We start from the raw sequence: 105,340 nt of genomic DNA, 5'->3' as shown, positions 1-105,340 counted from the left end.
TTGTTGTAACTGCTGCTTCCATTCGGTAATCTGGTTAGGATGGACTGCAAACTCACTCGCCAATTCGGCCAGTGTTTTATCACCCTTGATGGCTGCCAAGGCCACTTTAGCCTTGAAACTCGCTGCGTGGGTTCTTCGGGTACGTTTCATTGCTTTCTTTCTCTGCTTTCTGCCGCCTATCGGCTGCAAGGTTAAGCAAGAATATCACTTAAAACACTGTCCAGTTTTCCGGGTCCACCTCTATATGTAACGTTATCAAATGAAAAAACACTCCGAAGAGTGGTATGAAAGGTAGCAGCTCACAACCGATAGGTTAATTTCGTGAACGCGCTTCTTGTCTAGGGAGTTTACTGCGACAATTTGAACCGTTGCAAACGGTCGCAAGTAATGACCCAAAGGTGCAAAAGAAAATGATGAATTATGGAGTTTCACTTGAAGAACCCGATACTAGGCTTGCATAAGCTAGGAGCCATAAGTTCAACCAATTGTTTTAAAATGAAATATCTCACGAACTTACTCTAAGTCCAGAGAAGGGAAGTAGTCGAATGAATAAGAAAGTTGTATTTAAACTGACTGCCTTAGATTTGACACCCCGAGAGCCGTTTGAACATAAATTGTAAACTCGCCTTTGCTTGAATATATTTGAAGTGAATGTGTAACTTATAGAGATAAATTAGTTGAATAAAATTTCATAAGCTATTGATTTTAAATTACTGTTATCAATTAATAAAGTTATTAAGTCAGTTCAACGCACTTTTCGAGGAAAGCTATTTTTGAGCAACAAAGAGCGCCTATAGCGCTCTCTGATTTATGAAGTGAAGGCGTTTGGGTTTTTATTTAACATTCCTTGCAGGAAGCTTGAATGTCAATATGGCATCCCCTTGCTTGAATCCAAACAGAGAGTTTCCGCCACTGACTACACTCACATATTGTTCGCCATCAACCTCATAGCTTACAGGCGGTGCGTTCACACCATAGCTCGATTGATAGTGCCAAAGAACCTGCCCGGTTTGGCTGTCAAATGCATTAAATGTGCCGTCACCCTCACCGCAAAACAGCAAACCGGAAGAAGTGGTCAACACGCCACCAATCAGCGGCTGTTTTGTTTTGTGTTGCCAGGCAATTTTTCCCGTTGTAAAGTCAATTGCACTCAACAATCCCCAACGCTCATCATTGGTGGGCTCACTCGCTGTGTAACGCATGCTGCGATTGCTGCCCTGCACATCTGTCTCATGCACTGTATATTTAATCGGGCTGTGCATAGCGGCAATAAACACCCGATTGGCCTGCTGATCAACACTGACAGGCGACCAGTTTGCGCCGCCCAGTATGCCGGGATACACGACAGTCCCTTCAGCACTGGGTTGCTTGAAAAGATTAAGCTGCGGTACAAATGCTTGAGACTTTGCAAGAAATGCCCCGCTATGCCGGTCATGAATGTAAAACCAGCCGGTTTTGCTGGCCTGGCCTACCGCCGGTATAACCACGCCATTTTTTGTATAGTTGAACAATACTGGAGGGCTGGCGAGGTCATATCCCCACAAGTCATGTGGCACCTGCTGATAATGCCATTTGTACTGACCGGTTTCGGTATTGAGCGCAACCAGTGAAACTGTATACAAATTATCCCCGGGGCGGGAGACATCATTCATTTGCGGTGAGGGATTGCCGGTACCAAAATAAAGTGTATCGCTTGCTTCATCAATGGCGGGTGTACTCCAGGCAGAGCCTCCCCCAAATCCCGCCGCATCCGGGTAGAGGCTCATGGCAGCTTTTTCACTGACAATATCGCGGTTAAAGTGACTCCCGTCTGCCGTCTGCGTTGTGAACCCCCCTTCCCATCCCTGGGCAGGAATCGTATCAAACTGCCACAGCTGACGGCCATCCTGCACATCATAAGCAGCCAGAAAGCCTGGTCGACCATATCGCCCAGTCACGCCAATCACGGCGCCTAGTGGCGCATCACTGCGTGGGTTATCAATGTGCAAACCATAGCCCACGCCAGTAATGCCAATAATGACCTTGTTTTTATAGACAACAGGCGCCATTGCAATGCCAACACCAGTACCACCGGTGACTTTGCGTACTTTATTCGGGTCCCTCTGGTTCAATTCTGTTTGTTGTTCGGTATTCACCTGATTGCCAGCCACATTGATATCCCACAACATATGACCGGTCTTCGCATCCAAGGCAATCAGCCGCGCATCCACTGTGCCAAAAAATACCTTGCCATGTGCGACAGCGAGCCCACGATTAGCCGGGCCGCAACACATAGGCCAATCGCTTCGGCGCGCATGCACATATTGCCATAAGGTTTTCCCTGTTTTGGCATCCAGCGCAAGTACATGGTTATAAGGCAGGCTGACGAACATCACGCCATTAACAATCAAAGGTGTGGCTTGAAAGGTCGCTTTGACGCCGGTATTTACTTTCCAGGCCAACTGAAGTTGATGGATGTTATCGCGATTGATCTGCTGCAGTTCTGCGTGTCTCTGACCCGACATATTCAAACCATAACTGGGCCAATCGGTATTCTCAGCCACAGAAACCCCTGGATTAATCGCCATACACAGGTTTAATATCACAACAATACCAAATAGCAAGCTATTGATTTTAATGGAATTAAAATTTTTATTGTGCCAGTGTGACATTGCATTCGCCCTCTAAAAATATACAGATCTGTATAGTCAAGATTATTCTACTCCAGAAATGGAACTTTTGTTTTAGGCAAATTGCCATATAATGAATTTCATTAGCTATCGAAGTAATCATTCACAGGGAATCAAATTGTCTTTCGCATCATTTGCATTATTGCTGGCAGAAAAAAAATACTTACCCGATTTTATTGTGAGAAAAGGGATCAGATTACTACTTGATAAACGACTGCAAGACATCCGGAGTCACGATTGCGAGCAAGCTCAGCACGCTCTGATCACGTTTTGTGACGCGATGAAACGTGCAGAAGTGGCGCCGCTACCAGCCAAAGCCAACGAGCAACATTATGAGGTTCCAGCAGACTTTTACCAATATTGTCTTGGGCTAAACAGAAAGTACAGCAGTTGTTACTGGGATGCAGACACAACGGATCTGGATGCCGCCGAGTCACTGGCGCTCACCCAGACCTGTGCGCATGCACAATTGGCAGATGGGCAAAAAATTCTGGAGCTGGGTTGTGGCTGGGGTTCATTGAGCTTATGGATGGCACAACATTATCCGGCCTCAAGCATTACAGGCGTCTCCAACTCTCAATCACAGCGTGAATACATTATGCAACGTGCCAAAGCGCTGGGGTTAACCAATCTGAACATCATCACAGCTGATATGAATGCGTTCTCAGCCCCGGAGACATACGACCGTATTGTCTCCGTTGAAATGTTCGAGCATATGCGTAACTATCAGGTCCTGTATCAGCGAGTGGCAAGTTGGCTGAAGCCGGATGGCTTATTTTTCAAACATATTTTTGTACACAAAAATACGCCATACACTTTTGATGGTGTGGATGACGATGACTGGATGAGCCAGTATTTTTTCAGTGGTGGCATGATGCCGAGTGACGATTTGCCGCTGTATTTTCAGGATCATCTGAAACTGGTAGACAAATGGCGATGGGATGGCACGCATTATGAGAAAACCGCCAATGCCTGGTTGCAGCAAATGGATTTGCATCACTATGCGCTGACTGCCGTACTTGAAGATGCCTACGGCAAACAGGATGCAGAATTGTGGCGGCAGCGTTGGCGTATCTTCTTTATGGCTTGTGCCGAGCTGTTTGGTTACGATCAGGGCCAAACCTGGTGGGTCGGCCACTATTTGTTTAAAAGGCGTAGTGACAACCTATAAACCATGCACTCAAACGCGCAAATCGTTTTAAATATCGTGTGCTTCCAGCTGCTATGGTGGGCATGTGTGCTGTCGCCACTCTACGGCTTTGGCTTGGCAGTGTTTGCGCTGTGCCTGTTGTTTGCCATAGTGCATTTGCAGTGTATAGAGGGATGGTCGCAGGCCTTGCCCTTATTGCTCACAGCACTGGTGGGATGCCTGTTTGATCAACTGGGATATGTCATCGGCATGGTGGATTTTAACCAGCACCATCAATGGGTATCCTATATTCCGCTTTGGATGGTGGCCTTATGGCTGGCTTTTGCCTGTACACTGAATATTAGCCTGCGCTGGCTGGCATCTCGCTTGCAGCTGGCATTTTTGCTTGGTGCTGTTTTTGGTCCCCTGGCTTATTGGGGTGCTGCAAAACTGGGGGCGATTGTCCTGCCAGAACAAATGTTGAGTCTTGTCTGGCTGAGCTTGGGTTGGGGCCTGTTGCTTCCGCTGATGTTACGTATTCGAGCCATTTACCTCAATTGCGGGAGCCAATAACGTGACTGTTTATCTGTGCTGCCTGTATGCCATCCTCTTGCTTGCTCTGGCTGGCTGGATAATGAGTTTTGTCAGCAATCATTACAGCCACGTCGACAGCATGTGGAGTCTGTTCATGGCACTCACGGCCTATACCACTGCCCTCTTCACTTATGATTTATCCTGGCGCGGTACGCTGGTACTGTCGGCAGTGACGGCATGGTCCTTACGTCTCAGTCTGTTTATCACCTGGCGTAACTGGGGCAAAGAGGATTATCGCTACGAAACCATACGTCAAAACAACGAGCCACATTTCTGGTTTAAAAGCCTCTACATCGTATTTGCATTGCAAGCCGTATTGGCCTGGCTGATCTCTTATCCTTTATATGCTGCCATTGCAAGCACACAGCCGCTGATGTTTCTGGATGCATTGGCCGCTTTATTGTTTATCACGGGCATGTATTGGGAATGTGTCGCAGACTGGCAACTAGCGGCATTCAAAGCCAAACCCGAGAACACCCAGGCAGTGCTAAATATTGGCTTGTGGCGTTACAGCAGGCATCCCAACTATTTTGGGGAAAGCTTGATCTGGTGGGGTTTCGCCCTCGCCGGTATCGCCGCTGGAAACCTGTGGTCAATAGCTTCTGCAGCACTCATGACACTTTTGTTATTAAAAGTCAGTGGTGTCAGCTTACTTGAAAAAACCATTCAAACCCGACGTCCTGGCTATCAGGCCTATATTGATAGCACGAATGCGTTTATTCCTGGCATGCCAAAAAAATTGCCCGTATCCGGCAAGGATTAACAAAATGCAGCCATGTCAAAAACTGTTTTGTGTGTTGTGGCTAAACATTTTTTTGCTGCCGGGTCTGCTACATGCAGAAGAATGGTCATTTTCAGTATGGCTGGATAAACAGAACATCGGCACGCATCAATTTAGCTTGCAAGATCAACGTTTATCCAGCCGCGCCAGTTTTAAGGTCAAGGTGTTGTTTATCAACGCCTATCGCTACCAGCATCAGGCTGATGAAACCTGGCAAGGGGAATGCCTGCAAAGCCTGCAGGCACATACCGAAGAAAATAAAGAAATCACCGATGTCAGTGGCCGCCTGTCAAATGGACAGTTTGTTGTCAGCAAAAACAAGTCCATGCAAACCTTGCCTGCCTGCGTGATGACCTTTGCCTACTGGAATCCCAAGATCCTGCAGCAAAGCAAGTTATTAAACCCGCAAAATGCCGAGTATCTGGATGTGACTGTAGCAGACGAAGGCACGCAGAGCCTGAATGTTAGAGGTGCAGACATGCAAACACATCAATACCGCCTGACCGGGCGTTTTCAGGGCAAAATCAAGTTGAATATTACACTCTGGTATGACGAACAGCAGCGTTGGGTAGGTTTGAAATCCATCACCCCAGAGGGATACACAATCACTTACAAGTTGATATAAAACAATATGTTAAATAAATTATTTAAAGTTATTTGTTGCTTTTTGGCGGGTGGATTATGCGCCTGTCAGAATATGCAGCCGATCCAGACCGCAAGCACAGTTGACCTGGACAAATTTATGGGAGATTGGGCGGTGATTGCCGCCATTCCCACCCTGATTGAGCGCGCGCCTTACAATCCGGTGGAAAGTTATCAACGTAATGCGGATGGTTCTATCGCAACTACTTTTCGTTTTCACCAGGGTGCCTTTGATGGCCCGCTTAAAGAGTACCATCCGACAGGGTTTATCGTACCCGGGACGCACAATGCCGAATGGAAAATGCAGTTTATCTGGCCGTTCAAATCAGAATATCTGATTGCTTATCTGTCTGAGGATTATCAACACACGATTATTGCGCGTAACAAGCGTGATTACGTCTGGCTGATGTCGCGCAATCGACATCTGGACGATGCAACATACCAGACACTGGTGCAACGTATCGCCGACATGGGCTACGACACCAGCAAGCTGATCAAATTTCCACAACAATAATAGACCAACGTTTTATTTCTGAGTGAGGGTTGTATGCAATGTAAACTGGCGGGCGTTTTTTGGCGCCTGGTGGGTTGGCTGGATAATGAACGTTATCAGCCACCTGCCAATGCCACCGATGTCAGCATAGACTGGTGGCGGGTATTCCCGTTTGTGCTGCTGCACATTGCGCTGTTTGGCCTGCTATGGGTAGGCTGGAGTCCGTTTGCTGTTGGTTTTGCAATTGTGATGTATCTGATCAGAATGTTTGCCATTACCGGCTTTTACCACCGCTACTTTGCACATAAAACCTTCCAGACCAGTCGTTTCGGACAATTTCTGTTCGGCCTGATCGGGGCCACTGCGGTACAGCGCGGCCCCTTATGGTGGGCTGCACATCATCGCGCCCACCACGTGCATGCTGATCAGGCGGAAGATATCCACTCCCCGCACCAGCACGGTTTTTTATGGAGTCATCTCGGCTGGTTTCTCAGTCACGCCAACTTTCATACCAGGCTTGACCGGGTCAAGGAGCTGGCCAAATTTCCTGAACTGCGTTTGCTAGATCGGTTTGACAGCCTGATGCCATTGTTGCTGGCGGTGGCGATCTACGCGCTGGGCACTTTGCTTGAAAGCACAGCGCCTGCATTGGAAACCAATGGCCTGCAGTTGCTAGAGTGGGGGTTTGTGATCTCTACGATTGCGCTTTACCACGCCACCTTCTGCGTCAACTCTCTGGCCCATGTATGGGGTAGCCGGCGTTATCAAACCCGTGACCACAGCCGCAACAACCTGTTGATTGCATTACTGACACTGGGTGAAGGCTGGCATAACAACCACCATCATTTCCCGGGCTCTGCCAAACAGGGCTTTTACTGGTGGGAGATAGACTTCACCTACTACGGCCTGAGACTACTTGCCGCCATGGGCATTATCTGGAACGTTAAACGTGTACCGGTACATGTGCGCGAACAACGCCCTTCTTCATGAACACATAAAAAATTAAAAAATGCTTAATATTGCCATTATAGGCAGTGGTATTTCCGGAAATACACTGGCCTTTTACTTACATAAAAAACACCATGTGACGGTGTTTGAAGCCAATGACTATGTGGGCGGGCATACGCATACCCACAGCATCGAGCTCGATGGTCAGTCACATGCCGTCGATACCGGCTTTATTGTATTTAACGATAAAACCTATCCGGAATTTGAAAAAATACTACGGTCATTAAGCGTACCGTGGCGTGATAGCAGCATGAGCTTCAGTGTGCGCAATGAGGTCAGCGGACTGGAATACAATGGCACCTCGTTAAACAGCCTGTTTGCACAACGCCGCAACCTGCTCTCACCGCGCTTTTACCGGATGATTCTGGACATCTGGCGCTTTAATAAAGAATCTCTGGCTTTGCTTGCACATGGCGAAGAAGTCCCTTTAGGCGATTATTTAACCAGCAACGGCTATAGTCCGCAATTTATCCGTGATTACATTGTCCCGATGGGCGCGGCTATCTGGTCTACGGATGCCGAACAGATGCTGCAGTTTCCCGCCCGCTTTTTTGTGCGTTTCTTTCATCATCATGGCATGCTCAGTATTGATCAACGCCCGCAATGGCGGACGATAGTCGGTGGTTCAGCCCAATATTTGCAACAACTGACCGCAGGCTTTCATCAGCAGATACATCTCAACACACCCATTGTGGCGATCAAGCGCGATCACCAAGGCGTGCTGTTGACGACAAAACAGGGACAAACAGCCCGGTTTGATTATGTGTTTTTTGCTTGCCATAGCGACGAAGCCTTGCGCATTTTGGGCACTGAAGCCACTGCTTGCGAGCGTGAGGTGTTGGGGGCGATTCCCTATCAGGACAATACCGTCTTTTTGCATACCGATGCCACATTGATGCCACGCCATCGCTTGGCATGGGCAGCCTGGAACTACCATGTTACCGGGCAAACAACCGGCAAAGTGCAAGTCACTTACAATATGAATATCCTGCAAGGCATTGTTTCGCGCCAACCATTGCTGGTGACACTCAATCATACCGATACCATTGCACCTGAAAAAGTGATCAAACGCCTGCATTACCGGCATCCGCTGTATACCCTGGAAGGTGCCAAGGCCCAACTGCGGCATGCAGAAATCAGTGGAAATAATCTGACAGGGTACGCCGGGGCCTACTGGCGCAACGGGTTTCATGAAGATGGTGTGGTCAGTGCGCTGAACGCCATTCAACATTTTGAGGCTGCCATGTATGGCTGATTCAGGGACACCACTGCTCAGCGGAATTTATACCGGATGGGTGACACATCAGCGCCTGCAACCCAAATTGCATGGTTTTAAATACCGCTTGTTTATGCTTTATCTGGATTTGGATGAGCTTCCATTATTGTTTAAAAACAATATTTTATGGTCATTTCTTAAACCAAATATTGCATACTTTAGACGCAAGGACTATTACGGCGACCCGGACAAACCACTGGATCAGTGCATCCGTGATCTGGTGGAAAGAGAATCTGGCCAGCGACCACAGGGAAAAATAGGCCTGCTGACACATATGCGCTATTGGGGCGTGTGTTTTAACCCGGTCAGTTTTTATTATTGTCATGATGCAGATGGCAAACTGCAGGCCATCGTCAGCCATATCACCAATACACCATGGCAAGAACGGCATGCCTATGTGCATGTCTGTCAGCCTGGGAAAGAGCATGTGTTTAGCCTGAAAAAAAACTTTCATGTCTCACCGTTTATGCCCATGGACATCCAATACAAATGGCAATTCTCGGAACCGGAGTTGCAGTTGAGCGTCCATATGCAAAACTGGCGGGCAGGAACCGCCATGTTTTACGCTACGCTCAAACTGCAGCGCCAGTGCTGGCAAGCCACCACGCTCAACCGTTTGCTCATCAGCTTTCCCTGGATGACCCTCAAAGTCGTGCTGGCGATCTATTGGCAGGCTTTGCGCTTATGGCTAAAACGTATTCCATTCTATTCTCACCCCGATACTGATTCAGGAAAATAACTGATGGCTTCCTCCTTACCCACTTCTGATACTTCCGAGCCAGCACAAGAACAACTGACAAAAGCCCTTAAAGCAAAAAGTCGTGCCAAATGGGTTGCCAGCATGGCCAAATCGCAATTACTCAAGCGCTTGCGAGGCTTAAAAATAGGTCAGTTGATTGTGATTGATGGCACTGAGCGCCATGCGTTTGGCAATCGCCAGAAACGATCCCTGACCGCAACCATCACCGTCCTCGATAGCCGCTTTTATGGCGAGATTGCATTCGGTGGCAGCATTGGTGCTGGCGAGGCGTATATGCTGGGCTACTGGCAGGCCGATTCGCTGACCAACGTCATCCGCCTGATGGTACTCAACCAGTCAGTGATGGATACGCTTGAGGGGGGCTACCAATGGTTGAGCAAGCCGCTGATGAAAGTATTTCACTGGCTCAACAGCAACAGCGAAGCCGGCAGCCAAAAGAATATAGCGGCACATTATGACTTGGGTAACGACTTGTTCAAGCTGTTTCTGGACCCGACCATGATGTACTCGTCAGCCATCTTTGATGCGCATACCCAAACCCTGCAGGCCGCCTCTGAACTGAAACTTAAAGTCATTTGTGAAAAACTCAAACTTGGCACCCAAGACCATGTGATTGAAATTGGCACGGGCTGGGGTGGTTTTGCCATTTATGCAGCCAAACACTACGGTTGCCATGTCACCACCACCACCATTTCGCAGCAGCAATTTGAATTGGCGCAAGCCAGAATCCAGCAAGAGGGGCTGCAAGACCAGATCACCCTGCTCAAACAGGACTATCGTCATTTGCAAGGCACCTATGACAAACTGGTATCCATAGAAATGATCGAAGCGGTCGGCCATCAGTTTTACGACACCTATTTCGCCAAGGTCGGGCAATTACTGAAGCCGGACGGGGTGGCACTGATTCAGGCCATCACCATCAGTGACCAGCGCTATGACAGCGCTATTCGCTCTGTGGACTTTATTCAGCGCTATATTTTTCCCGGCTCCAACATTCCGTCCAATACTGCCATGCTGAACAGCATGACCCATGCGAGTGACCTGCGGCTGATTGACCTTGAAGATATCGGGCTGCACTATGCCACCACGTTACGCTTGTGGCGTGAAAACTTTTTTGCCAATATTGCAGCGGTACGTGCTCTCGGCTACTCAGAGGCCTTTATCCGTATGTGGGATTTTTATTTGAGTTATTGTGAAGGCGGGTTTGCCGAGTGCGCATTGGGCGATGTGCATGTGTTACTGGCAAAACCCTTGTATCGCAATCATTGAATGATGGCACGGGACCCGCCAGCTGCATGTTAAAATTTTAACTATGAATATGCATGCTGATCTGGAGTGGCATGATGGCCTGCCCTACTCCACCCGTTTCCAAGACATTTATTTTTCTGCCAGCGCTGAAGATGCACAACATGGCCTCGCAGAAACGCGCCATGTATTTCTGCAACATAACCAGCTGGCGCAACGCTGGACAAGCCTGCCTCCGGCTAGCCATTTCACTATTATAGAAACCGGTTTTGGCAGTGGTTTAAACTTTTTGGCAGCCGTGGAGCTATGGCTGCAAACCGCACCTCCCGATGCACATCTGCATGTTGTCAGCATTGAAATTGCTCCGTTTACACGTGAGGATTTGCAACGTGCGCATGCGCACTTTCCGCAACTGCGTGCCTTAAGCGCCCAATTGTGTGCACAGTACAGTCTGCTGCACCAAGGCTTCAACCAGATAGAACTGCCTGAATACCGCACAAGCCTGACATTGATGATTGGTGATGTCGCCACCTGCCTGCCTGCGCTCACAGCTACGGCAGATGCCTGGTTTCTTGATGGGTTTGCACCCTCAAAAAACCCGGAAATGTGGCACCAGGCCTTGTTTTCGGCAATGGGCGCGCGCGCTCACGCAGGCACCACTTTTGCCACATTCACCAGTGCAGGCCTGGTACGGCGAGGATTGCAGGCCGCTGGTTTCACTGTTGAAAAAACAGCTGGCTATGGCCAAAAGCGTGAAATGTTAAAGGGACAGTGGTCTGGAAAATCCTCGGTCCTGGCTCCATCACCTCGCGCACACGCACCCAATGTTGCCGTGATTGGCGCTGGCATTGCAGGTTGCAGTACAGCCTGGCATTTGGCACAAATGGGCTGCAAAGTCACGTTATTCGAGCGGGAATCTGCACCGGCCAGTGGTGCATCCGGTAACCCCAAAGGCATGCTGTATCCGCGCCTCAATACAGAAAAACCGCTCAATGATGGGCTGGCCTTGCGTAGTTACAGCTATGCACTCAAGCATTACACCAGCTTGCAAATGGCATCAGACGCATTTCAAATGTGTGGCCTGCTACAGCTTGGAGGAAGTGCAAGAGAACAGAAACGCGTGCGTAAAGTGGCCAAGCGCTATAGCCATAGCAAGCTATTAAAAGCACTGACAGCAGCCGAAGCCAGTGTGGTCGCCGGGGTTGAAATCGCCAGTGAAGCCCTGTTTTTTCCAGAAGGCGCCTGGGTGAATCCAGTGGCGGCCTGCCACGCTTACTTGCGTCATCCATTGATAACCACACGGTTTAATCACAGCATTGGCAGTGTTGTACAGATCAACGAAGCATGGCAGTTAAGCATGGCAGAAAAACCAATGCAGCCATTGTTTGATGCGGTGGTGGTGACCAATGCCAGCGAGGCTTCTACCCTGTTGCCGGATTCAGGTTTGTTACTCAGCCCCTTGCGTGGACAAATGGGCGTGATCCATACACAAGCGGCGTTACAATCATTAAAGACCATCCTCTGTGGGGATGGCTATGTCACCCCGATGGTAGAGGGTCAACACGCGCTTGGCGCGACCTTCTCCCCTGGCGATACCTCTGTCGCAGTTCGCGAGGCAGATAACCAGGCCAATCTGGACATGCTTGCCAGTTTATCGCCACAATTTTCCGATGCGTTGAAAGCACATTTTACCGCTGCGCGCGCTGCCATCCGTTGCGGCACGTCTGATTACTTGCCAGATGTGGGTCCCGTTTGGCCAACAGCCCTTTTGCAACAGTTAGCCACCATCTCGACAGCGCCACTTGCATTACCTGCTGCTAACGGCCTCTATGTGCATGTTGGCCATGGCAGCAAGGGCTTAATGACAGCCCCTTATTGCGCGGCATTACTTGCCCGCACGATTTGCCGTACTACAGGCATGAATGTGCCGCTATTGAGCGAACAGGCATTCTGGCTGGGGCTAACACCGCAACGACAAGTATTAAAAGCACTTGGTATGCGTTGGTCTGGCATTGGCAGCCTCATTCCTGAGGTCACGCCTGTATGAGCGCAACAGGGATTCAACATCTGCAACAGCGTATTGCGCATCATCCGGATAATCCTGAGCTGCATTATGAACTGGGGCGGGCTTATCTGCTGCAAAAGCAGGCAGCGCCCGCAGCACAAGCCTTTGCCCAGGCGCTTAGGCTAGCCCCCAATCACCCGCAAATTCTGATGCAACTCGGCAATGTTGCGAGTCTTGAAGGTAATGAGGTGTTGGCGAGTGATTATTTCCGGCAGTCACTGGCTGTGGATGCACAGCAGGCCGATGTACAGTTCAATCTGGCCAACAGTTTACGCAAGCAGGGGCAGTTAGCCGCAGCGATTGTGCATTACCGGCACGCCCTACAATTGCAGCCGAATGACGCGGACATGCATAACAATCTGGGCAATGCATGGCGTGAGTCCGGGGAACTGGCGCTGGCGGTGGCAGCATACGCCACAGCGCTTGAGCACGCCCCCCACATGGTGCATGCAAGGGTGCACTGGATTCATCAGAAACAACATATGGCAGACTGGTCTGGCCTCGATGCCGCTATCCAAGAAGTCAGGGCAGCATTACAGCACCCACAGGCGCAGATTCCGCCATTTGCATTTCTGGCCATGCCCGGCACAACGGATGCGGAACAAACGCGCTGCGCCAGTCTATGGGCACAAGCCCATTACGGGCATGTACAAGCGTTGCCGCGCCAAATCAGGCAGGCCAATCGGCGCATCAAGCTTGCCTATTTATCTTCTGATTTCAGACGCCATCCACTGGCTTACCTGATCACCGATGTAATACAGGCGCATGACCGCACACAGTTTGAGATTTATGCCTACAGTCAGGCGCTGGACGATGGCTCGCTGGAACGCCAGCAACTGCAATCCGCCGTGGAGCATTGGCAGGACATTGCCCAGCTGCCAGATGATGCCGTTGCACAACACATGCGTATGCAAGGCATCGATATCGTAGTAGACCTGACGGGCTATACGCAAAACAGCCGCTGCGGCATTGTGGCTTACCGCCCTGCCAGCTTGCATGTGAATTGGCTTGGCTATCCTGGCAGCATGGGATTACTCAACGGCAAACCCTTATACGATCTGATTGTGGTAGATGACACCTTGCAGATGCCACACCTGGCCGAAGAGGCCATTGTCCTGCCATGTTATCAACCTAATAATGCGCAACGTCCGCTCGCAGATCGCGGAACCCGAAGAGACCATAAGCTGCCGGACGACTGTTTTGTTTTTTGCAGCTTTAATCAGAGTTTTAAAATCACTCCTGACGTATTTGCCAGCTGGATGTGCATCATGCAGCAAGTACCACATAGCGTATTGTGGCTACTGGAAAGCAATCGCTGGGCAGTTGAAAACCTGAAAAAAGCCGCGCATCAGGCAGGCATTCAACCTCAGCGACTGGTTTTTGCCCCTAGAGCGGATATCGCAACGCATATTGCGCGTCAGCAGCATGCAGACTTAATGCTGGATACCCTGCCCTACAATGCACATACCACTGCGAGTGATGCACTGAGTCAGGGGGTGCCTATCCTGACAATTGCAGGAGAGACCTTTGCTTCACGGGTGACCACCAGTCTGCTTAAATACATTCAGTTGCATGAACTGATATGCCATGACTGGCAAGCATATGAAAACACGGCAATCCAGCTGGCACTTCACCCGGAAGAATTAAGAGCACTCAAGCAAAAAGTGACGGCGCAAAGCGGGAGACTGTTTGCACCGGAGCGCTATGTCAAATCGTTGGAAGACGCACTCATCACCGCGCTCAACAAACAGACCGCCATCAATTAGCATCCGGCGCTTGCCACACTGAAAGCAGCCCGGCAGCCACAATCAGTAGCCCACCATACAGCTCATTGGCGGTCATGACTTCATGCGCCAGGAAATAAGCAGCGACAGCAGCCACAATCAGCTCGGTCATAAATAGCACTGACGCCTGAATGGCAGGAATTTTTGTGACGCCATATTGCACCAGCAGCGTGGCCGAGACCAGCATCAGGGCAATCAACAGTAGCAAGCCATCTACTGAGCCCTCCGTCAATTTTGGGAGTGCCTCCCACCAGTTGGCATCTCCTTGCAACACAATGCAGGCAATCGACATGACAAACACACCCGCCCATACCAGCATAGATTTGGCTGCCACGCTTAAATGCGTTGCATGCCGCGTCATCACATTGGTCATGGAAAAACCGATACCGGCCGACAATGCCAGCCAGTCAGCACTCGATTGCGGCAACGGCAATACCCATTGCCCATCCGCCAGCATCAGCCAGGCACCGATTAACGAGAGACCAATCGCCAACAGTTGCGGCAGCTGCCAGCGCTCTTTCAACCAGACTCGCGCGAGCAACAATGTCCATAAGGGGGATAAATAGAACAGCAACATGACCCGCATCACTTCACCGTCTATAATCGCCAGCACATAACTCAGATTGGTCCAGCCAGCGACCACGCTCAGCCAGACCGAAGACGCAGGCAGTTGATGCACAAAGCGTGCCCGTTTATAGAATAAAAGACTGCCGAACAGTAATGCAATCAGGTAACTATACAAGCTGGCACTGACCCCATTCATTCCGGCCGTATTGAGTAATCTGTATGGATACCAGATGAATCCCCAGCTGAATGCTCCGTAAATCAGTGCAGAAATTGCAAAATATTTTTGTTGATGGGCTTTTGGTTTTTGCATCAGGCTCTCTATAATACAACCCTATGAATCCACATTTAAATTTGCTTCAACCCTACCCGTTTCAGCGCTTGCGTGATTTGTTTCAAGGAATTACCCCAAATTCTCAACTGAGTCCTATCAATCTGTCGATTGGCGAGCCCAAGCATGCAACGCCAGCCATCATTACAGAGGCCTTGAAAAACAATCTGGCCGGATTAGCCAGCTATCCTACCACAGTAGGCATGCCAGCCTTGCGCGAAGCCATCAATGCATGGTTGCAACGCCGCTATCAAATCCCTGCACTCAATATTGACAAAGCAATCCTGCCGGTCAATGGCAGCCGCGAGGCCTTGTTTGCTTTTGCGCAGGCGGTGATTGATACCAGCCAATCCATACAGCCGGTGGTAATTTCACCCAACCCGTTTTACCAGATTTATGAAGGCGCAGCCTTTTTAGCTGGCGCCCAACCTTACTTCGTCAATACGACTGCCGAGAATGACTACGCCATGGACCTGACACAGGTGCCTGCTGACATCCTGAAGCGTACGCAATTAGTGTATGTTTGCAGCCCAGGCAATCCCTCCGGAAAAGTGATGGATATTCACGCATGGAAAACCTTATTTGAATTATCTGACCAGTATGGTTTTGTGATTGCCTCAGACGAGTGTTACTCTGAAATTTACTTTGATGAAGCGAATCCGCCAATCGGCGCTCTGAAAGCTGCACACTTATTGGGCAGAAACTACGAACGGCTAGTGATGTTCAGTTCACTCTCTAAACGATCCAATGTGCCAGGCATGCGGTCAGGTTTTGTTGCAGGTGATGAGACTATTATTGAAAAGTTCTCCTTGTATAGAACTTATCATGGTTGCGCCATGAATCCTGCAATTCAGGCCGCCAGTATCTCGGCGTGGAATGATGATGCGCATGTCATCACAAATCGTTTGCTCTACCGTGAAAAGTTCCTTGCAGTCACCTCTATACTGCAAACTGTCTGGCCAAAAACACAATTGCCTGATGCTGCCTTTTATTTGTGGATAAATACACGTACAAATGACACTCAACTTGCAAAGCAATTGTATCAGGACCTAAACGTTACGGTTTTACCAGGTTCTTTTCTTGCCCGCGAAGCACATGGGAGCAATCCAGGAAAAGGATTTATTCGCATGGCATTAGTCGCTTCGACGGAGGAAACCATTACAGCAGCTCAACGCATAGCAAAATATTTAATGACCAATAGCGCTTAAAGTGCGCCTACTTCCATATAAATAATAATGCAAAACCAGTATTAGTTATTTAGGCTGCCGAATTAAGGAATGGGCATACAACAAAGTTTAGAACAGAAAAAGAGCCTGTAGCAATATATGCTCAGGCGCTTGCTATTGGTCAAATTATGGCTATTGGCAAACCATCACTACATTTAAACATTTATGCCCTGAAATTCAATACTTGGCATAAAAAACAAACATCAGATATTTTTGATATTTCTAGATTTTGTTAACTACATTATTTTTTCTATAGACTAAAGTGCCTATTGAAACCAAGCCTAAAAGCAGCATCAAGCTAGTCTCTGGTTCAGGTACAGGCAGTGATACCACGCTGGCATCCAGGCTGTATTTTCCACCGTAAACACCAGTTGTGATACCACTCACTTTTAAAGTGTAGGTACCCGTTGATAATGCTGAAGGATCAAGTATCTTATTATTTGCCGCGTCAAACAAACCATAGTTAAATCCGGCTGCACCATCCTGAAATTTAAAAATACTGATGGTGGTGAATGTGGGGGCGGTATACACAGACAAATTTTCATTAAACACTGTGACTGTATAATCAATACTACTCAAACCGGTCAATACAAAATTGTACAGGTCTGTAAATCTGCCTCCGGATGGATTTGCCACTAAATCTGTATTGCCGTAACCCAAGCTTACGGTTGCAGCCTCTGCATTCATTGCAAAAACAGAAAGTAGTGAGACAGCTAATATGCGTTTTGCAAATGCTTTCACGATACCTCTCCTCATAATTGAAAAATTTAATTTTAAAGCTCTTTAGATTACTTAAAATATGCAGAATGCAATTACTTCAAAAATAATAAGTATTACAAGCAAATTTTGCACCAAAAGCATAACTAATTGATAATTAATAAGAATCAGACCGCAGCCAATGATGAAGTCATAAATTCATTTATAACTACGTTTGATTTTGGTGCATAAGTATCTATTAACTTATGTTGTAGTAAATTCTACATAAAAATCACAGTGTTATATGAATTTTATATGAACAATTTACATATGCCGCTCTATGTCCCTGGTGCATTTTAGCTGTCTCATGATACCTGCTTGCACTCCCATTTCCATGCATGTGAAACAATTGACATCAGATCAGGATAATTAGGCATCCAGCCAAGCTTGCTATGTGCATGATGTGCATTGGCAACCAAGCGGGCAGGGTCACCCATTCGCCTTGGTCCATCAATTACTCGGATTGATTTGCCGCTCACTTGCTGCACGGCATCTAGCACCTCTTGAACCGAGAAGCCCTCTCCGTTGCCAAGGTTAAAGCAGTCACTTTCACCACCTTGCGCAAGATAATTCAATGCTGCTAAATGTGCGGAGCATAGATCTACGATATGTATGTAATCCCTAATACAAGTTCCATCTGGCGTGTCATAGTCTCGACCAAATACTTGTATATGCTCAAGCCTACCGGATGCTGCCTGCAAAATAAGCGGAATTAAATGGGTTTCCGGATTGTGACGTTCCCCCAACTCGCCATCTGGATCTGCTCCAGCTGCATTAAAATAACGCAAACACACTGACCGAAAATTGAATGCTTTATCATAATCAGCAAGAATTTGCTCAATCATCCATTTTGACCGGCCATATGGATTAATTGGGCGTCGGACATGTGCTTCATCGATTGGCACATAGTCAGGCTCGCCAAAGACAGCTGCTGTAGACGAGAAAATAAACTGCTTAACATCGTACTTAAGCATGACGTCGAGCAAGTTCAGAGTGTTAGTAACATTGTTACGGTAGTATATATCTGGTTTTTTCACAGACTCACCAACCTGTATGTAAGAAGCAAAATGCATCACTGCTTCAGGTTGATATTGTTGGAACACATGGTCCAAACAAGTGACATCAGCCAGATCTCCTTCAATAAAAACTCCGCCCAATACAGCATCACGATGTCCACTTGATAAATTATCCAAAGTAATGACATCGTGCTTGGCATTAAGCAACATTTTGACCATATGGGAGCCGATATACCCGGCGCCACCGACAACTAATATGCGCATTGTCACTTATCCTGACTACTTAATCACTTCCAAACAAGTCTCTGGTATACACTTTACTGAATACATCCTGCAGTTCTTTCGCATGACGATTAGCAATAATCACATCAGACATTTGCTTAAAGGTTTCTAAATCTTGGATGACTTTAGAATTAAAAAACTCAGCCTCTTCAAGGACTGGCTCGTAAACGACGACCTCAATCCCCTTTCCCTTGATTCGCTTCATAATGCCCTGAATAGAGGAAGCTCTGAAATTGTCTGAGCCAGCCTTCATGATCAAGCGATATATACCGACTACTTTGGGTTTTCTTTTCACAACACTGTCGGCAATAAAGTCTTTTCGTGTAGTGTTGGCATCAACAATTGCATTGATCAAATTCTGAGGTACTTGCGAATAGTTGGCCAGCAGTTGCTTGGTGTCCTTAGGCAAGCAATAGCCGCCATAACCAAAGGAAGGGTTATTGTAATGATTGCCAATTCTGGGGTCCATGCACACCCCTTCTATAATTTGTCTTGTATCGAGGCCATGCGATTCCGCGTAAGTATCCAGCTCGTTAAAATAAGCTACACGCATTGCCAAAAAGGTATTAGCAAACAGCTTGATTGCTTCCGCTTCTGAGCTATTTGTCAGCAAAACTGGCACCTCAGGCTTCAGGCAATTTCCTTTGAGTAAATTGGCAAAGGTTTGTGCCCGCTCGGACACTTCTCCCACAACAATCCTGGAAGGATACAGATTGTCATACAAGGCTTTGCCTTCTCGCAAAAATTCGGGAGAGAAAATCAGATTATTACAATGAAGCTCGGCGCTGATTTTTTCTGTATATCCAACAGGAATAGTCGATTTGATGACCATCACTGCCTCAGGATTAATAGCCATGACATCTTTGATTACAGCCTCGACCGAACGGGTATTAAAGTAGTTGGTTTCAGGATCATAATCGGTCGGCGTCGCAATGACCACAAACGCGGCCCCTGTATAGGCAGCGTGTTTATCTGTTGTGGCTGTAAAATTGAGTGCCTTATTGGCTAAAAAGTCTTCAATTTCCTTATCGGCAATCGGTGATTTTTTCTGGTTTAACAAAGCGACTTTTTCGGCCACAATATCCAGCGCAACCACCTCATTGCTTTGGGCCAATAATACAGCTAACGACAGGCCAACATATCCGGTACCGGCAATTGCAATTTTCATTATCTACCCTTCAAACTTATCTGCGTCATCAAAACTGAGTCCCTGTGCATCTTTGGCCGACAGCGAGGGTGTGCTCTGCAAAGGCCAGTCTATCGCGAGCGTGGGGTCATCCCACACAATGCATCGCTCGTATTGCGGCGCATAGAAGTCAGTCGTTTTGTATAAAAACTCCGCTGTTTCGGACAATACTAAGAATCCATGCGCGAAGCCTTCCGGGATCCAGAGCATTTTCTTGTTTTCGGCACTCAATATCTCACCAACCCATTGGCCAAACGTAGGTGATTTCTTTCGCAAATCTACTGCTACATCAAACACCTCGCCCTGGGTCACCCGCACCAGTTTGCCTTGTGCTTGCTGCACCTGATAGTGCAAGCCGCGCAATACATTTTTAGCCGATTTCGAGTGGTTATCCTGAACGAATCTCGGCCTCAGGCCAGTAGCTTCTGCAAACACGTTTTCGTTAAAGCTCTCGTAAAAAAAGCCACGTGCATCACCAAATACTTTAGGTTCAAACACAACAACATCGGGAATGACTGTTTTTTGCGCCTGCATTTAAAACACCTTTTCGTTCACAATTTGTATTAAATATTGTCCATATCCGTTTTTCTTGTACAGCTCGGCTTGCTTAAGCAAAGCTTCAGCCGTGATATAGCCCATTCTAAAAGCTATTTCTTCTGGACAAGCAACTTTCAGGCCTTGACGATTTTCAATGGTTTGAATAAATAGTGATGCCTCAAGTAAGGACTCATGCGTGCCGGTATCCAGCCAAGCATGGCCGCGCCCCATGACCTTCACATTCAGTTGATCTTGCGACAAATACTGTTTGTTAACATCGGTAATTTCCAGCTCGCCTCTCGGTGAGGGCTTCATATTCGCCGCAATATCACATACTTGATTATCATAGAAATACAAACCCGTCACAGCATAGCGTGATTTGGGATGTGCTGGCTTCTCTTCCAGACTCATCGCCCTGCCCTCTATATCGAATTCAACCACGCCATAACGCTCGGGGTCATGCACGGGATATGCAAATACGGTGGCACCTTCGGTTTGCATATTGGCGGCTTGCAAACCAGATGCCAAATCATGTCCGTAAAAAATGTTGTCACCCAACACCAGTGCGCTTGGGTGATTCTGAATAAAATCTTTACCGATAATAAACGCTTGCGCCAAACCATCCGGTGAAGGTTGAACCGCGTATTGAATATTGACGCCCCATTGTGCACCATCACCCAATAACTGCTCAAACCTTGGCGTATCTTGCGGTGTAGAAATCAATAAAATATCTTTGATACCGGCCAGCATTAATGTAGATAGCGGGTAGTACACCATTGGTTTGTCGTAGACAGGAATCAGTTGTTTGGATACCGCCTGAGTGGCCGGATATAACCGTGTACCGGACCCTCCCGCCAAAATAATGCCTTTTCTGGTATTGGTCATTGTTAACCTTTATTGTTCAGCTTATAGAATTTGTTGAAGGACATGCCTGACACCCTGTTGCCAGTGCGGCAAAACCAGATTAAATGTGCTCTGGAAATGTTGTGTATTCAATCTGGAATTTAGCGGGCGCTTTGCAGGCACTGGATAATCGCTGGTAGCGATCGGTTTGATCATTTCCGGTTTAACCTTGATCAGCTTGCCGGTTTTAATCGCTTCGCTAATTACAAACTGAGCATACTCATACCAATTGGTAATGCCAGAAGCAGTCACATGATACAAACCAAAGGGAAACTCAGCGCAACCATGCTGCTTGATTCTGCCGACCAACTGCGCAGTCACATCTGCCAGTAAAGCAGCCGCGGTTGGCGCCCCATATTGGTCGGCCACCACACTTAAGCTGTCTCGCTCCGCTGCTAATCTGAGCATGGTCTTTGCAAAATTACCGCCATGAGCGCCCACCACCCAACTGGTTCGCATCACAAGGCTTTGTGCACAAGCATGCATTAAAGCCAGCTCACCATCACGTTTGGTTAAACCATATGCATTCTGAGGATTGGTTGCATCACTCTCATTGTAAAAAGCCTCACCCACACCTTCAAACACATAATCAGTGGAGTAATGAAAAACAAAAGCTCCCAGTTTGGCCGCTTCCTCACCAATAATGCGTGGTGCATCAGCATTGATTTTTCTTGCCAGATCCAGCTCAGCCTCTGCTTTATCCACCGCTGTATAGGCCGCAGGATTAATGATGCCATCAGGCTTTATCTTTTGAATAAAAGAGCGCAGTTCTGATGCGTTAGAAAAATCACAACTCGCACTATCCGTTGCAATCACTTCTGCCAAGGGTGCCAGACTCCTTTGTAACTCAAAACCAAGTTGTCCATTGCAACCAGTCAACAGCAGCTTCATTGGTATTGTTGCTCCACCCATTGACGATACTGGCCACTGGTGATGTTATCCACCCAAGCCTGATTATCCAAATACCATTGTACGGTTTTTTGTATACCTGTTTCAAAAGTCTCTGCAGGTTTCCAACCCAGTTCTTTTTCTAACTTACTGGCATCGATGGCATATCGACGATCATGCCCTGGCCTGTCTTTAACATACGTTATTTGCGTACTGTATGACTGACCATCATCGCGCGGTTTGAGCGCATCCAATATGGCGCACAAGGTGTGCACGACCTCGATGTTGGGTTTCTCGTTCCACCCACCCACATTATAAGTTTCTCCGACCACGCCGGCGGCTAATACGCGACGAATAGCCGTACAATGATCCTTCACAAACAGCCAGTCACGAATCTGCTGACCATCGCCATAAATTGGCAATGCTTTGCCATGCAAAGCATTGTGAATGACCAGCGGGATTAATTTTTCGGGGAAATGAAAAGGTCCGTAATTGTTTGAACAATTAGTCGTCAACACAGGCAAACCGTAAGTATGGTGATAAGCACGCACCAAATGGTCTGAAGCGGCCTTTGAGGCTGAATAGGGACTATTCGGCTCATAACGGTTGGTTTCACTAAACGCAGGGTCTTCCTTGCTCAATGAACCATAGACTTCATCGGTTGACACATGTAAAAATCTGAAATCAGCTTTATCAGCATCAGGTAATGCATTCCAGTAAGCACGCACAGCTTCCAGCAGATGAAATGTGCCTACCACATTGGTCTGAATAAAGTCTTCTGGCCCATGAATGGAGCGGTCGACATGTGATTCCGCGGCAAAATTCAAGACTGCACGTGGTTTATGCTTGGCAAGCAAGCTGGAAACCAGCGCATAATCACCAATATCGCCTTTTACAAAAATATGGTTCTTGTTATCTGCCACACTGGTCAGGTTATCCAGATTACCTGCATAGGTGAGCTTATCCAAATTAATCACTGGTTCATTTTCAATTGCCAGCCAATCCAACACAAAATTACTACCAATAAACCCGGCACCACCTGTGACTAAAATCATTGGGAACAAAACCTTTTTTAATTAACAATTATTATTATAGGTGAAATTCTTGGCGACTTAACAGCGCTTCGTATTGTTCCAATATAAATTCCCACCTAAATGCATTATCGAATCTTTTTCCGCCCTCTTTAGCCAGACGTTGAATTAATTCAGGCTTAGATAACAAACATTCAATTTTTTGCGCACAAGAGGGAACATCACTAAAATAGACTGCACCATCACCGCACACCCAACGATTATACTGATTGTCGTTAGCCAGCACAGCATTACCCGCACCGAGCGACTCTACCAGCGATGGATTCGTCCCGCCAACCTGATGCCCATGCACATAGAACAAGGCAAAATAACGCAGTGCACTCACCACTGCTTTTTCATAAATGGCCCCCACGAATACCACTTCATCCGATGCAGCATCTTTGACAGCAACATGATAAGCATGACTAAAATCGTAGTGCCCCAAAACCACCAGTTTCTTGCCACGTGGTTTTGCCGACCAAGCTTTTACAACCTCCAATATACTATTTTCAGGTTCTGCACGTGCGATTAATATCGCGTATTGCTGTGGTTCTAACCCATAGGATTGCAGTAAGGAAGCTTGTGCAGACTGTACCTGATCTGCACCATAAGGAATCATCGTGATTTTTTTCTGACTCACGCGTGTCATTAAGTGCTGCTTAATGACAGGGTGATCAGCTACAAGTTGGTTGGCCAACCAGCATCCCAGCCAGTCATTTGCCTTAAACCAGAGCTTTAATAAAGCACCCCACTTCTGGCGTTTCCATTCTATACCATCCATGTTCATGACGTTTTTGATACCAAGCACTCTCAATAACAATGCAAATACGGCTGTGTTATAGCCTAATGTTAAACACAATTCACGTCTTTTTATTGCATGCAAATGTGACTTCAAATCAAAAAATACAGAGGATAAAGGTGTGTCTCCTCGCACAGATACATGTATGCGATGGATGCCTTTCCAAGTATCTTCATAAATAGCCTCAGTTCCATTATGCTGGCAATAAACCACCACTTGCCACCCTCTTCTTTGCAAATAAATTGCAAGATGTTCGGCAAAAGTTTCAAAGCCACCGTGGGCGGCTGGAATTCCCCTGGTCCCTAATATACGTAGTGTTTTCATTTTAAAAAATCAAAATCCGGGTTTAAAAAATCGCCGCAACTAGCCTTTGTGTTTCATCCAAATGCATTTAAAAATCAATCAATTAGCGTACTTGATGATCTTCGTTCCAGTGCGCGCAAGTTTTTATATCACAGTAATGTGACGGAAATTAGTGAGGGTTCGATGTTGGTATCACGGAGGAAATTTTGGAGCGTATAAAATGACTTCACCCCTGGCCAATGACTGTTACGATCATTGGCCAGGGGTGAAAAATAGAGCACATTGATGGCTTTGCCACCGAAAACATAGAATGGTTAGTCTGCTGTAAATGCTTTTTTAATAGCCTTTAAATAATCAAATTGCATTTCTTTGGTAGGTTCAATAAATGAACCTTCCCCATATTCATTCCAGCAGCAAATCACCAGCATGTTGTTGCCTAGTTGCACCGCGTTTTTGGCAACACTGGCCTTTGCATCCTTCAAGTGTGCAGCAAAGTCCGCAGCAGTACTACCACAATCATCATGGAGCGGATCATCGCTGCCTCCCCAAGGTCGCTTGTCCCACCCGGAAGTAACTGGCGTAATGTAGCGCCTGTTGCTATCCGAAAACCAGTTCCATTGATATTGATATCCCAATCTTAGCTCGGTATAGCTATGCGCATTCCTTTCGGGGTTACTTGCAACTGTCTTCTTACCGGTATGATAGTTATAGGCGGAATATGCAAAATAACCATCGTTATGCACATTTTTTTGGAAGAACTTGTCATAGGCCCCCACTCCTCCAACAAACTTGATTCCTTTGAAACCATGGCGCTTTGCTAACGTGTTGGCCTCCAGAATCAGTTGCGGTGTCGTGTAGCCAAATGTACGTGCTTTTTCCTCAAGCAAATTAGCAGAGAAAATAAACACGACTGGATCTCCGTCAATTTTTTTATATTCTTTTTGTGCAAAATAATGTGTAATCCAGTAGCTGACAGCGGCTCGAAACTCATCGAGCGTTTTAGGCGATTCGTCATGATTAGCCCATAAAATTGCAAAATCAACCGAAGGTTTATTTTTTAGTGACAGATAGTTGAGAATGGCATGCTCATGCCTGGTTTTAAGGTTGGGAGTCCAATACCAGTCAAAAATGACATAGTTGATCCCATAACCGTGCATCCATTCCAGCTGTTGGGCAATGACTTGAGGATCGCCTTCGTCGTACCATCCAAGCAGCGGTTCGCGCGCTGGATAGGAACTGATTTTGGACCAGGGCTCTTTAACCCAGTTGCCGACTTCATTCTGCTTCCAGCCAGGGTAATAGTAGACACCGATATCGTATGCTTCGGCAGCATGGATAAGGTTCACGCCACTATTCAGAAGCGAGAAGAAAATTAGAAGTATCAGGCAGCGCCGTTGCGTATTGAACATTTTTTTATCAAATAGAAATAGGCACCCAAAACAAATACAAGGGCACCAACGTTGACGCCCAACCAACCGGCCAGTCCGAAGTATTGTATGGCAAGATAGCCAAGCGTGATCATCGCCAGCAACTGAACAAACACAAACAAAACCTTTTGAGCCTGTAAATTCTTGGCTACCAAAATCAGCCCTGCACCGGTTTCCATGAATCTAAGCCACAAGATAGCACCAAAAACCGGCAACCACTGACTGAGTGCAGCAAACTTTGCCCCAAATAATGTCGTAGTAATCCAATCGGCAAACATGGTCATCGCCAACATGGCCAACAATCCTATGGCACAAAACCCCAAAAACGTTTTGAAGAAGAGCAGTCCGGAAGTTTTGGGCAAATGCGTATAGGCGTAACTGACTCTGGGTAAAACAAGCTGCGCCAGCACAGGCGACAATCTGCAAACACCCAGTACAAGCTTCATGCCAGCCTGATAAATGCCCAGCGTTGTGGCACCTAACAGATTAAAAATAATGACGGCATCCAGCTGCGTATAGAGCGTACTCAATTTTATTTCCAAGGCATACGACCAGCCAGACTTGATCACCGTGAGTCCATCCTTGATACTCCCCGGCCGGACCCTTTGCCATACATGAGCAATATACATCGCAGTTAGCCACATACCCAGCAGACGCGAACATGCAAATGCCACACATACCGCCAGCAATGATTGCACTGTAAACAAGGTGCTCAGCATCACCACAATATGCACCAGTGAAGTGGCAGAGGATAAGCTGGCCTCTTGTTTATATTGCCCACGGACACGGAAGCCGAGGTTAAAAAACTCAGTGAAGGACTCTGCCACCTGCGCCACAAGCAAGAGACAAAAATACGTACGAGATTGTGCATCCGGAATCAAAAATAACAGACTCAATAAAGTCATCAGACACACCGCCATCGTCAAGATAAGTTTTGCAGTGAATACAGCACTCATCATGTTGCCGGCTGCAGACGGGTGATCGCCAAAAGACTTGAGCACCATGGTGCCAAAGCCAAAATTGACCACCATGCACAGAATGGTCGCAATGCTGAGCCAATATGTGAACTCGCCAAACATCTCTGGGCCGAGAAACCTGGCGATGATCACAAATACAGCCATCCCGGCCCCCAGTCGCAGGGCGTAGGAGAACACCACATACAGAAAATTTAGTTGCATCTGGATTTAAGATCTTCTGCAATGATGCGGCTTAACTGTTTCACTTTATCAATGCCAAAGTGTTGGCGAGCCAGCGTGCGACAGGCAAGATCAACCGCTCCGCCGTGAGCGAGGCTGTTAACAATGGCTCCGGCAAACGATTCAGCACTGTCCGCCACCACCACGGTATGTCTGATATCCTCCGGTAAGCCATGCGTGCCTTGTCGGGTGGTAATGACGACTTGATTGGTCATCAGCAAATCAAGCATCTTGACCATGACGCCGCTGCCAGTAGCAACCGGATTCAGTAACAGTGTTGCCTGACACATCAAGGCAAAGGCATCGGGCACATTCGACATGAGCTGAACATGCGAATGACGCTCGCAAAGCTCTACCAGAGATTGGACTGGAGACGATCCAGCGATAACCAACCTCACGTTGGGGTATTGATCAATCACCAATGGCAACACTTGATTGATCAAAAATAACACGCCTTGCACATTATTCGGCGTTCTCAGATTACCCAAAAATAATAAATCATATATTTTCGGTGCATTTCTGAGTCGTTCCAAAGTATCAGCATCCAGCAGTGCCGACTCGGGGATAGCGGTGAGGACCTCAATATGTCTGACCCCTTTTAACCGCCAGAAAGCAGCATCATCGCAAGAAATATCAAACACTCTTTTGGCTGCACGCAGCACATGCAGCTCATATTTTTCAATCAGGGAAGTATGCAAAAGTCTTTTAATCGAGGCGAATCGCGCATGACTGATACTCAGTTGTGAATACATATACTTGTACTCGATGTTATGTGAGCGATAATAAAAATCCTGTGGTAACACTTTATTTTCTATCAGTACTCGCAGTGTTTCGTAAATCCATAAACCTTCCACCAGCGTTACATCAGTGTTAATACTTTCTACAAACCTGCACAAATCATTCAAGGCACGTCTACCGGGTGTCCTGACAAGAGCATGATAAGGCACGCGTAAATAGAAACTCTTTATCATGCGCATGACATCGATCAACGGAGATCTTTTAATAGCAAGCCCATGCGACTGGATGCCTTTCAGCAGACACAGATGCTTGAAATCGGTGTGTTGCTGATGGTTGGCTGCATCATAAAAATAAACCAATGCAACTTGCACATGATCTTGCATTCGCAGTGCCTCCAGCTTGCGCCAAACATCTGCACGCTGACCTTTGTTAGCCGGATAAGGAATATCAGGCGAAAGCACAAGAATGTTCATAACCGTTTCTTGATAATTTTTGCTGGCACACCAGCGATGACCACATTGTCAGGTATTTCACCTTTAACCACAGCGCCTGCTGCGATCACGCATCCATTACCTACAACGGCACCATCCAGAAAAGTGACCTTAGCCCCGACCCAGCAATTATCCCCTACACGGATACCTTTACGATTAACACCTTGCTGCTTGATCGGTACATCCAGACGATCATAGTCATGATTTTCTGCATGAAAACTCACATACTGGCCCATGATGACATGACTGCCAATACTTACCCCGCCTCCACAGCCAAAAAATGAAAACGCCCCTACCCCAGAGTGGTCACCGATGGTTAAGCCCTTGCCCAGCCGAGTCATGATACCGGTCCCCTGAATAATGGTATAAGGGCCAATGTTCACATTGCGTCCCAGATGCACGCCCGACTCGGACAAGCCGTCAATAGTGACAAACTTCCCGATACTGACGCCAGTTTGCATAAAAATATGCTTCTTGTTTTTAAGGGTGACATGGCTGTCGATGAATATTTTTTTTGACGGGCATCCAAACATCAAAAAACCACGTATCAGGCTGCTGCATCTGTGCAGTGCAAGCATCAGCAGGCTGCCAGAGGATATGCGCACATCAATCTGATAGGGATACCCCTTGATTTTTGAAACAAGCGCGTTTAAAAGAAGTCTGATCATTTTATAATGCTCAGCTGTTTTGCGATTTTTCTGGCAATCTGATCCATCCCGGCATCACTCGGATGCTTGCCAACATCAGGATTTACCTGAGGGCTTGAAAAACTGGCAGTGAATTCAGGATGCGCACTTAAACCGCTGATATCCACAAAGCAGGCACCATTCAATGTACTCAGTTTTTTCAATAAACGATCGACGGTGGCACTAGACCACCAGGTACTGACGAAAATCACCGAAGCATCGTCACGGGGTAACCTTGCCAGGAGCTGTTCTAAATTTGAAGAAAAATCGGTTAAGTTCTGATTGTTTTTGACTGAAACATTATCGCCCAGAAAGATGACAATATAATCGTAATGGTTAGCTAAACGCTGCACTGTTTTAATATCGAACTGGTAAGCGGCCTCTCTCTCTATGCCAGACAGGTTGATGCGCGTGATATTGAAGTCAGCGGCTGACTCTGCCTGTTTTAAATACGCTGCCAGTCTGGCAGCATAATCTGTGTTCGCGCCAGAAGCCGCCATCCCCCAGTTGCCATTCCAGCCGATACTCTGTTTTGGCGCATGCAATGTGATGCTGTTCCCAATGAAAAGTATCTCTTTGGCTTGCACCTGGGTGGCAGCCAACAGCAAAAGTGACCATAGCATTTTCTTAATCATATGCACGCTTGCCGATTAAAACCGCCTGTACGATCGCGAGTCCTTTTGGCAGGTTTCCTTTAACTAAAAACTTAAGTGCCACAAAGAGAGAGTTGAATATCACGAACAAAACAAGCAAGGGATAGAATTTTTTCGTAAACAGGATCTTTGACCGATACAGATAATATAAAGACTTTGGGCTCCCGCCTTTGGCATCGGAGCCGATGCTCGCGCCATGTTTGTGATATACCACAGACTTTGAAGCGTAACCCAGTTTAAATCCCCTTAAAACAGCCCGATACGCCCAGTCATGCTCTTCTGAGTATAAAAAATATCGCTCATCCATCAGACCAACTACATCGATGAGTTGCCTTCTTACCAACATGGACGCGCCCACGACATAGGACATGTTTGCTTCAACTTCAGCCTCGCTCATGGCGCTTTTACCCAGCTGCTGAAAGGCGCCCAATGCGTATGAGGCGCCGGAACACTTATGATATTTAGCGCCTCCTAGTGCCTGAATAGTTTTTCTGTCATGTGCATAGACCAATGTCGAACCGCAAATCCCTGTTACAGGAGCACTGTCAAACTTCAAGACAAGTTCGGAAAGTGATTGCGGATCCACAATGCAATCGTTATTCAAAATCCAGTAATAGTCGGCATCTCCTTGTCGCTCGGCAAAGGCCAGTCCGATATTTACTCCACCGGCAAATCCCCGGTTGCTTCCAGTATGAATCAGTGTGATATTTTTGGGGTGATGATAGTTGTGCCGTGGCAAAAAATTCTGCTCTATCGATTCAAAGCCGTTTATTTTCTTATCTTCAAGCAACCCAATACAGAAAGCTTCAATGAATGCGACTGATTTTTTTTCGGAGGCATTATCACACACCACAATATCAAATTGCGCATACTCAAGATTTAACAGCGATGCAATACAGTCGCATGTGTCGCGTTCGCCGTTCCAGTTCAATAGAATGATATAGACTTTTTGCATGGCTTTAGTGTTTGATCGCCGCGAAAACTGCAAGCAGTTTTGATTGATAGGCCTGCAGAGAAAAATACGCTGCTTGCCTTATTTGCCCCGCTTCGCCGAAAGCCAGTCGCATTTGCGCATCACTGACCAACACCTTCAGACAATTTGCCAGTTCTGTAATGCTATTGGGTGTAAACAGCAACCCGGTTCGTTGATGCTGAACAATTTCAATCAGTCCACCGTGACTCGCTGCAAGCACGGGTTTTGCACAAGCCATGGCTTCTATCGCCACTCTCCCAAATGGCTCCGGCTTTGTTGATGGAACGACCACAAGATCAGCGTGTTGATAGTAAGGCGTCGCATCGCTAACAAAGTCTACATGCTGAATGTATTTTTCAAAGCCTGATTGTTTAATACTTTCCCTGAGCGCACTCACCAACGCCTCCTGTCCTTCAGCTGCACTGCCTAAAAACACAAGATTGTATAAATTACCGCTTTTAAAATTTTGAACACTGGCTGCCAATAATAAATCCTGGCCTTTCCAATGATTGATTCTTCCTGCAAGAAGCACGACAGGCAGTGGTGCAGAGAGTGTTTGATAGGGATTGCGAAATATGCGCCGAGTGGCTTCTATGCCGTTCCAAATCACATGTGATGAGACATGGTCAGGTGGCTCAAGCCACTCCAAAGTATTTTTGGAGTTGCATACAATATGGTCTGATAAAAGGGGCACTATTTTTTTGTAAACACTGCTGACAAACCTTGGCGTTTCAATAATTTCCCTGACATGCCAAATGTGCGGGATGCGATGCATACGTGCCCATAATGGCAAACCTAATACGGCCAGTGTGTTGGTGTAAGATAAATCAAACTGGTGCAGCCTGTTTAATCGACTCAAGTCCTTAAAAACACGATACAGTGTAAAAGGCATCTTAACCAACGTACTGAGTTTAAAAATAGACCTGGATAATTTAAAAATCTCGAATACATATACTTCAATCCCAAGCGCGCGGATCTTCTCCAGAAGTGGCCCCTGTTCTGGCAGCACAACCACAGGTTGATAGCCGCTTGTTGGCAATATAGTGAGCAGGTCAAGCAAAGACCGGTCAGACCCGTACAACTCAGCGGACTGGTTAACAATTAATACTTTTTTAGTTATTTTTGTCATTCAAAGCTTTCTTGTAGAACAATGTCATGCTGACAATACAAGAGATTAGAAATGCACCATAAGGATTGACCAGTTCAGGCTGTGTCAATGACAGTCCAAGAATTGATGGCAAAAATACTGCGATCGTATTGCGTGGATAATGATCAGCTTTTAAATCAACTTCTGATTTCAGAGATTTTATATTTTTGTACCAAATTGCAACAATAATGGTCAGCAGTGCCATGAGTGACAATAGGCCAGTTTTGGTGGCAATAAACAAATAGCTATTATGAATATAACGTGTGTGGTCTTTAAATTTACTGATTTCCCTCATCCATGGACGATACTCTCCGCCAATGGCAACACCTAGTACAGGGGATGCTTGAATGCGTTTCAGGGCATATTCATTCTCAATTTTTCTCCATCCGTAAGATGTACGCGCGCCCCCCTCTGACTTAATACTGACAAGCCTAGTTTGAATGGTATCTAGTTTATCTGGACTGATCATCCATAACCCAAGAGTGCTCGTAGTCAAAGCCGCGCAAAGCATCGTTACATAAAGCATTTTTTTATGGATGAAGAACAGGATGAGCACAAAGGAAATTAAAGTCCATAACCATAATGCTCTGCCAAAATTCACGTACTCTGCGACAAGCATCAACGTCAAAAAAGCCAGCCAAAGCAGTTTATTGGCTTTTGTTTCAAACAGTTGAAAAATAGCGAATATGATGGCGTACATGACAAATACAAAGCCAGGCAACTGCACACGTGTAATATCTGATTGGTCAGCGCCCTCAGTTAACAGATAGCCAACCCGGCCTTGCGCGACGACTTGTATGCCGGAAAAAAACTGAAATAAAGCCGTGACTGCAATAAATAGTGCGACCGCTAGAATCAACCGATTGATTTTAATTACGGTGAAATAGTGATTTTTGTGGCGCAACCATATAAAAACTGGGATCCAGACATAATAAATCAACTGCCTGAAATCATTGTACAAATAGGACCATTGATGTTTTAAAACGATTTTGCCAATAAGTGTTGAAACGATCAGAAACCCGAAAAATGTGATCAGACTAATGAATATCAATCGGTCCAAATGCAAGCGTTGTTCGTGTGGTCGTTGCACGGAAGGTCGATAATTTGAAATCAAGAGTACGATTACTGTGATAAAAAATAAAACATCGGCTATTTTTAAATCCGGTGACAAAATTGAAAGCACAATAAACAGAAAAACACCTGTGACATTGAACTGATACACCACAAAAATATAGATTACAAGCAGTATCAGACTCACAACAAACAGCGTTGGAAACAGGGTAACAAAAAATCCGCAGAGTATGGATATGAGGCTTGTAATCAGTAAAAAAACACTTTTTTTATTAATTATGGACAACATCACTTAAGCCAAATATTTGTTTTGTATAGTTGTGGTTAACTGCTGACAATAATGCATTGATGAATTCGCTTTGCAAAGCGTAAGCATTCTGTGAAGTCTGATTGATGGTTGACACGCGCAATAGAATTCCGTCAGGCACATCCCCTTTAAATCCGTATTTAAGCTTCTCGAGTTTAGTTTCTTTAGCACCAACAACCACTTTATCGCCGATGGTAGTCCAGTAAGTGATGGGTTCCACTCTATTGGAAAGCGTTGCCACCAATTGTTTAACGCGGATATCTCCTAATGGGGTTTTAACCACGTTATTTACTTTTGAAACGATTTGAAAACCTTGCGCAGGGTAACAGACTTCAGGGTAATGTAATTGCGTATTGTCACTTTGATCTTCACCATATGCGATGACCAGCATGACATGCTCACCTTGGCTATTGGCATAGTTTCTGGTCAGTGTTTGATGATAAAGTTTGTTGATCAATACGGTCTGTTGAGGGTTGACGATAGATTGCATGCTTTTTTCATCCATTTGCCAATCGCCAAACTGTTGGGGGATGATCTGTTCAAGCACAAAATGTTGTCTTTCTGCTGCAAGCTTGTGTGTTGGCCTTAATGAAAAAGCGATTATTGACGCAACGATCATTAGCAGCATCAAGATATATTTTTTTAGTGTCATGACGACTTATCCTTTTGCATTGTTCAGCTTGACCAAACGTTGAATGGTTGAGTCAATAAATATGATCAAGAGCAATGCAACAAGAAATAACACCATACCGGCAAAACCATGGACAAAGCCCTGCCCTACTGCATCGCCAAAGTAATAGGTCACCAGTGTGATGGCAATGACACGGATCGTGTTGGCAGTGAATGAAATGGGAACGATAAACAGCGCAAGTGTTACGTTTCTTGCCAGGGAGTCATGTTTGACCAAATTTAAATATAACAGTCCTAACGCTTCCAGCGAGATTAAGGTATGCATGCCGGCACACGCATCTGCGACCAGTAACTGGTATTGCCCGATTTGCAGAATGACGCCGTTTCTGGCAATCGGATAATCAAACCAATACAGGACATGCTCGGCGACTTGTGAAACAGCTATTTTCATCGGCATAGTGACTGCGTCCACAAAAAATCCTGGCAAGGGGATCATGAACACCATGAAGAAAAGTGGAAACCAGACTGCCTTTAGCGTTGTCCAGCCTTTGAACTGTAAAATCAGGGCGACGATTAACAGGGTTTGCGCCCCCATATCCAGCATCAGAATGTCTTGCGAACGTCCCAGTATGTAGATCAGTAAACTCAATGCAAAAATCACCCAGCCAACGCGCGGGGCTGGGCTTGAGGGTTGGCTGAATGCCTGCCTTTTGTCATAAAAGAGATACAGTACAACCATTAATACCAATGGCCCATGTGCCTGATCTGCCTCATTCCAGATATTGGTAAACAAATTGGCATATGTTGGAAGCACTAATGCAGCAAAACCAAGCAGTAGCGGCCACCAGTTGATAAGGTATGGCCTGACGGCATTAAAGTTAATCACCATTGCACCTTAAAAGCTGTTGGCAACAGCCCCGATTACACTGGCACCTGCCCCCTGAATTTGCATTTTCAGAGAACGCATATCTTCAATAGTGGTGTGATGAAGTCTGGAAACCAAAACAGCACCTTTGGTAACGGAGGAAATAATTTGTGCATCCGAACCAGCCACGATTGCCGGGGTATCAATAATAATGACATCAAAAATACTGGCAGCATATTTGATCAGTTGTAAAAACATATCCCGGCTGAGTAGCTCTTGCGGGTTTGGGGGAAGTGTGCCGGCACCCAGTACTGTCAGATTGGGGATGTCAGGCATGATGTTTAACAGTTCTGTCCGCGGTGTTCTGTCAATCAGAATATCTGACAAACCAAAATTCTGAGTCAAATTAAATATTTTTTGCAGGCTGGGCTCGCGCAGGTTGCCATCAATCAACAAGGTTTTTTTACCCAATTGTGAAAACACTACTGCCAGGTTGGAGGCAATATAAGAAGCGCCTTCTCCGGCATTGGCACTACACACCGAGAAAGATTTAAAGCCTTCACTCAGCCATCGAAATAGCAATTGGCTACGTAAAACCCTGAAACTTTCTACTTCTGGTGAGAACGGTTCGTAGGCTGCTATCAGGGTGCGACTGTACTGCTGATTGTCTGCGGGTAAGAAGGTGTACTCGAACTGACGCGACAACGCCTGTTGCAAATCCATATCCGTGATAAGCCCCAACGCCTTGGCTGCATCTCCAAATTTAAGACCGTCTTCTTTTTGTTTGCGCAGAATTCTTTCAGTGTCCTCAGGGGTAATTTTTCCCATTTCGAGCAAAAACATCCCCAAGCTGGAAAAGGGTTTGTCGGACCGTGAATCAATAACAGACTGGATCATATTAACTCTCTTTTGATGTGAACTGCAGCAATGGCATATTTTTGATTTTTTTCAGTGAAGCGTGCTGGCCAATCACAGTCAATACCGGTATTTCCACCATTTCAAAAATATCTTCCATACTGCGCACTTTACGATTCTGCATTTCAGCCAAGAGGGCAAAGCTTATGCCAAGCAAGCCACCTAAAAATATTGCCAGGATGACATTCAGCAGTAGTTTGGGGCTGGAGTGCTTGGAAGGCGGAATTGCCTGATTCAAGATCGAGATATCGCTTTCGTTCGCCTTGCCTTCAATACTGGTTTGATTCAAACGTTGTGAAACAGAGTTATACGCAGCTTGTGCAGTTTCAACATCTCGTTGCAACACGGACATCTGATCTCTTGTGCGATTTAGTTCCAGTACTTTTTGTTTTTGGGCGGCAAGGGCTGCCTTCAGCATGCCCTCGTTTTGTTGGTAAATACGTGCGCTGCCTCCAACACTGCTGCCAATACGGGTAACCTCTATAGTGAGTTGCGTTTTTAATTTGTCCAGCTCTGCTTGCGCTGACTGGTATTGTGGATGATTGCGACCAAATCGATTACCGAGCTCTGCGAGCTTGGATGATGCCTGAGTAATTGCTACTTTAAGATTTTGTATGACCGGATTCGAGGCAATATCGGGTGATGCATCACCGGCTGAATTTGCATTGCGTTGTCTGGCACTGGAGTCCAGAGCCTGCGCCTGCACCATAATTAGTTGATTGGCCAGTTGGTTCAGCTTGGCATTTTCAACATCCAGATTTTCCATCACACTGGTCAATCCGGTTTCTTGCTGATATTGAGATAGCTTGACTTGTGCAGTCTCGAGTTTTTCTCGATATTCTTTGGCCTGAGAAAGTAAATATTGCGCCGCCTTGCGTGATGGCTCCACTTTTAAATACAAACTGGCCTCCATGTAGGCTTCAGCAAAGGCATTGGCAATGGTAGCTGAGAATTGCGGGTCAGCACCGGAGTAGCTGATATCCAGCATACTGCTTTCACGTGAAGGTTTGACGTCCAATTTTTTAATTAAGAGATCAGCCAGCCAGTCATCTATCTTGACCAGGTCATTCGACTCATCCCGATATTGTTGCTGAATGACAGGACTATTAGTCAATCCAAGGTTTTTCACCACTTTGACCGCTACAGCATGACTACTGATAATATCCACTTGGGTTGCCATATAGCCCGGCATGAGTTGTGCAGGCATTGCCATGCCAGTGACAGGGTCTACCCCTTTATAATTGACAATCAGTGAAGTCGTGGCTGTATACGATTTTGGTAAAATAAGACTAAGGGCCAGCGTGACGCCCACCACCAGAAAAAATGTCCATAAGATTATTTTATATCTGGCTTTGATAATCAGCAGGAATTGCGAAAAATTCATTGTAATGATCCTAGATTAGATGATTGCTTACACGCGGTCAGAGCAAGCTTTCCTCAATAAACAATACATCCTCATCGCGCACATCTGTGGTCAGATTAGGAGATTGTTTTTCAACTTCTCCCTGCGCATTTTTTCTATACAGTTTTACGCTACGTTGTGTGCCGCGCACAGTTAAGCCACTCGCTTTGGCTATTGCCTGCATCACAGTCATATTTTTATCAATTTTATACATACCCGGACGCTGCACTTCTCCATAAATATAGAGTTGCGGAGCTTTCGGCACATACAACACATCACCTGGGTAAACCATTTTATTTTTTTCAGAAGAAACCCCTTTAAAAAGCTCATCAATATTCAGCTTTTCTGTGACTGGCGACCCAGATACGGAAGTGGTGTAATACACCTCTTCGGCTGCATTTTCATTCACACCACCAGCTAAAGAAAGAAAGTCTGCAATTTTGCGCGTCCCTCCCTGAATACCATATTTTCCAGGGCGCAGGAATTGCCCAACAACAGCAACATCGCGCATACCCACATAAATGGTTTCACCACCAGTCACCGCGAGGTCATCACTTTTTACTTGCTGTTGAATGATTTCACGCAAATCATATTCTGTGCGTTTATCACCAGTCACTACGGTCACAATTTCCGAGGCATCAGGCGTAAAACCACCTGCCTCTGCAATCATATCTTTAATGTCTGAAGCTCGCGTAACAGGGTAACGGCCCGGTTTCATGACGCCACCGAGTATCGACACAGTTTTGCTTAGAAACTGAAGCACGACCACTGAAACCTGCGGACTAGCTATAAACCCGCCGCGTTTAAGCTCTTCCGCAATCCTTCTTTCGGTTTGCACCGAGGTCAAACCATTGACTTGCACCTCGCCTATCAATGGAAAACTGAGAATCCCGTTTTCCGCTACTCGGACTTCACGCGTCAGCTCCGGATCACCATAAACAATGACCTTCACATAGTCACCAGTCCCAAGTGTGTAATCAGCAAAGGCTGTAACTGGCAACAATACAAAAAACAGCAAAAGAAAACGTTTAAAAAATATCATAGGTGTACTCTCAATTTAAAATGTACTCTTTTCAATGGTTTTTACCATGCAGGACTATTTAAAGTCCTTTTAATCCATGCTCAATTACAGTCGATGATTTTTCGGATTCGTTTAAGAGTGAAGATCCAGCATCCGTTGATATGGATAGTGCATCATCAGGAGCGAGTGAGTCGTTAAGTATTTCAATTTTCGCCAGCTTTTTAAGACGCAAAATCTCATCCATTATTAACTGCTGTTGTTTACGCGCGTTAATTGCTTTGCTAGCCATTGCCGTGGCTTGTTCAGGAGCCAGTGGAAACACCGTCACATTTGTCACTTCTCGGGCTACAATTCTGTTCTCGTCATGCATGAACAATAGATCCCCCTGCTTGATATTGCTGGCAAGAGGCAATGCTTTTGCAGGAAGTGCCTCAGTTGGCAAATGCTCTTCAACTGTTTCAAACTTAATTTGATGATTGTTTAGCCATTTTTTTAACTCACCATTGTTCGTGAACAGTGTTTGCAACTCGTTATAATTAACTTTTTCTGTATCATTTAAAAAAATGACATCACTGGTCGTAAATAACTTGCGATCACTGAAAATCGCAGGGTGCTCCGCCATAAATTGTTGAATTTCCTGCTTGGTAGCAGATGCCAGTGTTGAAGACTTTCTCGACAAATAGGCTTGTGCGTAAATCTGTGCTCTCGCGATATCCAGCAGTTGAACCACTTCCGGGGTTCTATCTAAATTCAGTTTGATTGCTTCTTGCACAAGCAGTTGACGATCAATCACACTGCCAAGCATTTTTTTTTGTATATCCTGCGCGCCCGACTGTGGTCCCTGAACACGCTTAAGCTCAGTATTCAGCAAATGTATCGTAATTTCATCACCGTTCACTTTAGCAAGTACCTGTGAGCCAGTTTCTTTAGCTTCTTTGTTTTGGCATCCAGCCAAAACCAACATTAGGAAAATATAAAACAAGAATTTATTCATTAAAACTTTCATCTGTTAATTCAAAACGTCATCAAAATCAAAAACTGTCAGATTTTTAAGTCTACAGTCACACTAGTCGTCACATCGTCAAAGTCAAATGCATCGTAACCGGAGTTTGCATTACGACTGGATTTGATGCTGCTGAGTGTCAAGCCAATATTTCTTAACGGCTGCCATGTTAACGCCCCATTAATACTTTGCTCATGATCTACTCTATTGGGAAAAGCAGGATTAACCCTGCCATCAAAGTCTCTTTGTGAAAGTCGAGCATTCAAACCTAAGATGACTTTATCTGAATAAAAGTATGTCGCTCCAATATTGACTGCATCAGTAATACTATATGTGCTGTATTGGGTTTCAAAAGTCCCTACTGCCCGGGATAAATCCATGCTGGTTTTTAACTTACCAGTAAGCAGCAAGTCGTATTTCAGGTTTCCCAACCAAGCATCGTAATCACGCACAGAAAAATTGTCGTACTCACGAGAAAGATAAGCCAGCTTGCTGCTTAAATTACTTTTGGCAGATGCTTTGAACAAAACATCCACTTCAAACTCGTCTTCGTTAAATCCATTATCAAATGACAAGGCAATATTTGATGCATTGAGACTACGCTTGAAGTTTCCATTACGCTTGTGTCCAAGCATGGTGAAAGATGTTCCAGATACAAAGTTATAACGGACACCATAATCAAAAGCCGTGGCATCGTAATCATTTTGTGCATTAAATGTTTGGCTGTTTTTGAGGCTGGTATCGGTAAAACCAACAATCAAACTCCAGACTTTATAAGGTGAATATTCTGCACGGAATATATTGTACTCATCAGTGCGAATGTTCTGAATCAAAGTCCTGAAGTCAGCAAAGCCAAGTAGCGATTTGTTTTTTCTGGTTGAAATTGTTCCGGTTAATGCAGGAGATAGCGCCCATTGCCATGCGGCACTGTAGTTAATTGCATCAAAATTCAGAAAGTCACTTTTTTGATATTTATAGTCAACATAATTCACATCAATCACAAAATGTTGCAAAGAATATTTTTTATCAAAACGCACTCCTGCTTTATAAGTTGTAATCTGGTCAGAAGTTTCATTATTGCTTGAACGAAAGAGATTACTATCCCAAGCATGATTCGCTGATGCCGAATATTGCAAAGAATCGAACTCGTCAGCATAGGTTAACTTACAGAAAAAAAATAGCGGGCAGACACAGTACAAGAAAATATGTGTGAAGGATGGCTTCTGAAAATTTTGCTGAAAGTGATAAGACATTCGGAGCCCATTTTTTATCGTTTTTAATGATTTACTATTAAAAAACGATAAATTTAATAAATAAAATTGCGATTTTTTTTGTTTATAGTCTTAGAGATATAAAACAATTCAACATCATGCAATTTTAAGATGACAGTTTTTTGACAGGTAATGCAATAAATACAGACTAGACAACACTTTAAATATTGCTATATTTGCTGTTAATAAATTGCTTAACAACATTTAATTACGTTACACTTTAAAGAATTATTAATATCAAACACTTTATGGCAACAAGTAGCCCCCCAATCAGAACACTATCAGGCTTTAAGTCTGGTGTAAGCAGTCCTCTCTATTTACTAGAATCGCTACTTGAACCTTTAGTGATGGTATTTGTTTTATGGGGTGTTTTCATTAACGCTGAAAACCGCATCCCGATGTCAATTTTTGTAACATCGATTATATTGTTTTCGATTACTTTTCCTAGTGGCGCAAAAATCCGCAAAGGGTTTTTTAAAATATGCCGAGATGTAATTGTTGAATGGTTACTCCTGGCAAGTCTAGTATTGGCATTTGCCTACATTACCAGATACATTACGCTGTATAGTGAAGAATTGATTTTAATCTGGTTGATTGCTACACCTGTTGCACAAATTATTGCGCTACAGATACTAAAATTAGTCAGTCCAAAACTGATTGAATGGCAAGGTCCACCGCAGAATACAGTGATTATTGGCTTGAATGAACAAGCGTTATTACTCGCCAAAAACCTTGATAGCGACACCTATCAACGTATTAATATATTAGGTTTTTTTGATGATCGCGCATCTGATCGTTTGCCTGTAAATCAAGAGTATCCATTGCTCGGCACATTAACTCAACTCAGCGATTATCTGAAAACTGAACTTGTACATAAAATGTATATTGCGTTACCAATGTCAAGTCACCCGCGTATACTAAAACTGCTTGACGACTTAAAAGACACCACAGCTTCAATTTACTTTGTTCCCGATATTTTTGTCACAGACTTGATTCAAGGTCGAGTTTCCAGTGTTAATGGTATCCCCGTAGTCTCGGTTTGCGAAACGCCATTTACTGGAACGGATGGGTTTATCAAGCGGACTGCTGACTTATTATTTTCGTTTGTGATACTGATACTGATTTCTCCAGTTTTACTCATTATTGCGATGTTAGTAAAGGTAACCTCTCCTGGGCCAATAATATTCAAACAGAGACGCTATGGCTTGGATGGCCAAGAAATACTTGTGTACAAATTTCGCTCTATGACAGTGTGCGAAGATGACGGAAAAGTGACGCAAGCTACTAAAAACGATATGAGGATTACGCCTTTAGGTGCTTTTCTGCGTAAAACATCACTCGATGAATTACCGCAGTTTATTAATGTATTACAAGGGCGGATGAGTGTCGTAGGCCCACGCCCGCATGCAGTAGCCCACAACGAGCAATACCGTAAACTGATTAAAGGCTATATGATCAGACACAAAGTCAAACCGGGTATTACAGGTTGGGCGCAAGTAAACGGCTTTCGTGGTGAAACCGATACTCTCGAGAAAATGGAACAGAGAGTTCATTACGATCTGGAATACTTGCGCAACTGGAGCCCAAGGCTAGATATGTTAATTGTGGCAAAAACAATTTGGTTAACAATCGTGGGGCAAGATAGCGCATTCTAAAAACAATGGCTAATTCATAAAATGAGAATACTGTGATTATATTGAACCGTTATGTGCACATAGTTTTGCTATAAGCCTGATATGTCCATTAAATGGTTAAAGATATTCCATAAAATGAACGTAAAGCTTAGCTTTTTCGGCGGCCTTTTTTTCACTCTAATTGCCACGTACGTCTCGGCAGGTGATTACTTTGCCGAATTTGACAGAGTGGGAATCACTCCCAGCGAGCTCGCTATTTTGGTTAATGTAGATGACTCTCAGTCTGTAGAGGTAGCCAAAATCTATGCTAAAAAAAGAGGTATTCCATCAGAAAATCTCATACAACTTCATTTCAACCCTGCTCAAAACGAAATGAGCCAAGCAGACTTTGTCACAATCAAACAAGAAGTTGAAGCAAAAACTAAAAGTCATATTCAGGGATACGCCATTAGCTGGACCAAACCATATAGGGTTGTTTGCATGTCAATGACTAGTGCGATCTCTTTCGGATTCGATCAAGCCTATTGTGGTGGTTGTAATCCAACACGTGAAAGCCCCTATTTCAACACTACATCCACTACGCCATTCAATGATTTTAAAATTCGACCTAGCATGATGCTAGCGGGCGACAGTGTACAGGAAGTCCTACAGTTGATTGATCGCGGCATTCACGCGGACTCCAGTTTTCCTTCGGGCAATAGCTATTTAATCAAAGGTAATGGTGGAAACTACGATGTACGTGCTGCCAATTACAACTTGACTCGGGAAGACTTTAATTCTGTTTTTTTGACCTATGTTACTAAACAAGTTAGTACGAGCCCCCTAAAACGTAAAAACATTCTGTTTTACTTTATCGGAGCACCTCAAGTAACCAGATTGGAACAACTTGAGTTTCTGCCTGGGGCAATCGCAGATCATCTTACCTCTTTTGGGGGTGACCTATATGGCAAGCATGGGCAATCAGTAAGTCTTGCTTGGTTAAAAGCTGGTGCCACAGCAAGTTATGGCACTGTAGTAGAACCATGTAATCATTTACAGAAGTTCCCCAATCCTGCTGCTGCAATGTATTACTACCTTAAAGGCAATAGCCTGCTGGAAGCTTACTGGAAAAGTGTTGCATGGCCTGGTCAAGGACTATTTATTGGTGAGCCATTATCCTCACCTTTTAAACCAGTATTCTCCAAGCTAAATGATAAGCAGTACACTGTTAAAGTGTTTGCAGAAAACCAAACCAGATTATTCTTACACTATACTGAGAGTCTTACTACCGCTTACACAAAAATTGCGGAGTTTCAAATCAAGCGTGGGATTAACCAGATTAATATCCCACCTGAACTCACTAGCGGTAATGGTGGTTATTTTAAGTTTGAAATCAGATAATAAAATCAGATACAATCTGCTAATTGAAGCATCACATGCGACAAAAATTGATACGCATCTTTCTGGCTAGAAGCTTCGACATAACACCTGAACTCCGGTGCATTGCCTGATGGTCGCAAATGTAAAACTCTTTCAGACGTCAAACTAACACGCAGTCCATCCGTGCTATCCAACTTAGTAATCTGATCATTCAACTTGAATATTTCAATTATCTGCTCAGGATTCGATGTCCAGTGTGCAATTAGTGCAAGACTTTTGTTGCTCGGAAAATCTTGTACCCGGTCACTGGCAGTAAACCTTGACGGTAAATCAGATACCATAGTTGACAGTGGTTTATTTTGTAACCTGATCTGAGCAAGTAATACAATGACGGGCAATAGTGCATCACGAGTTGGCAATGGCTTCAATGCCGGAAAATCCGCCAGATAACTTCCTAGCAGGAAACCGCCGTTGGCTTCGAAACCAGCCACCTGCGAAGCCCCCTGTTGTTGCAAAGCCTCCATACCGGAAATTACGTAGGGTGAGCCAATTCGAGTGCGTAAGACTGTTTGAAAAAAGCCGCTGGTTTCAATTGCACTATTGCAACTTACAGGAACTGCTAGATGGGGAATATTTAAAGCCCTTGCTGTCATTAATCCAACAATATCGCCGCGTAACCAGCGACCTTTCTCATCGCTTAAAAGCGGCCTATCTCCATCACCGTCCGTAGAAACAATTGCATCCACCTGATAATTTCTGGCCCACTGCAAACCACGCTTCACATCACGTTCTGATACGGCTTCGGTATCAATAGGAACAAAGGTGTCTGAACGCTCTAAACATATCACTTCTGCACCAAGATCAGTAAATAACTGCAGCATCAAATCGCGCCCTACACTAGAGTGCTGATAGAGTGCCAGTCGCAACCCCAACAGGCTTTGCCGACCAAGCAAGTCTTTATAGCGCTGCATATACCCTAGTTTGGCTGACAAATCTTCAACAGGTAAGCCTGCGCTCGGCGCCTGCTTTGGGCATAGAGGAACATCGCAACTGAGCATCATCGCCTCATCCGCTTTACTAATCTCGCCATTAGGCCGATAAAATTTAAGCCCGTTGCGATCAAAAGGGATATGGCTACCGGTCACCATCAAACCAGGAATTTGCAATTGTTGTGAAAATAGCGCCAACGCTGGTGTGGGGATGGCGCCACAAAAAATGACATCTATCCCAAGTTTTCGTAGCAAATTTGCGCAAGCATCAGCAATACGGGGGCTACTAGGCCTTAAATCTATAGCAATCGCTACCTGCTTGAAGTCAAAGCCCTGCCGCCTCATTGTTGACATAAAAGCGTGCGTATAGGCAGAACAAACCTCGTCAGTCATAGCGGACACTAGACCGCGAGCGCCACTGGTACCGAAAGCAACACCACTGCTCTCCATCAAGTTAGCTAACTTACTCACTTACAACAACCTTATGCACGACCATACGTATCCTCATAGCGCACAATATCATCTTCACCCAGATAGCTGCCTGATTGAACTTCAATCAAGTGCAACGGTAATTTTCCTGGATTTTCAAGACGATGTGTTGAGCCGATCGGAATGTAAGTTGATTCATTTTCCGTATAGAGTTTGGTAACGCCATCAATCGTAATCATGGCAGATCCACTGACGACCACCCAATGTTCTGCACGATGATGATGCATTTGCAATGATAATCTTTCACTGGGTTTGACCATAATCCGCTTCACCTGAAAACGCTCACCGACATCAATGCCCTCATACCAGCCCCATGGCCGATACACCCGTGGATGCACCTTGTGCTCACTACGTCCGCTTGATTTCAAATGATCCACAATACTTTTGACATCTTGCGCAAAATCACGATGCGCGACCAATACGGCATCACTGGTCTCAACAATCAACAAGTCACTGACGCCCAGCGCAGCCACAAAACGACTTTCCGCCCGTACAAGCGTATTTTTTACATTTCTCAAATAAACATCACCGCGACTCGCGTTACGATCCTCATCACATGGCTGCACATCTTTAAGCGCAGTCCATGAACCTACATCGTTCCAGCCAATACTGGCAGGAACAACAGCGGCAAGACTGGTTTTTTCCATCACGGCATAATCAATAGAATCTGAGGGGGATTTTGAGAAAGCATCTTCAAACAGCCTCAGGAAATCCAGATCTTGATAACTTTGTGCGACCGCATTATTCACTGCTGATACGATGGCTGGCGCATAGGCCGTTAGCTCTGATAAAAATACCGCAGGCTTGAATATGAACATGCCACTATTCCAGAAAAAGTTGCCTGCATCCAGATATTGTTGTGCAGTCACAGCATCTGGCTTTTCTACAAAACGGGCAACCTCAAAACACCCCTGAGCGTCTCCCATCGATTGCCCAGACTGGATATAACCATAACCGGTTTCTGGAATGGTTGGAGAAATACCGAAGGTCACCAGTTTGCCCTGTTCTGCGCACGTGCTAGCACTACGTATAGCCGTCTCAAACGCAGTGACATCTGTGATCACATGGTCAGCCGGCAACACCAGCATCAACACATCCTCCGATTTCAAGGTCATTGCGGCTGCGGCAATCGCAGGAGCGGTATTTCTTGCAACCGGCTCCAATATGATCGCCTTTGGGCTGATATTAATCTGTCTTAATTGTTCTGCTACCAGAAAGCGATGATCATTTCCGCATACAATAACTGGCTCACCCACTTCGGCCCAATCAGAAATCCTGAGCAAGGTTTCTTGCAACATTGTGTTATCTGAAACCAGCGGTAATAATTGCTTTGGCAATACCGCACGGGAAAGTGGCCATAGCCGGGTTCCAGAACCACCGGAAAGTATCACAGGTACTATTTTCAATTTCTTATCCTTTTACACCACTTAATCAATACTTGGAGGCTATGTTTTCAGCTCGTTAACTTTTTTGTTGATGACATCTACGGGGATCACATTATTAGCACTTTTCAACTTCAGTGCAGTTTCTAATGAGATTATGGCATTATCTTTGTCAGCAAGTGATGCTTGTGCCATTCCAAGATGGAAAAAGAAAATGGCAGTCTTAGGACTTGCATCTGTAGCCTTAAGCAAGGCAATTCTTGCTTCATCGTACTGCCCGACCTTAAATGCAATCCAGCCTATCGTATCCTGTATATATGGTGAAGGTGAGCCCTTCAGCTCACGTGACAAGGTATAAGCTTTCTTTAGAGACACAGAATCGGTCTTAAAGTCAGTCACCAGACTAATATAGTTATTTTTAGCAACCACAGAATCAGGATATATTTTTAGAAATTCAGCATACAGATTAATCGCATTATCAACACTTCCCTCACGTTGATAAACGTTCGCTAATAATAACTGCAATGTTTTCGCGTTTGAAACATTTTTAATGCCATCATTCAAAACCTCTTTGGATTCGCCTAGTCGATTGATGTCAGCTAATAACTCACCCAGTTGCTGATAAGCATCGAGTTGATCGGGGTGGTCTTTAATAATTGTCCGGTATTGATTGATAGCAGCATTATTATCATGCATCTTGATCAATACCTGTGCCAACATAATTTTCGGTCTGATATTGGATGGATTGTTAGTGACAATTTGCTGCAACATTTTTGCTGCTTCTGCCTTACGGTCGGCGTTTACAAGCGATTTAACCAAAGACAATAATGCTTCAGAATTTTGTGGGTCAGATGCATAATTTCTCTCCAAAGCACTGATTCCCTCATCAAAGTTCTTTTGATTCACATACACTGCGCCCAAAATCTGATCAGAGGTCTGGGTGTCAATACTCTTGATATCTTTTCCTATACTCTCGGCACCAAGCAAATCACCACTAGAAATTTTAATCGCTGCCATATATTTCAGCACTTTAGGGTCTTTGGGATTAGCGGCCAGAATAGGCTCAATAGCCCTTTTTGCCTGATCGAGTTGATTGTTTCTAATCAGATACTCAACATAAGGTAATGAAAAATTGGTATTAGTGACTGACACATCTGCTGCACGTTTAAAATACTTCTCAGACAACTCCTTTTCACCAGCGGTTTCATGAGCTTGGGCTAACGCTACCAATGCTGGCGCATTATCTGGCGAGTCTTTTAATATGATACGTAAATCTGCAATAGCAGACTTGTAATCACTGTCATTCATTTCAATGGCAGCCTTCAGTAACAAAGCCTGGACATGTCTGGAGTCCTCACGCAAGACCTGAGTAATCAGCTTAATACTTTCAGATTTATTTCCAGCAATAAATGCATTAAATGCCATCATCGACTGGGCTTTGTGAGCACTCTCGAGATCGCTGCTGTTTTGTGCAATTTGCACCAGCAATTTTTTTGCATCTTCTTTACGATTTACGCTATTTAAGAAAAATACTTTAAAAAAACTGAGTTCTGCATTGTCGTTTTGAATTGCGATAAACTCATCTAGAACTTGAAGGGCAGGCACATCTCCTTTAGTAGACCGGATATATTTGATAAGATCAAAAATAGCTGCATTTTCATCAGGCTTTTGCTTAATAATTGTTTTTAATACAATTTCTGCTTGATCCACTTGGCCAAGCTTGTTATGCAGATAAGCAAGATGTTTTAAATACTCAAGATTATCAGGGTATTGATTGATAAGCTTTTTCAACTCTTTTTGTGCGTCAGCGATTTGTTGATTCTTCTCCAATGTTTCAATTCTCAAAAGCTTTAGTGAATTATCTTCAGGGATATTTTTCAGTCCTTCATCCAAGATAGTCAAGGTTTCAGCATAGCTTCCACGCGTGTTACTTTCACTTGCGAGAATAATAATCGCTTGCGCATTCTTGGGGTTCAGCTTTAGCGCCCGACTCGCAACATCAACAGCGCCCTTGGCATCACCAGACTTAAAAAGAAAAGCTGATTTTGTGCCAAGAAACTCAGCGTTATCAGGTGCAAGACTTTCCAGGAGACTCAACCGATCCATGGCCTTTTCCATTTCATTGGACGCCATGTAAAGTGTTGCCAATTTCAAATTAGCATCAATGTGTTTCGGTTCAAGCTCGATCACACGCAAACTAAATTGATATACCTTACCCCAATCATTATCGTGCTGAAACGCTAATGCCATTCCATAAATTGCCGGAACGGAGTTGGGCTGTATCTGCAGTACATTTTTAAATTCAAGTACAGCCTTTTTAGTATTTCCATCACGCAAATATGCATTAGCGCTGTCAAGATGGCTTTTCGCAGACTCCTCGGGGGTTGAGCAAGCAGACAACCAGAGCCCAAGACAGAATGTCATAACGCTCTTAATCAAAACATTAAGGAATATGTTGGCGTAATTTTTTCTCATAATCACTCTGGAATATAATCGTTTAATAATGGCAAAGATACCTTGATAAAGTCAGACAGTCGTTTATCTGCTGCCGCAACATCATCATTAGCATTTGTAACTAATCTGACCAACGCACCATCAGTGCGATTCATAAAGATTGCATCTTTAAACAAATAAAACTTCATCAGATATTCGCTTGCTATTTTTCTGCCACGTTGCTGATACCAGTAATAGACGACTTGCTTGTCCTGCCCCTTTTTAATTAATACTTTATTAACTGTAAACTTTTTACCCTTAGAGTCAATCATAGGTATTCTTTCAAGCGATGCAATCACCCAACCACCACCAGGCATGCATACTTGTGGAGAATGCGGAGAAACTCCTTTACGCTGTGAAGCATAGTAAGCCAGATAATAATTAACAACTTTATTCTCCTCTGGCCGAAAGTAATCTGCCAACAAATAGTCTTGCAAACCTAAGATTGAAAGCTCATTTTTACCTAGAGACCCCTGCTCACCCACCCAACCATTCACGCTGAGTGGAAATGTATCTAGTGGTTTATGTGGCGGCTGTATCTCCACTCGATCACTCAACGCTAGTGTAATTCCACAAGTAATCAGAGTGAAAAAAAACGCTGCCCATAATGGTTTTAAGGATAGGGAAGACGACCTGCCTAACAACGGCACGCCAACTTTGGGAGTATCAATGGCTGTCATCAGGTTACGCCCACTACCCATGCGCTCTAAAATCCACACCTCTGCGACAAGTATGCCCAAACAAATCATGAATACAATCCAGCCTTCAAAATAATGTAGAAAACCATCGGCCATCTCGCTCCCCCAATGATCAACCAGCACCCCCACTACAGCTATACGTACACTATTCATAACTACAGTGATCGGTATAGAACTGATAAATACCAGCCCTTTTTTCCAAATAGCTGCCTGATACATATACGCAATCAAAAAGGCGATGCCCATCAATGGATAAAGATATCTAAGCCCACTGCATGCCTCAACTACTTGCAGTTGATACTGGCCAAGATCAATCACATTACCTTCCAGATAAACGCTCGTACCAATCGCGCGTAAAAACATCACTCCAAACTCAGATGAAAGTAATTGCAAACGAGCCGTTAATAATGCCTCCATGAAATATGGCAGCGGGATACAAAAGACAAGAAAAAAAATGGGTGTAAAACACAATTTAAAGAGTGACCTGCCTCCATAGGCAAGGGTTATACTCATTAGAAATAGAATAAAACCTAACTGAATAGCGAGATAAAAAGCCGTAACCTCTCCAGTAAGCAATAAAAATGATGCGAATAGTAGTAGCCCAACGCCCCAGTAAGATCCTTGGCTGACAGCTGCAATGAGTGCAGCTTTTCTCTCCCATAGAAACCATATTGTAATCAACGGGATAAAGTAACCATGGCCGTACTCTTCCTGTTTATTCCAGCGGAAAAGTAACTCAGTCAGCCCCCCCCAATAAGAAACCAGTCCAATTAAGAGTGTAATAACAGCTATCAGCAATGCTGTATTATTTTTAATAGCCGATAATTTTTGCAGATAAGCACCCAATGCTATTGCCTTTCAATTTTTTCAATTGTGTTAATCCAATAAATAATTAACGCAATGCCACTTCAGCAGACGTTTATGCATGGCACTTAACTTTAGTAAGATGAGACGCCTATTTTGACGCTTTAATTTTTGCTGGAGAATCAACAGATAGGCAATCAACCCAGCCCCCAAAAAATCTGCGTGAGTAAAATCAATCATGACATCCATATTTTTTTGAAAAGCATTTTTCATCGTCTGGCGGTTGTAATCAGCTAATGAGCCATGAAAGTTTCCAGACAAGATCAACAAGGCACCACCTGTTTCTGGCAATGATAATGTCATCAATCCTTTAGAGCTATTATTAATTGAGTAGTATTTAAAATGGTTATATATAGCAATTGGCAATACATTAAAAGCAATCAACCTTAAGAAATGAAGGCCGTCTTTATAATAACGCCTCCATAGATAGGGTTCTTCTTTAATACGCCATAGCCACTCAAGGCCTAGCTTCTGAATAAACTTAGGTGCACGAGAAACTGTTCCGGCAGAAAAGTTAATGACCGCCCCCAAGTGACTGACAACAGGAACCGATAAACTCTGAAAGTTTTTATCAATCCACTGCTGCCCCTTTTGGGCGCCAAGCGCTACAACCAAAAAATCAGGCGCGGCCTGATTAATCTTGGTAATGTAGGCAGGAATGGACATTTCTTCAACAGACTTAAATCCAGGGTCAAGATAACCAATCGAAGACATGCCAAGGGAAAACTTATTTACAGTATCATGAGCTCTTTTAGCAACGCCTTGCATACCACCAAAAAAAAAGACTTTCAGCTTTGCAAGACTTGAAGCTGGTTGCGACAACTGCTCAAACAATGAAGCCCCGGCTACCCTCTCCATAATTGGCAAACCCAATAGCCTAGCTACCAAAACTAATGGCATTCCGTCTACAACGACCATATTACTGTTAATTACGGACTGTCTGAGAGCTACATCGTGTAATGAACCAACCACAAAGTTTAAATTTGGGGTTGTTAAAAATACTTTTCTTTTCGCGGTCACCGATAAACGTATTTTATCCACTGCAGACTGCATGCTTTCTGCATCAAAGGGCAATCCCAACATGCAAAAAATGTCACGATCCCAATCATCAAAGTCTAAAAGCGGTGTATCACTCGACATAGGTATACTCAGAGAATTGATTTTGAGGCGTATTTTTCATGAATTTCTTCGATTGCTTTTTTCTTCCCTATGAACATTGCACGCCATTGATAGTCAGACAAAAATTTTCTAAAAGCTGTATTTTGATAGCGATCTTCACCTTTAATCCAAGCCTTCAGCCACCCAAGCACAATAAAAAAACCACCGATAACATATGGTTTTTCCGGAACCCTGTAAACAAATGTAAGTAGCATCCACAAAAAACTTGATCCCATGAAGTATTGTCCAAACCCATGCCTCATACGACCAGTAAAAATACTTTGCTGACTAGAACCCATGGGCCGCAAATGCACAAAACGCAATTCAGGGTCTTCCCAGCTCATTGCCATCCAACCATGCATGCGACATAAATGCCCATCGATACCATCCCACATGACTTGCTGTACAAAGCCCCCCATTTCTTTAAAGCAATCAACTCGATAAAACTTCACCATCCCTAATGAGTTTTCATCCCCATGGCGCTCACTTTCAAGACCATGATCAGTTTCAATATAGGCTTTACCGCTTGCAGTAGCTATGCGCGGGTTTTCATCCATTCTTTGCATAATAATTTCAAAATATTTTGGCGGCATACGCAAATCAAGGTCGAGCTTGCAAAGGTATTTGAACTCGTCTGGGTTAATCGCAGCATAGCCCTCGTTAAATGCCTCAATCACGCCAGGCCCAACCGAACGCTTGCCACGATCTTTACGGGTCACTACCTTGATCCAGGCATGCTTCTTTGCATACTCAAGTAATATATGCGGTGTCTCATCAGTAGATCCATCGTCTACGATCACCCATAAAGTTGGCCGCACTGACTGAGCAATAACCGTATCAAGTGTTTGTCGCATATATTTCGACTCATTGCGGCAGGGAGAAATTAGAACATATTTATTTTTCATGGCAAAAACCTGCTTTTATAAATTTTATAATATCTATGGCAATACTGAGATTGCATTGCCATAGCATTTGGCACAGCAATCTCAGCCACTATATTGTTACCGTTGCACATACATAGGCTTAAAATCGATTAGAGTGAGAGCTAAGTCAAGGTAATTGAATTTAATTATGACGTAAAAAAGTTACGGTTAAACATCGATAAGAAACATAAATCAATTGTAATTTCGTAATCATGCATCAATAAATGCAAGTAAACGATCAGTATTATTTTTAAGAGAAAATTCGTTTTCTACATGCTTTCTGGCTTGGCTGACATAATGATTCAAGCTTTCCGGATTCTCAAAAAGCGTACATATCTTCTCTGCCAACTCAATCTCATTAGCCGAATCAGCCAGTAGACCAGTAATACCATCTATCACAAGCTCGGGAATGCCGGAAATTCTGGTAGAAATAACTGGCACATTTTGTGACATAGCTTCCATCAACACGACGGGAATACCATCCATATCCCCATTGGAGTCTATCCTGCAAGCTAATACAAAAGCATCAATGCCAGCCATCCAACTTGAAACTTCAGCATGCTTTAATGGACCAATAAAACTCACTACTCCGCGCAAACTATATTGATCAACCAAATTTTCAAGTAGTGATTGATCCGGCCCATTGCCGGCAATCAACAAGCGAAAGCGTCCTTGATGCAGAGTATGCAACCGATACAAAGCCTTAATCAACACATCAATGCCCTTTTTTTCTACAAAACGACCCAATGTACCCAAAGTATATTGCGGTTTTGACCCAAACAATGCAGGTGCATCTACCGGTGAAAAAGCAAAACCACAACGCACAATCTGGATTTTTTTTTCATCCAGTCCTTGCGAAATTAAGTAATTACGATTGTATTCTGAAATCGTACAAAACACTTTGCTACGCTCCGCTTTTTGCTTTAACAATAACGGACGCTGAAAAATATCATTGGCATGCGCCATCACAGAAAAAGGAATGCCCGCCAATGCAGAAGCATACATACCAATTTGTGTTGGTACATGTGCAAAATGTATATGCAAATGCGCACACCCTTCTTCAAGCAAAGACTTTGCAAGCCCTGCAGCCATTAGAAACTGGAAAGCAAGCTTCATGCTCTGCTTATTCAAGCCGACAAAAATAACATCAGAAACCAGACAGCGAAATCCCTTTAAAAAGGATAAAGGCGATGAAAGTATGAATAGTAAAGCTTGCGATAACCAATACAGCTTACGATTGTAAAGGTATATAGTTTCAACAAAAAAAGAGGTAAGTTCCGGCTGTACAATGACAGGCCTGTGTACTGAATAACAAACAACTTCAAAACCAGCACTCCTGACAGCAATAACTTCATTAAACACAAAAGTGGCTGAGAATGAAGGTATTTCAGGTGCTAGATAAGCGATTTTTTTCATTATTTGTCAATCAAGTAAACTGGCATGATTAAGTCTAGATCATGTAGGAGGTGATATGAATCACTTGTGCATTTAAGGATTATTTAAAGTTTTTTTATCGCTCTTACGGCATGCTTATTTATACTCAATAATTCTTGCTTTTCTACCGAATAAACGATTCTTGCCAAACATTAAGACCCCTTGAAGCTCAGCAAATTTAGCAAGCAGCATTAGCAAAGCAAGTCTATTAGCAAAAATATGGCCTGAAAACCGGGTACGTAACCTAAAAAATTGAACCAGATAAATGAGCAGCAAAAAAATGGCTACTGACCAGCAAGATAATAAAGCAAAAGCTAAAAAAGAAAATGGCAACACCCCTCCCCACAACAGCGCGCGCAATACTTCCTTTTTTTTATGCTGCTCAGGCTTAGCACCATGTAATGCGTATCCTTCGGCATAGGCATGCCCTGCTCTTACATTACGTTTCCACCACTGACCAAAGCGTAATATGTTGGCATCATGCCAAGTCATATCGGCATTTATGCGCTGAATTTTCCAGCCTGCATTTCGCAAGCGCACGCATAACTCTGGCTCTTCTCCTGCAATTAACTGATCATTAAAGCCTCCCACGGCCTTAAAGTGATCGACTCTAGCCAAGAAATCGCCACCACAAGCTTTGGTCTCACCTACAGAGGTATTCCACTCCAGATCACATTGAAAATTATAGACCGAACTGCCAGGGAAACGCTCCCTGCGCCTACCACAGACAATTGCAAACTCCTGGTGACTGCTTAAGAAATCAACGGCAATTGGAACCCACCCATCGACAACCTCACAATCACCATCAACAAATTGAACAAAAACGATTTCTGGGTAAAGCGCCATCAAATGTTCAAAACCTGCATTACGGGCTCTGGCTGCAGTAAATGGTAACTGCATATTCAGGTTTAGAACATTCACACCCAAATTACTTGCATTCAAAACCGAACTATCAACAGAAGCTGAATCAACATAAACAATCGCATCTGTTGTACTTTGTATTGACTTCAAACACTTTACTAATCTGTCACCTTCATTTCGGCCAATGACAACCACACCAATTTGGTTGAAGTGCGTAATACTCATACTTTCTTTCTAGATTTGATGATAGCGGGCACTCCCACAGCAATCGAGTCGTCAGGAACATCAGTCAACACAACCGCATTAGCGCCAATAATGACTCTGCTACCAATTTTTATATTACCCAACACTTTAGCACCTGTGCCGATATCAACGTCATCACCAAATACAGGCGCAACCACATCTTCAACATTTTTCAACCCTACAACCACGCCATTTCTGATGCGGCAATTTGTTCCAAACCTAGCATAACCACTAATCACAATACCGCCAAAGTGGTCAATCACAAAGCCCTCACCTACCTCAACCTCGCATGGCAGTTCAATGCCAGTGACAATCTGAACAAGCTTATAAAGTACTTTGTAAATAAGCGAACACAGTTTCCGTAGAAGTTTAATCCTGACGCCATAACGCCATCTGCCAAAGCGATAAACCAGCATGACCCAAAAGCCTTGGGCCGCCCAGTTACCTTTATATATATTTAAGTCGTTTCGGATGTAATCAAACATTATTTTCTAAATAAAAATTATTCACCATACGCTAAATTCTAATATGACCGAGCTAAATACTTAATATAGTTGTCGTCAGCCTTTAACCTTTGAAGTTAAACGCTGACCAAGGGCAATCCAACGCTTTTCGTAATAGAACGTTGATATATGTGCAAGCAAAAATGTCAATCCAAACAACAATGGCCTTTTAAGGTACTTCTGAGCTTTTGTTTCACCTTGGCCAATCCAAGTATCTGCCAAAACGCCATGAATCAAATATAAAGCATAAGATATTTGAGCAATATATGCTAAAAAACGACTTCTCAAGATTTGAAAAAACAACGTCTGGGCATTTGAATTAAATACTGTCGAGCCAATTGTTAATAAAGCTATGTATGGTCTGAAATAATTAAGTGCCCCTGATTCAGGGTGCGCGGATAATACCAATATGGGCAACATGATCAGTGGATTTAGCTTGCTAACAACAGCTTGGATTCTAAGCCATAGAGGTTTATCCGCATTCACTAACATAGCGAGTAAGCACCCTGCCAAAATTTCATCAATTCTAAAATAAGTATTAATCACCATTGGTTTGTCATAAGTAAATCTTGCAATGGATACAGCAATACAAAATAATGGTAGCAAGTAAAAGGCATACCGCTTAAATATCCAAACCAGTAAACCAATCATTACATAAAACTGCATCTCAACACACAAGCTCCAAAAGTGTCCAGTACTTGGAAGTAAACTCATTGGTGGCCAATTTGCATAGAAGAAAAAATGTGGTAAGTACTTCCATGATTCAGCATTAAAGTAGATGAGTGTAGTGAGCAACACCACCCACGCAAGGGGTAAAATACGTAAAAATCGCTTGATAAAAAAAGACTTTATATTCAAGTCTTTCTGCAAAATACTGGTGATTAAAAAGCCCGATAAAATAAAAAACAATGCCATTCCTGTGCCGGCTATACTCACATTAAGTTGATATTTTGCAGGGCCCAAGGGTAATAGATGACCACATAAAACCAACAATATACTAATGCCACGCCAACCATCTAAAATATCTATTCTTTTTGTCATACTATTCAAACCTGGTTCTTATATTGGATTAATGTATCGGTTTTATGCCGAAGCTGGTTTTAATGAGAATATGTATAAAAAGTGGTATGGCAAATAAGTGTTTACATTTTCTCCCATACACTATTGATTTAATTGATGTTTTAGAAAACGCAAATAAATCAGCGAGAATAAACAAAAAGACATAAATTAGAAAACCGGAAAAATTGTTGTTCTTTCGAAAAAATAGTATTTCACTTTCAATTTGCAAGAAACTGACTTGTTTACTGACAGAAGAAATTTTGTTATCGGTTTTAGCACTTTCTCCACCGATATGAACAACTGTTGCATCTGGGAAATAAGTAACTTGCCAGCCCGCCTTCTTTGCAGCTAAACAATGGTCTACCTCTTCATAGTATAAAAAAAATCTTGGGTCAAAAAGACCAACTTGATCAATGACCTCCTTTCTAACCAAATAGTAACAACCTGGCACCCAGTCGCATTGGCGAACACTTGCATGATCCCAATGCATATCATCAACCATTTTGGTTAATTTAAACCAACGCTGTAAGCCTGCTCGTTGAACAAACAAATTCCAAGCTGTGGGAAAATATCGGCATGACGGTTGTAGAATACCGTCCCGACCAACCAGCCTTACCCCTAGAATCCCTGTATCTGGATTGTTGTCCATGAATTGCAGCGTTTTATCGAGCGTATCACGCTCAACAAAAGCATCAGTGTTCAACAATAATACATACCTACCTGAAATATTGTTTAGTACCTGATTATTAGCTCGTCCAAATCCAACATTCACTGAGTTTTTGATCAATGTAATATTTGGAAACTCAAACTCAAGAATTTGATTAGAATCGTCTTGTGAGGCATTATCAATCACAAACACTTCGTACCGCTCACGCTGCAGGTTAGATGTGAAAAGCAAGTCAAGCACTTTTTTGCTTAACTCAGCCGTATTGTAACTAACTAAGATGACTGATAAATCCTTCAACTAGGCACTCCTGTTACTTGTATTATTATTTTTAAAGAAATGCCTGACTCTCAATTCTACAAGCTGCGGCTCAATCTCAGGGTCAAAACCGCCTTCACGCTTTTGTATCAAATCAAACCATGGCAACGATAACGTTTCACTTTTTAGCTTCTCAAGTAAAGCGCTTGTATCACCGATCACTTTGGCAGGTACACCGCCTACAACACAATTATCCGGAATATCTTTAACGACAACAGACCCAGCTGCAACCACAACATTATTTCCAACACTTACATTTCGCAAAATAATTGCACCATGACCAATAAATACATTATTTCCAATTACAATTTTACCCACAGCATCTAACTTTTCATTAAATGCATTATTTAACATTGCAATCACACCATCATGACCGATCAAATAACAATCAGACAAGACAACGTTATTTCCTATTTGTACATATTGTGGATCGGTAAAGTGCGCATCCAGATTTATTAAACAAGACTCTCCCATACTATGAAAAGTGTTTCTCGCCTTTAAAAATGCTGCATACTCCGCATTACTAGGCTTACATAGCCTTTTATATAGATTAATAAATCTGCCATGTTTAAATGCATTGTATTTTATTAATCTTTTTATCATTTATAAAAATCCGAATTTCTATTTTTTCAGTTTTATTGATTGACCATGAGACTGCGCCCACTCAACCACAGATTTAAACTTGGCTGATTGTTCTGGATTATCAGTTGGACGTTCCAGCAACCCCCAACTGCCCCATTTACTCCATACACTCATACTTGAGAAAGCGCAAAGCAAACCACCACCAGACTGCTCCCAATCTTTTAAATAGCGACTATAAAGCTTTCCCATGCGAGGGTGTGCATTCGCTTTAGAAAACAAATCAACAAGTTGAGTATTGTTTTCAGCACCCCTGTATGCGGTTAAATGTTGGCCTGCCTCATACGCAACGAGTGAAAGGCCATAACGTTCACTTACTTTTTTGCTATCTTCTATCCATTTTTTTGCTTCAGGGAGCTTAACCGTTTCAAGATATTCAAATAACTTATCCAAACTCCAATTCATTACCTCCTTATCATTAAGCACATCATTCGGTGCCACGTTAAATGAAAAGTAAGGTGCAATAGCCAAAGCATCAGCATATTCGACTAAATCTTCAAAAGAAAGGATTTTTTCTGACACATAAGGATTAGCGGCTTGTGAGGCAACAACGCACACATATCTTTTTTTATTGTCAGAGACTTTAGCAACTATTTTGAATATATCTCTACAACGCCTTGCGTAAGCTAACAAGCCCGCGTCCCTCGGAGATTGGGCAAGTGCCGTTTTAACCCCGATATCAACGCAATACTTTGACTGGTTAAAAACAGAGTTCCACACCTCATTTGAGTATTCAATCCAAGCACGAAGACCTGGTTTTAAATGCTGGTCAATGTATGTAATATATTTTTCAACATAATCATCATCTGCAAGATGTGGAATACAAAACCAGGCATCAGCATCTAGTTTGTTAGCCAAATCAACCATTAGCTCCAAAGGAACGCCTTTAAGACTATATGATGCATCCTCCAGCATGGGTCGATCAGACCAATGTTGAATTTTAGAGTTATTTGTAGCAATAAAATCCATAAACCGAATACAAGCCATGCCGGCCCATCTATCTATAAACTCATTTGTGTATGTAACACCTTCAGAGCTTTGATATTCTGGCAAGTAAACGCGAATATTTCTGACGTAATTTTTGGGATTAGTTTTGTTAAGGTTGACAGCCAGTGGCATACTTGCGGAGTTAACTTTTACCACCAACTTGCCAGGTAAGGCTTTTATTACTTTGCCAACATTAAAAGCTAGCTGAACTTCACCTTCGCCATCAAATAAAATGGTATAAATACCAGTTGGATATAAACCAGCCAAAGCAACCATCTTGGTCGCAAAACCAGCAGCATCGAGCCTTTTAACCCAGCCATGCTCATCAATATCGAGCTTGGGGCCAGAACCCCATTGCATTGCTTTCGCATTACTTACCCACTCACCTGCACTTTTGAAAATATCCGTAAAAGGTAACTCAGATCCCCAATATGAAATTGCAGCAAGGTTAATCCCCATACTTGCAGGAGATACAAATTTGACTTTATTGGGATTAAGCAAGGCTTTACCAAAAGCAAACATAGGCTGCCGAGATAGAAATGCGCCTGCCACGGCAATTGCAATCCCGGACTTTACGAATGCACGTCTTTTCATATTGACTCCATGGTAAGCAATTATTTACAAACTCACATTTTTAATAATGATTTGTATTGATTAATCCAGTCATCAACTAAAAGGTCCCAGCTCCATAACTTGGCCTTGTTATAAGCATTTATTGAGAACTTTTCTGCTAAATCGGGATTAACTGCAAGTTCGTCCATATACTTTGCAATATCGCTCACTACTTGATCGTGGGACTCTGGTGTGACAAGGAAACCGTCTACATTGTGCTCAACCAGTAATTGAGGCCCTCCCCAATCAAGACATATTGCTGGAATTCCCATTGCCATAACCTCTTGAACAACAATACCATTCGCATCCTCAATACTTGGAAAGACTAAACTGCGATAGTTTGAAAGTGAGTTTAAAAGATCCTGGTGGCTTGGATACCAAGGAATAAAGTTTACTCTATCCTCTAATTTCAGTTCTTTAACTAAATTTTTACAATACTCCAATTCAGGGCCTGTACCGACGATATCAAAAATAATACGATTTTTTGTTTTGGTTAAACTTTCAATCACAAGAAAAGTACACTTATGAAAAACAACCCTGCCGTATTGTACAAACCTGTAATTATTTTCAATATGATTTACACGTGGTTGGCTTAATACAGTTTCTTCAACACCACAGTCCAAGGTATGGTACATCTGCTTTTCTCTACAGCCTGCGCTATATAATGAAGAACTTGTTCTGTCTCCTCCAGCAACTAAAATCAAATCAGCATTTTTAATTCCAAACGGTAAAACTGAATTCAGTTTCTGAAATAAAAAGTGCGTCTTACGGCGAAACTTGGTGACCAACTTTTCTTTATGATAGAAAAAACTTGGGTAGTAGATATTTCCATTGATTGGACCAAATACATTCAAAAAATTTCCGGATAGACATCTTGGTTTTACAGGTGAATTAGGCTCAGTTTGATGAATAATCAGTTGCTGATTATTCCAGCCTTTTTTTAAGGCAATCTGCTCAGCTAATTTTACAGATTTATATGAGAACCAAGCATCACAAAATAACCTAAAAATAATTGAGTGATACAAGAACAGCATCACAAAATCATCTTTAACAAAATAAACATCTTTGACCTTTAAATCATTGACTACTTCGTTCAAGTTTCGCTCATGAGTAATCTGAATAGTTTGAGGCAACCTCTTTTTTAAATTAGTAAAAATTTGAAAGGCTTTCATTGCCTCTCCGCCCTTTTGTTTTGAAAAATTAGGGGCTATCAAAATAATATTCATTTGCAACCTTAACGAATTAAAATTTAGCTCTTAATATGCTTAATATATGTTTTGCACAAAACAAAATACTAATCAATTTAATGATACGACTTATCCTTCATATCAGTTATCACATTTTATATATTTTTAACTTTACGCTCTGAAAAATTACGCAGATATAACTTTAGAGTTGACTGGAAGTTATCAGTGAAAATGGATAACAAATAACAAATAATTGGTATTACAAATAAAGCTATTAGAAAAGAGAATTTAGATTGAGAAGATTGTCCTAAAATGACTTCTTGGAATTTGAGAAGTGGGAGATGAAATAGGTATAGCGTAAACGAGACTTTTGAACCTATTTTGATTAAACTCTTGAAAAAGCCATACCATTCAAACTCAAAGAAACGAAGAAAATATATGTGAGCTGAAAACATTATTGCAGTGGCATAATCAACCAAAAAGTGTGATGAAAAACCAGCTTTATTATGAAAAACACCAAGTATGCTGACTGAACTCTCTTTCAGAACATAGATAAAGTTAAACTTTACTAGGATCAAAATAATTACAGCAGGCAGTAGGAAGCTTAGAGTTATTGCAATATATTTGTTAACTTTAATGGCATCCCTATAATTGTAAATCCATACTCCAAACAGCCAGCATGGTAATAGCAGTATTACTTTTGGCCCTGAAGCTATAAAAGCTACCGTGATAGCGGCTATTCTTTTCCACCCATTTAAAAAGAAAAAACAACCAAACAAAATATAATACATCACCTCGTAGCATAACGACCAATAGGGTTGATTCCAAAAAGGATAGAGTTCTAGTGTACCAGCTTGACCTAAAAATAAAACATTTGTTAGTAAATTGGTTAACTCATCCTTAAAAGATACACTATAAAAAAAAGCAAACAAACAGCATAAAACTAGAGAAGGAAAAGCGACACTAAAGACCCTGGCAAATCTATCGACAACGTAAGAAAATGCCCCCTTATTCTTAAAATAAGTACTGTAGGCAATGACATATCCTGACAGAACAAAAAACAAAATCACAAAAAAATGCCCTTTGTCTGGAATCAACTTTAAAACAGAAGGTGGGCCTAAACTAATAGTTTTGATGTGATATAAAAACACCATAAATGCAGAAAAAAAACGGACTGCATCTAAATAATAGGATAAGTGTGAAGGCATATTTTTTTTATTACTAAACGTGATTGCCATAACTAAAACCTTATGTCTTTATAATTCATTGGCATATCACTTAACATTGGATCCAAACATCAGTCTATATCTTTTAGTTCTACCCTCAATCAACAGGTAAGATACATAAGACATCACTATGGTGGCCAGCCAATAGCATAATTGCCATTTTAATGTTAGCTTCATATCTCCCCCAACCAATAAATCTACATAAATAATGGCTAACCAATGAAATAAATATAAGGAGTAGCTTAATCTACCTAAATGTGTCATCACAGGTGTAGAGAAGATTGCCCTTACCCTCTTCATGACTGGAGAGCTTGAAAATAGTAAATTGGCAACCAACATAAAGAAGACTACATTTTGAATGCTATATCTAAATGTTTCTCTAAAGTACAAGCTTCTATATAGCAGCGTCATTAATAATACGGTCAATCCTGCATAAACAATACGATCATTTAAAATAAATGACTTAAATTTTTCATATATATTTTTTGTATGAAAAAGTACAGCCAACAGACATCCCATTGCAATTGAGTCGATTCTAGTTTCAGTCGCTGAATAATTGTAGCCCCCATCTACTAACAAATCAGGGTACAACTGAACAGAGAGTAATCTTATACATAAAGGCAAAATGGTCATGATGACAACCACTTTGATAAACCTGCCAGTGCTAAATGTATAGGCCAATAAAGGTGCATATAAGATATAAAAGTGCTCTTCGATAGCAAGGCTCCATAAAATATTAAATGGAGAGGGGTAACTGTTTAAAGCATCGTAATGAATAAAAATCTTGTAATAGTTTGCGTAATAAAAAAATGCAGAAAATATTTCTGCCAATTTAATATGGTGATTCACAAACAAAACGGTTGTAATAGCGATGCATATAAAAAAAATCAATGGTGGCAGTAACCGCCAGAAGCGCCTCATATAAAACCGATATAAATCGATATGCTTATTAGCATCAGCTTCGGCTAATAATAATGAAGTGATTAAATAACCACTCACAAAGAAAAAAATTGTTACCCCAAGTCCTCCTGGAATGATATGTCCAAATCCAGCATGAGAGATGATGACAAGCAATATTGATATCGCTCTAATTCCATCAAGTTCAGGTTTATAATTCAAGGAAGCTCCCTATTTATATATTAAATATATTGGTGGCGGACTAGGCATTACTCTCAAGCTTTACCAGCTTGATATAACTTGCCGAAATTGCGAGTAAAATCCAGTACATCCATGGCACAAATGAAATACTGCTAACATCTGCTATCATCAACGCAACACCAACGAGCGCCGAAAGTAGGCCTTTTCCGATAGAACTCAGCTCATTATCATTGGTTAATTTTATTGCTTTATATAGCATTGCCATAGTGCCAAGTATTAATGCAGAAAATAAGAAAAGGCCTACATACCCGCTATCTAGTAAAACCTGTAAATAGGTATTAGTAATATCAACAATACCTTGCCCCTGTCGCATCACTTCCATTTCTGGTTGCTCCAGATAATTATCTGAACCGAATAATGGGGTTCTATTTGCCACATTGAACGCACTTTCAAATAATCGACTTCGATAGTCAAATGTTTCCGACTCAGTATTGCCAATAAGGGGAAGCATATTGAGTATTTTCTTACCCGACTCGGATACAGACATCAAGCCTAGCAAGACTGTTGTCCCAATCATAATTCTTATCATTGTTACGACAGGTGTTTTACCTAACAAACCCAAGACAATTAACATGCTAATTGCCCCCATCCACGGACCTCTGGAGAAAGGTGCAATGAGTCCAAAAAGAAGTACGAGCAGTGTAAACTTTCGAATTAAGTTGTTATTAAAGTACATATTTTTCACAGCAAAAAAAAGACCAAAAGCAACTGCAATCATAAAACCGAGGACAATGGGTTGCTGCGACGTTGCAACCGAACGTAGCATCCCGTCACGAGAAATAGAAAACTCATTTGCATTTACGAAACCAAGTGATTCAGTTAAGGCATGATAAAAAGACCAGTGTTTAACGGTTTCTACAATACCAACAAAGGATAGAAGCGTCATTGCCATTAAAAAGGCAAGTAATACCTCTTTAAGCCTTTGCCTTGAAGATTGCAATTTTGAAAAAACATAAAAAGGTAAAAAAACATCTGTAAAGATAATAAAAATACTTCTTATACCAACTGTCGTTGTTGCTATCCTAAACGTAAGGATCACTTTTAATACAATCAGTAAATAAAACAGTTTCTCGACAAGCAGTAAAGGTTGTTTGTTTTTTTCATTTCTTTTTGTGTAAATTGAAAAAGCGACTGGAAATAACAACATTAATGATAAAAGTTTTGAAAAATCAAAAACAAGGAAATAATTAATTCCTGCAAAACCATAGATGGGGACACCAGCTGTCGGTATAGCAAACAATAAAAATATGAAAAGAGCGGGGGTGTTTTTGATATGCTTCTTTATGTGGTGCACACAAACGGTAGCAATAAAAGCAAACATCCAGAAATTCACACTTAAAAATGCGGCTACCGTAATTTGATACCAAGCACGCTGTAAAGTACTAAATATTTCCGCTGATAAAATATCTTTCACTAGCCTTTTTAAAATAAAAAAAGCAACAAAAAAAATAGCTAGCAAAATTATGAGCGTTTTAATATTTTGCAACATTGCTGGGCGGCCTTAAGCTTTTGTACATATGAGTTTTATCAAAGTCGACCTATACAATTGTAAAGAAATTCCAACCCTTTACCAATTAAAAGCCCAATAAAAAAAACGGGGATGACATATAGCTCTTTTTTAACATTAAGCAATTGCCATCTCATTTTATTAAAAAATACTAGAGGCAGACTAAAAACACCATTTAAAGCAATCACATACAAACTTGCGTGAAAACCATAAATCCTTAAAACAATTGGCATGATCACTATAATTGCAATTGCGCGTAGTAAGTTTAAACGCACCAGTAACTCAGGCTTGCCCATCGCTAAGTAACATTGTTCCGCAAGCGTGAAGCGTGATACTGCCAGTGAAAGACTTAGTATCTCTAGTATGACGCCAGCCTCTGCATAACGGTCATCGTAGAGCACATCAATCACAATATGTCCTGTGATGTATAACACTCCAGCTGTTAGTAGACATAAAACATCTACCGGTAGCCTGAGTCGATAATAGATATTTCTTAAATTTTCAGGCTTAGTTCGATAAACTTCACTAAGTGCTGGAAAAGCAGCAAAACTAAATACCCTATTAAGCATCTCCATCAAAGCATTGCTTAAAAAATAGGCTGTCGTATACAAACCCAGCGTGCGCGCTGACACCAATCCTCCAAGCATAAATCGATCACCGGAAATATACAGAAAACCAATCGCAGAACTTAAAAATACCCATTTTCCAAATTTTATAATGTCTTTGACTGCAGTCACATCCCAGTCAAAGCGGTTATCCGAAACTCCCAAATATCGATGACTCACATAAACTGTGAAGAAGCTATTGATAATCCCGCCGATAATCAATGCCCAAACATCTCGCCAAAAATAAGTAATGGCAATCGTAATGATGAGTGATAAAACCTGCCCCAACAGGTCGAGCATGGTTTTTCGCATTACGTTCAGATTGCGAATAGCAAATGCAGCGTTAGTTGACTGAAAACCAAGTATGAACTGATTGATTGTAATTAAAACAATAATTAAAGGAAGCTGAGGATTGGCATAAACGGTATGTATATCAAATATATCAAACTGGTTTAGACTCCAAACAGTGCAAGCTGCGATGATACCTAACAGCGTAATCACCACTCCACGCAACACCTGTAGCGTCCATAAAGTATTTATATAACGTTTTTCATGACTACGGCCGCTTTGAATTAGATTTTGACTGAGTCCAATATCCGAAAATAAATTCAAACCAAACTGAATAGTATAAGCTACAGACATCAGTCCAAAAATTTCGGGCATGAGCAATCTGGTTAAGACCAGATTACCCATTAAACGGAATATTTGCGATGCAATATTGGAAGTTGCAATGATGAGTCCGGAAGAGAGAGTTTTATTTTTTAGGCTAGCCATGGCATCGTGATGAATTTTTTTATGCAACTAGAGCAAGTTTTAACGATAAGCTAGCTGTTGAGACTCATAGGGGTGGTTATGCATTGCAACTCAATAGTAAACACTTAAAAACATGTGTTTTTAGTAGTAATAGTATCCCTGATCTTCAGTATCTGCTTTGTTGAGAACTACGCCTATCAAATTAAAATTAGCCAATTTACGTTTTGCTTCCAGAATCTCTTTACGGCTGTTCACGCCACTACCAATCACCAATAGCACACAATCTATTTGTGGCAACACAACCAGTGGATCATCTACTGCCAAAATTGGTGGCAAATCAACTACTAAAATGCGCGATTCGTAACGGTCGCGTGCTTCCCGAATAAACTGACGTGCCTTATCAGTTGATAGCAATTCCGAGGATTTAAGTACAGATTTGTTAGTTGCAGCAACTACCAACTTTGGAATGCCTGGGTTTATTAAAATGTCGTTAAATTGCTTTTTTCCAGAGAAATAGTCATTCAGTGAGTAAGTTTCTTTCAGGCCAAGATAGGTTGCTACTTTCGGCCTGCGCAGATCAAAATCAACCAGCAACGCACTTTTGTTCGGTTGTTGAGCAATACTAATAGCCAAGTTGATGGAGATGAAAGTTTTGCCACACTCTGGGCTAGGTGAGACAACCGCAATACTTTTCCAATTATTTTCTTCCATTTTTTGCAAAATTTGTGTTCTAAGTAGATCAAACAATGCACTTTCTTTTCTCGCTTTATTAAATGCAAGAATTCGGTTGTTTTCTAACAAAGCCTGATCAAGATTAACCGTTTTTGTCTGGGTATAAACCACATCAGCATCATCGGTGTTGACTAAATCAGGTCTAAGTGGAGGTTGGCTATTCATACTGTTTCCTAAACTGGGCTCTAGTTTTGTCATTGCAACTTCTATCAAGATTAGAATTTACTTATTACTTTAACAAGTAATATATCAAGTGGCATATAAAACAAATGTAATACGCCTAACCCCAGTAATATTAGGGCACCAGATAGCACTATAAATAGAATCATAAATCTGCGCTTACGCTCAACTTCATCAAAGGTTTTGATGTATGGAATAACTACCAGAGGCTCTATATTCAAAATGGATGTTAACTGTTCTTCTGTGCGAATACGCTTGTCTATAGACTCCAGTGCAATCATCATGGCTATTGCCATTGCAAATGCAGCTACAATGCCTAAAGCAATGACCTTTTTCCTATCTGGTTTGGTTGGTTTTTCTGGCATTGTAGGCGGATCAATCAATACAAAGCGCTCACCTTTATTTTCCTGCTCTAGAGTTACGGTCATTTTAGAGTTCAACTGTTTTGACTTGACCTCGTCGTACTTGGCTTTAGCATTTTCGTAGTCACGCATTAGCGCCGTCAACTCACGCTCAATTTGTGGAGACATCAGCACCTTTTGTTGTAATGTTGACATTTCCGCCATCATTTTTTGCTTTTGAGTAGTCAATGATTCAATACGACTTTTACCAGAACTTATTTGTGCCTCGACCTTTTCAATGCGTAATTTTGCTTCTATCACATCTTTGGACTCTTTAACCTCAGCCTGCGAATTACTGCCTGTTACCTCAAGCTTTTCTAACGCTTCGATTTTGGCCTTAAGCCGTTTAATGGTTGGATGACTCTCTGAGTACACCACGCTGAGCTTAAGGTATTCAGCTTTGATTTTATCGAGATCACTTTGCCCCGCCGCTGCCACTGGCGTTAACGTACTGCCTACGCCGGCTTTGGCTGCGGTTAGTTCAATATCAAGATAGCGCAACTCTTCTTGAGCAGATTTTATTTCACGATCAATATCTTGAATGGAGGTATCAAGACGTTGAATCATTGATAAATTCATATCCTTATATTCTGGCAATGAATTTGCGTTACTTTGCTTGAACTCTGCAACTCTTTTCTCAATTTCTTCAAGCTCTGTTTTTAATCGCAAGCCCTCTTTCTCAAAAAACTCTGTGGTTTCGGTAGCATTCGTTGTACGATCTTTTGCGTTTTCAGATAGGAAAAGTGTAATTACATCATTCGTAATTTTAAATGCACTGTCGGGACGGCTACTTTCATAACTTACGCTAAAAGCGATCGTAGCCTGAGCACCCCTGCTCCCCCCTTTATTCGCGGACAGGGTATTGATTGAAACTTTGTTTTTGACGGCATCAACCATTTCAGTGACAGAAAGCTTATCGCGCTCATCGGCGAACAAATGATGAGTTTCGATTAGCTTAAGCAGATTTTCACGTGTCATCACTCTTTGCTTAATTGCTTCAATGCGTTCATCAGCAAACTGATTCACATTGATTTTCATAAGTTCAGTAGGAATCTGTTGTGATTCGATCAATATCGTGCCTTTGGACTCAAACACTGGAGGCATAACAAAGGCTGCGATAACCGCAAACAGCGAGACAAGAATAAGGGTGGCTAGCATCACTAACCATCTTCTCTTGAACATGGCTAAATAATCTCTAAAACTTAAATCGGTATCCATAGGCCTTTACTATCTTGAAAAGTTGTATATTAAATTTATTCCAACCAATTGAGAGTTAATGGTTGTATCACGCTCGACTTGTTGTACCCCTGCTGTCAAACTAACTTTAAAGTCTGGTGTAACTTGCTTGGATAATCCTAAATTCAGATTATTAAATACATTACTAGTCGCTAGTAAACTCGTATTTTCATTACGTGAACGAGACAAGGAAAGATTCGCACTCCATAATGCACTGATTTCGTGATTGATAGTTAATGCTATTCTGTTATTTTGTAGCAAAAATCCTAGTGCGGACGGAGTAGTTGATTGGGTATATTCAAAATTATATGTTGTTTGAATGCCAGAATAATTATATTGCAGTGAGTAGATAGAGCCGGTTGGGCTATTTTGCACAGAAGATGTATTGCGCCCCAGAGACACGATTAAGTTATTGTTTTCATTTATCCACCAATCAACGCCTGCTGTATAAGCTTCTAACTTTGTAGAGGATAAATTATCAGGCTTAAAATCAGTGTAATTATAGTTAATCAATGCAGTTACGAACTCGTTAATGGTTTTTCTACCACCTAATCCTGCTTTTAAAACATCATTACCAATTAAACCGCCAACCGACTTTTTGTAATCAGTGTTTGAGAAGCTGATATCAGCACTCAACGTAGCTGTTGGCGTGATTTCAGTTATGTATTTAGCATTTACAGACTTGTAAACTAGTGTGTTATCTCTAAAAAGCAAACCATTTTCAGTCAACTCCTGTGATCTTGCTGATGATTCTCTATATTCTGCCCGTGTATCTAGGCGTTGTTTTTCCCATGACTTAATCCAGTTAGCACTAGCTTGTGGCAACTCTTGGTTAAAGAAAATATCTGGTTCAGATGAGCGGATTAGTTGAAGTCCAGTATTCAAATAAAGTTCCGATGTTTCATAAACTGTTTTGGAACCTAATTTTACGTTACTAATGTTGCGATAGACGGCCGTTTTTTTTTCTGAAAACAAAGGGTTACTATCATATCTAGATTCGTTAGTTAATGATATATCGTATATCGATTTACTGTTAATCGTTTTTAACACGTTTCCTTCAGCAAAAACATTGATTGAACTCGCCATCGTAGCAATTGCAAGAATTGAATAAATGTTATTTTTAGTATGCATTGCTTGCATGGTCATTTTGGTGCAGTTAATTAACCGTTAAGGAACAACAATAGTGTCACCAGGCTTGAGAAAAATATTACTATTAAGGTTATCACCTTTGGACACCTCATCGTAATCAAACTTGATTAGCTCTTGTTGGCCTCCATGCAGGCGAATGATTTTAATCGCAGACTTATCTGCAAACTTATCGAAAGGGCCTGACAAACTCAGGGCTTGTAGTACTGTTGTGTCTTGCAATAGAGAAATAGGTCCAGACTTTGTCACCTTACCTATCACATAAGCCAAATTGCCTTCCGCTGCATGCACCATAACATTTACATTAGGCTCTGGAATAAATACCTTGAGTTTTTCAGCAATCAGCTGCGAAACTTCGCCTATGGTTTTTCCTTTGACTTCAATAACACCAGTTAATGGATAACTCAAAGTACCATCCGGCAACACGCGAAGCTCTTTATATTGCATGGTTTCTTCACCCCATACGGAAATATTTAACACATCCCCAGGCTGAATTCTGTACAACAAACTTACCTGTGTGGGAGCTGAGTCATGCTCATCCGCCACCACTAATAAAGAGAAAATGAGTGAGAAACAAACAAAGAGGCAAATTCTAATTTTTTTTAGCATAAAAGGTCACCTTTTGTTAAGACTAATGCATCTTAACAAGCGATTGGGAAATCGTAAACAAAAAAAAGGGACTTAAACGTCCCTTTTCTTTCAAAACAAGTATTAATTACACTGCCAAGGCAACTTTTTGCTTGCGGCGCAAAGCACCTGCACCAACCAAAGCAGAACCAAACAACCATGCTGCAGCAGGAACTGGAACAGAAGCCACAACAGTTGAGTAAGGTGGTAATTGTGACAATTGCTTGATTACCCAGTTACCAGGTACAAAGTTCAGGGTTGATGTTGGATTAACGCTGGTTAATGTACGTGTGTACACAACTCTAGAGTCATCAAACAATACTGAACCAGATCCAGGAGTAGCTAAGTTAACATATACTGCAAAAATCAAATCATTAATACCTGACATAGATAGAGACAGGAATGTTTTTGGTGTGTTTGTAGTTTTCACATCAAAAAATTCATCGGAACTAGATCCAATAAAAGAAATCGAACCTGTTGTACCCAGATTGTAACTTGCATCAGAGGTTTCGGTAACAAATGCTGCATTCGCTTGTGCTGCAAACAAGCCAGAAAGCATCAAGGCTGTAACAAGAGCTTTTTTCATAACTTCTCCTAAAAAAATTAAAACATTAAAGTGAACTACTAAAACCAGGAAACTTAAACTTCAAACCATGTGTCCATCATATATTTTTTTTTATTCTTAACAATAGCCCGAAAGTACTAATATTAAGTCGAATCACACGTAGGGTATGAATAATTACATTCATTAAATATAAAGCCATTTTCAGTTAATGCAATATTATCATTATATTGAAAAATGTGTTAGATTTTTATCCAGCAGCAAAATAGTTTTACGAAATGTTATGTAAAAACATCAAGTGTTGATTAACCGAATAAAACTAATAGTTTAGAGAAGTAATCAACAACTCATTTAAAACTTTATTAATTCAAAATGCGCTTGATTTTTAACACCCTGCCGCAACATCAATATTTTGTTAGCTTGCTTTTCAGTAATCACCCCAGGTTGCAACTTCAGCGCCCTGAACAGATCTCCTTTGGCTCGATTAAAATCGCCCAAAGCAGCTTGAACTTCAAATCTCAATACAAACAACTGAGCTTTGTCAGGATTGTAACTAATAGCCAAATTCAAAACCTCTAATGCCTGAGGAAAATCACCCACCGCAATTTTCACGAAAGCCATTCTCTCTAACGCAACGGCCAACTCAATACTGCTTTTTACTGCCAACTCCAGATGTTTAACAGCCGCCGAATAGTTTTCTTGTTTAATTAGCACTTCAGCCAGCCATAATTGTGCATTAATTGGTACGTGCTCAATTAATGCAAGCTTATTAAATGCGCTAGTTGCACTTTTCCAATCTCCAGCCGCATATGCGTAAAAGCCTTCAATGATATTTTCCCAAATGGGGTGTATGGCAATGTGACGGTATTTATCGATAATTTGCCGAGCAGTTTTAAAATCACCTAAAATTGCATAGGCTCGGCATAACAAAATAAGTACATTAATTATATCGGGACGAATCTGTAGTGACTTTTCACACAAATCAACGCATTGTCCCAGATGACCCTGTTGGAATTTCACTTCAGCTAAAATACTTAGCAACTCAGAGTAGAGCATGTCGCTAACCCTCTCTAAACTTGAGAGATCAACTCCGACTACCGCACTCTCATAACTGCTTTGACTAGTATATAAGTTTGAACGTCTGTATAAAGGTTTTAGTTGCTCAGCATCAATCTCTTCAATTGGCGGCGTATCCACGAATAATCGCACAGAATGTTTTGATTTAAGATCAAACAGAGTGTTTCCGCGCATATCTCCATGCTCAATACCCAACATCGCTAATATAGTTGGGGCAATATCAAGAATTGAGACTGTGTCCAGTGGCTTGTCTTGTGGTATATCTGGACCAACGAAAAACAATACCCCCGGCATAGCTTTGCTCGCAAGTCCAGTTGGGTAACCAATGAGTGCAGGATTAACACCACAATCCGAAACAAGAACTAAATAATCTTCTTCACACTTATAACTTAAATACTTAGCCAGCATAGCATCAATAAATTGATACCACCCAAGGAGATAACTTAGTGTATTTCCATTAAAATTTAATTGACTGGGTAGATTTGAAACATAATCAAGAGTATCAAAACGCAATGCCAATAACTGCCAAGGATTGTCCTCATCTTCACCTAGCTTCATACCTATACTATGCAGACTTAACAGCTGTGAAAAAAGTAATCGCGCAGGCGCCTTAATTGCACTCTTCTCTTCTTCTGACAGATATTTGAGCAACTGCTGAATATATTCAGCGGGAATGTCATCAGCAAACACTCGATTATCCAGCACATTGCCTCTCCATGATTTTGGACTTACTGCATTCGGAGATAACGGCCAAATATCAATCGCTGCAGAATCAATATGCTGAATACCATTCACAACTGTTAATCCATGATTACTCGATGCTGGCGACAATGCTGGCCAACCCATAATATTGGATTTTAAGTTTCGCTGAGAAGCATAATCCCATACTCTTGGCACACGCACTTGACGATTGGTAACTTCTTGTGCTGACAAACCTCCAGGCCCATACTGAAGATCACTTAATACGCCATGAAATGACGGCGTATAGCCAGTAAGGATTGTTGTCCAAACCGAACTTTTAGACAGGTATGGATCGGATACAAAAGGTCCAGACGAGCTAATATTCATTAACCGCTCAAAATTAGGCAGAAACCCTCGATCTAAAAAAACTTGCAGACACCTCCAATCGAGCTGATCAATGCCTAGCAGGATTACTTTAGACTGGGCACTCATAGAGTTGGAAGAGCAAAGGATTGCGAGTGCAAAATTGTTCGAGCATTCAACCTTTTAGCCACATTGAGCGTTGAGCGAGCTTTATCATTACATTCAAATCTTGCATGTAAATAGCCCATATCATATGCATTCTTTACAAAATAGCTAAGCAATATGAGTGCAACCGGGGTATGAACGATGTTTTTTTGTGTTACCCAAAAGTCAACTTTTGGAATCCCATCCTGATCTAGAATTCCGACAATAAATCCTAAACAACGATCTGCCAGATAAATACTTGCAGACAGCTGGGAGGTTTTTTCTGCTTTCAACATTGCTTCAAGTTTACGATAGGATTCATCATAGGAAACTAAGAAGTGTTGACTATATAATTTGACCTCTTCACTCATAGCTGTGGGTTTGACTGCCACTAAAGTATATTGAGTATTATCATTCTTTCGACTTAAATATTTATCTAGCAAACGCAATAAAATATGAGCAGACGCCCTATCAACCTCAAAACTATACAAACTCAAGTATGGTTCAAAGCCAGCTTTTGATAAAAAATAATGTTGTTGAGATAAAATTGGATAGGATTGCCAACTTAAAACATAGGGGACATCCCATTCTGAAACATGTTTTGCAATTTCCTTTACAAGCGCTCGCCCAATACCTAACCTACAGTATTCATTCAGGACTCTTATAAAACATGGAAACCCAGGAAATTCAACATCCCTAAGGTGCGGTACTATGCATGCTACGCCAATAATATTATTCGTTGACGACTTTTCAGCAATAAAGAAAACTTCAGGCAGGTTAGAAGAGGTTAAAACTTCGGGGATAAATGATAGACAGTGTCGCCACTCATGAGGAGCAGCAGGTCTGACAGAATACTCAACCTGCTGCGTCATTCAAAAAACCACTATTTAAGCAGCTTGCAAATTTGATTGCTTGATATTTAAAAACTTCTCACGACGTCGTTTGGCGCTAAACCCCACCAACCCAATGCCAGCTGCAAGCATTGCTAAGGTATCAGCCTCAGGTACAGCAGCAACATATACGTGATTGGTACCAGCACGAATCATTTCGCCAGCTGTTGTATAGGCAAAAGAATTAATTGTTGCGACTAATGATGCGTAAGAATCGCGAGAACCGTTATCTGAAACACTGATATTAGCCCAACCATAATTAGTTTGACCACCGTTTACAAAACTAAAACCATAAATACCGGCACCGGTAGATCCGGTGGTCACCGTAGAAGCACTTTTTCCAGATTTTGACTGTGCGTAAATTGTATTAGAAGAAGAGAAGACAGGATCCATAAATGCACCAATTACAGTTCCAGCACTCAACTTTGTTGTTACAAAACCAGTAGGTGAATCAAGCTTTACTGAACCAGAATAGCTTGCCTTACCATTATTACTTACGGAATTAACGACAGCAACGCCATTAGTAACGTTTAATGTCCCAGCGCCAGTCAACGTGGATGACGACGAACTAGTGACCACTGCAGCATCTACGTTACCTGATACAAAAAATGCCCCCAGACTCAAAAGAGTACCGTAAGCATATTTGTTTGTAGTGTTAATGCTTTCTGGAATCTTCATTACACTTCTCCTCGATTTAAAATATTTAACTAATTTGAACACAATTCACAATATAAGTCAATTTTGAATAATTGCGAGTAAGCAATTTGACTTATATTTATATTTGCTTTAATTCTTCTTCTTTGTACACGAACATGATGACATATCTATATATTAAGCCAATAGCCCATTTGGACTAACAAAATTTAAACATTTGTCATACCTTTTTTTGTTTAAGCAATTGTTCAAAGGACGCCGGTATATATGCCACATCATTTAAAGGGAGCTTAAATGCCTTAATAAGAGCATTGTTCGCTAATTTTGTTTGCCCTGTTTCCGTATATATTTGATATGCGTGATAGTAAAAAATAATCTGATCTGGCAACTCTTCTATAGCTTCGTTTATTTTTTTAGCAGCTATCTCATACCTTCCTTGCTTAAACATCGACCATGCGACTGTATCTTTCAAAACAGGCAAATCAGCATTAACAAAGGTATCTGTAAGGTTATATGCTCGCTTCAGATCCTTTTCACTATTTGCATAATCCAGCAGCAACCCTGCCAGATTATTTCTAAAAATGACTTGAGAAGGGTATTTATTGACCAAGTCTTGAAATATATTTATTGCTTGATCAAAAGCTTTAAGCTTCATCAAACAATCAGCAAGACTTGTTTTTATTAAAATACTATCAGGAAAATGCCCACTCGCCTCTATTAGTAAGCGCTTGGCAGATTCAATGTCATTTTTTAAAATGAGTCCGTTTGCTAATTCAACATACCCTTCTTCTCTGTTTGGCACTTGCTTCACGAGCAATTCGAGACTTTCAACACCTTTTTCACTATTTACTTTGGATAGTGTAACTGCATTAAGTAACGCATACTCATAGTTATTAGGTGTCTTTTCTAGGATTTCTCTTAAAAAAATCAGCGCATGCTGAAAGTCATTTTTTTTAGCGTAAACTCTTACGATACTAGAGACATTTAAATTTTGTTTTGGATCTAATTTGAATGCCATCATATATGCTTGCAAAGCTGCATCAAGCTGATTATCTTTCTCAAAAATTTCCGCTTGAAGCTGATATGCAATAGGTGCGGTTATTGGACTCTTAATCATTTTATCCATGATTGCATTTGCGCCTTTAGAGTCCCCATTTAAAGCCTTTAAAAGTACCAATTGATTTAAAAGCACAATATTCCCAGGAGACTTTCTAGAAGCATCTTCTAGCAACTCAACAGCTCTGCCGGACTTATTATGTTTTACAAGAAACTCAATATAGCCGTCTTTGACTTCATTGATACTTCCACCCAACTTGTATGCCTGATAAAAAATTTCATTGGCTAGCTCTATTGCGCCTGAAGCACGATATGCCTGACCAAGACCAATCATAGTAGAAATATCATTGGGATAATCATCCAGAATATTTCTGTATACAGAAATGGCAGCATTAAAATCCTGATCAAACATATTAAGCTTGGCTTTGATCAACAAAGCATTTTTATTGTTAGCATCTTTATATAAGACTTGTGAGATTAAACTTTCCGCCTCTTCTCGATAACCACGATCAAGAAAATCGTCTGCCATAAAAGCCATGGCTCGCAATCTACTGTCCAGATCTTTAGAATTGGCGATAATGGCTTTAATGATCGCTCTAGACCGCTCATACTCCCCGATTTCCTCAAGAAACTCATAGGATGCAAACATCAATGGAACGTTGTCAGGTAGCGCCCTATTAAATTTGTCGAGTAGATCAAGGGCACGTTGCTTTCCTTTTGTTTTGTAATATAACTTCACAAGACCAATTTGAGTGCCAATATTTTCAGGAAACTTCTTCAGCACATCATTTAACAAAACTTCAGCTTGCTGATAGTCCGAATTGGAAACGTAAAATAAGGCAAGATCCCTTTTAAATTCAAAATTTTGAGGATTAATTGCTATTAACTTTTTATACACATCTGGAATTTCATTAATTGCATGACTGTCCTGATGCAATGATAGTTTTGCCAAATATAGACTTGTATTATTAGGATTGAGAGAGATTGCTTTGTCAATATAGTTTATTGCCTTCGGGTAGTCACCGGAAGATCCGGCAATCTTGGCCAGCGTCATGAAGGCAAAGCTGTTTTTCTTATCCAGACTTAAAGCAGCCATCGCCAGTTGATTGGCTTCTTCAAAGTGCCCATATTTAAATGCTACTTCCGATTTAAATGCGATCACATCTGGATTATTTTTTCCATACATGTCAAGCACAGTCAGTTGCTGATCAACAGACTTACGGTCGTTAACAACCAAATATAAGTTAGCCAATTTTAAGTTAGCGGCTATATTGTGAGGTTGCATAATCGCAACTTGCTTGCACAACTCAAACATCTGTTTGAAATCGCCGAGCTTCTCATAGGCGAGCGTTAGTCCCCACATAGCCTCGATATTTTTATCTTCAATCTGAAGAGCTTGTTTAAACTTTTGAACTGCTTTTGAAATATCACCTTCTTTTAAAATTTCATTACCATCCTCCACTAGGCTGCTAGCTTCATTCTCAGGCGACATGCACCCTACGCTAATCAAGGCAATAATCAGAACTATCAGGTTTTTAATTTTCATAAATGTTTTTGAAGGCAAAACAAACTCTCACAGAATAGCTAAAAAAATTATGCGGTGCTTAGTAAAAGGCACATAATCAACTTTAAATAGTCGCTTGTATCATTCAGATAAACAAACTTGTAAAATAAGACTAGGTATAACTATTATTCTCGGTGATTATGCATACGCAAATTTTTTTTAAGAATTATATTATTTTAGCAAGATGCTTATCATTCGCAGCAATATTATCAGGTTGTAGCCAGGAAGATATTTATCCATCCCAGATTATTGCCACGGTTGATGGGGTTGAAATTACTGCCCATCAGCTCAATAGTGAAATCAAATATAACCTTGATCATAACATAGTCAAAAACGTCAATGAGACAATCGAGGATTTGATAAACAGGCAACTTCTTGTAAATCAATCACTCAAATTAAACACCAATCGTAAACCAGAAGTGATTCAAGAGCTTGAAGATGAAAAAGCCAGAATATATGCGAAAGTTTATCTGAATGAGTTACGATCAAAAGTATCTTTAGACGATAATGAAATTATTGAGGAAATTAAGACTCAACGTCCTGATATTTTTTTAAACCATAAAACTTACAAAATTGAAACGATCAAAATCACGAACTCAGTCAGCCTGCCATTGATTGATAGAATAGTATTCAATTTAAAAACGTTTAATGATGTGAAACAGTCGCTCATCGATGAGAATTTAAACTTCGTAGTAACAACTGCTGAAGTTCCTGCTGAGCATATGCAGGACAGTTTCTATAGAAAATATGGCAACAAATTGCAAACAAACCAATTTTTATATTCAGCAATTGACAATCATCCTGAATTATGTGGAATTATAGAAATAAATGATTCGGTTATGACGGAAAGTCTATATACAAAATTGCTTTTCGAAAAATTAACTTCAGAAATTACTTCCAGAATACGCACTCAAGAAATCACACGTCTTAGAACCATTTCAAATATAGAGTACACACAGACAGTAAAGTAGATGCTCTAGGGCAAAAATGCGAAAAACTCTTTTATCATTTAATCAACGACCTTCCTCCTGGAACATTAGTCTTTTCATCACATTCCTATCGATGTACATACCCGTTTATTGGGATTACTTTTCAGATAGCACACTGCTTGAATCTCAATCTTATGCTTGGTTAGTGATATTCATTTCAGGCTATTTATTTTGGCAAGAGAAACATATTTTTTTTAATCAAAACGATGACCCTGAATGCATACAAAAATATAGCATCATTGCGCAGATAACATTACTTATCGGCATTATTATGTACGTGTTCGGCCGTTCACAATCAATACCAGCGCTTTCTGTTGGATCACAAATCTTGGTTATATCTGCTCTAATCACTCAATTTAGAGGTATTCAGACAGCGAAACACTTTTGGTTTCCACTTTTTTTCTTAATCTTTACAATTCCATTACCTGCTCAAATTTTAGATGCCATCACATTACCACTCAAGCTTGCGATTTCTTACACTACCGAACTAATTCTATTTTATGCTGACTATCCCATCGGTCGAAATGGTGTGATTCTACAAATTGGAAATTACCAACTTCTGGTTGCAGATGCATGTGCGGGGATGAAAACATTAGTATCATTGGAGGCTATGGGCTTACTCTACCTTAATTTGGTAAAACATGATTCGTGGAAAAGAAATATTGTTCTTGGCTTATTGATCATTCCGATTTCCTTCATTTCAAACTTAATAAGAGTCATTATTCTTGCACTTCTAACTTACCATTTTGGTGATCATATCGGACAAGGCTTTATGCATAAATTTTCTGGGCTAACTCTGTTTTTAATTGCATTGTCACTCATTATGGCAATTGATCAGTTCATTCAAAAACGATATTGAAAATATGACCTCGAAGGCAAGCTCAAGATCTGGCAAACTACTTTACATTTCTACAATGTCATTAATGATCGTTGCCATGCTCATGGCAACGTATTTTAAACCCTATGTTGAGTTGAGTTCCAAACTATCGCCTGTTGACATTGAAAAAATGATACCAAGGGAATTTAATGGCTGGCATGAAATAAACACAAAAGCTAATTATATAGTCAACCCAGAACTGAACGATACGCTTAGCAAGACCTATGACCAGGTGTTATCACGCCTGTACGTCAAAAACAATCACCCACCAATCATGCTCTCAGTTGCCTATACTGAAAATCAATCCAATAAAAGTACAATTCACATGCCAGAAATTTGCTATCCAGCACAGGGCTATCAAGTAAAAAAACATAAAAGCAAATCTCAATTAATAACGAAATTTGGCCCTATTCCTGTTAATCAATTCATCGCTGAGAAACCTGGCAGAATTGAAAGCGTAAGCTACTGGGCAATGGTTGGCACCAAAGTTGTAACCAACTCATGGCAACTTAAATTTGAGCAAGTCAAATATGGGCTAAGAGGATACATCACTGATGGATTACTTTTTAGAGTATCTATTGAAAACACTAATATCAATCAGGCGTATGCTTCAGAAGAAATATTTATTAATGACATGATGACAGCAATTCAAATGAGTGATCGCAAAAGATTAGCTGGCTTACATACGAATTAAGTCACATATTAAAAACTACGGGCAAAACCCTGCGTACAGTTTGTAGCTGCAGCCTCTACTCGCTGAGCAGTACTGTTTCAACGAAATGTGTAAATTCATTGAATAAAAAAACCTGCCGAAATGACAGGCTTTTTGTTTTTAAAGCAACTTCAATTAGAAGTGTTTGTAGTGTTTTTTCAATTGCTTGACCACTTCCCATTGTGATTTCAAGCCTTTTGGAAACTCAACATAGTCACCAGCCTTGATCGTTACTTTTTCGCCACCTTGTGGTGTCACAGTGAATTCGCCTTGTAGCACGTAGGCTTTTTCAGTCATGGTGAAGTCCAGGGGAAATTTGGAGGGTGCGCAATCCCAGATGTTCCAGCTGGATACGCCCAGTTCTTTCAGTTTTTCTTGAGATGGGTTGTGGTCGATGATGATTTGAGTCATGACTTTTCCTTAAGAGTGTAATGAATAAAACCTGCAAATGAAAATGCCGCAAACCTGCGGCATCCATGTCTGGCGGAAGAGGTGAGATTCGAACTCACGGAGGGCGTGAACCCTCGACAGTTTTCAAGACTGTTGCATTAAACCGCTCTGCCACTCTTCCGGAAAGCGCGCATTATAGCAAAGAATTAGTCATCTGGAAGCATTTGACCTGGAAAAAGTACATCATTAAAGCCAAATTTAGTCATATCTCGGATACGCATGGGGTATAACACGCCAAAAAGGTGGTCGCATTCGTGTTGTACGACGCGTGCGTGAAAGCCGCTGACTGTACGCTCTATTACATTTCCGTGGGGGTCAACACCACAATAATGCAACTGTTGATACCTTGGTACCAGACCGCGCATGCCCGGCACGGAGAGACAGCCTTCCCAGCCCTCTTCTTCCTCGTTGCCAACGGGCGTCAGCTCAGGATTGATCAGTATGGTAAACGGGACTTCTTCGGCATCTGGGTAACGCGGATTTTTGCCAACCCCGAACATGACCACTTGCAGGCTCACGCCAATTTGCGGGGCTGCGATGCCTGCACCGTGCATGTGTGTCATGGTGTCGTGCATGTCCTGAATCAGCGCGTGCAGTTCAGGCGTATCCAATTGGGTAACCCTGAGTGCAGTTTGAAACAGCAGCGGATCACCCATTTTCAATACTGGCTGGATGGCCATGCTTAACTGACTTCGCAAGTGTTCTCGGATAAATACTGCGCAATAATGATGCGCACTTTATCCATGGTTTGTTGCAACAGTGGCATGACTTGCTCAAACTGGATCGCGTTGGCGCTGTCACCACGACCGGCCGCAAAGTTGGCCACTGGGCAAATCGCCGCATATTCAACGCCCAGTTCACGCGCCAACACGGCTTCCGGCATGCCCGTCATGCCTACCAGGGTGGCGCCATCACGCTCGTAACGATCAATTTCCGCAGCGGTTTCCAGACGTGGGCCCTGCACGCAAGCGTAAACACCACCGTCGACTATGGATGCATTAACGCGTTGCGCCGCCAATAAACATTGTGCGCGCATGGTTGGCGAGTATGGATGGGTAAAATCAATATGCCGTACGGGCAACTCTATGCCATCGTGATAGGTGTTATTCCGTCCGTAGGTGTAATCCATAATCTGATTGGGCAAGACGATATCCCCGGGAATCAGGTTTCGCGTAATGCCGCCCACAGTCGCAACAGACAATAAGTGACAGACGCCCACAGAATGCAAGGCCCAAACATTGGCGCGATAATTCACGGCATGCGGCGGAATGGTATGGCCACCGCCATGACGCGCCAGAAAGACGACTTCTTTACCGTTAATTTCACCAAAGACCAGTGGCTGGGAAGGTTCACCATAAGGTGTACGTACGATTAATCGTTTTGAAATATTCAGGTTGGCTAACTCTGTCAGCCCGGTGCCCCCAATAATGCCTAACATAATGCTCTTTACCAGTAGTTGATTTTCAAAGCGTAAGCGTATCATGGATTTATGGCATACTTAAGCCATGTTCGTTTTTTCCCGACCTGCTGAAGCCACCCGACAAAGCTTGGCACTGGCGCGCAAACATTACGAGAATTTTCCGGTGGCCTCCCTGCTATTGCCCAAACGTTTACGTCATGCAGTAGCCGTGATTTATCGTATTGCGCGCGAGGCAGATGATATTGCCGACGAAGGCCATGCAAGCCAGCAAGAACGGTTGCAGGCCCTGCAGCGTTACGAGGATGAATTACGGCTGGTACAAGCCTATATTCAGCCCGAGCAGCCGTTGTTTATCAGCTTGCAACAGGTAGTGCGCGATCATCACATTGAAGTGCAGCCTTTACTGGATTTAATCAGTGCATTCAAACAGGATGTGGTCAAAACCCGTTATGCCACCTTTGCCGAAGTACTGAATTATTGCCAGCGCTCAGCCAACCCGGTGGGCAGACTGATGCTACAACTGTATCAGCATGACTCAACGCAGCATCGCAAGTGGGCCGACCAGATTTGCACCGCCTTGCAGCTGATTAACTTTTATCAGGACGTTGCCATTGACTTGCAAAAGCATGGCGAGACCGGACGTATTTATTTATGTGCTGATGAAATGCAGCAGGCCGGGATCAGCGAGCAGGATTTGCGCAACCAGCGCTGTGACACTGTGTGGCAGGCTTTTTTCATGCAAAACGTGCAACGCGCCGAGCAACTGTTACTGGCAGGCAAACCGCTCGGGCACCATCTGCCTGGCAGAATTGGCCTGGAACTGCGCATGATCGTTGCAGGCGGCGAGCGTATCCTATATAAACTCAAACGCTGCCGAGGTGACATTTACCGTCGGCGCCCTACCCTGACCAAACTGGATTGGCCCGTGATTTTGCTGAAAGCACTATGTAAACAATGACGCCGCAACAATATTGCCAACAAAAAACCCGTGAAAGTGGCTCCAGCTTCACCCTAAGCTTTCTGTTTTTACCCAAAGCCAAACGTGAGGCAATGACTGCCCTCTATGCGTTCTGCCGCGAAGTTGACGACGTGGTGGACGAATGCTCGGACTACCAGATCGCTCAAACCAAGCTGGCCTGGTGGAAACAGGAAGTACAACGGCTGTTTCACGAAACACCGCAACATCCGGTCACTCAAGCCCTCAAGCCAGTGATCGCACAGTATGGCCTGGAAGAAGCACACTTTATCGAAATCATCGATGGCATGCAGATGGACACGCAGTACAACCGCTATGCCGAATTCAAGCAGTTGCAACTCTATTGCTACCGTGTGGCCAGTGTGGTCGGGCTGCTCTCTGCTCAGATTTTTGGCTACAGCGACCGCGCCACCCTTAAATATGCGCATGACCTGGGTATTGCCTTTCAACTGACTAATATTATCCGTGATGTAGGGGAAGATGCCCGACGTGGCCGTATTTATTTACCGCTGGATGAACTGGCGCAAGCTGAGGTGACTGAAGAGCAATTGCTGCATAGCAAAAGCAGCCAGCACACGCAGGCCATGCTAATGACGCAAATTGAACGTGCCGAGGAGTTTTACAACAAAGCCTTGTCACAACTGCCGAAAACGGATTATAAAAGTCAGCTGCCCGGTTTATTAATGGCCGCCATTTACCGCACCTTGCTGCGCGAAATCCGGCAAGACCCTAATCTGGTCCTGACGCATAAAGTCGCGCTGCCGCCTTTTAGAAAACTGACGCTGGCATTGGGCGCGTGGTTAAAATACCGCTGGTAACGGCCTGCCACATGTCACAGCAACACATGCACGCACAAACGCATTCTCCGCGCAGTGTGGCGGTAGTCGGTGCAGGATTGGCCGGACTCTCGGCGGCACTGCATTTAATCAAACACGGCCATCACGTCACCCTCTACGAGGCTGCCCCGCAGGCTGGCGGCCGCGCACGCGGCGTATCCATGACGCATGCCATGCTGGATAACGGTCAACACTTGTGTCTGGGCGCCTATCAGGCAACCTTGCAGCTGCTGGCCCAAGCCGGACTGACCGAACAGGGCGTGTTTTTGCGCTTGCCACTGGCGCTGTATATGCATGATGGCGCACAACGCATGTCACTGGTGACATCACGCTACTTACCGGCGCCCTTACATCTGGTGTGGGGACTGTGCACTGCGCAAGGCCTGTCAGGCAAGAGTAAATGGCGTGCATTAAGCTGGATGCTGCAACTCAGGCGAAAGCACTTTCAACTGCAGCAGGACATGACAGTCGCTGACTTGCTGACGGATGCCAAACAAACGGCGCAAAGCATCCGCTGGCTATGGGAACCCTTATGTCTGGCGGCATTAAACACGCCGATCACACAAGCCAGCGGCCAAGTGTTTCTGCATGTATTGCGCGACAGCTTTCAGTATCGCCGCAGCGACAGTGATTTTTTAATTGTCCGGCAAGATTTAACCAGCGGGTTGATACAACCACTCTTGCAGCACATCATACGTGCGGGCGGCCAATGCCAGCTGCATGCCACTGTCAGCAAGATAGCACCCTATGGCGAGGGTGCGCAGGTGTATACCGCGAATGACATGACCACTTTCGACGCCGTGATTGTCGCTGTCGGGCCACATCAGCTAAAAACCATCGAGATGCCGCGGTTGCCGCAGCTTAGCCACTTTAGCTATCAGCCAATTACCACGATATACATGCAGTTTTCTGCAGATTTCCGCTTGCCGTATCCAGTCATGGGCCTGTGTCACGGTCTGGCACAATGGGTGTTTGACCGCGGCCAATGTTGTGCTCAGCCAGGGCTACTGGCTTTTGTGATCAGCGCGCACGACTCATTGCCTTCAGATAAAGCGACACTCATCCAGCAATGTATCACTGCGCTCAATCTGTCATTAAAAACTTATGGCATGCAGTTACCAGAAACCCCTGCCTGGTCCCAAATCATCACTGAAAAACGGGCCACTTTTAGCTGTAATAAGGGGCTAGAGCGCCCCGCCAGTGATCTTGGCTATCCTCAGCTATTTATTGCAGGTGACTATGTAGCAGGCGACTATCCAGCCACCATCGAAGGGGCCGTGCGCAGTGGCATGCAAGCAGCGGAATATTGTTTAGCGCATTAAGTACCCCCCATATTTAATGTATCTGCTTCGCTACACATGGCTACAAAACGCACTGATTTGTCACTGACTCAAACGTTTTGATTTTTTATAATGACCCTTTATTCAGCATGCACAGGATGATGGGTGATGTCAGAACGTAAAAAAGCACAATTGTATGTCGCACTATTGGTCAGTATTTGCCTGCTCGCAATCACCAGCCTCTCGCTCGCAGAGCCGCCACCACGCAGCAAACCAGACTTTACCAGGATGAAACAGGACACATTATTAAGACTGAAGACTGAACTGACTTGCGTCGAAGCTGCGCAGGATGAAAATAGCTTACGTGCCTGTAGACCCAAACCACCACAAGCTGGTGGTCATCCAGACCGCTCCGCGCGTCCGGGTAACGGTGTGGAGAGCAATCAATACAATCTGCCAGAAATGTAAATGAATACCCTGCTCAACGCGCACATCTGGAAAAATATTACGGCGCAGACTAATGACAAATGACCGCTAAATGCTGTCTGGCTGGCATATAAATCCCATCACCACTATCAGCAAACGTTTCGCGGTAGGAAAGTGTCTTGTCGACATCAAAACCATGTCCACATAGTTCACTGGCTTTGGCTTTACATTTTTCCAGCGTGGTATTGAACTCGCTGCATGTCAACTGGTATCCAGCGTTTCCACTATGAGTGGTGTAGGGTGTGGCCTGAATACCGGCACAGGCACTGAGTAAAAATGGAAGCAAGCAACTTATTTTTTTCATCACCCGGTCTCCTTTTTAATATTCTCGGGAATTTCATCTTTTTGTCACACTGATGTGTTAGCGCATCTGAAATTTTAGGCAATGATTTTTTTAATGAGTTGCGTGAACTTTTTATGAAAAAACAGGCATACCATCAGCCATTACAATAACGGCATCATACTGTCGCATGCCGCAAGTAATCTATGGCCTGCTCCAGGCGGTCAACCGCTTCAACCTGCAAGCCGACAATCGGCATTTTAGGGGCATTGGCTTTAGGGATGATGGCATGGGTAAAGCCCAGCTTGGCAGCCTCTTTCAAGCGCTCCTGCCCACGCTGCACAGGGCGTACCTCTCCCGCCAGCCCGACTTCACCAAATACAATCAATTTCGCTTGTAATGGTTTGTTTTTAAATGAAGAAACAATAGCAAGCAATACCGCCAGATCAACGGCTGGCTCGCTAATCTTGACCCCGCCTACTGCATTGATAAATACATCCTGATCGTAGCAAGCCACTCCTGCATGACGATGCAATACCGCCAGCAACATGGCCAAACGGTTTTGCTCCAACCCGACACACAAGCGTTTGGGATTGGGCGCATGGGCGGTATCCACCAAGGCCTGTATTTCAACCAGTAATGGCCGGGTGCCCTCTTGCGTCACGGTAATGCAAGACCCCGGAACGGGCGCATCATGTTGCGACAAAAACAAAGCCGATGGATTACTCACCTCGCGCAGACCTTTTTCGGTCATGGCAAATACACCCAGCTCGTTGACCGCACCAAAACGGTTCTTAATGGCCCTGATCAGGCGAAAGCTGGAGTTCTGATCTCCTTCAAAATAAAGCACACTGTCGACAATATGCTCAAGTACACGAGGCCCGGCCAGCGAGCCTTCTTTGGTGACATGTCCGACCAGAATCATGCTGATGCCCAACTGCTTGGCAATCCGCGTCAATTGGGCACTACACTCCCGAACCTGTGCCACTGAACCCGGAGCAGACTGCAAAGCTTCTGAGTATACAGTCTGGATAGAGTCAATGATCACCAGATCTGGCTGGTGCTGTTGTAGTACCTGACTGATTTTTTCCAGATTAATTTCTGCCAGCACATCGACCTGGCTGGCATTCAGCCCCAGTCGTTTGGCACGCATGGCGATCTGCTGGGCGGACTCTTCACCACTGATGTAAAACGACTTCAGTGATTGCGATATTTTGCACACGGTTTGTAACAATAAGGTTGATTTACCAATGCCAGGATCGCCCCCAATCAGCACCACGCCGCCCGCGACCAGGCCGCCGCCCAATACACGGTCAAATTCGGCAATGCCGGTCGCCTGTCGCGACACATCCTGCGCCTCAACATCGGCCAGCTTTTGCAATTGCGCCGTCGGTGCCAGACTGGCAAACCGGCTTTGCGTGGCCGCCTCGGGCACGGTTTCGACCAAGGTATTCCAAGCCTGGCAACTCGGGCACTGGCCTTGCCACTTAGGCTCAGACGCACCACATTCGGTGCAGGTATATTGTGTTTTTGCTTTAGCCATAAAGTAATGGAGTAAATGACAGGTTCATACGCTGAAGACACTCTCTTAAGAGGCCAACAATCTCAAGCATGTAAGTGAATAATTCCTATCTAAAGGATACAAAGTTTCTCACAGATAATTTTCCATGTTTGATCATTAAGTAACTTTGCATTTCTCCACTTTCTTAAATCGCTTATACCACTATAAGAGGAGCAAAGGGCCGCATTTAAAACGAATTTCGTTACGAAATCCTCGTCAAGACCTTGAAAGAGTTTTTCTTCAATACTTTTTGGCAAGCTAGTTTTATTACCTCCAAATTTTTTATGTATTTTCTTTTCAATTTCCTCAGCTCTTCCAACTGAGTCGCATGGAATCAAATAGCGTTTAAACTCTAAATTTTGGCCACCATAGATGTGGTAGAGTCTGACCAACATAGACTTAATATGACCTTGAGTAGGTAGTGTATCTCGGGTATCAAAAATCACTTTCGCACGGTTTTTTTTGCCACGCCCGACTACGATTGCCTCATCATTCACGGTGAGGATATACACATATTCAATACCCTTTTTAAGATCGCTTATGTTGTTGGGATAGTCAACCTTTTGATCAGGTATTATTGTTTTCAAAAATTCTTTTAATTTTTCTTCGCTTAAAAGTTCCATAACACTCTTCATGCTTTATCTTCTATCAGATGCGCTAGCTCAGTTGTATAGTCACGTTGAAATCTGATCTCGACAAGTTTAATTTCGCCGCATCAAAAACATCTTTATCTATGATTCGATCGTGGATTGGGGTGCTATAGGTAATCTCCAGTCCTGTAACCGAATCCACACCCAGCCCCCTCAGTCTTGGTAAGACACTACGCAACCCCTTCAAGATGGCGCAACTGGTTTCATCAGTAAACTTTACTGATGCATAGCTGGCTGGCACGCCTAATGGGGAATGAAACATCGGTAAATAAAAGTTGGCCTTACCAGATTGATCAATAGCAAAACTAAAACTCTCAGCTAACGCAAACGCATCAAGTTTGATTTGAAATGTGCCTGAGATTTTTGGCCAATCAACAACAAAATTAAACAGTGTCAACTGCTCCGGCGTTGTAAATGTTTGCACATTTAGATCCGACCAAGCGCTAATACTTTGCTGAGATACTTTATTATCGTTTTGCTGCATGAGGTTTCCTCAATGAACTGGAAAGTTATCAACCTAGTTAGTGGAAAATTCAGCTATCTTTTATGAAGTAACGATCATAGGCACTCTTGCAGTCACTGCACATAACAATTCGTAGCCTATGGTGCCAGCGGCCTGCGCCACATCGTCTACCGGCACTTGCTCACCCCACAGCTCAACGGTACTGCCAATAGCGGCTTGTGGAATATCGGTAATATCGGCGGCCAGCATATCCATGGAAACCCGCCCTAATGTGCGGGTTAAGTGACCAGCGACGGCAATCGGCGTGCCCGTTGGTGCATGCCGAGGATAACCATCAGCATACCCGCAAGCCACAATTCCCACGCGCTTGGGTTTGTCGGCGGTAAACAGGCTGCCATAGCCTACACTATCACCGGCGGCAATCTGCTGCACCGCAATAAGTCCCGACTGCAAGGTCATCACCGGCTTCAAACCAAGGCTACTGGCCGATTTTTCAGCCACCGGCGTGGCGCCATACAGCATAATGCCTGGGCGTACCCAATCTGCATGCGTATGTGCCTGCTGCACAATGGCCGCGGAGTTAGCCAGCGAGCGTGCATAGGACGCAGGCATCACTTGCGCCACCACTTGCATGGCAGCAGCAGTGCCATCGGCCACATCGGCGTTGGCGAAATGCGTCATCAGAATCAGCTCACGCACATTCGCTGAGCTGGTCAACTGCTGCAAGGCATGCGCGTATTCACGCGGCTGAAAACCCAGGCGATGCATACCGCTATCCAGTTTGAGGTAAACCCGCAGTGGAATATTTGGCGCACTATCAAGCACCCATGATAACTGGGCCTGATGAGAAACCACCGTATCCAGGTGATAGCGATCCACCAGCGTCATTTCATCCGCTGAAAACACCCCTTCCAGCAACAACACAGGCTGCTGGTAACCGGCATCCCGCAAGGCAATCGCTTCACTGACATTAAGGACTGCAAAAGCATCCGTTTCTTTGAGGCCACGCGCCGCGTTCAGCAATCCATGGCCATAGGCGTTGGCCTTAACCACTGCAATCACTTTGGAGCGTGGCGCATAACGTCTGACTTGCGCCAGGTTGTGGGCCAGTGCAGATTCTTCAATATGAGCAACAAGTGGACGCATAGTAGTCACCAGGCCGCTTAATACTCATCCGGCATGTACGCCGCATTGGCATAGTTCTCAAAGCGGGTATGTGCGCCCATAAAGGTCAGCCGTACACGACCAATCGGGCCGTTACGCTGTTTGGCGATAATAATCTCGGCAGTCCCTTTTTCGGCACTGTCGGGGTTGTAGTACTCATCACGATACACAAACATGATCAAGTCAGCATCCTGCTCAATCGCGCCCGATTCACGCAGGTCACTCATGACCGGGCGTTTATCAGGGCGCTGGTCCACCCCACGGTTAAGCTGGGAAATGGCAATCACCGGCACATCCAGTTCTTTGGCCAGCGCTTTGAGCGAACGTGATATTTCAGAAATTTCTGTGGCGCGGTTTTCACCGGCTTTGCCTGATGGCGAGGTCATCAATTGCAAATAGTCGATGACGATCAAGCCGAGCTTGCCAGTTTGCCTGTGCAAGCGGCGTGCACGGGCACGCACGTCGAAACTGCTCAAGCCTGCTCCTTCATCGATATAAATAGGTGCCTCGTTAAGTTTTCCCAATGCCGTGGTGAGTTTTTCCCAATCCTCGTCTTCAAGGTTACCGTTGCGCATTTTGTGCTGATCCAGACGCCCTACCGAACCGATCATACGGGTAGTCAACTGTGTGGCGCCCATCTCCATCGAAAAAATAGCCACCGGCAGTTGTGTATCCAGCGCCACATTTTCGGCGATGTTAATCGCAAAAGCAGTTTTACCCATGGAGGGGCGTCCGGCAATAATCACCATGTCACCGCCTTGCAGGCCGGAAGTCATCGAGTCCAGATCCCCGAAACCGGTAGGAATACCGGTCACATCAGAATGGTTGTCGCGAGAATATAAATAATCAATACGGTCAGCGACCTGCGGCAACAGGACTTGCATGCCTAAAAAGCCCTGAGCCTTGCGGTTGCCACCTTCGGCAATCTGGAAAATCTTGGCTTCGGCTTCATCGAGCAACTGCTGGGCATCGCGCCCGTTAGGCTGGTAGGCGCTTTCGGCAATATCTGTCCCGACAGTGACCAACTGACGCATGACAAAGCGTTCATGCACAATTTCAGCATAACGCCGGATGTTGGCCGCAGTCGGGGTATTCTGTGCCAGGGCGCCGAGGTACGCCACCCCGCCTACCGTGGTCAGCTCCGCCGAGTTCTCGAGCGATTCGGCAACGGTCACAATGTCTGCCGGTTGACTGCGCTCAATCAGCTTGGTGATATGCTGATAAATGAGTTTGTGGTCGTGCTGATAAAAGTCTTGCGCCGATAAAATATCGGCGATCTTGTCCAATGCTTCGTTGTCGAGCAACAAGCCGCCCAGTACCGACTGCTCGGCTTCTATGGAATGCGGGGGGAGTTTTAAGTATTCTAGTTGTTCGTCTGCCATCCTGCGATTATACCGAAAAGCCGGAGTGACATTGATTCCAGAATTGAAAAGAGTTTGAAAATCACTTTCTGAAAACAGGTCATAGAAAAACAAAAAGGCTACCGGAGTAGCCTTTTTTGATGCTTGCAGACGCGGTATTAAGCTTCTGCAGTCACAGTCACAGTGATATCAACGACGACGTCGTGATGCAATGCAACGCTCACAGCAAATTCACCGATATTTTTCAGTGGGCCATTAGGCAAACGCACTTCAGATTTTTTCACGTCGTGACCCTGTGCTTGCAAGCCTTCAGCGATATCCATGTTGGTCACAGAACCAAACAAACGACCATCAACACCTGCTTTTTGAGCCACGCTCAGGTTGAAACCAGCCAGTTTCTCACCACGGGCCTGAGCCAGAACCAGCAAATCAGCCTGTTGTTTTTCCAGCTCGGCACGTTGTGCTGCAAATACTGCCTTGTTTGCTTCAGTGGCACGTTTTGCCTTGCCTTGTGGAATCAGGAAGTTGCGGCCGTAACCGTCTTTCACTTTAACCACATCACCCAGAGAGCCCAGGTTTGCTACTTTTTCCAATAAAATCACTTGCATCTTGTTCTCCTAAGCCGCCAATTAACCTGGGTGTTTGTCTGTGTAAGGCATCAGTGCCAGGAAACGCGCGCGTTTAACAGCGGTTGTCAGTTGACGTTGATATTTAGCCTTGGTGCCAGTCATACGGGCTGGAATGATTTTGAAGTTTTCTGAAACGAAATCTTTCAACAGATCTACGTCTTTGTAATCTACTTCTTTGATGCCTTCTGCACTAAAACGGCAGTAACGGCGACGTTTGTACATATCTCTTGCCATTTAAAACTCCTTCAATATTTGTAGTTGCTGTATCAGCTGTATCTCTTGTATATGCATCACCACTTGTGTACTTTTTGCGCTGCGCCGTGACAGAAAGCCTTTAGCTTTAATCTGGTCACCCGTCTGCAGGGTTAATCTGGCTTTTTCACCGATCAATACTGCTGGCAGCACACACTGCACTTTACGATTCAGGCCCGCTTCCAGCTGCTCCGAATCATGTTGCAACTGCAATCGTAACAAGGGTAATCCTGCGGGTGTATAGCCTAACGGCTCAATTGCTTGCACCGTTGCGGCAATCACCAGCGTATTCACAACAATTAGGCTGCGGCCTCAGTAGTGGCTGCGGCTGGTGCATCACCCACGATGGTTTTGGATTTTTCCTCTTTCATCATTGGGCTAGGCGCAGTCACCGCTGTTTTTGTCGCGACTGTCAAGTGACGCAATACAGCATCGTTAAATTTGAAGCCATGCTCCAACTCTTCAAGCACGGCCTGGCTGCACTCGATGTTCATCAACACATAATGCGCTTTGTGTACTTTTTGAATTGGATAGGCAAGTTGACGACGGCCCCAGTCTTCCAGACGGTGGATGTTGCCGCCATTACCTGTGATCTGGGCGCGGTAGCGCTCAATCATTGCAGGCACTTGTTCACTCTGGTCAGGGTGAACAATAAACACGATTTCATAGTGTCGCATGAGATTTCCTTATGGTTTAAGCCACCTTCAGATCAGCCAAATGGCAGGTCAAAGTGTGGCAAGGTTGCAAAGCACGCGATTATACACTGCTTTTCATGCTGCACTCAAGGTTTATTGCTGCCCAGGCTTATTTTCAAGGCTTTTATCTTCCTTGGGCAGGTAATAAGGATCGGCCACATACCCCGGCCCTTTCATGATAATAACGACAATCAGGCCGATGGTCATGGCGCCGATAAAAAACCAGAAAGTAAACAGCAGCCCAAAAAAAATGGCCAAATGCTCCAGATCCTGGCTCAACACATCCACATTTTTCCACCAGGCATATATCAGCGGTGCTGCAAACACAACGCTTCCCAGCAGCCACCATTTTGGCAGCTTTTTCAAGAGCTGCCACTCTCTATGGCTTGGGTAACGTATGCCACCTGGCAATTTATTTAATAAACCCATCTGCATCCTCCCTGTGTTTTTCCCATTTTAACTCACCATCCCCATGCGTTACGACATGTGCCCGCCTGTTTATATCCCTCGTTCATCCTGGCCATCAAATATCCGAATTTCCAGCACACCTCTATTAAAGACTTGCGCATTTCAGCCGTAAATAACTTAACCATGAATATTGTCAGGACTATTGCTGTCCTGCATTTTAATAAAGGTAACTCCATGCTGGCACAAAAAAAAGAAGCTCATTGGGAAAGTATCCTCCTGGCCATACAACATTCATATGCCATTAACCGGCACCTGGATTTTTTCAATTGGTTGAAAAACGACATTCATCCACTGATGCGGCATGATGCCCTGTTGGCGGCATGGGGAGACTTCAGCAGTGGTGACTTGCGCTTTGACGTGTCCTCACAATTACCGGAGTTATCTACACAGCGCTTGCAAGAAGACTCAGCCATTGTCAATTATCTGGTGTGCAACCTTTACAAACGCTGGGTAGACAACGGAGACAAATGGTTTGTGATTAACAGGTTTGATGCCAGCGGCATGCACGCACAATCGCCAAATCCATTTACCCGGCAATTGATGAAAATGCACACCTTGCTGGTCTATGGCGTGCGTGATACCCGCGGCAAGTCTGATTGTATTTATGTGTTTTTTGATCGCTCGCGCGAGTTCAGTGTACCGGACCAGTTAATGGGTATGATCATGCCACACCTGGACGCTGCGATGCGCCGGATTGCGACCCTTGAGCCACCAGTCAAGGATGAAGACCTGCTCGACAGCATGACGCAGGGTTCTTTGTCTGGCCGCGAACACGAGATATTGCACTGGGTGCGCAGTGGCAAAACCAATCTTGAAATCGGGCTGATTTTGAATATCAGTGCGAATACCGTCAAAAACCATTTAAAACGGATTTTCCAGAAGCTGGATGTTTCATGTCGTGCGCAGGCGGCAGCAAAAATGGGGATTCACGGTAGCCCGCACAAACCTAACTAGGGTGTAGAGCAGGCAGCTATTCGCGCCCGGTAAAGCGCTGGATATCGCGCATTTGCCGTTTGGTCGGCCGGCCGGCGCCGCGCTCACGCAAGGCAAATAAATCGGCCCCCGTGCCTTTGACTTGCAAGCGCAACTGCACGCTTTCTTCTGTTTCACGGTAAAGTAGCGCGGCTTCTGGTGCACCCCGCCGCGCATTGCTCAAGGCAAGCACTTCAACTTCTATCTGCATATCCTTATTTTTAATGCTGACACGCATACCGGGCTTCATGACTTTTGCGTTTTTAGCGCGGTCACCATCGACACGGACCTTACCACTATCCACCGCTTCAGCTGCCAGGCTGCGCGTTTTGAAAAAACGCGCAGCCCATAACCACTTATCCAGACGGCAGCTGTCGTCCTCGCCTTCCTGTGCCTGGGTGGGTTGTTTTTTATGGTGGGTTCTGGCCATGCTTCGAAATAGAATTAAAAAGGTTTGCTGGCATCTGCTTGCTGCTGAATATAGGCCATACGTGCCTGATTGCGTTCCAGCGTATGACGATAGCTCGCGAGAACGGTTTGCGCACGTGCCATCAGGCTATCCCCCTGATAGGTACCATCCACACTTTGCACCCCGGCTTCAATGTCGGTCAAATGGGCGATGCCCTCCAGCACATGGTCAATGGCAATAATCCTGAACATGCCATTATTCACCGCCTGTACCACACTATCATCCAGCACCAGATGCCGCTGGTTACGCTTGGGAATAATCACGCCCTGCTCGCCATTCAAGCCCAGCGCCTGACACACCCTGAAATAGCCTTCAATCTTCTCGTTCACACCACCGATCGGCATGACTTCGCCAAATTGGTTAAGGGCACCGGTCACGGCAATGCCCTGCTTGATAGGCAGGTCAGTCAGCGCGGATAACAGTGCAAACAGTTCAGCACAAGAGGCAGAATCGCCCTCCACACCGTTATATTCCTGCTCAAACACCAGCGAAGCACTCAAACTTAAGGGTGCCAGCGCCCAGAAACTCGCACTCAGCCAGTTTTGCAAAATATAGATGCCCTTGTCATGATTCGGGCCGCTCATATTCACTTCACGGTCAATATTGATGACCCCACTGCGACCAGGGTAGCAGCGAGCGGTAATACGGATCGGCGAACCAAAACTGGCATCGCCCAGCTCAATATGTGTCAAGCCGTTGACCTGCCCGACCACGCTGCCATGCACCTGAATCAGCAGTTCGTTATCGATGATGGAGTCGCGGATCTGTGTTTCGAAAAACTGCTGGCGCAGCAAACGGGCAGACAAGGCCTGTCGGACATGGTCATCCGTCACCAGCAAAGCGCTGGCCGCGACCGACACACATTCGTGCATCAATTGATCGAGGTGTGAGAAACGGGTACTAAAACGGCCTTGATCTTCTTCGAGCCGGTGCATAAATTGCAAGAGCACATTGACGGCCTGGGCGCTAAAATGCGTCATCTCCTGCTGCTGGCACTTACGGGCTATGTAACCAGCCATCCAGGCATAGTTGTCCAGGCTGGCCGTCACCCGGTCTTCAAACTCGACCTTGATCGGAAAGAACTCAAAAAAGTCCGGTTGTGCTTCCAGGCAGTCGTAATAATCTTCGCGGCTGGCAATCATGACGATCTTGACATGCACTGGCAAACTGCCATGGCGATTACCCCCGGCCCCCTGCTGGGCGTGATTGGCCCAGTCTTCGATCTGCACTTCACGATTGCGCATCAGACGGTACAATTTTTCAAGCAAGGCGGTGCCATTACTTTCATCCTGCATTAAATCTCGCAGATGCAAAAGCAGCATGCCACCATCTGCCTGATGCACGCTACCCGCACGCAAACGTAAAAACTCGGGCAATTGTGCTGATTCACCGGCAGCGCTATCAAACATACCAAACAAGGCAGCAAAACCGGGGTCATTTTCTTCAACGATCGGCTGTTTGTGTCCTTGTGTCAGGTTGGCACGCTGGTCGACCAGCAGATTGACCCGAAAGCGCGACAAAAATGATTCATTGATCAGGCCTTCAACGCCTTCACCTTCGCCACCCACCTGTTGCCAGGCTTGCAGAAACCCCAGCATTTCCGGCTTGATGACATTGAAAAATGGCGACAATTTGGCACTGCTCAATTGCGAACGCATGGCATCCACGCGCGCCTCACACCAGACCTCGGCCTGAGACAAATTAACCTGGCCACTGCTATCAACCCAATGCGGCATTTCTGCAATCAAACTCTTGATAAAGCCTTCCATCACCGTGCGTAATTGTGCACCCAGACCGACTGGCAGCTTGATATAGTTAGCGCAGGATTGCTGACTGAAATCATACAGAGCCACCAGATCGGTCAGCGTGGTATCAATCACCTGCTCTGCCGCCGCACGCATGGCAGCCACAGTGAGCCCGGCCCGGCCTGACCCTGGCGTACCCAGCACCAGCACATTGCAGCCCGTGTGCTGGATAGACAAGCCCATCATCAAGGTTTTTTGTGCTTCGGGTTGTAGCTTCCAGCCATAATCAGTCAAGCTGAGTGCGGACGCATCCAGAAGTTCAGCCGTTGACTCAAAGGTCATGGGCGCCAGCTTATGGGCCACAGTCATTTCATCTGGGGTTAACACTTGTATCATTCAGGCAGGCTCCATTGTTGTTTGGCTTGTTCGTCAGCCTCGCGCGCTTCCACCCAACGCGCACCCAAAGCCCCAATCTCTTTTTTCCAGAAAGGGGCCTCTGTTTTTAAAAAATCCATCATAAATGCACAGGCGTCAAATGCTGCCTGACGATGCAGGCTGGCAGTGGCTACCATCACAATCTGCGCACGCGCCTCCAGGTCTCCATACCGGTGTATCAAGGTCACACCCAGCAGCGGCCATCGATGCAAGGCTTGTTCGACGATGGCAAGCAGGGCCTTTTCTGTCATGCCTGGATAATGCTCAATATGCATACGTTGCAATACCTGGCCCTTGGCAAACTCACGCACCAGACCATCAAAGCTGACAACCGCACCCGCTTGCGGACAGTGCCTGCGCAATTGCTGCATCTCCATTGCAAGATCAAAGTCTTCTGCTTGCACCAATACGCGCTTGTAGGGTTGCGCAGTCACCATTAACCTCCTGTGACAGGCGGAAAAAATGCCACCTCATCACCCTCGTCAAACGTAGCCATATCATCCACCAGTTCGTGGTTGATTGCCGCACGTACAACGCCGCTCCCGCTGAACAGTTTCTGCCAGGTTTCCCCGCGGTTGGATAACCAGGACTTGAGTGCAATGATGGTTTCCACCTCATCAGGTAACGATACCTGCTCAGAAGAGTAGTTAACCACTTCTTTGATGCGGGCGAAATATAAAATGGTGATATTCATGAATAGGTCTTTACGCAATAGGCTTTGGTTATTCTTTAGGCTCTTCCAGTTCATCCAGCACATCGAGTGCAGCCAGACCAGTGGTCTCCTGCAATTCCACTTTCTCGATCTGGGCAAAACGCCTGGAAATTTTCTGGCTGCTGATATGCACATCCTGTGCATTCTCATGCGCCTGGCGGATATTGTCTGCGAGCTTTTTCATACGCGTGTCAAAACGGTCAAAGTCTTTGCTAAGCTTGCCGAGCTCATCTTTGATAATGTGTACCTGCTTGCGCATTTCCACATCTTTCAGCACGGCACGTGCCGTGTTCAGCACAGCCATCAGCGTAGTCGGTGACACCAGCCATACGCGTTTCTGCATGGCATAGTCCACCACATCCCCATGGTAGGCATGAATTTCGGCAAACACAGCTTCCGCAGGAATAAACATCACCGCACCATCAGAGGTTTCATTGGCAATGATGTATTTGCTGCTAATATCGTCCACATGTTTTTTAATATCGGCTTTAAACAGTTTAGAAGCCTGCGCCTGCACCAGCTCGCCCAGACTGCTGTCTATCATGCGATGATAGTTTTCTAGCGGAAACTTGCTGTCCACCGCCACTGTGCCAGTGGGTTCCGGTAAGAACAGAGCACAATCAACACGCGCGCCATTGCTTAAGGTGTGCTGCATGGCAAAACTGCTCGAAGGCAGCACATTGCGCACCAGTCCCTCCAGCTGCACCTCGCCATAGGCCCCTCGGCTGCGCTTGTCACCCAGTAGCTCCTGCAAGCTCACCATGTTCACGCTCAGGCCATCGATTTTCTTCTGCGCCTCATCAATTGTGGCCAGGCGTTCCATCACGCTGACAAAGGTCTCATTGGTTTTCTTGAAGCCCTCTTCCAGACGCATCGATACCTTGCCACTCATCTCTTCTAGACGGCCATCGACGATTTTGGTCAGGGCTTCAATGCTCTGGGTGAGGCTTTGCGTGGTGGTTTGCAGGGCTGCGTTCAACATAGTTTGTTGTGTAAGCCCCTGCTCTGACAAACCGTTACGCAAACTGAGGCTTAATTGCTCACTGTTTTGTGACAGGTGGTCACGCTGCGCGACCTGTAATGCCTGCATCGCCTCACGGGTAGCCATCAGCTCCTGTGAGACTTGTGTGCGCAGCCTGTCCTGCTGGTCACTGCTCAATACCTGCAAACGGTCAGCGAGGCTATTCAGTGCATGATGCATGTCAGCCATCATTGCGCGGTGCTTTTCTTCCAGCAACTGTGCGACCTGTTGTGGCAGATCCTGCCGGGAGGCCTGTTGCTGCTGACGCCATTGCCAAACCAGCAAGACGATTATCAGCAAGAGTAATAAAAAATTGATTACAGTGAAAGTCATAGCCGCATTATAGCTGATGACCATTCATCCCACACGGGCACGGCTGCTATTTAATAGGCAGGGCTGGATTCAACCCTGACTGTCCGTTAAGTGTCTGAGTGCCCATTTAAATGCTCACATCAGAAAACATCCAAAACAAAACGCCCATCCTTCAGGACGGGCGAACAAATGTATATTTTGAAGATAACAAGTTAATGCGCGTGTGGCTGATCTATCCCCGGCGCCCCATGGGCTCTCGCCAGCCATTTCACGTCATCGGCATTGTGCTCCATATCCCCGATATCGGTAAAATCTACGTGCTGATAGTATGCCAGCGTATTGCTGCCAGTTTTTGGCGCACGCTCAACACTGCTTGCTTGTCCGTCGAATTGCAACACCTGTAACTGTATCGTCACATCGTGTTTGGGGTAACCATAATGAATCGCTTCCGGCAGTTTCAGTGCGGGCATCCACATAATATCCACTTGGGTACCGTCTGCCTGCTTCCCTGTATAATGCTCTACCCGGTAGCCGAACCTGTTGACCTCGGATTGGGGGTGTTTAACCAACTTGACCAACTCTTCATCGGTGACCAGTTGTGATTTCACCTGCCATGTCGAATGGTCGGTTTTCATGCCCAGCATTTTCAGGTCAACATCCATATAATCAATGGCCCGCTGATCTTCATGCATCAGGTAGGCATAAGCCATCTGGTTTGCGGGCTTCTGCATCCACAAGCCGCTGTGATGGGCGGGTTCACCACGCTGGTAAAGGTGACGAATTTCCACTTGCCCGGGTTCACGCATCAGCCACCATTGAAAATGCTTGTTTGCCGTGCATGGGTGGGCGCACTGTGTGGTTTCATAGCGCGCATTGACAGCTTCTCTGTCCGGTTCTGCAGCAACGCCTTGCTGGCTGATCAGCCCTGTCGCCAGCAGCCATACCGTCACGGATAATTTCCGCATCATATATACACCTTTTATGCTATTGGATTCAAATCAAACAGGGGCGCCCACTGGACGTCCCTGTTTTAACGCTGATTGATGGCGCCTCGCCATTCAGTCATACTAAATTAACGAAAGCCAAACGCCTCTTTCATCACTTGGTAGATGTAGCTTTGTTCTTGCACGCCATGTACCAGATAGGCTTTGGGGCCCTGCGCATAAATCGCCACCTCTTCACCTGCATGCGTTTCAGAACTGAGTGGCACCAGCGCTTCCTGATGAAAGTCCGGATCTTCCGTATCTACCGAGGTCATATCCACCACTCGACCGGCAGCAATGGCTTCGTTATACACAGCATCACCTGGCGCGTTGGTATGGTAGCCAGGGCCATTGGCAAAGCTGACAGTGGTGTAAGGTTTGCCATCGGCCGCCAGTGTGGGCGTTGTTTTGCCTGGCTCCACCACTTTAGCCAGAATCGGATTACCGCGCTTAGGGTAGCCACCTATGGTCAATGTGTGGCTATGGTCAGCTGTCACAATAATCAGCGTGTCGTTCATGTCTACTTTGGACATGGCTTCACGTACTGCATCGGATAAAGCTACAGTATCCTTGAAAGTACGGTAAGCATTGCCTGCATGGGAAGCATGGTCGATACGCCCGCCTTCCACCATCAGAAAGTAACCATTCTGGTTTTTCTTCAGGATATCAATCGCTTTACCGGTCATTTCGGCCAGTGAAGGTTCGCCAGCAATATCGTTTGGACGGTCTTGCTCGTACTCCATGTGTGAAGGATTAAACAGGCCCAGCACTTTGGTCGCAGTCGCCGGATTAATGGCGTCAAACCCATTCTTGTCCTGAACATAAACACCGCCAAATTTGCTGACATACTCCTGCGTCAAGTTACGACCATCGGTACGACGCCCCTTGGTGCCTTCAATATCCGTCACCGAGTTAGGCAGGAAGTAGCTGCGGCCACCGCCCAATACAACGTCAATACCATCACCCAGCTTGCCTGAACCGAAGTTATCAATCATCTGCGCGGCAATGTCTTTGACACCGTTGCTGGCTGCTGCTGAAGAAAGGTTTGAGTTAGCTTCCCAGTCACGGTTAGAGATATGGGCATAGGTAGCCGCCGGCGTAGCATGCGTAATACGTGCTGTAGACACCACTCCGGTTGATTTGCCAGCCACTTCAGCTTGCTCAAGCAAAGTGGTGACTTTATTAGCGTTCAATACAGCGGGACTAGGCTCGTTTCTGGCAACCGTCTGGTTCAGCGACAAAATACCATCATTGGTTTTCACGCCAGAAATCATCGCTGTCATGGTTGGTGCAGAGTCGGCAGTCTGCTGGTTGGTGGAGTAAGTTTTCGATAATGCAACGTACGGAAACGCTTCAAAAGATAACTTGTTGCGCTCGCCATCAGCGCCTTTCAATTGCCCCTCAAAAATGCGGGCGCCAGTCACGGTGGAAATCCCCATGCCATCCCCCACAAACAGAATGACATTTTTAGCTTTGCGCGCATTTGGAACTAATTTCTTGCTGTCATTTAAACTGGCAGCCCCGTCATCCAGCCAGAACTGTGCATTTTCTGCGGCAAACACTGCTGGTGAGATGCCAAGTTGCGCACCCAATAGCATCGCTGCGATGGCTGTGCGTTTCATATTAAACATGTGCATGATTATTTTCCTTTTTAATTCAATCGTACTGATCTTACTTAGCCAGCTGGCGACGGCGTACGCACGCTGTCAAGCCCAAGCCAGCCAGCAACATGGCATAGGTGTCGGCTTCTGGTACGGCGGCTACCGCATTGATGCTGACGTTATCCACCCCCAGTTGCAGCGCGTTCTGATTGGCAACAGTAGCAAAACGCAACGTATAGCTGCCGCCACTGGCCAGAATGCTGCTGATATCGAAGGTATAACTTAAATATTGATTAGTGGTGAGGGGGCCATTTGCGCCGCCCAGATACAGTGTCTGCAATACATCTGCACTACTGGTAGAAAATGGATCACTCCCAGACTTCAACACATCCACACGCACATGCTGGTTGGGATTGTCAGTCGCATCCACGGTGTAGTCCAGACCGGCCGCATCTACCGACGCACTGTCATGCTGATTATTCACAAACAGTTGAAAAGTCAGGCTGGCACTACTTACAGCGCCAGTGGCAAATGTTTGAAACAGCGCATTGGCAGACAAGCCGTAGTTATCAAGCATGCCATAATAGTTGCCCTGATACGCACCCACTGTCGCGTTACCAGTCACTTCGGACAGCGTCCCACTTTGCGCCAGTACACTGCCGGAAATGCCCTGCTCGGCAGTTTGCCAGCCGCTGATATCGTAGCTATCTGCCCCTTGCACCTCAAATCCGCCATTCTGTATTAATTCCAACGCGTGTGCAGGCAGGGTCAGGCCAGCCATCACGCAGGCGAAAACCACAGGTTTAAGCTTGATCATATTCATCCTCTCTGATGTGTATTATTCACGAGCGCCAGTGCCAAATCAGCACCTTGACTGCGTTGGATTGTGCCTAGGCACTGTGGCAGAAAGTTTTCACTCAGATGAAGATTAAATGATGGTCATGACTACCTTACCACGAAAAAATGGCCCAAAAAAAGCCCCGAAAGATCGGGGCTGATAAGAGACTTTAACTTGAAAAACACAAACTACAAACACACGGTGCAATCACACAAACACATCCATGAGGCTGATGATGATCAACAACAGAAATCCAAATAACAGTATTTTCAGATTCAAACTCATAAACATGTCAGTGCGTTTGCGTTATTGCTAGAATACGGATCTGGGCACTAAGACTCAATGGCCCGTTCGGGCCAATGGCGGGTATTTTGAGGCTAAACGCCTGCCAGGCAGTCAACAATACACACAATTAACCATCATCGCCAACGGCTGCAACAGGCAATCCCTCACGCGCCAGCATGATGACTGATTCAACAGGGGTTATATGCTAAAACTGAAACTGATGCTGGGCTTTTGGCTGGCCAACCTGACGCGCCGGCTTAAAAATAATTTTTACCTTTACCTGGCACTGCTCTTCAGCCTGTTTATCCTGCTGGATGCCGCGGTCCTGCATGTTGGTCAGAACATGCGCGACAAGGCGTTCGACATGATGGTCAAAAACCGCATTTTCAAACCGTCAGCAGACCCCACCATTGTCATCATCGACATCAACGAAGCCAGCCTGGCAGCCATGTCAAAAGAATACGGACGCTGGCCATGGCCACGCCAGGTAGTCGGTGAACTGGTTGAAAACCTGCAACACCAACAGCCCAAAGCCATTATTTTTGACATCGTGTTTTCAGATGCGGATATCTACAACCCAGACAGCGACAGCTACTTCAACGATGTGATTACCGCGTGTGATCGTTGCTTTTTTCCGCTGCTGAGGCTAGATGCAAGCCAGGATAGCCAAAGTGCATTGACCTATGCGCAAATGCCCGGTTTGATACATGCGCCAGATGCAGACCTGAAGGCCACATTTGCCGCGATTCCCCCTTATTTCAAAGGCGCATGGAAAGCACAACGCCTGGGCACCCACAATGTGTATCCCGACAATGATGGCGTAGTGCGTGAGTATCGCATGCGACATACCGACCGTGGCTGGACGTTACCATCTCTTCCGGTCACTGTGGCTGACGCCTTGCATTATGACAACAGCCAGACGCCGGATGATATGCTACTTAACTGGCGAGGCAAGCCATTTACCTATCAATATGTCACCTTCAGCGACCTCTATACCGACATCACCAGTGCGCAGCCCAAACGTCCCCAGGCGGAATTTAAAGATAAGATCATCATTATTGGCTCCACTGCACCCGCATTGTTTGATATCAAACCGACGGCGATGGACAAGCAGTTCCCCGGTGTGGAAATACTGGCCACGGCGCTGGATAACACCATGCATCAGGACTATCTCAAGGTCTGGCGCGGCAAACTGCCTTATATTGTGCTGAGTTTGCTGCTGGTCTGGCTTACCACGCTGGCCTTTTATTTCAAGGTAGACCGTGACCGCTTCAATGGTGTGTTTACGGGTAGCCAGATCGGTTTGCTGGTACTTTCCTACTTGGCGATTAACCTGATCCATACCTACCTGGATCTGGCTGCACCGATTTTCTGGGCGGTAGCTTATTTCGGGATCGCTAAAATTTATGCGCTGGCCACTGACCGCGCACTACAGCGCTGGCTGGCTTTTGGCCTGAAGGCAGACAGTCCGGAACAAGAAGTCTTATTAATGCCGCTCACCATAGAGAGCGTGGAATCTCTGGGCGATGCGGTAATGAAACGGATACGCAAAGAAGCTGAACTTGCCAGCCGTGCCCCAAACCAGGTCGATGTGATGGCCGGTACACAAAGCGGCGTGTGGGGATTGTTTGGCGATATGATGATTGTCAGTTGGCAATACAGCCCGCAAGCAGAATACCGTGAGGCAGCCATGCAGGATGCCACCCAGCTGGCAACCCACTTAACGGCATTTGTACGTACTCTGGGGCTGCCAGAAAATAGTCAGGTACGTTATGCCCTGCACCGCGGCATCATCGCCAGCAACACTTCACAACTGGCAGCCCAGTGGCGTATTTTATTTGCGCAAGCGATGATACAGCTTGAAATGGAACACACATCACAGAAAGTAGAGAGCGATCAATGATTAAAAAGCAATGTTTAGGGCTGATAGCCGCCTTGTGTTGCAGCACGGTGTTTGGCATCCATGCTGCGAACGCAGCAGAAACTGGCGTGATTTTGAAACCCGACCAGTTGCGTGTTGACGCATTTAATGACGCCAAAGTCGTTGGCACCGTCAACAAGAATGATGCCGTCGAGATTGTGAACAAAAAAGGCGCATGGTTACAGATCAAAAGCAACGGTAAAACTGGCTGGGTACGCCTGCTCACTGTGAAGCGCAACAACGCAGGCAGCAGCAATGTGGCGGGGATGGTTGGCGTGGCGACTGGTCGTAGCGGGACTGGCAAGGTGGTTTCTACCACGGGCATACGGGGCCTGAGCGCAGAAGACTTGAAAACTGCGCAGTTTAACGAAAGTGAAACCAAAAAATTGGAGAGCTATACCGTGAACGCTGAGGAAGCGAAGCAATTTGCGGCCAGTGCTGGCTTGAATAGCCGCAGCTATCCTTACTTTACAGGAGGTGCGCAATGAACCACAACGTATTGAAGCAAAAGGCCATTGCCCTGGCCTGTGCCGCCTGCCTGATCGGCACAAGCCAGGCCTTTGATTTAAAAGGTGCGCTCAAAGATGCAGTCAAAGAGCAGATAGGGGTGACTGATAAAAAAGAAACCTCTACCGCACCGGCATCCGGCACCGCAGATAACGCCTCGGCACAGGACAAATTGGCCAATATCAACTGGACAAGCCCTAGCCTGGAAGATGAAATTGCAGTTGGCCGCAATGTGACAGGCACCATACTGGGCGCTGCGCCACTGGTGAGTGATGCAGGGTTACAGGCCTATGTGAATAAAGTGGGGCGCTGGGTGGCCAGCCAATCTGAACGTGCGGACATTGCCTGGCATTTTGGCGTGATTGACAGCAGCGATATCAATGCGTTTGCCACACCCGGTGGTTATGTACTCATCACCAAAGGCTTATATCAGCGCTTGACCAGTGAAGCGCAACTGGCAGGCGTACTCGGGCACGAAATTGCACACGTGGTGCAAAAGCACCATTTGAAAGTCATGCAAAAACAGGCGCTGCTCGATGCTGGCACTGCTTTTCTGAAAGAAAAAATCAGTAAAAACAAGCTGACGCAGCGCGCCGTCAGTACCGGTGCCGAAATCAGTGCGCGCAATCTGGATAAAAGTGCAGAATACGAAGCCGACAGCATGGGGACTGTGCTGGCTGCACGCGCCGGTTATGAAGTGTATGGACTGGCCGAGGTACTGCAGGCGCTGGCGCAAGTAAGTAATAACGATAGCAGCATGGCCCTGCTGTTTCAAACCCACCCGCACCCGGATGAACGGTTGGCTCAACTCAGCCTGATCAGTGGCAAT

The 105,340-nt window shown here is 44.3% G+C and carries 100 protein-coding genes and 1 tRNA gene (1 of these 101 only partly in view); 25 read left to right on the top strand and 76 right to left on the bottom strand.

Features of this window, described 5'->3' with window-relative positions; genetic code table 11:
* Both Q9291_RS08095 and Q9291_RS08090 read right to left on the bottom strand, forming a co-directional pair.
* Nucleotides 1-150: helix-turn-helix domain-containing protein (locus Q9291_RS08095; RefSeq protein WP_306389534.1), on the bottom strand; the 150-nt coding region annotated here is incomplete at its 3' end.
* A gap of 683 nt (nucleotides 151-833) precedes the next feature.
* On the bottom strand, nucleotides 834-2,567 hold the full coding sequence (locus Q9291_RS08090) for a pyrroloquinoline quinone-dependent dehydrogenase (RefSeq protein WP_306389533.1): 1,734 nt from the start codon (nucleotides 2,565-2,567) through the stop codon (nucleotides 834-836).
* Between the two features lie 175 nt (nucleotides 2,568-2,742).
* Here Q9291_RS08090 and Q9291_RS08085 point away from each other — a divergent pair, with 175 nt between their 5' ends.
* The 11 genes from Q9291_RS08085 to Q9291_RS08035 all read left to right on the top strand — a co-directional run bounded on the left by Q9291_RS08085 (nucleotide 2,743) and on the right by Q9291_RS08035 (nucleotide 14,428).
* A complete protein-coding gene (locus tag Q9291_RS08085; protein WP_306389519.1) occupies nucleotides 2,743-3,840 on the top strand; it encodes an SAM-dependent methyltransferase in 1,098 nt (365 codons plus the stop codon).
* 3 nt (nucleotides 3,841-3,843) lie between these two features.
* Nucleotides 3,844-4,371, top strand: coding sequence for a DUF2878 domain-containing protein (locus Q9291_RS08080; RefSeq protein ID WP_306389518.1), 528 nt, complete (start codon nucleotides 3,844-3,846; stop codon nucleotides 4,369-4,371).
* Nucleotide 4,372: 1 nt separating this feature from the next.
* Nucleotides 4,373-5,155: a DUF1295 domain-containing protein gene (locus Q9291_RS08075; RefSeq protein ID WP_306389517.1), complete on the top strand. Its 783-nt coding sequence runs from the start codon at nucleotides 4,373-4,375 to the stop codon at nucleotides 5,153-5,155.
* A gap of 4 nt (nucleotides 5,156-5,159) precedes the next feature.
* Nucleotides 5,160-5,798: a DUF6134 family protein gene (locus tag Q9291_RS08070; RefSeq protein WP_306389516.1), complete on the top strand. Its 639-nt coding sequence runs from the start codon at nucleotides 5,160-5,162 to the stop codon at nucleotides 5,796-5,798.
* 72 nt (nucleotides 5,799-5,870) lie between these two features.
* Nucleotides 5,871-6,329 carry a lipocalin family protein gene (locus Q9291_RS08065; RefSeq protein WP_306389515.1) on the top strand — a complete coding sequence of 153 codons (459 nt, stop codon included), beginning with the start codon at nucleotides 5,871-5,873 and terminating at the stop codon, nucleotides 6,327-6,329.
* Nucleotides 6,330-6,362: 33 nt separating this feature from the next.
* The gene (locus Q9291_RS08060) at nucleotides 6,363-7,298 is read left to right on the top strand and encodes an acyl-CoA desaturase (RefSeq protein WP_306389514.1); all 936 of its coding nucleotides are present in this window, start codon (nucleotides 6,363-6,365) and stop codon (nucleotides 7,296-7,298) included.
* 19 nt (nucleotides 7,299-7,317) lie between these two features.
* Nucleotides 7,318-8,571 (top strand): NAD(P)/FAD-dependent oxidoreductase, encoded by a 1,254-nt coding sequence (locus tag Q9291_RS08055; protein ID WP_306389513.1) that lies wholly within the window; start codon nucleotides 7,318-7,320, stop codon nucleotides 8,569-8,571.
* The gene (locus Q9291_RS08050; RefSeq protein WP_306389512.1) at nucleotides 8,564-9,331 is read left to right on the top strand and encodes a DUF1365 domain-containing protein; all 768 of its coding nucleotides are present in this window, start codon (nucleotides 8,564-8,566) and stop codon (nucleotides 9,329-9,331) included. The genes Q9291_RS08055 and Q9291_RS08050 overlap by 8 nt, the downstream gene beginning before the upstream one ends.
* Before the next feature lie 3 nt (nucleotides 9,332-9,334).
* Nucleotides 9,335-10,621, top strand: a complete 1,287-nt coding sequence (locus Q9291_RS08045) for an SAM-dependent methyltransferase (RefSeq protein WP_306389511.1) — start codon at nucleotides 9,335-9,337, stop codon at nucleotides 10,619-10,621.
* A 43-nt stretch (nucleotides 10,622-10,664) separates the two neighbouring features.
* Nucleotides 10,665-12,644 (top strand): bifunctional tRNA (5-methylaminomethyl-2-thiouridine)(34)-methyltransferase MnmC2/FAD-dependent 5-carboxymethylaminomethyl-2-thiouridine(34) oxidoreductase MnmC1, encoded by a 1,980-nt coding sequence (mnmC, locus tag Q9291_RS08040; protein ID WP_306389510.1) that lies wholly within the window; start codon nucleotides 10,665-10,667, stop codon nucleotides 12,642-12,644.
* Nucleotides 12,641-14,428 (top strand): O-linked N-acetylglucosamine transferase, SPINDLY family protein, encoded by a 1,788-nt coding sequence (locus tag Q9291_RS08035; protein ID WP_306389509.1) that lies wholly within the window; start codon nucleotides 12,641-12,643, stop codon nucleotides 14,426-14,428. Before mnmC ends, Q9291_RS08035 begins: the two co-directional genes overlap by 4 nt.
* Here the strand turns inward: Q9291_RS08035 and Q9291_RS08030 are convergent.
* Nucleotides 14,421-15,323 carry a DMT family transporter gene (locus Q9291_RS08030; RefSeq protein ID WP_306389508.1) on the bottom strand — a complete coding sequence of 301 codons (903 nt, stop codon included), beginning with the start codon at nucleotides 15,321-15,323 and terminating at the stop codon, nucleotides 14,421-14,423. The genes Q9291_RS08035 and Q9291_RS08030 overlap by 8 nt on opposite strands.
* Nucleotides 15,324-15,346: 23 nt before the next feature.
* Between Q9291_RS08030 and dapC the strand changes: the two genes are divergently transcribed.
* Complete coding sequence (gene dapC / locus Q9291_RS08025; protein WP_306389507.1) at nucleotides 15,347-16,549, top strand: succinyldiaminopimelate transaminase; 1,203 nt, start codon at nucleotides 15,347-15,349, stop codon at nucleotides 16,547-16,549.
* Between the two features lie 240 nt (nucleotides 16,550-16,789).
* Here dapC and Q9291_RS08020 read toward each other — a convergent pair whose 3' ends face one another.
* The 23 genes from Q9291_RS08020 to epsL form a co-directional block, all read right to left on the bottom strand.
* A complete protein-coding gene (locus Q9291_RS08020) occupies nucleotides 16,790-17,308 on the bottom strand; it encodes an FxDxF family PEP-CTERM protein (protein WP_306389506.1) in 519 nt (172 codons plus the stop codon).
* A 320-nt stretch (nucleotides 17,309-17,628) separates the two neighbouring features.
* Nucleotides 17,629-18,603: a UDP-glucose 4-epimerase GalE gene (gene galE / locus Q9291_RS08015; protein WP_306389505.1), complete on the bottom strand. Its 975-nt coding sequence runs from the start codon at nucleotides 18,601-18,603 to the stop codon at nucleotides 17,629-17,631.
* Between the two features lie 19 nt (nucleotides 18,604-18,622).
* Nucleotides 18,623-19,789 (bottom strand): nucleotide sugar dehydrogenase, encoded by a 1,167-nt coding sequence (locus tag Q9291_RS08010; protein WP_306389504.1) that lies wholly within the window; start codon nucleotides 19,787-19,789, stop codon nucleotides 18,623-18,625.
* Nucleotides 19,790-19,792: 3 nt separating this feature from the next.
* Nucleotides 19,793-20,341: a dTDP-4-dehydrorhamnose 3,5-epimerase gene (gene rfbC, locus Q9291_RS08005; protein ID WP_306389503.1), complete on the bottom strand. Its 549-nt coding sequence runs from the start codon at nucleotides 20,339-20,341 to the stop codon at nucleotides 19,793-19,795.
* On the bottom strand, nucleotides 20,342-21,229 hold the full coding sequence (gene rfbA, locus Q9291_RS08000) for a glucose-1-phosphate thymidylyltransferase RfbA (protein WP_306389502.1): 888 nt from the start codon (nucleotides 21,227-21,229) through the stop codon (nucleotides 20,342-20,344).
* A 21-nt stretch (nucleotides 21,230-21,250) separates the two neighbouring features.
* On the bottom strand, nucleotides 21,251-22,138 hold the full coding sequence (gene rfbD, locus Q9291_RS07995; protein ID WP_306389501.1) for a dTDP-4-dehydrorhamnose reductase: 888 nt from the start codon (nucleotides 22,136-22,138) through the stop codon (nucleotides 21,251-21,253).
* Nucleotides 22,135-23,190, bottom strand: coding sequence for a dTDP-glucose 4,6-dehydratase (rfbB, locus tag Q9291_RS07990; protein WP_306389500.1), 1,056 nt, complete (start codon nucleotides 23,188-23,190; stop codon nucleotides 22,135-22,137). The genes rfbD and rfbB overlap by 4 nt, the downstream gene beginning before the upstream one ends.
* Nucleotides 23,191-23,224: 34 nt before the next feature.
* A complete protein-coding gene (locus Q9291_RS07985) occupies nucleotides 23,225-24,328 on the bottom strand; it encodes a DUF1972 domain-containing protein (protein ID WP_306389499.1) in 1,104 nt (367 codons plus the stop codon).
* Between the two features lie 293 nt (nucleotides 24,329-24,621).
* Nucleotides 24,622-25,716: a glycoside hydrolase family 99-like domain-containing protein gene (locus Q9291_RS07980; RefSeq protein ID WP_306389498.1), complete on the bottom strand. Its 1,095-nt coding sequence runs from the start codon at nucleotides 25,714-25,716 to the stop codon at nucleotides 24,622-24,624.
* Entirely contained in the window at nucleotides 25,689-26,912 is a 1,224-nt protein-coding gene (locus Q9291_RS07975; RefSeq protein ID WP_306389497.1) for an oligosaccharide flippase family protein, read from the bottom strand. The genes Q9291_RS07980 and Q9291_RS07975 overlap by 28 nt, the downstream gene beginning before the upstream one ends.
* Nucleotides 26,903-28,141 (bottom strand): glycosyltransferase, encoded by a 1,239-nt coding sequence (locus Q9291_RS07970; protein WP_306389496.1) that lies wholly within the window; start codon nucleotides 28,139-28,141, stop codon nucleotides 26,903-26,905. The genes Q9291_RS07975 and Q9291_RS07970 overlap by 10 nt, the downstream gene beginning before the upstream one ends.
* Nucleotides 28,138-28,827: an acyltransferase gene (locus Q9291_RS07965; RefSeq protein WP_306389495.1), complete on the bottom strand. Its 690-nt coding sequence runs from the start codon at nucleotides 28,825-28,827 to the stop codon at nucleotides 28,138-28,140. The genes Q9291_RS07970 and Q9291_RS07965 overlap by 4 nt, the downstream gene beginning before the upstream one ends.
* Nucleotides 28,824-29,480 carry an SGNH/GDSL hydrolase family protein gene (locus Q9291_RS07960; protein WP_306389494.1) on the bottom strand — a complete coding sequence of 219 codons (657 nt, stop codon included), beginning with the start codon at nucleotides 29,478-29,480 and terminating at the stop codon, nucleotides 28,824-28,826. Before Q9291_RS07960 ends, Q9291_RS07965 begins: the two co-directional genes overlap by 4 nt.
* Nucleotides 29,473-30,453 carry a glycosyltransferase family 2 protein gene (locus tag Q9291_RS07955; protein WP_306389493.1) on the bottom strand — a complete coding sequence of 327 codons (981 nt, stop codon included), beginning with the start codon at nucleotides 30,451-30,453 and terminating at the stop codon, nucleotides 29,473-29,475. Before Q9291_RS07955 ends, Q9291_RS07960 begins: the two co-directional genes overlap by 8 nt.
* A gap of 4 nt (nucleotides 30,454-30,457) precedes the next feature.
* Entirely contained in the window at nucleotides 30,458-31,600 is a 1,143-nt protein-coding gene (locus Q9291_RS07950) for a glycosyltransferase family 4 protein (RefSeq protein WP_306389492.1), read from the bottom strand.
* The gene (locus tag Q9291_RS07945) at nucleotides 31,584-32,978 is read right to left on the bottom strand and encodes an O-antigen ligase family protein (protein WP_306389491.1); all 1,395 of its coding nucleotides are present in this window, start codon (nucleotides 32,976-32,978) and stop codon (nucleotides 31,584-31,586) included. Before Q9291_RS07945 ends, Q9291_RS07950 begins: the two co-directional genes overlap by 17 nt.
* Nucleotides 32,962-33,648 (bottom strand): exosortase-associated protein EpsI, B-type, encoded by a 687-nt coding sequence (epsI, locus tag Q9291_RS07940; protein WP_306389490.1) that lies wholly within the window; start codon nucleotides 33,646-33,648, stop codon nucleotides 32,962-32,964. The genes Q9291_RS07945 and epsI (Q9291_RS07940) overlap by 17 nt, the downstream gene beginning before the upstream one ends.
* A 6-nt stretch (nucleotides 33,649-33,654) precedes the next feature.
* Entirely contained in the window at nucleotides 33,655-34,515 is an 861-nt protein-coding gene (gene xrtB / locus Q9291_RS07935) for an exosortase B (protein ID WP_306389489.1), read from the bottom strand.
* A gap of 6 nt (nucleotides 34,516-34,521) precedes the next feature.
* Nucleotides 34,522-35,388 carry a chain length determinant protein tyrosine kinase EpsG gene (epsG, locus tag Q9291_RS07930; protein WP_306389488.1) on the bottom strand — a complete coding sequence of 289 codons (867 nt, stop codon included), beginning with the start codon at nucleotides 35,386-35,388 and terminating at the stop codon, nucleotides 34,522-34,524.
* Nucleotide 35,389: 1 nt separating this feature from the next.
* Nucleotides 35,390-36,790 (bottom strand): chain length determinant protein EpsF, encoded by a 1,401-nt coding sequence (gene epsF / locus Q9291_RS07925; protein ID WP_306389487.1) that lies wholly within the window; start codon nucleotides 36,788-36,790, stop codon nucleotides 35,390-35,392.
* A gap of 37 nt (nucleotides 36,791-36,827) precedes the next feature.
* Nucleotides 36,828-37,850 (bottom strand): SLBB domain-containing protein, encoded by a 1,023-nt coding sequence (locus Q9291_RS07920; protein ID WP_306389486.1) that lies wholly within the window; start codon nucleotides 37,848-37,850, stop codon nucleotides 36,828-36,830.
* A gap of 58 nt (nucleotides 37,851-37,908) precedes the next feature.
* Entirely contained in the window at nucleotides 37,909-38,835 is a 927-nt protein-coding gene (locus Q9291_RS07915; protein WP_306389485.1) for an EpsD family peptidyl-prolyl cis-trans isomerase, read from the bottom strand.
* A 35-nt stretch (nucleotides 38,836-38,870) separates the two neighbouring features.
* Nucleotides 38,871-40,085 carry an XrtB/PEP-CTERM-associated polysaccharide biosynthesis outer membrane protein EpsL gene (gene epsL / locus Q9291_RS07910; protein ID WP_306389484.1) on the bottom strand — a complete coding sequence of 405 codons (1,215 nt, stop codon included), beginning with the start codon at nucleotides 40,083-40,085 and terminating at the stop codon, nucleotides 38,871-38,873.
* Nucleotides 40,086-40,351: 266 nt separating this feature from the next.
* Here epsL and Q9291_RS07905 point away from each other — a divergent pair, with 266 nt between their 5' ends.
* Both Q9291_RS07905 and Q9291_RS07900 read left to right on the top strand, forming a co-directional pair.
* A complete protein-coding gene (locus Q9291_RS07905; RefSeq protein WP_306389483.1) occupies nucleotides 40,352-41,758 on the top strand; it encodes an undecaprenyl-phosphate glucose phosphotransferase in 1,407 nt (468 codons plus the stop codon).
* Between the two features lie 81 nt (nucleotides 41,759-41,839).
* A complete protein-coding gene (locus Q9291_RS07900; RefSeq protein ID WP_306389482.1) occupies nucleotides 41,840-43,117 on the top strand; it encodes a TIGR03790 family protein in 1,278 nt (425 codons plus the stop codon).
* Between the two features lie 5 nt (nucleotides 43,118-43,122).
* Here the strand turns inward: Q9291_RS07900 and Q9291_RS07895 are convergent, their stop codons facing one another.
* The 27 genes from Q9291_RS07895 to Q9291_RS07765 all read right to left on the bottom strand — a co-directional run bounded on the left by Q9291_RS07895 (nucleotide 43,123) and on the right by Q9291_RS07765 (nucleotide 77,143).
* A complete protein-coding gene (locus tag Q9291_RS07895) occupies nucleotides 43,123-44,535 on the bottom strand; it encodes a phosphomannomutase (RefSeq protein WP_306389532.1) in 1,413 nt (470 codons plus the stop codon).
* Between the two features lie 32 nt (nucleotides 44,536-44,567).
* On the bottom strand, nucleotides 44,568-45,980 hold the full coding sequence (locus Q9291_RS07890; RefSeq protein WP_306389481.1) for a mannose-1-phosphate guanylyltransferase/mannose-6-phosphate isomerase: 1,413 nt from the start codon (nucleotides 45,978-45,980) through the stop codon (nucleotides 44,568-44,570).
* A gap of 39 nt (nucleotides 45,981-46,019) precedes the next feature.
* The gene (locus Q9291_RS07885) at nucleotides 46,020-48,431 is read right to left on the bottom strand and encodes a tetratricopeptide repeat protein (protein WP_306389480.1); all 2,412 of its coding nucleotides are present in this window, start codon (nucleotides 48,429-48,431) and stop codon (nucleotides 46,020-46,022) included.
* Nucleotides 48,432-48,433: 2 nt separating this feature from the next.
* Nucleotides 48,434-49,993, bottom strand: coding sequence for a VPLPA-CTERM-specific exosortase XrtD (gene xrtD / locus Q9291_RS07880; RefSeq protein WP_306389479.1), 1,560 nt, complete (start codon nucleotides 49,991-49,993; stop codon nucleotides 48,434-48,436).
* 30 nt (nucleotides 49,994-50,023) lie between these two features.
* Nucleotides 50,024-51,151: a WecB/TagA/CpsF family glycosyltransferase gene (locus Q9291_RS07875; protein ID WP_306389478.1), complete on the bottom strand. Its 1,128-nt coding sequence runs from the start codon at nucleotides 51,149-51,151 to the stop codon at nucleotides 50,024-50,026.
* 8 nt (nucleotides 51,152-51,159) lie between these two features.
* Complete coding sequence (locus tag Q9291_RS07870) at nucleotides 51,160-52,074, bottom strand: glycosyltransferase family A protein (protein ID WP_306389477.1); 915 nt, start codon at nucleotides 52,072-52,074, stop codon at nucleotides 51,160-51,162.
* A gap of 228 nt (nucleotides 52,075-52,302) precedes the next feature.
* Nucleotides 52,303-53,508: a glycosyltransferase gene (locus Q9291_RS07865; protein WP_306389476.1), complete on the bottom strand. Its 1,206-nt coding sequence runs from the start codon at nucleotides 53,506-53,508 to the stop codon at nucleotides 52,303-52,305.
* A 114-nt stretch (nucleotides 53,509-53,622) separates the two neighbouring features.
* The gene (locus tag Q9291_RS07860) at nucleotides 53,623-54,612 is read right to left on the bottom strand and encodes a glycosyltransferase family 2 protein (RefSeq protein WP_306389475.1); all 990 of its coding nucleotides are present in this window, start codon (nucleotides 54,610-54,612) and stop codon (nucleotides 53,623-53,625) included.
* Complete coding sequence (locus tag Q9291_RS07855; RefSeq protein ID WP_306389474.1) at nucleotides 54,609-55,115, bottom strand: serine O-acetyltransferase; 507 nt, start codon at nucleotides 55,113-55,115, stop codon at nucleotides 54,609-54,611. Before Q9291_RS07855 ends, Q9291_RS07860 begins: the two co-directional genes overlap by 4 nt.
* A 75-nt stretch (nucleotides 55,116-55,190) precedes the next feature.
* A complete protein-coding gene (locus tag Q9291_RS07850) occupies nucleotides 55,191-56,174 on the bottom strand; it encodes an acyltransferase family protein (RefSeq protein ID WP_306389473.1) in 984 nt (327 codons plus the stop codon).
* Nucleotides 56,175-56,202: 28 nt separating this feature from the next.
* The gene (locus Q9291_RS07845) at nucleotides 56,203-57,156 is read right to left on the bottom strand and encodes a glycosyltransferase family 2 protein (RefSeq protein ID WP_306389472.1); all 954 of its coding nucleotides are present in this window, start codon (nucleotides 57,154-57,156) and stop codon (nucleotides 56,203-56,205) included.
* Complete coding sequence (locus Q9291_RS07840; RefSeq protein ID WP_306389471.1) at nucleotides 57,157-57,777, bottom strand: acyltransferase; 621 nt, start codon at nucleotides 57,775-57,777, stop codon at nucleotides 57,157-57,159.
* Between the two features lie 18 nt (nucleotides 57,778-57,795).
* The gene (locus tag Q9291_RS07835) at nucleotides 57,796-59,394 is read right to left on the bottom strand and encodes a hypothetical protein (RefSeq protein WP_306389470.1); all 1,599 of its coding nucleotides are present in this window, start codon (nucleotides 59,392-59,394) and stop codon (nucleotides 57,796-57,798) included.
* Between the two features lie 32 nt (nucleotides 59,395-59,426).
* A complete protein-coding gene (locus tag Q9291_RS07830; RefSeq protein ID WP_306389469.1) occupies nucleotides 59,427-60,638 on the bottom strand; it encodes a glycosyltransferase in 1,212 nt (403 codons plus the stop codon).
* Nucleotides 60,639-60,754: 116 nt separating this feature from the next.
* Nucleotides 60,755-61,837 carry an acyltransferase family protein gene (locus Q9291_RS07825; RefSeq protein WP_306389468.1) on the bottom strand — a complete coding sequence of 361 codons (1,083 nt, stop codon included), beginning with the start codon at nucleotides 61,835-61,837 and terminating at the stop codon, nucleotides 60,755-60,757.
* Between the two features lie 36 nt (nucleotides 61,838-61,873).
* Nucleotides 61,874-62,944, bottom strand: coding sequence for an acyltransferase family protein (locus Q9291_RS07820; protein WP_306389467.1), 1,071 nt, complete (start codon nucleotides 62,942-62,944; stop codon nucleotides 61,874-61,876).
* Nucleotides 62,945-62,984: 40 nt separating this feature from the next.
* Nucleotides 62,985-64,472 (bottom strand): O-antigen ligase family protein, encoded by a 1,488-nt coding sequence (locus tag Q9291_RS07815; protein ID WP_306389466.1) that lies wholly within the window; start codon nucleotides 64,470-64,472, stop codon nucleotides 62,985-62,987.
* Between the two features lie 38 nt (nucleotides 64,473-64,510).
* The gene (locus Q9291_RS07810; protein ID WP_306389465.1) at nucleotides 64,511-65,869 is read right to left on the bottom strand and encodes an oligosaccharide flippase family protein; all 1,359 of its coding nucleotides are present in this window, start codon (nucleotides 65,867-65,869) and stop codon (nucleotides 64,511-64,513) included.
* Between the two features lie 120 nt (nucleotides 65,870-65,989).
* Nucleotides 65,990-66,745 carry a CpsD/CapB family tyrosine-protein kinase gene (locus Q9291_RS07805; protein ID WP_306389464.1) on the bottom strand — a complete coding sequence of 252 codons (756 nt, stop codon included), beginning with the start codon at nucleotides 66,743-66,745 and terminating at the stop codon, nucleotides 65,990-65,992.
* A 50-nt stretch (nucleotides 66,746-66,795) separates the two neighbouring features.
* Complete coding sequence (locus Q9291_RS07800) at nucleotides 66,796-68,379, bottom strand: GumC family protein (protein WP_306389463.1); 1,584 nt, start codon at nucleotides 68,377-68,379, stop codon at nucleotides 66,796-66,798.
* Nucleotides 68,380-68,388: 9 nt separating this feature from the next.
* Nucleotides 68,389-69,543 (bottom strand): hypothetical protein, encoded by a 1,155-nt coding sequence (locus Q9291_RS07795; RefSeq protein ID WP_306389462.1) that lies wholly within the window; start codon nucleotides 69,541-69,543, stop codon nucleotides 68,389-68,391.
* A 21-nt stretch (nucleotides 69,544-69,564) separates the two neighbouring features.
* Nucleotides 69,565-70,152, bottom strand: a complete 588-nt coding sequence (locus Q9291_RS07790; RefSeq protein ID WP_306389461.1) for a polysaccharide biosynthesis/export family protein — start codon at nucleotides 70,150-70,152, stop codon at nucleotides 69,565-69,567.
* Between the two features lie 106 nt (nucleotides 70,153-70,258).
* Nucleotides 70,259-70,756, bottom strand: a complete 498-nt coding sequence (locus Q9291_RS07785; protein WP_306389460.1) for a VPLPA-CTERM sorting domain-containing protein — start codon at nucleotides 70,754-70,756, stop codon at nucleotides 70,259-70,261.
* Nucleotides 70,757-71,083: 327 nt separating this feature from the next.
* Nucleotides 71,084-72,982 carry an alkaline phosphatase family protein gene (locus Q9291_RS07780; RefSeq protein ID WP_306389459.1) on the bottom strand — a complete coding sequence of 633 codons (1,899 nt, stop codon included), beginning with the start codon at nucleotides 72,980-72,982 and terminating at the stop codon, nucleotides 71,084-71,086.
* Complete coding sequence (locus tag Q9291_RS07775) at nucleotides 72,979-73,869, bottom strand: GNAT family N-acetyltransferase (protein ID WP_306389458.1); 891 nt, start codon at nucleotides 73,867-73,869, stop codon at nucleotides 72,979-72,981. Before Q9291_RS07775 ends, Q9291_RS07780 begins: the two co-directional genes overlap by 4 nt.
* A gap of 15 nt (nucleotides 73,870-73,884) precedes the next feature.
* Nucleotides 73,885-74,565 (bottom strand): PEP-CTERM sorting domain-containing protein, encoded by a 681-nt coding sequence (locus tag Q9291_RS07770; protein WP_306389457.1) that lies wholly within the window; start codon nucleotides 74,563-74,565, stop codon nucleotides 73,885-73,887.
* Nucleotides 74,566-74,761: 196 nt separating this feature from the next.
* A complete protein-coding gene (locus tag Q9291_RS07765) occupies nucleotides 74,762-77,143 on the bottom strand; it encodes a tetratricopeptide repeat protein (RefSeq protein WP_306389456.1) in 2,382 nt (793 codons plus the stop codon).
* A gap of 158 nt (nucleotides 77,144-77,301) precedes the next feature.
* Here Q9291_RS07765 and Q9291_RS07760 point away from each other — a divergent pair, with 158 nt between their 5' ends.
* The 3 genes from Q9291_RS07760 to epsI (Q9291_RS07750) are packed head-to-tail and all read left to right on the top strand — an operon-like array spanning nucleotide 77,302 to nucleotide 79,721.
* Nucleotides 77,302-78,132 carry a hypothetical protein gene (locus Q9291_RS07760; protein ID WP_306389455.1) on the top strand — a complete coding sequence of 277 codons (831 nt, stop codon included), beginning with the start codon at nucleotides 77,302-77,304 and terminating at the stop codon, nucleotides 78,130-78,132.
* A 16-nt stretch (nucleotides 78,133-78,148) separates the two neighbouring features.
* Entirely contained in the window at nucleotides 78,149-79,009 is an 861-nt protein-coding gene (gene xrtB, locus Q9291_RS07755; protein ID WP_306389454.1) for an exosortase B, read from the top strand.
* Nucleotides 79,010-79,064: 55 nt separating this feature from the next.
* Nucleotides 79,065-79,721: an exosortase-associated protein EpsI, B-type gene (epsI, locus tag Q9291_RS07750; RefSeq protein WP_306389453.1), complete on the top strand. Its 657-nt coding sequence runs from the start codon at nucleotides 79,065-79,067 to the stop codon at nucleotides 79,719-79,721.
* A 153-nt stretch (nucleotides 79,722-79,874) separates the two neighbouring features.
* Here the strand turns inward: epsI (Q9291_RS07750) and Q9291_RS07745 are convergent, their stop codons facing one another.
* The 4 genes from Q9291_RS07745 to Q9291_RS07730 form a co-directional block, all read right to left on the bottom strand.
* On the bottom strand, nucleotides 79,875-80,150 hold the full coding sequence (locus Q9291_RS07745; protein WP_306389452.1) for a cupin domain-containing protein: 276 nt from the start codon (nucleotides 80,148-80,150) through the stop codon (nucleotides 79,875-79,877).
* A gap of 70 nt (nucleotides 80,151-80,220) precedes the next feature.
* Nucleotides 80,221-80,310, bottom strand: a tRNA-Ser gene (locus Q9291_RS07740).
* Between the two features lie 25 nt (nucleotides 80,311-80,335).
* A complete protein-coding gene (def, locus tag Q9291_RS07735) occupies nucleotides 80,336-80,869 on the bottom strand; it encodes a peptide deformylase (protein ID WP_306389451.1) in 534 nt (177 codons plus the stop codon).
* A 2-nt stretch (nucleotides 80,870-80,871) separates the two neighbouring features.
* Nucleotides 80,872-81,627, bottom strand: a complete 756-nt coding sequence (locus tag Q9291_RS07730; protein WP_306389450.1) for an S-methyl-5'-thioinosine phosphorylase — start codon at nucleotides 81,625-81,627, stop codon at nucleotides 80,872-80,874.
* Nucleotides 81,628-81,694: 67 nt separating this feature from the next.
* Between Q9291_RS07730 and hpnC the strand changes: the two genes are divergently transcribed.
* The 4 genes from hpnC to Q9291_RS07710 all read left to right on the top strand — a co-directional run bounded on the left by hpnC (nucleotide 81,695) and on the right by Q9291_RS07710 (nucleotide 85,169).
* On the top strand, nucleotides 81,695-82,567 hold the full coding sequence (gene hpnC, locus Q9291_RS07725) for a squalene synthase HpnC (RefSeq protein ID WP_306389449.1): 873 nt from the start codon (nucleotides 81,695-81,697) through the stop codon (nucleotides 82,565-82,567).
* Nucleotides 82,564-83,403 carry a presqualene diphosphate synthase HpnD gene (gene hpnD / locus Q9291_RS07720; RefSeq protein WP_306389448.1) on the top strand — a complete coding sequence of 280 codons (840 nt, stop codon included), beginning with the start codon at nucleotides 82,564-82,566 and terminating at the stop codon, nucleotides 83,401-83,403. Before hpnC ends, hpnD begins: the two co-directional genes overlap by 4 nt.
* Nucleotides 83,404-83,414: 11 nt before the next feature.
* Nucleotides 83,415-84,743 (top strand): hydroxysqualene dehydroxylase HpnE, encoded by a 1,329-nt coding sequence (gene hpnE / locus Q9291_RS07715; protein ID WP_306389447.1) that lies wholly within the window; start codon nucleotides 83,415-83,417, stop codon nucleotides 84,741-84,743.
* A 126-nt stretch (nucleotides 84,744-84,869) separates the two neighbouring features.
* On the top strand, nucleotides 84,870-85,169 hold the full coding sequence (locus Q9291_RS07710; protein WP_306389446.1) for a hypothetical protein: 300 nt from the start codon (nucleotides 84,870-84,872) through the stop codon (nucleotides 85,167-85,169).
* Nucleotides 85,170-85,218: 49 nt separating this feature from the next.
* Here Q9291_RS07710 and Q9291_RS07705 read toward each other — a convergent pair whose 3' ends face one another.
* The 11 genes from Q9291_RS07705 to Q9291_RS07655 all read right to left on the bottom strand — a co-directional run bounded on the left by Q9291_RS07705 (nucleotide 85,219) and on the right by Q9291_RS07655 (nucleotide 92,671).
* A complete protein-coding gene (locus Q9291_RS07705; RefSeq protein ID WP_306389445.1) occupies nucleotides 85,219-85,491 on the bottom strand; it encodes a hypothetical protein in 273 nt (90 codons plus the stop codon).
* Nucleotides 85,492-85,645: 154 nt separating this feature from the next.
* Nucleotides 85,646-87,010 (bottom strand): DNA repair protein RadA, encoded by a 1,365-nt coding sequence (gene radA, locus Q9291_RS07700; protein WP_306389444.1) that lies wholly within the window; start codon nucleotides 87,008-87,010, stop codon nucleotides 85,646-85,648.
* A gap of 89 nt (nucleotides 87,011-87,099) precedes the next feature.
* Complete coding sequence (locus Q9291_RS07695) at nucleotides 87,100-87,651, bottom strand: hypothetical protein (RefSeq protein WP_306389443.1); 552 nt, start codon at nucleotides 87,649-87,651, stop codon at nucleotides 87,100-87,102.
* 34 nt (nucleotides 87,652-87,685) lie between these two features.
* The gene (locus tag Q9291_RS07690) at nucleotides 87,686-88,162 is read right to left on the bottom strand and encodes a hypothetical protein (protein ID WP_306389442.1); all 477 of its coding nucleotides are present in this window, start codon (nucleotides 88,160-88,162) and stop codon (nucleotides 87,686-87,688) included.
* A 60-nt stretch (nucleotides 88,163-88,222) separates the two neighbouring features.
* Nucleotides 88,223-89,287, bottom strand: coding sequence for an alanine racemase (gene alr, locus Q9291_RS07685; RefSeq protein WP_306389441.1), 1,065 nt, complete (start codon nucleotides 89,285-89,287; stop codon nucleotides 88,223-88,225).
* A 17-nt stretch (nucleotides 89,288-89,304) separates the two neighbouring features.
* A complete protein-coding gene (gene dnaB / locus Q9291_RS07680; RefSeq protein WP_306389440.1) occupies nucleotides 89,305-90,687 on the bottom strand; it encodes a replicative DNA helicase in 1,383 nt (460 codons plus the stop codon).
* A gap of 137 nt (nucleotides 90,688-90,824) precedes the next feature.
* Nucleotides 90,825-91,274: a 50S ribosomal protein L9 gene (rplI, locus tag Q9291_RS07675; RefSeq protein WP_306389439.1), complete on the bottom strand. Its 450-nt coding sequence runs from the start codon at nucleotides 91,272-91,274 to the stop codon at nucleotides 90,825-90,827.
* Nucleotides 91,275-91,295: 21 nt separating this feature from the next.
* A complete protein-coding gene (gene rpsR, locus Q9291_RS07670) occupies nucleotides 91,296-91,529 on the bottom strand; it encodes a 30S ribosomal protein S18 (RefSeq protein WP_024929836.1) in 234 nt (77 codons plus the stop codon).
* A complete protein-coding gene (gene priB, locus Q9291_RS07665; protein ID WP_306389438.1) occupies nucleotides 91,530-91,841 on the bottom strand; it encodes a primosomal replication protein N in 312 nt (103 codons plus the stop codon).
* Between the two features lie 5 nt (nucleotides 91,842-91,846).
* Entirely contained in the window at nucleotides 91,847-92,224 is a 378-nt protein-coding gene (gene rpsF / locus Q9291_RS07660; RefSeq protein WP_306389437.1) for a 30S ribosomal protein S6, read from the bottom strand.
* A 111-nt stretch (nucleotides 92,225-92,335) separates the two neighbouring features.
* Nucleotides 92,336-92,671: a hypothetical protein gene (locus Q9291_RS07655; RefSeq protein WP_306389436.1), complete on the bottom strand. Its 336-nt coding sequence runs from the start codon at nucleotides 92,669-92,671 to the stop codon at nucleotides 92,336-92,338.
* A 213-nt stretch (nucleotides 92,672-92,884) separates the two neighbouring features.
* On the opposite strand from Q9291_RS07655, the gene epsA reads away from it, so the two are divergent.
* A complete protein-coding gene (gene epsA, locus Q9291_RS07650) occupies nucleotides 92,885-93,664 on the top strand; it encodes an XrtB/PEP-CTERM-associated transcriptional regulator EpsA (RefSeq protein WP_306389435.1) in 780 nt (259 codons plus the stop codon).
* Nucleotides 93,665-93,680: 16 nt separating this feature from the next.
* Here epsA and Q9291_RS07645 read toward each other — a convergent pair whose 3' ends face one another.
* The 8 genes from Q9291_RS07645 to Q9291_RS07610 all read right to left on the bottom strand — a co-directional run bounded on the left by Q9291_RS07645 (nucleotide 93,681) and on the right by Q9291_RS07610 (nucleotide 101,777).
* On the bottom strand, nucleotides 93,681-94,112 hold the full coding sequence (locus Q9291_RS07645) for an RNA-binding S4 domain-containing protein (protein WP_306389434.1): 432 nt from the start codon (nucleotides 94,110-94,112) through the stop codon (nucleotides 93,681-93,683).
* Between the two features lie 14 nt (nucleotides 94,113-94,126).
* Entirely contained in the window at nucleotides 94,127-96,292 is a 2,166-nt protein-coding gene (locus Q9291_RS07640) for a Lon protease family protein (RefSeq protein ID WP_306389433.1), read from the bottom strand.
* Nucleotides 96,289-96,768 (bottom strand): molybdenum cofactor biosynthesis protein MoaE, encoded by a 480-nt coding sequence (locus Q9291_RS07635; protein ID WP_306389432.1) that lies wholly within the window; start codon nucleotides 96,766-96,768, stop codon nucleotides 96,289-96,291. The genes Q9291_RS07640 and Q9291_RS07635 overlap by 4 nt, the downstream gene beginning before the upstream one ends.
* Nucleotides 96,768-97,025, bottom strand: a complete 258-nt coding sequence (moaD, locus tag Q9291_RS07630) for a molybdopterin converting factor subunit 1 (protein WP_306389431.1) — start codon at nucleotides 97,023-97,025, stop codon at nucleotides 96,768-96,770. The genes Q9291_RS07635 and moaD overlap by 1 nt, the downstream gene beginning before the upstream one ends.
* A gap of 28 nt (nucleotides 97,026-97,053) precedes the next feature.
* Nucleotides 97,054-98,397 (bottom strand): DNA recombination protein RmuC, encoded by a 1,344-nt coding sequence (locus Q9291_RS07625; protein ID WP_306389430.1) that lies wholly within the window; start codon nucleotides 98,395-98,397, stop codon nucleotides 97,054-97,056.
* Nucleotides 98,398-98,588: 191 nt separating this feature from the next.
* The gene (locus Q9291_RS07620) at nucleotides 98,589-99,344 is read right to left on the bottom strand and encodes a hypothetical protein (protein ID WP_306389429.1); all 756 of its coding nucleotides are present in this window, start codon (nucleotides 99,342-99,344) and stop codon (nucleotides 98,589-98,591) included.
* A gap of 104 nt (nucleotides 99,345-99,448) precedes the next feature.
* The gene (locus Q9291_RS07615) at nucleotides 99,449-100,996 is read right to left on the bottom strand and encodes an alkaline phosphatase (protein ID WP_306389428.1); all 1,548 of its coding nucleotides are present in this window, start codon (nucleotides 100,994-100,996) and stop codon (nucleotides 99,449-99,451) included.
* A 34-nt stretch (nucleotides 100,997-101,030) separates the two neighbouring features.
* Nucleotides 101,031-101,777 carry a PEP-CTERM sorting domain-containing protein gene (locus Q9291_RS07610; RefSeq protein WP_306389427.1) on the bottom strand — a complete coding sequence of 249 codons (747 nt, stop codon included), beginning with the start codon at nucleotides 101,775-101,777 and terminating at the stop codon, nucleotides 101,031-101,033.
* 508 nt (nucleotides 101,778-102,285) lie between these two features.
* On the opposite strand from Q9291_RS07610, the gene Q9291_RS07605 reads away from it, so the two are divergent.
* The 3 genes in view from Q9291_RS07605 to Q9291_RS07595 are tightly spaced (each overlapping or abutting the next) and all read left to right on the top strand, a layout consistent with a single transcriptional unit that may run on beyond the window.
* Nucleotides 102,286-103,986, top strand: coding sequence for a CHASE2 domain-containing protein (locus Q9291_RS07605; RefSeq protein ID WP_306389426.1), 1,701 nt, complete (start codon nucleotides 102,286-102,288; stop codon nucleotides 103,984-103,986).
* Nucleotides 103,983-104,492: an SH3 domain-containing protein gene (locus tag Q9291_RS07600; protein WP_306389425.1), complete on the top strand. Its 510-nt coding sequence runs from the start codon at nucleotides 103,983-103,985 to the stop codon at nucleotides 104,490-104,492. The genes Q9291_RS07605 and Q9291_RS07600 overlap by 4 nt, the downstream gene beginning before the upstream one ends.
* Nucleotides 104,489-105,340: the 5' portion of a M48 family metalloprotease gene (locus tag Q9291_RS07595; RefSeq protein ID WP_306389424.1), read on the top strand. The gene runs 60 nt beyond the window's last position; only the first 852 of its 912 coding nucleotides appear in the window; the start codon lies at nucleotides 104,489-104,491; its stop codon lies off the right edge, out of view. Before Q9291_RS07600 ends, Q9291_RS07595 begins: the two co-directional genes overlap by 4 nt.

Source organism: Methylophilus aquaticus, from assembly GCF_030769565.1.
In the GTDB taxonomy this organism is placed as follows: Bacteria; Pseudomonadota; Gammaproteobacteria; order Burkholderiales; family Methylophilaceae; genus Methylophilus; species Methylophilus aquaticus.
The sequence above is the reverse complement of the archived record's forward strand: the minus strand, read 5'-3'. Positions and strand labels throughout refer to the sequence as shown.

Excerpts from the sequence above, each read along its gene's own strand:
- Q9291_RS08090 (WP_306389533.1), bottom strand. The coding sequence starts at position 2,567 with ATGGCGATTAATCCAGGGGTTTCTGTGGCTGAGAATACCGATTGGCCC.
- Q9291_RS08085 (WP_306389519.1), top strand. The coding sequence starts at position 2,743 with ATGAATTTCATTAGCTATCGAAGTAATCATTCACAGGGAATCAAATTG.
- Q9291_RS08080 (WP_306389518.1), top strand. The coding sequence starts at position 3,844 with ATGCACTCAAACGCGCAAATCGTTTTAAATATCGTGTGCTTCCAGCTG.
- Q9291_RS08070 (WP_306389516.1), top strand. The coding sequence starts at position 5,160 with ATGCAGCCATGTCAAAAACTGTTTTGTGTGTTGTGGCTAAACATTTTT.
- Q9291_RS08065 (WP_306389515.1), top strand. The coding sequence starts at position 5,871 with ATGCAGCCGATCCAGACCGCAAGCACAGTTGACCTGGACAAATTTATG.
- Q9291_RS08060 (WP_306389514.1), top strand. The coding sequence starts at position 6,363 with ATGCAATGTAAACTGGCGGGCGTTTTTTGGCGCCTGGTGGGTTGGCTG.
- Q9291_RS08055 (WP_306389513.1), top strand. The coding sequence starts at position 7,318 with ATGCTTAATATTGCCATTATAGGCAGTGGTATTTCCGGAAATACACTG.
- Q9291_RS08050 (WP_306389512.1), top strand. The coding sequence starts at position 8,564 with ATGGCTGATTCAGGGACACCACTGCTCAGCGGAATTTATACCGGATGG.
- Q9291_RS08045 (WP_306389511.1), top strand. The coding sequence starts at position 9,335 with ATGGCTTCCTCCTTACCCACTTCTGATACTTCCGAGCCAGCACAAGAA.
- mnmC (WP_306389510.1), top strand. The coding sequence starts at position 10,665 with ATGAATATGCATGCTGATCTGGAGTGGCATGATGGCCTGCCCTACTCC.
- Q9291_RS08035 (WP_306389509.1), top strand. The coding sequence starts at position 12,641 with ATGAGCGCAACAGGGATTCAACATCTGCAACAGCGTATTGCGCATCAT.
- Q9291_RS08030 (WP_306389508.1), bottom strand. The coding sequence starts at position 15,323 with ATGCAAAAACCAAAAGCCCATCAACAAAAATATTTTGCAATTTCTGCA.
- dapC (WP_306389507.1), top strand. The coding sequence starts at position 15,347 with ATGAATCCACATTTAAATTTGCTTCAACCCTACCCGTTTCAGCGCTTG.
- galE (WP_306389505.1), bottom strand. The coding sequence starts at position 18,603 with ATGCGCATATTAGTTGTCGGTGGCGCCGGGTATATCGGCTCCCATATG.
- Q9291_RS08010 (WP_306389504.1), bottom strand. The coding sequence starts at position 19,789 with ATGAAAATTGCAATTGCCGGTACCGGATATGTTGGCCTGTCGTTAGCT.
- rfbC (WP_306389503.1), bottom strand. The coding sequence starts at position 20,341 with ATGCAGGCGCAAAAAACAGTCATTCCCGATGTTGTTGTGTTTGAACCT.
- rfbA (WP_306389502.1), bottom strand. The coding sequence starts at position 21,229 with ATGACCAATACCAGAAAAGGCATTATTTTGGCGGGAGGGTCCGGTACA.
- rfbD (WP_306389501.1), bottom strand. The coding sequence starts at position 22,138 with ATGAAGCTGCTGTTGACTGGTTGCAATGGACAACTTGGTTTTGAGTTA.
- rfbB (WP_306389500.1), bottom strand. The coding sequence starts at position 23,190 with ATGATTTTAGTCACAGGTGGTGCCGGGTTTATTGGTAGTAATTTTGTG.
- Q9291_RS07985 (WP_306389499.1), bottom strand. The coding sequence starts at position 24,328 with ATGAAAACACTACGTATATTAGGGACCAGGGGAATTCCAGCCGCCCAC.
- Q9291_RS07980 (WP_306389498.1), bottom strand. The coding sequence starts at position 25,716 with ATGTTCAATACGCAACGGCGCTGCCTGATACTTCTAATTTTCTTCTCG.
- Q9291_RS07975 (WP_306389497.1), bottom strand. The coding sequence starts at position 26,912 with ATGCAACTAAATTTTCTGTATGTGGTGTTCTCCTACGCCCTGCGACTG.
- Q9291_RS07970 (WP_306389496.1), bottom strand. The coding sequence starts at position 28,141 with ATGAACATTCTTGTGCTTTCGCCTGATATTCCTTATCCGGCTAACAAA.
- Q9291_RS07965 (WP_306389495.1), bottom strand. The coding sequence starts at position 28,827 with ATGATCAGACTTCTTTTAAACGCGCTTGTTTCAAAAATCAAGGGGTAT.
- Q9291_RS07960 (WP_306389494.1), bottom strand. The coding sequence starts at position 29,480 with ATGATTAAGAAAATGCTATGGTCACTTTTGCTGTTGGCTGCCACCCAG.
- Q9291_RS07955 (WP_306389493.1), bottom strand. The coding sequence starts at position 30,453 with ATGCAAAAAGTCTATATCATTCTATTGAACTGGAACGGCGAACGCGAC.
- Q9291_RS07950 (WP_306389492.1), bottom strand. The coding sequence starts at position 31,600 with ATGACAAAAATAACTAAAAAAGTATTAATTGTTAACCAGTCCGCTGAG.
- Q9291_RS07945 (WP_306389491.1), bottom strand. The coding sequence starts at position 32,978 with ATGTTGTCCATAATTAATAAAAAAAGTGTTTTTTTACTGATTACAAGC.
- epsI (WP_306389490.1), bottom strand. The coding sequence starts at position 33,648 with ATGACACTAAAAAAATATATCTTGATGCTGCTAATGATCGTTGCGTCA.
- xrtB (WP_306389489.1), bottom strand. The coding sequence starts at position 34,515 with ATGGTGATTAACTTTAATGCCGTCAGGCCATACCTTATCAACTGGTGG.
- epsG (WP_306389488.1), bottom strand. The coding sequence starts at position 35,388 with ATGATCCAGTCTGTTATTGATTCACGGTCCGACAAACCCTTTTCCAGC.
- epsF (WP_306389487.1), bottom strand. The coding sequence starts at position 36,790 with ATGAATTTTTCGCAATTCCTGCTGATTATCAAAGCCAGATATAAAATA.
- Q9291_RS07920 (WP_306389486.1), bottom strand. The coding sequence starts at position 37,850 with ATGATATTTTTTAAACGTTTTCTTTTGCTGTTTTTTGTATTGTTGCCA.
- Q9291_RS07915 (WP_306389485.1), bottom strand. The coding sequence starts at position 38,835 with ATGAAAGTTTTAATGAATAAATTCTTGTTTTATATTTTCCTAATGTTG.
- epsL (WP_306389484.1), bottom strand. The coding sequence starts at position 40,085 with ATGTCTTATCACTTTCAGCAAAATTTTCAGAAGCCATCCTTCACACAT.
- Q9291_RS07905 (WP_306389483.1), top strand. The coding sequence starts at position 40,352 with ATGGCAACAAGTAGCCCCCCAATCAGAACACTATCAGGCTTTAAGTCT.
- Q9291_RS07900 (WP_306389482.1), top strand. The coding sequence starts at position 41,840 with ATGTCCATTAAATGGTTAAAGATATTCCATAAAATGAACGTAAAGCTT.
- Q9291_RS07895 (WP_306389532.1), bottom strand. The coding sequence starts at position 44,535 with ATGGAGAGCAGTGGTGTTGCTTTCGGTACCAGTGGCGCTCGCGGTCTA.
- Q9291_RS07885 (WP_306389480.1), bottom strand. The coding sequence starts at position 48,431 with ATGAGAAAAAATTACGCCAACATATTCCTTAATGTTTTGATTAAGAGC.
- Q9291_RS07875 (WP_306389478.1), bottom strand. The coding sequence starts at position 51,151 with ATGTCGAGTGATACACCGCTTTTAGACTTTGATGATTGGGATCGTGAC.
- Q9291_RS07870 (WP_306389477.1), bottom strand. The coding sequence starts at position 52,074 with ATGAAAAATAAATATGTTCTAATTTCTCCCTGCCGCAATGAGTCGAAA.
- Q9291_RS07865 (WP_306389476.1), bottom strand. The coding sequence starts at position 53,508 with ATGAAAAAAATCGCTTATCTAGCACCTGAAATACCTTCATTCTCAGCC.
- Q9291_RS07860 (WP_306389475.1), bottom strand. The coding sequence starts at position 54,612 with ATGAGTATTACGCACTTCAACCAAATTGGTGTGGTTGTCATTGGCCGA.
- Q9291_RS07855 (WP_306389474.1), bottom strand. The coding sequence starts at position 55,115 with ATGTTTGATTACATCCGAAACGACTTAAATATATATAAAGGTAACTGG.
- Q9291_RS07850 (WP_306389473.1), bottom strand. The coding sequence starts at position 56,174 with ATGACAAAAAGAATAGATATTTTAGATGGTTGGCGTGGCATTAGTATA.
- Q9291_RS07840 (WP_306389471.1), bottom strand. The coding sequence starts at position 57,777 with ATGATAAAAAGATTAATAAAATACAATGCATTTAAACATGGCAGATTT.
- Q9291_RS07835 (WP_306389470.1), bottom strand. The coding sequence starts at position 59,394 with ATGAAAAGACGTGCATTCGTAAAGTCCGGGATTGCAATTGCCGTGGCA.
- Q9291_RS07830 (WP_306389469.1), bottom strand. The coding sequence starts at position 60,638 with ATGAATATTATTTTGATAGCCCCTAATTTTTCAAAACAAAAGGGCGGA.
- Q9291_RS07825 (WP_306389468.1), bottom strand. The coding sequence starts at position 61,837 with ATGGCAATCACGTTTAGTAATAAAAAAAATATGCCTTCACACTTATCC.
- Q9291_RS07815 (WP_306389466.1), bottom strand. The coding sequence starts at position 64,472 with ATGTTGCAAAATATTAAAACGCTCATAATTTTGCTAGCTATTTTTTTT.
- Q9291_RS07810 (WP_306389465.1), bottom strand. The coding sequence starts at position 65,869 with ATGGCTAGCCTAAAAAATAAAACTCTCTCTTCCGGACTCATCATTGCA.
- Q9291_RS07805 (WP_306389464.1), bottom strand. The coding sequence starts at position 66,745 with ATGAATAGCCAACCTCCACTTAGACCTGATTTAGTCAACACCGATGAT.
- Q9291_RS07800 (WP_306389463.1), bottom strand. The coding sequence starts at position 68,379 with ATGGATACCGATTTAAGTTTTAGAGATTATTTAGCCATGTTCAAGAGA.
- Q9291_RS07795 (WP_306389462.1), bottom strand. The coding sequence starts at position 69,543 with ATGACCATGCAAGCAATGCATACTAAAAATAACATTTATTCAATTCTT.
- Q9291_RS07790 (WP_306389461.1), bottom strand. The coding sequence starts at position 70,152 with ATGCTAAAAAAAATTAGAATTTGCCTCTTTGTTTGTTTCTCACTCATT.
- Q9291_RS07785 (WP_306389460.1), bottom strand. The coding sequence starts at position 70,756 with ATGAAAAAAGCTCTTGTTACAGCCTTGATGCTTTCTGGCTTGTTTGCA.
- Q9291_RS07780 (WP_306389459.1), bottom strand. The coding sequence starts at position 72,982 with ATGAGTGCCCAGTCTAAAGTAATCCTGCTAGGCATTGATCAGCTCGAT.
- Q9291_RS07775 (WP_306389458.1), bottom strand. The coding sequence starts at position 73,869 with ATGACGCAGCAGGTTGAGTATTCTGTCAGACCTGCTGCTCCTCATGAG.
- Q9291_RS07770 (WP_306389457.1), bottom strand. The coding sequence starts at position 74,565 with ATGAAGATTCCAGAAAGCATTAACACTACAAACAAATATGCTTACGGT.
- Q9291_RS07765 (WP_306389456.1), bottom strand. The coding sequence starts at position 77,143 with ATGAAAATTAAAAACCTGATAGTTCTGATTATTGCCTTGATTAGCGTA.
- Q9291_RS07760 (WP_306389455.1), top strand. The coding sequence starts at position 77,302 with ATGCATACGCAAATTTTTTTTAAGAATTATATTATTTTAGCAAGATGC.
- xrtB (WP_306389454.1), top strand. The coding sequence starts at position 78,149 with ATGCGAAAAACTCTTTTATCATTTAATCAACGACCTTCCTCCTGGAAC.
- epsI (WP_306389453.1), top strand. The coding sequence starts at position 79,065 with ATGTCATTAATGATCGTTGCCATGCTCATGGCAACGTATTTTAAACCC.
- Q9291_RS07745 (WP_306389452.1), bottom strand. The coding sequence starts at position 80,150 with ATGACTCAAATCATCATCGACCACAACCCATCTCAAGAAAAACTGAAA.
- def (WP_306389451.1), bottom strand. The coding sequence starts at position 80,869 with ATGGCCATCCAGCCAGTATTGAAAATGGGTGATCCGCTGCTGTTTCAA.
- Q9291_RS07730 (WP_306389450.1), bottom strand. The coding sequence starts at position 81,627 with ATGTTAGGCATTATTGGGGGCACCGGGCTGACAGAGTTAGCCAACCTG.
- hpnC (WP_306389449.1), top strand. The coding sequence starts at position 81,695 with ATGTTCGTTTTTTCCCGACCTGCTGAAGCCACCCGACAAAGCTTGGCA.
- hpnD (WP_306389448.1), top strand. The coding sequence starts at position 82,564 with ATGACGCCGCAACAATATTGCCAACAAAAAACCCGTGAAAGTGGCTCC.
- hpnE (WP_306389447.1), top strand. The coding sequence starts at position 83,415 with ATGTCACAGCAACACATGCACGCACAAACGCATTCTCCGCGCAGTGTG.
- Q9291_RS07710 (WP_306389446.1), top strand. The coding sequence starts at position 84,870 with ATGTCAGAACGTAAAAAAGCACAATTGTATGTCGCACTATTGGTCAGT.
- Q9291_RS07705 (WP_306389445.1), bottom strand. The coding sequence starts at position 85,491 with ATGAAAAAAATAAGTTGCTTGCTTCCATTTTTACTCAGTGCCTGTGCC.
- radA (WP_306389444.1), bottom strand. The coding sequence starts at position 87,010 with ATGGCTAAAGCAAAAACACAATATACCTGCACCGAATGTGGTGCGTCT.
- Q9291_RS07695 (WP_306389443.1), bottom strand. The coding sequence starts at position 87,651 with ATGGAACTTTTAAGCGAAGAAAAATTAAAAGAATTTTTGAAAACAATA.
- Q9291_RS07690 (WP_306389442.1), bottom strand. The coding sequence starts at position 88,162 with ATGCAGCAAAACGATAATAAAGTATCTCAGCAAAGTATTAGCGCTTGG.
- alr (WP_306389441.1), bottom strand. The coding sequence starts at position 89,287 with ATGCGTCCACTTGTTGCTCATATTGAAGAATCTGCACTGGCCCACAAC.
- dnaB (WP_306389440.1), bottom strand. The coding sequence starts at position 90,687 with ATGGCAGACGAACAACTAGAATACTTAAAACTCCCCCCGCATTCCATA.
- rplI (WP_306389439.1), bottom strand. The coding sequence starts at position 91,274 with ATGCAAGTGATTTTATTGGAAAAAGTAGCAAACCTGGGCTCTCTGGGT.
- rpsR (WP_024929836.1), bottom strand. The coding sequence starts at position 91,529 with ATGGCAAGAGATATGTACAAACGTCGCCGTTACTGCCGTTTTAGTGCA.
- rpsF (WP_306389437.1), bottom strand. The coding sequence starts at position 92,224 with ATGCGACACTATGAAATCGTGTTTATTGTTCACCCTGACCAGAGTGAA.
- Q9291_RS07655 (WP_306389436.1), bottom strand. The coding sequence starts at position 92,671 with ATGGGTTTATTAAATAAATTGCCAGGTGGCATACGTTACCCAAGCCAT.
- epsA (WP_306389435.1), top strand. The coding sequence starts at position 92,885 with ATGCTGGCACAAAAAAAAGAAGCTCATTGGGAAAGTATCCTCCTGGCC.
- Q9291_RS07645 (WP_306389434.1), bottom strand. The coding sequence starts at position 94,112 with ATGGCCAGAACCCACCATAAAAAACAACCCACCCAGGCACAGGAAGGC.
- Q9291_RS07640 (WP_306389433.1), bottom strand. The coding sequence starts at position 96,292 with ATGATACAAGTGTTAACCCCAGATGAAATGACTGTGGCCCATAAGCTG.
- Q9291_RS07635 (WP_306389432.1), bottom strand. The coding sequence starts at position 96,768 with ATGGTGACTGCGCAACCCTACAAGCGCGTATTGGTGCAAGCAGAAGAC.
- moaD (WP_306389431.1), bottom strand. The coding sequence starts at position 97,025 with ATGAATATCACCATTTTATATTTCGCCCGCATCAAAGAAGTGGTTAAC.
- Q9291_RS07625 (WP_306389430.1), bottom strand. The coding sequence starts at position 98,397 with ATGACTTTCACTGTAATCAATTTTTTATTACTCTTGCTGATAATCGTC.
- Q9291_RS07620 (WP_306389429.1), bottom strand. The coding sequence starts at position 99,344 with ATGATGCGGAAATTATCCGTGACGGTATGGCTGCTGGCGACAGGGCTG.
- Q9291_RS07615 (WP_306389428.1), bottom strand. The coding sequence starts at position 100,996 with ATGCACATGTTTAATATGAAACGCACAGCCATCGCAGCGATGCTATTG.
- Q9291_RS07610 (WP_306389427.1), bottom strand. The coding sequence starts at position 101,777 with ATGATCAAGCTTAAACCTGTGGTTTTCGCCTGCGTGATGGCTGGCCTG.
- Q9291_RS07605 (WP_306389426.1), top strand. The coding sequence starts at position 102,286 with ATGCTAAAACTGAAACTGATGCTGGGCTTTTGGCTGGCCAACCTGACG.
- Q9291_RS07600 (WP_306389425.1), top strand. The coding sequence starts at position 103,983 with ATGATTAAAAAGCAATGTTTAGGGCTGATAGCCGCCTTGTGTTGCAGC.